The 115,343-nt window shown below is 47.5% G+C and carries 106 protein-coding genes and 1 pseudogene (1 of these 107 cut by a window edge); 23 read left to right on the forward strand and 84 right to left on the reverse strand.

Going from position 1 to position 115,343, the window contains the following annotated elements; all coding sequences use genetic code 11:
• A protein-coding gene (locus C9J03_RS02290; protein ID WP_044623937.1) for an ROK family protein crosses the window boundary here: on the forward strand, positions 1-843 show its 3' portion. The gene continues 60 nt to the left of window position 1, outside the view; the window shows 843 of its 903 coding nt (coding positions 61-903); its start codon lies beyond the left edge, outside the window; its stop codon occupies positions 841-843.
• 108 nt (positions 844-951) lie between these two features.
• Here C9J03_RS02290 and C9J03_RS02295 read toward each other — a convergent pair.
• A pseudogene (locus C9J03_RS02295) lies at positions 952-1,137 on the reverse strand (ISAs1 family transposase); the annotation flags it as partial.
• A 359-nt stretch (positions 1,138-1,496) separates the two neighbouring features.
• Between C9J03_RS02295 and C9J03_RS02300 the strand changes: the two are divergent.
• The gene (locus tag C9J03_RS02300; RefSeq protein ID WP_044623938.1) at positions 1,497-3,293 is read left to right on the forward strand and encodes an RICIN domain-containing protein; all 1,797 of its coding nucleotides are present in this window, start codon (positions 1,497-1,499) and stop codon (positions 3,291-3,293) included.
• A gap of 173 nt (positions 3,294-3,466) precedes the next feature.
• Here the strand turns inward: C9J03_RS02300 and C9J03_RS02305 are convergent, their stop codons facing one another.
• Complete coding sequence (locus tag C9J03_RS02305; protein ID WP_044623939.1) at positions 3,467-3,799, reverse strand: hypothetical protein; 333 nt, start codon at positions 3,797-3,799, stop codon at positions 3,467-3,469.
• A gap of 113 nt (positions 3,800-3,912) precedes the next feature.
• Entirely contained in the window at positions 3,913-4,059 is a 147-nt protein-coding gene (locus C9J03_RS26610) for a hypothetical protein (RefSeq protein WP_156149948.1), read from the reverse strand.
• Positions 4,060-4,378: 319 nt separating this feature from the next.
• On the opposite strand from C9J03_RS26610, the gene C9J03_RS02310 reads away from it, so the two are divergent.
• The 6 genes from C9J03_RS02310 to C9J03_RS02335 all read left to right on the forward strand — a co-directional run bounded on the left by C9J03_RS02310 (position 4,379) and on the right by C9J03_RS02335 (position 12,493).
• Positions 4,379-5,533, forward strand: coding sequence for an Arm DNA-binding domain-containing protein (locus tag C9J03_RS02310; protein WP_044623940.1), 1,155 nt, complete (start codon positions 4,379-4,381; stop codon positions 5,531-5,533).
• On the forward strand, positions 5,533-6,171 hold the full coding sequence (locus C9J03_RS02315; protein ID WP_044623941.1) for a hypothetical protein: 639 nt from the start codon (positions 5,533-5,535) through the stop codon (positions 6,169-6,171). Before C9J03_RS02310 ends, C9J03_RS02315 begins: the two co-directional genes overlap by 1 nt.
• Positions 6,172-6,447: 276 nt before the next feature.
• Complete coding sequence (locus C9J03_RS02320) at positions 6,448-6,915, forward strand: hypothetical protein (RefSeq protein WP_044623942.1); 468 nt, start codon at positions 6,448-6,450, stop codon at positions 6,913-6,915.
• Complete coding sequence (locus tag C9J03_RS02325) at positions 6,915-8,429, forward strand: hypothetical protein (protein ID WP_044623943.1); 1,515 nt, start codon at positions 6,915-6,917, stop codon at positions 8,427-8,429. Before C9J03_RS02320 ends, C9J03_RS02325 begins: the two co-directional genes overlap by 1 nt.
• Positions 8,423-11,185, forward strand: coding sequence for a site-specific integrase (locus C9J03_RS02330; RefSeq protein ID WP_044623944.1), 2,763 nt, complete (start codon positions 8,423-8,425; stop codon positions 11,183-11,185). Before C9J03_RS02325 ends, C9J03_RS02330 begins: the two co-directional genes overlap by 7 nt.
• Positions 11,186-11,200: 15 nt before the next feature.
• Positions 11,201-12,493: a hypothetical protein gene (locus C9J03_RS02335; protein WP_044623945.1), complete on the forward strand. Its 1,293-nt coding sequence runs from the start codon at positions 11,201-11,203 to the stop codon at positions 12,491-12,493.
• Between the two features lie 48 nt (positions 12,494-12,541).
• Here the strand turns inward: C9J03_RS02335 and C9J03_RS02340 are convergent, their stop codons facing one another.
• Positions 12,542-12,970 (reverse strand): arsenate reductase/protein-tyrosine-phosphatase family protein, encoded by a 429-nt coding sequence (locus C9J03_RS02340; protein WP_039467550.1) that lies wholly within the window; start codon positions 12,968-12,970, stop codon positions 12,542-12,544.
• A gap of 293 nt (positions 12,971-13,263) precedes the next feature.
• Between C9J03_RS02340 and C9J03_RS02345 the strand changes: the two genes are divergently transcribed.
• The gene (locus tag C9J03_RS02345) at positions 13,264-15,180 is read left to right on the forward strand and encodes a tetratricopeptide repeat protein (protein ID WP_044623946.1); all 1,917 of its coding nucleotides are present in this window, start codon (positions 13,264-13,266) and stop codon (positions 15,178-15,180) included.
• An 80-nt stretch (positions 15,181-15,260) separates the two neighbouring features.
• Here the strand turns inward: C9J03_RS02345 and glmM are convergent, their stop codons facing one another.
• From glmM to C9J03_RS02430, 17 genes are all read right to left on the reverse strand, one after another.
• Positions 15,261-16,607, reverse strand: a complete 1,347-nt coding sequence (gene glmM / locus C9J03_RS02350; protein ID WP_044623947.1) for a phosphoglucosamine mutase — start codon at positions 16,605-16,607, stop codon at positions 15,261-15,263.
• Positions 16,608-16,742: 135 nt separating this feature from the next.
• Complete coding sequence (gene glmU / locus C9J03_RS02355; protein ID WP_044623948.1) at positions 16,743-18,104, reverse strand: bifunctional UDP-N-acetylglucosamine diphosphorylase/glucosamine-1-phosphate N-acetyltransferase GlmU; 1,362 nt, start codon at positions 18,102-18,104, stop codon at positions 16,743-16,745.
• A gap of 93 nt (positions 18,105-18,197) precedes the next feature.
• Positions 18,198-19,310 carry a UDP-N-acetylglucosamine--undecaprenyl-phosphate N-acetylglucosaminephosphotransferase gene (wecA, locus tag C9J03_RS02360; protein ID WP_231580685.1) on the reverse strand — a complete coding sequence of 371 codons (1,113 nt, stop codon included), beginning with the start codon at positions 19,308-19,310 and terminating at the stop codon, positions 18,198-18,200.
• A 63-nt stretch (positions 19,311-19,373) separates the two neighbouring features.
• Positions 19,374-20,288, reverse strand: a complete 915-nt coding sequence (gene galU, locus C9J03_RS02365; protein WP_044623950.1) for a UTP--glucose-1-phosphate uridylyltransferase GalU — start codon at positions 20,286-20,288, stop codon at positions 19,374-19,376.
• Positions 20,289-20,301: 13 nt separating this feature from the next.
• A complete protein-coding gene (locus C9J03_RS02370; RefSeq protein ID WP_044623951.1) occupies positions 20,302-21,006 on the reverse strand; it encodes a WecB/TagA/CpsF family glycosyltransferase in 705 nt (234 codons plus the stop codon).
• Positions 20,996-22,636 (reverse strand): heparinase II/III domain-containing protein, encoded by a 1,641-nt coding sequence (locus C9J03_RS02375; RefSeq protein WP_044623952.1) that lies wholly within the window; start codon positions 22,634-22,636, stop codon positions 20,996-20,998. The genes C9J03_RS02370 and C9J03_RS02375 overlap by 11 nt, the downstream gene beginning before the upstream one ends.
• On the reverse strand, positions 22,633-23,586 hold the full coding sequence (locus tag C9J03_RS02380) for a glycosyltransferase family A protein (RefSeq protein ID WP_052829824.1): 954 nt from the start codon (positions 23,584-23,586) through the stop codon (positions 22,633-22,635). Before C9J03_RS02380 ends, C9J03_RS02375 begins: the two co-directional genes overlap by 4 nt.
• On the reverse strand, positions 23,583-25,097 hold the full coding sequence (locus C9J03_RS02385; protein WP_044623953.1) for a lipopolysaccharide biosynthesis protein: 1,515 nt from the start codon (positions 25,095-25,097) through the stop codon (positions 23,583-23,585). The genes C9J03_RS02380 and C9J03_RS02385 overlap by 4 nt, the downstream gene beginning before the upstream one ends.
• 17 nt (positions 25,098-25,114) lie before the next feature.
• On the reverse strand, positions 25,115-26,155 hold the full coding sequence (locus tag C9J03_RS02390; RefSeq protein WP_044623954.1) for a glycosyltransferase family 4 protein: 1,041 nt from the start codon (positions 26,153-26,155) through the stop codon (positions 25,115-25,117).
• Complete coding sequence (locus C9J03_RS02395) at positions 26,118-27,344, reverse strand: O-antigen ligase family protein (protein WP_044623955.1); 1,227 nt, start codon at positions 27,342-27,344, stop codon at positions 26,118-26,120. The genes C9J03_RS02390 and C9J03_RS02395 overlap by 38 nt, the downstream gene beginning before the upstream one ends.
• On the reverse strand, positions 27,344-28,459 hold the full coding sequence (locus C9J03_RS02400; RefSeq protein WP_044623956.1) for a polysaccharide pyruvyl transferase family protein: 1,116 nt from the start codon (positions 28,457-28,459) through the stop codon (positions 27,344-27,346). The genes C9J03_RS02395 and C9J03_RS02400 overlap by 1 nt, the downstream gene beginning before the upstream one ends.
• Before the next feature lie 2 nt (positions 28,460-28,461).
• The gene (locus tag C9J03_RS02405; RefSeq protein ID WP_052829825.1) at positions 28,462-29,433 is read right to left on the reverse strand and encodes a nitroreductase family protein; all 972 of its coding nucleotides are present in this window, start codon (positions 29,431-29,433) and stop codon (positions 28,462-28,464) included.
• A gap of 1 nt (position 29,434) precedes the next feature.
• Complete coding sequence (locus C9J03_RS02410; protein WP_052829826.1) at positions 29,435-30,325, reverse strand: glycosyltransferase family 2 protein; 891 nt, start codon at positions 30,323-30,325, stop codon at positions 29,435-29,437.
• Positions 30,326-30,341: 16 nt separating this feature from the next.
• Entirely contained in the window at positions 30,342-31,604 is a 1,263-nt protein-coding gene (gene wecC / locus C9J03_RS02415; protein ID WP_044623957.1) for a UDP-N-acetyl-D-mannosamine dehydrogenase, read from the reverse strand.
• 33 nt (positions 31,605-31,637) lie between these two features.
• Positions 31,638-32,765: a non-hydrolyzing UDP-N-acetylglucosamine 2-epimerase gene (gene wecB, locus C9J03_RS02420; RefSeq protein ID WP_107291653.1), complete on the reverse strand. Its 1,128-nt coding sequence runs from the start codon at positions 32,763-32,765 to the stop codon at positions 31,638-31,640.
• A 68-nt stretch (positions 32,766-32,833) separates the two neighbouring features.
• Positions 32,834-34,996, reverse strand: a complete 2,163-nt coding sequence (locus C9J03_RS02425; protein ID WP_044623959.1) for a polysaccharide biosynthesis tyrosine autokinase — start codon at positions 34,994-34,996, stop codon at positions 32,834-32,836.
• Positions 34,997-35,026: 30 nt separating this feature from the next.
• Positions 35,027-36,157 carry a polysaccharide export protein gene (locus tag C9J03_RS02430; protein WP_044623960.1) on the reverse strand — a complete coding sequence of 377 codons (1,131 nt, stop codon included), beginning with the start codon at positions 36,155-36,157 and terminating at the stop codon, positions 35,027-35,029.
• A gap of 771 nt (positions 36,158-36,928) precedes the next feature.
• On the opposite strand from C9J03_RS02430, the gene C9J03_RS02435 reads away from it, so the two are divergent.
• From C9J03_RS02435 to C9J03_RS02455, 5 genes are all read left to right on the forward strand, one after another.
• Positions 36,929-37,228, forward strand: a complete 300-nt coding sequence (locus C9J03_RS02435; RefSeq protein ID WP_044623961.1) for a hypothetical protein — start codon at positions 36,929-36,931, stop codon at positions 37,226-37,228.
• Between the two features lie 179 nt (positions 37,229-37,407).
• Entirely contained in the window at positions 37,408-38,157 is a 750-nt protein-coding gene (locus tag C9J03_RS02440) for a YjbF family lipoprotein (protein WP_044623962.1), read from the forward strand.
• Positions 38,158-38,168: 11 nt separating this feature from the next.
• Positions 38,169-39,068 carry a capsule biosynthesis GfcC family protein gene (locus C9J03_RS02445; RefSeq protein ID WP_044623963.1) on the forward strand — a complete coding sequence of 300 codons (900 nt, stop codon included), beginning with the start codon at positions 38,169-38,171 and terminating at the stop codon, positions 39,066-39,068.
• Positions 39,068-41,314 (forward strand): YjbH domain-containing protein, encoded by a 2,247-nt coding sequence (locus C9J03_RS02450; RefSeq protein WP_082060661.1) that lies wholly within the window; start codon positions 39,068-39,070, stop codon positions 41,312-41,314. Before C9J03_RS02445 ends, C9J03_RS02450 begins: the two co-directional genes overlap by 1 nt.
• 663 nt (positions 41,315-41,977) lie before the next feature.
• A complete protein-coding gene (locus C9J03_RS02455) occupies positions 41,978-42,193 on the forward strand; it encodes a hypothetical protein (protein WP_044623964.1) in 216 nt (71 codons plus the stop codon).
• 103 nt (positions 42,194-42,296) lie between these two features.
• Here the strand turns inward: C9J03_RS02455 and C9J03_RS02460 are convergent, their stop codons facing one another.
• From C9J03_RS02460 to C9J03_RS02470, 3 genes are read right to left on the reverse strand one after another with little or no spacing between them, the layout of a single operon-like run.
• Positions 42,297-42,563 carry a YfcL family protein gene (locus C9J03_RS02460; protein WP_039467497.1) on the reverse strand — a complete coding sequence of 89 codons (267 nt, stop codon included), beginning with the start codon at positions 42,561-42,563 and terminating at the stop codon, positions 42,297-42,299.
• Between the two features lie 8 nt (positions 42,564-42,571).
• Positions 42,572-43,117, reverse strand: coding sequence for an elongation factor P hydroxylase (locus tag C9J03_RS02465; RefSeq protein WP_044623965.1), 546 nt, complete (start codon positions 43,115-43,117; stop codon positions 42,572-42,574).
• 17 nt (positions 43,118-43,134) lie between these two features.
• Entirely contained in the window at positions 43,135-43,707 is a 573-nt protein-coding gene (locus C9J03_RS02470; RefSeq protein ID WP_044623966.1) for a sugar transferase, read from the reverse strand.
• 171 nt (positions 43,708-43,878) lie between these two features.
• Here C9J03_RS02470 and C9J03_RS02475 point away from each other — a divergent pair, with 171 nt between their 5' ends.
• Positions 43,879-45,786 (forward strand): polysaccharide biosynthesis protein, encoded by a 1,908-nt coding sequence (locus C9J03_RS02475; RefSeq protein WP_044623967.1) that lies wholly within the window; start codon positions 43,879-43,881, stop codon positions 45,784-45,786.
• A gap of 54 nt (positions 45,787-45,840) precedes the next feature.
• On the opposite strand, the gene C9J03_RS02480 is transcribed toward C9J03_RS02475, so the two are convergent.
• Positions 45,841-46,764, reverse strand: a complete 924-nt coding sequence (locus C9J03_RS02480) for an NAD-dependent epimerase/dehydratase family protein (RefSeq protein WP_231580740.1) — start codon at positions 46,762-46,764, stop codon at positions 45,841-45,843.
• Positions 46,765-46,839: 75 nt separating this feature from the next.
• Between C9J03_RS02480 and C9J03_RS02485 the strand changes: the two genes are divergently transcribed.
• Complete coding sequence (locus tag C9J03_RS02485; RefSeq protein ID WP_044623969.1) at positions 46,840-47,997, forward strand: CDP-glycerol glycerophosphotransferase family protein; 1,158 nt, start codon at positions 46,840-46,842, stop codon at positions 47,995-47,997.
• Here C9J03_RS02485 and C9J03_RS02490 read toward each other — a convergent pair.
• The 52 genes from C9J03_RS02490 to flgK form a co-directional block, all read right to left on the reverse strand.
• A complete protein-coding gene (locus C9J03_RS02490) occupies positions 47,966-48,769 on the reverse strand; it encodes a hypothetical protein (RefSeq protein ID WP_044623970.1) in 804 nt (267 codons plus the stop codon). The genes C9J03_RS02485 and C9J03_RS02490 overlap by 32 nt on opposite strands.
• 7 nt (positions 48,770-48,776) lie before the next feature.
• Complete coding sequence (locus C9J03_RS02495) at positions 48,777-49,172, reverse strand: FAD synthase family protein (protein WP_044623971.1); 396 nt, start codon at positions 49,170-49,172, stop codon at positions 48,777-48,779.
• 6 nt (positions 49,173-49,178) lie between these two features.
• Positions 49,179-50,399, reverse strand: a complete 1,221-nt coding sequence (locus C9J03_RS02500) for a CDP-glycerol glycerophosphotransferase family protein (RefSeq protein WP_107291654.1) — start codon at positions 50,397-50,399, stop codon at positions 49,179-49,181.
• 15 nt (positions 50,400-50,414) lie between these two features.
• The gene (locus C9J03_RS02505) at positions 50,415-51,830 is read right to left on the reverse strand and encodes a glycosyltransferase (protein WP_044623972.1); all 1,416 of its coding nucleotides are present in this window, start codon (positions 51,828-51,830) and stop codon (positions 50,415-50,417) included.
• A gap of 23 nt (positions 51,831-51,853) precedes the next feature.
• On the reverse strand, positions 51,854-53,053 hold the full coding sequence (locus C9J03_RS02510) for a CDP-glycerol glycerophosphotransferase family protein (RefSeq protein ID WP_052829828.1): 1,200 nt from the start codon (positions 53,051-53,053) through the stop codon (positions 51,854-51,856).
• Positions 53,054-53,131: 78 nt separating this feature from the next.
• Positions 53,132-53,899: an MlaA family lipoprotein gene (locus C9J03_RS02515; protein WP_044624593.1), complete on the reverse strand. Its 768-nt coding sequence runs from the start codon at positions 53,897-53,899 to the stop codon at positions 53,132-53,134.
• A 465-nt stretch (positions 53,900-54,364) separates the two neighbouring features.
• Positions 54,365-55,573, reverse strand: coding sequence for a c-type cytochrome biogenesis protein CcmI (gene ccmI / locus C9J03_RS02520; RefSeq protein ID WP_039467459.1), 1,209 nt, complete (start codon positions 55,571-55,573; stop codon positions 54,365-54,367).
• The gene (locus C9J03_RS02525; RefSeq protein ID WP_107291660.1) at positions 55,573-56,082 is read right to left on the reverse strand and encodes a cytochrome c-type biogenesis protein; all 510 of its coding nucleotides are present in this window, start codon (positions 56,080-56,082) and stop codon (positions 55,573-55,575) included. The genes ccmI and C9J03_RS02525 overlap by 1 nt, the downstream gene beginning before the upstream one ends.
• A gap of 50 nt (positions 56,083-56,132) precedes the next feature.
• Positions 56,133-56,687 carry a DsbE family thiol:disulfide interchange protein gene (locus tag C9J03_RS02530; protein ID WP_044623973.1) on the reverse strand — a complete coding sequence of 185 codons (555 nt, stop codon included), beginning with the start codon at positions 56,685-56,687 and terminating at the stop codon, positions 56,133-56,135.
• On the reverse strand, positions 56,687-58,672 hold the full coding sequence (locus C9J03_RS02535; protein WP_039467453.1) for a heme lyase CcmF/NrfE family subunit: 1,986 nt from the start codon (positions 58,670-58,672) through the stop codon (positions 56,687-56,689). Before C9J03_RS02535 ends, C9J03_RS02530 begins: the two co-directional genes overlap by 1 nt.
• Positions 58,672-59,157 (reverse strand): cytochrome c maturation protein CcmE, encoded by a 486-nt coding sequence (gene ccmE / locus C9J03_RS02540; RefSeq protein ID WP_039467450.1) that lies wholly within the window; start codon positions 59,155-59,157, stop codon positions 58,672-58,674. The genes C9J03_RS02535 and ccmE overlap by 1 nt, the downstream gene beginning before the upstream one ends.
• Positions 59,154-59,360, reverse strand: a complete 207-nt coding sequence (gene ccmD, locus C9J03_RS02545) for a heme exporter protein CcmD (RefSeq protein ID WP_039467447.1) — start codon at positions 59,358-59,360, stop codon at positions 59,154-59,156. Before ccmD ends, ccmE begins: the two co-directional genes overlap by 4 nt.
• 7 nt (positions 59,361-59,367) lie before the next feature.
• Entirely contained in the window at positions 59,368-60,099 is a 732-nt protein-coding gene (locus tag C9J03_RS02550) for a heme ABC transporter permease (protein WP_039467444.1), read from the reverse strand.
• Positions 60,100-60,378: 279 nt separating this feature from the next.
• Entirely contained in the window at positions 60,379-61,044 is a 666-nt protein-coding gene (gene ccmB / locus C9J03_RS02555; RefSeq protein WP_039467441.1) for a heme exporter protein CcmB, read from the reverse strand.
• A 6-nt stretch (positions 61,045-61,050) separates the two neighbouring features.
• A complete protein-coding gene (gene ccmA / locus C9J03_RS02560) occupies positions 61,051-61,701 on the reverse strand; it encodes a cytochrome c biogenesis heme-transporting ATPase CcmA (RefSeq protein ID WP_039467437.1) in 651 nt (216 codons plus the stop codon).
• Positions 61,702-62,121: 420 nt separating this feature from the next.
• Entirely contained in the window at positions 62,122-62,550 is a 429-nt protein-coding gene (locus C9J03_RS02565) for a DUF2802 domain-containing protein (RefSeq protein WP_039467433.1), read from the reverse strand.
• On the reverse strand, positions 62,550-63,044 hold the full coding sequence (locus tag C9J03_RS02570) for a chemotaxis protein CheW (protein WP_039467430.1): 495 nt from the start codon (positions 63,042-63,044) through the stop codon (positions 62,550-62,552). The genes C9J03_RS02565 and C9J03_RS02570 overlap by 1 nt, the downstream gene beginning before the upstream one ends.
• A 64-nt stretch (positions 63,045-63,108) precedes the next feature.
• Positions 63,109-64,230 carry a chemotaxis protein CheW gene (locus C9J03_RS02575; protein ID WP_044623974.1) on the reverse strand — a complete coding sequence of 374 codons (1,122 nt, stop codon included), beginning with the start codon at positions 64,228-64,230 and terminating at the stop codon, positions 63,109-63,111.
• On the reverse strand, positions 64,220-64,999 hold the full coding sequence (locus tag C9J03_RS02580) for a ParA family protein (protein WP_044623975.1): 780 nt from the start codon (positions 64,997-64,999) through the stop codon (positions 64,220-64,222). The genes C9J03_RS02575 and C9J03_RS02580 overlap by 11 nt, the downstream gene beginning before the upstream one ends.
• A 10-nt stretch (positions 65,000-65,009) precedes the next feature.
• The gene (locus tag C9J03_RS02585) at positions 65,010-66,197 is read right to left on the reverse strand and encodes a protein-glutamate methylesterase/protein-glutamine glutaminase (protein WP_044623976.1); all 1,188 of its coding nucleotides are present in this window, start codon (positions 66,195-66,197) and stop codon (positions 65,010-65,012) included.
• A 141-nt stretch (positions 66,198-66,338) separates the two neighbouring features.
• On the reverse strand, positions 66,339-68,654 hold the full coding sequence (locus tag C9J03_RS02590) for a chemotaxis protein CheA (RefSeq protein WP_044623977.1): 2,316 nt from the start codon (positions 68,652-68,654) through the stop codon (positions 66,339-66,341).
• Positions 68,655-68,663: 9 nt separating this feature from the next.
• Positions 68,664-69,383: a protein phosphatase CheZ gene (locus tag C9J03_RS02595; RefSeq protein WP_039467417.1), complete on the reverse strand. Its 720-nt coding sequence runs from the start codon at positions 69,381-69,383 to the stop codon at positions 68,664-68,666.
• A 34-nt stretch (positions 69,384-69,417) separates the two neighbouring features.
• Complete coding sequence (gene cheY, locus C9J03_RS02600) at positions 69,418-69,789, reverse strand: chemotaxis response regulator CheY (protein WP_039467413.1); 372 nt, start codon at positions 69,787-69,789, stop codon at positions 69,418-69,420.
• Between the two features lie 53 nt (positions 69,790-69,842).
• Positions 69,843-70,565: an RNA polymerase sigma factor FliA gene (locus C9J03_RS02605; protein ID WP_039467409.1), complete on the reverse strand. Its 723-nt coding sequence runs from the start codon at positions 70,563-70,565 to the stop codon at positions 69,843-69,845.
• The gene (locus C9J03_RS02610) at positions 70,558-71,448 is read right to left on the reverse strand and encodes a MinD/ParA family protein (RefSeq protein ID WP_044623978.1); all 891 of its coding nucleotides are present in this window, start codon (positions 71,446-71,448) and stop codon (positions 70,558-70,560) included. Before C9J03_RS02610 ends, C9J03_RS02605 begins: the two co-directional genes overlap by 8 nt.
• On the reverse strand, positions 71,441-73,078 hold the full coding sequence (gene flhF, locus C9J03_RS02615) for a flagellar biosynthesis GTPase FlhF (RefSeq protein ID WP_044623979.1): 1,638 nt from the start codon (positions 73,076-73,078) through the stop codon (positions 71,441-71,443). Before flhF ends, C9J03_RS02610 begins: the two co-directional genes overlap by 8 nt.
• Positions 73,079-73,159: 81 nt before the next feature.
• On the reverse strand, positions 73,160-75,259 hold the full coding sequence (flhA, locus tag C9J03_RS02620) for a flagellar biosynthesis protein FlhA (RefSeq protein ID WP_044623980.1): 2,100 nt from the start codon (positions 75,257-75,259) through the stop codon (positions 73,160-73,162).
• Positions 75,260-75,584: 325 nt separating this feature from the next.
• A complete protein-coding gene (gene flhB, locus C9J03_RS02625; protein WP_044623981.1) occupies positions 75,585-76,715 on the reverse strand; it encodes a flagellar biosynthesis protein FlhB in 1,131 nt (376 codons plus the stop codon).
• Positions 76,715-77,500 carry a flagellar biosynthetic protein FliR gene (fliR, locus tag C9J03_RS02630; RefSeq protein ID WP_039467395.1) on the reverse strand — a complete coding sequence of 262 codons (786 nt, stop codon included), beginning with the start codon at positions 77,498-77,500 and terminating at the stop codon, positions 76,715-76,717. Before fliR ends, flhB begins: the two co-directional genes overlap by 1 nt.
• Positions 77,500-77,769 (reverse strand): flagellar biosynthesis protein FliQ, encoded by a 270-nt coding sequence (gene fliQ / locus C9J03_RS02635; protein WP_039467392.1) that lies wholly within the window; start codon positions 77,767-77,769, stop codon positions 77,500-77,502. Before fliQ ends, fliR begins: the two co-directional genes overlap by 1 nt.
• Positions 77,766-78,620 (reverse strand): flagellar type III secretion system pore protein FliP, encoded by an 855-nt coding sequence (gene fliP, locus C9J03_RS02640; protein WP_044623982.1) that lies wholly within the window; start codon positions 78,618-78,620, stop codon positions 77,766-77,768. Before fliP ends, fliQ begins: the two co-directional genes overlap by 4 nt.
• On the reverse strand, positions 78,607-78,942 hold the full coding sequence (gene fliO, locus C9J03_RS02645; protein WP_044623983.1) for a flagellar biosynthetic protein FliO: 336 nt from the start codon (positions 78,940-78,942) through the stop codon (positions 78,607-78,609). Before fliO ends, fliP begins: the two co-directional genes overlap by 14 nt.
• 2 nt (positions 78,943-78,944) lie before the next feature.
• Positions 78,945-79,337 carry a flagellar motor switch protein FliN gene (gene fliN / locus C9J03_RS02650; RefSeq protein ID WP_039467383.1) on the reverse strand — a complete coding sequence of 131 codons (393 nt, stop codon included), beginning with the start codon at positions 79,335-79,337 and terminating at the stop codon, positions 78,945-78,947.
• A 26-nt stretch (positions 79,338-79,363) separates the two neighbouring features.
• Positions 79,364-80,416, reverse strand: coding sequence for a flagellar motor switch protein FliM (fliM, locus tag C9J03_RS02655; RefSeq protein ID WP_044623984.1), 1,053 nt, complete (start codon positions 80,414-80,416; stop codon positions 79,364-79,366).
• Positions 80,417-80,423: 7 nt separating this feature from the next.
• Positions 80,424-80,939 (reverse strand): flagellar basal body-associated protein FliL, encoded by a 516-nt coding sequence (gene fliL, locus C9J03_RS02660; RefSeq protein WP_276329422.1) that lies wholly within the window; start codon positions 80,937-80,939, stop codon positions 80,424-80,426.
• 27 nt (positions 80,940-80,966) lie between these two features.
• Positions 80,967-82,568: a flagellar hook-length control protein FliK gene (locus tag C9J03_RS02665; RefSeq protein ID WP_052829829.1), complete on the reverse strand. Its 1,602-nt coding sequence runs from the start codon at positions 82,566-82,568 to the stop codon at positions 80,967-80,969.
• 88 nt (positions 82,569-82,656) lie between these two features.
• Complete coding sequence (gene fliJ / locus C9J03_RS02670) at positions 82,657-83,106, reverse strand: flagellar export protein FliJ (protein ID WP_044623986.1); 450 nt, start codon at positions 83,104-83,106, stop codon at positions 82,657-82,659.
• A gap of 41 nt (positions 83,107-83,147) precedes the next feature.
• Positions 83,148-84,470: a flagellar protein export ATPase FliI gene (fliI, locus tag C9J03_RS02675; RefSeq protein ID WP_044623987.1), complete on the reverse strand. Its 1,323-nt coding sequence runs from the start codon at positions 84,468-84,470 to the stop codon at positions 83,148-83,150.
• A complete protein-coding gene (gene fliH, locus C9J03_RS02680) occupies positions 84,470-85,309 on the reverse strand; it encodes a flagellar assembly protein FliH (protein ID WP_044623988.1) in 840 nt (279 codons plus the stop codon). Before fliH ends, fliI begins: the two co-directional genes overlap by 1 nt.
• A 50-nt stretch (positions 85,310-85,359) precedes the next feature.
• On the reverse strand, positions 85,360-86,400 hold the full coding sequence (gene fliG, locus C9J03_RS02685; RefSeq protein ID WP_044623989.1) for a flagellar motor switch protein FliG: 1,041 nt from the start codon (positions 86,398-86,400) through the stop codon (positions 85,360-85,362).
• Entirely contained in the window at positions 86,393-88,144 is a 1,752-nt protein-coding gene (gene fliF / locus C9J03_RS02690; protein WP_044623990.1) for a flagellar basal-body MS-ring/collar protein FliF, read from the reverse strand. Before fliF ends, fliG begins: the two co-directional genes overlap by 8 nt.
• 30 nt (positions 88,145-88,174) lie before the next feature.
• Positions 88,175-88,486, reverse strand: coding sequence for a flagellar hook-basal body complex protein FliE (gene fliE / locus C9J03_RS02695; RefSeq protein WP_039467351.1), 312 nt, complete (start codon positions 88,484-88,486; stop codon positions 88,175-88,177).
• Between the two features lie 93 nt (positions 88,487-88,579).
• Positions 88,580-90,013, reverse strand: a complete 1,434-nt coding sequence (locus C9J03_RS02700; protein ID WP_044623991.1) for a sigma-54-dependent transcriptional regulator — start codon at positions 90,011-90,013, stop codon at positions 88,580-88,582.
• Positions 90,010-91,119, reverse strand: coding sequence for a sensor histidine kinase (locus C9J03_RS02705; RefSeq protein ID WP_044623992.1), 1,110 nt, complete (start codon positions 91,117-91,119; stop codon positions 90,010-90,012). Before C9J03_RS02705 ends, C9J03_RS02700 begins: the two co-directional genes overlap by 4 nt.
• A 207-nt stretch (positions 91,120-91,326) precedes the next feature.
• Positions 91,327-92,766: a sigma-54 dependent transcriptional regulator gene (locus tag C9J03_RS02710; protein WP_044623993.1), complete on the reverse strand. Its 1,440-nt coding sequence runs from the start codon at positions 92,764-92,766 to the stop codon at positions 91,327-91,329.
• 271 nt (positions 92,767-93,037) lie between these two features.
• Positions 93,038-93,433: a flagellar export chaperone FliS gene (gene fliS, locus C9J03_RS02715; protein ID WP_044623994.1), complete on the reverse strand. Its 396-nt coding sequence runs from the start codon at positions 93,431-93,433 to the stop codon at positions 93,038-93,040.
• A 13-nt stretch (positions 93,434-93,446) separates the two neighbouring features.
• Complete coding sequence (locus C9J03_RS02720; protein WP_044623995.1) at positions 93,447-93,740, reverse strand: hypothetical protein; 294 nt, start codon at positions 93,738-93,740, stop codon at positions 93,447-93,449.
• 9 nt (positions 93,741-93,749) lie between these two features.
• Positions 93,750-95,150 carry a flagellar filament capping protein FliD gene (gene fliD, locus C9J03_RS02725; RefSeq protein WP_044623996.1) on the reverse strand — a complete coding sequence of 467 codons (1,401 nt, stop codon included), beginning with the start codon at positions 95,148-95,150 and terminating at the stop codon, positions 93,750-93,752.
• Between the two features lie 9 nt (positions 95,151-95,159).
• On the reverse strand, positions 95,160-95,564 hold the full coding sequence (locus C9J03_RS02730) for a flagellar protein FlaG (RefSeq protein WP_107291655.1): 405 nt from the start codon (positions 95,562-95,564) through the stop codon (positions 95,160-95,162).
• 68 nt (positions 95,565-95,632) lie between these two features.
• Positions 95,633-96,808 (reverse strand): flagellin, encoded by a 1,176-nt coding sequence (locus tag C9J03_RS02735; protein WP_044623997.1) that lies wholly within the window; start codon positions 96,806-96,808, stop codon positions 95,633-95,635.
• Positions 96,809-97,055: 247 nt separating this feature from the next.
• Positions 97,056-98,267, reverse strand: coding sequence for a flagellar hook-associated protein FlgL (gene flgL, locus C9J03_RS02740; protein WP_044623998.1), 1,212 nt, complete (start codon positions 98,265-98,267; stop codon positions 97,056-97,058).
• 14 nt (positions 98,268-98,281) lie between these two features.
• Positions 98,282-100,243: a flagellar hook-associated protein FlgK gene (flgK, locus tag C9J03_RS02745; protein ID WP_044623999.1), complete on the reverse strand. Its 1,962-nt coding sequence runs from the start codon at positions 100,241-100,243 to the stop codon at positions 98,282-98,284.
• Between the two features lie 181 nt (positions 100,244-100,424).
• Here flgK and C9J03_RS02750 point away from each other — a divergent pair, with 181 nt between their 5' ends.
• From C9J03_RS02750 to C9J03_RS02780, 7 genes are all read left to right on the forward strand, one after another.
• Complete coding sequence (locus C9J03_RS02750) at positions 100,425-102,542, forward strand: tetratricopeptide repeat protein (protein WP_044624000.1); 2,118 nt, start codon at positions 100,425-100,427, stop codon at positions 102,540-102,542.
• A gap of 110 nt (positions 102,543-102,652) precedes the next feature.
• On the forward strand, positions 102,653-103,285 hold the full coding sequence (locus C9J03_RS02755; RefSeq protein ID WP_044624001.1) for a NeuD/PglB/VioB family sugar acetyltransferase: 633 nt from the start codon (positions 102,653-102,655) through the stop codon (positions 103,283-103,285).
• Positions 103,282-104,322, forward strand: coding sequence for an N-acetylneuraminate synthase (gene neuB, locus C9J03_RS02760; protein ID WP_044624002.1), 1,041 nt, complete (start codon positions 103,282-103,284; stop codon positions 104,320-104,322). The genes C9J03_RS02755 and neuB overlap by 4 nt, the downstream gene beginning before the upstream one ends.
• Before the next feature lie 5 nt (positions 104,323-104,327).
• Entirely contained in the window at positions 104,328-105,581 is a 1,254-nt protein-coding gene (locus C9J03_RS02765; RefSeq protein ID WP_044624003.1) for a cytidylyltransferase domain-containing protein, read from the forward strand.
• On the forward strand, positions 105,578-106,738 hold the full coding sequence (neuC, locus tag C9J03_RS02770; RefSeq protein ID WP_044624004.1) for a UDP-N-acetylglucosamine 2-epimerase: 1,161 nt from the start codon (positions 105,578-105,580) through the stop codon (positions 106,736-106,738). Before C9J03_RS02765 ends, neuC begins: the two co-directional genes overlap by 4 nt.
• Before the next feature lie 23 nt (positions 106,739-106,761).
• On the forward strand, positions 106,762-107,895 hold the full coding sequence (locus tag C9J03_RS02775; protein WP_082060663.1) for a polysaccharide pyruvyl transferase family protein: 1,134 nt from the start codon (positions 106,762-106,764) through the stop codon (positions 107,893-107,895).
• Positions 107,896-108,271: 376 nt separating this feature from the next.
• Positions 108,272-108,454: a hypothetical protein gene (locus tag C9J03_RS02780; RefSeq protein ID WP_039460692.1), complete on the forward strand. Its 183-nt coding sequence runs from the start codon at positions 108,272-108,274 to the stop codon at positions 108,452-108,454.
• Positions 108,455-108,466: 12 nt separating this feature from the next.
• On the opposite strand, the gene flgJ is transcribed toward C9J03_RS02780, so the two are convergent.
• The 7 genes from flgJ to C9J03_RS02815 form a co-directional block, all read right to left on the reverse strand.
• On the reverse strand, positions 108,467-109,555 hold the full coding sequence (flgJ, locus tag C9J03_RS02785) for a flagellar assembly peptidoglycan hydrolase FlgJ (RefSeq protein ID WP_044624006.1): 1,089 nt from the start codon (positions 109,553-109,555) through the stop codon (positions 108,467-108,469).
• A gap of 12 nt (positions 109,556-109,567) precedes the next feature.
• Positions 109,568-110,647: a flagellar basal body P-ring protein FlgI gene (locus C9J03_RS02790; RefSeq protein ID WP_420812996.1), complete on the reverse strand. Its 1,080-nt coding sequence runs from the start codon at positions 110,645-110,647 to the stop codon at positions 109,568-109,570.
• A gap of 42 nt (positions 110,648-110,689) precedes the next feature.
• Entirely contained in the window at positions 110,690-111,469 is a 780-nt protein-coding gene (locus C9J03_RS02795; protein WP_039460689.1) for a flagellar basal body L-ring protein FlgH, read from the reverse strand.
• A 13-nt stretch (positions 111,470-111,482) separates the two neighbouring features.
• Positions 111,483-112,271, reverse strand: a complete 789-nt coding sequence (gene flgG / locus C9J03_RS02800) for a flagellar basal-body rod protein FlgG (RefSeq protein WP_044624008.1) — start codon at positions 112,269-112,271, stop codon at positions 111,483-111,485.
• 17 nt (positions 112,272-112,288) lie between these two features.
• The gene (flgF, locus tag C9J03_RS02805) at positions 112,289-113,041 is read right to left on the reverse strand and encodes a flagellar basal-body rod protein FlgF (protein WP_044624009.1); all 753 of its coding nucleotides are present in this window, start codon (positions 113,039-113,041) and stop codon (positions 112,289-112,291) included.
• A 260-nt stretch (positions 113,042-113,301) separates the two neighbouring features.
• The gene (gene flgE, locus C9J03_RS02810) at positions 113,302-114,594 is read right to left on the reverse strand and encodes a flagellar hook protein FlgE (protein WP_044624010.1); all 1,293 of its coding nucleotides are present in this window, start codon (positions 114,592-114,594) and stop codon (positions 113,302-113,304) included.
• Positions 114,595-114,600: 6 nt separating this feature from the next.
• A complete protein-coding gene (locus C9J03_RS02815) occupies positions 114,601-115,326 on the reverse strand; it encodes a flagellar hook assembly protein FlgD (protein ID WP_039460685.1) in 726 nt (241 codons plus the stop codon).
• Between the last annotated feature and the right edge of the window lie 17 nt (positions 115,327-115,343).

Consider the following 115,343-nt stretch of genomic DNA (forward strand, 5'->3'; position numbering starts at 1 on the left):
GATCATAATATTACAGCACGATACCGTGTAGCTACTGATAAATCCAGTTACGATTGCTTCTTAAACTCAGTCTCCAATGTGATTGAGAAGCTTAAAGCCCATGGAGATATAGACTCTCTTGGGATAGGATGCTGTGGTTCCGTTGGGTTGGATGGACTAATGCAAGGTGCAAACATTGCGGTATTAAATGGCCGGAATTTTTTAGAGGATCTTAGAAACCTTTTCGACCATCCAGTACATATTGCAAATGATGCCGACTGCTTTGCCCTTTCTGAGTTCAGCACTGGCGCAGCAAAGCATACAAATAATTCATGCGTTGCCCTCATCATTGGAACAGGTTGTGGCGCAGGCATTATACTTAATGGTGGACTAGTCACTGGTTTAAACAACTTAGGTGGCGAACTAGGGCATAACCCATTACCACATTTTCAACCAAACCAAGATGGGCAAGTCTTCACTTGTTATTGTGGCTCAAAAAATTGTATTGAATCTTTTGTCTCTGGCACTGGATATTCTAGGACATTCTCTGAGAAATACTTTAGTGCAAGCTGTGAAGAGATCATGCAACTATATCGAGACGGAAACAAGCAAGCAATTGATCACTTTGAACTATACTGCGATCAACTCGCTCGTGTATGTGGCTCCATCGTAAACATGGTCGACCCTGAGGTCATCGTACTTGGAGGGGGGATGTCAAATGTCAATGAAATATACCCCCGAGTGAATGCGAAGCTTATTCAGTATACATTCTCTAAGCAAGTGCGAACTCAGATTGTTAAGAACCAAAATGGTGATTCTTCCGGAGTGATTGGTGCCGCTTTACTACCATTAAAAAATATGTGATCGTCATGTAAATCAAATTTTATGATTCGTAAATATCTAAACTTTAACCTTAGCCATATTAATTCTGACTAGATCAGACACTTCAATTTGAAAAGAAGAGAGTTACCCACTCTTTTTGTTCGGTTTTAGCTGTCCTAACACGAGCTTGTTTGATGAAACATAAGCACTAGTCATATGAATGGTACTCGCGCTGTCTTCACGACTTTATGAGCTTCGAAGCGTTTTACCCTCTATAGCAACAACTTGACCTTCGGTAAGAGTATGTACCGATGACATCCAGTTGACGAAGCACTGTGCCCGTCCCAAAGATCGCCCCCGCTGCCATTTACGCCGAGGTCAACAACTGCTATCCGTAGAAGACCAAGTTCAAGTTCGACCTCAGCCTAGTTGCCGGGGTGCGTTCGAGTGTAGCGGGATCTTTTTTATGGTGAGGCAGAAATAATGACAGCCGTATTAAATAAATATTATTAACGACTTCCTACTACAGCACATTCTCATATATTAAAACCAGGTTCCCGGGCTGATTATTTTGTAAACCAAAATCACACATTCATAAAACTCATGAATACATCAGCAAAAATAAGAGTAACATTCTCACGCAAATTACCCATAAAATATTGATTTATATCTAATAATAAACATAAAGGTATAACATGAAAAAAGTTACAAGCTCTTTCTTCGCCTTAAGTTTGCTGACGGCACCCGGTTCCGCTTGTTATGCATCTAACCTTGATCAAACCGACCCTGTGGCGGATCTGATTCAGTCATCTACCGCCTACTTCCAACAAGAATGCCACCTGTACAGCCCAGAAAAAAACGTTCCGTCAAACTGTAATTACTACGTCTTAAATCTGGCTGAAATAAGCGTTGATGAGAGAAGAGCGTTCACTTCTGAGCTGTTAGGGCTTGGTGTAGACAGTAAATATGTGCTGGTTACAAAGCCTAGCGATATTAATAAGCGGGCTATCTATCTTCTTGATGTACTTGACCCTGAATATATCGCATCCAGCCTGGAAACAGAGCTCAATAAGCGAAGCCTGAGTAAAAGGTCTGTCTCTCAGGACAGCGGCAACGTAATGGAGTTTATCGTCCACAGACGCTTCAATGTCGAAAGACAGGAGAAAGGAAACGTCACGCTGAAATACAAAATTCGCTATTACAGCAAATCCCCTTTCTACGCACGCTCTGGCGATAAAGACAAGTATGTTGAGATCATCCTGGCAGAGGGTTCCGGTGTCGATATGGGATTGGCCGACAGCTGGTCTGATATTTACCGCCGCTGGGATCACAACAGCAACACCAACTATGTCTATAAAGAGTACCTGGACGCTATCGATGTCGGCATCAAGATTAACGACAGCGCGAAACTCTCTTCCGGCCAGATTTACCTAAATGATCTCTACCCGAGAATCCAGGACCAGGTCGAGTCCAAAATCGAAAAAGAAACCACTACCAGCATTAAAGTCGGCCTGGGATTTTCTCCCAAGATCCCAATCAAAGATATTGAGTACTCTTTCAGCGATAAATACAGCATCACCAATAAGAAGCAGTTTGGGCTGGTCGCGAAAACCAATAAAGATGGCTACAACATCAAATATGTGAACAACAAATATGGTTCAGCTGTCGACCCGGAACACGGCTTCTGTGATTTGGGTACCGCTGATGGCTGGTGCTGGGACTACGATGAGCGCCGTGGTAACCCGTGGAACTTTGACAAGCTGAAGCAAAACAACTCGCTGGCAGTCAGCGGCCTGCGGCCTGATTTTATCGCCAAAATTGCGGCAAAAGAAGGAACCGGCGGCACGTCTGACATCGTGGTCAAAACCACGGTAGACAGCCTGGCGCTGTTTGGTCATAACCGCTGGATCATTGGCCGCCGCTACGCATCCGGCAGCCAGCTGTGGAACAACTCCGACAGCAACTCAAACTGGAAGACCGGCCGTGACTTTGAAAAACTGACATACTCTGATCAGTTTACCGTGACGGTCGACTGGAACAGCCCCTGGTTCCTGGGGGCTGACGCGGTTACAATCAAATCGACTTACCTAAGCCAGCAGAATGCGCAGTGTCTGACTGTTGTCGGCAACAGCAGCCTGCAGTTTAAAGACTGTGTTGATGGCTCGAAGTCTCAGTCGTTCATCTACGATCAGGAGAAGAGATATCGCAGCGTTGCCAATATCAACCAGTGTCTGGAAACCGCAAATGGCCAGTTAACACTAAGCTCAGACTGCAGAGATGACTTCGCGCGAAACACCCAGATCTGGTACTGGCAGGAGCCAAATGGCTTTGCCAATGATGTTCTCTATACCGTAAACCATGACCGGACAATCAATGCGATAGACGCATCAACCTCAGTGCCTGGCGTGCTTGTTCTCGGTGATTCAGAAGACAAGCCGGACAGCGTGCTATACACCAGCCGCTTTACGGACTTCAGTACCATTAAACCTTAAAGCCCTGATAGCCGCTCACTGACTGGTGAGCGGCCTGGTCGATGTCGAGAAGTTTAAGCTGATTGATCTGCAGGCTGAAGCTCCGCTATAACAACAAGCAACCCAATAACGCCACCAGCTCTGCGGGTGGCGTACTTCCTGCAAATTCTTTTCGATAAAATGAAACGGTTCGTTTAACGAAGCTCAAATGTATCCAGTTTCGCTATGCTATGACTGATTATCTTCACCAAATCATCAGAGTCAGCACTGATCCCCCAATTCTCAGGCTGAAAAGCCAAGAACTTGATCACTCCTGTCGGTTTACTCACCTGAACATGGGCAAGCGGTATCACCTTTCCTGATGCACCTTCTAACGACTGAGACTCAACAACATAATACTGGTTAAGTAAACTTGAACTAGTGGATACAAGGATTGAGAAGTCCACACCATTGCGTACAGTGAACGATTCACAAGTTTCAATGGCCTTTACCTTCAGCCTGTACATTGAAAGAGATTGCAATTTCATTGTTCACCTTACTCTTAATTCCCCTGAGCTTTGATACATTACAAACATGAATGAAAGCGAATCAAGCCATCCCAATAAAAAGAATTTGCAGCTCTAAGAAAGCAGATCACTACTTAATTTCTGGGGTTGAGTTTATTACGGCGCAGCTTCAGCCTTTCCTTTACTTCACCTAGGGTATAAACCCGCCCCTGCTCGATGTCCCGCTTAGACATTTTGACCAGCTCTAACAAGGCATGTGCCTCTCTTTCTTGTTTGTCCATCAAACCTGAATTCCTCATTGTTACTTCCAGCGCAGACTATAGATGAAATGGTTCCACGCACAGCAAAGCTATTGAACCTATATGCCAATAACTATAGCAAAAGGGGAAGCAAAAACACTGGATAAATAAACAGGCATGTACTAGTCTTGATGGGCCAAGTATAGAAAACTTGATGCACTGCAGCTGGGCTGAGATGGCGGCAACCATCTCAGCCCGTGTCGGCTGCCCACCCAATAGTCCTTACAGAACCCATGTCCAGCCGACGGGAAAAGTATACGCGATCCTGTCGGTAAAACACTATTTTGTATGGAGTTAACCGATGGCCAATATCCGTATTCGCCCCAACGGGATCATCCAATATGATCTCTGTGTCTTTGGTGTCCGCTTCCGTGAAACCTCAGGCATGCCTGCTACCCCGTCCAATATCAAGAAAGCCAAAGCCGTTCTCAAGCGCCTCAATGCAGAGCTGGCGCTGGGCAGTTTTGATTACAAGGACTTCTTCCCCCACAGCAAGAAAGTCGAAAAGTTTGAGTTATTAGTCAGAGCGCGAAACCCGGCAATCGCCGAGCCTTACTTTGATACGTACACCGAAGCATGGCTAGAGCGAAATAGCCACCAATGGAAAAACAGCTACCTCAAAGGTGTACACAGTATCCTGAACAACTATTTGCTGCCCGCTTTCAAAAACATATTGATCGATGCCATTACCCTCAAGGATGTGCAGACCCTGCGCAGCCAGCTTTGTGCCCTGACGAACAAAGATGGCAAACGAAAGCTCAGCAACAAGCGGATCAATATCATTTTTGTGCCGCTTATCAGCATCTTGCACAGCGCGGCAGATGAGTTTGGTTTTCCCTACCCGCTCGATCGCCTGCAGCCTCTGCGTGAAGAGCCAAGCGATCCCAACCCCATGACCCAGGAGGAGGTTCAGCGCTTTATGGCCGCAGTCCCCTCTCGGTGGTATGACTATTACCTGATACGTTTCCATACCGGTATGCGCAGCTGTGAGGTACACGGGTTGAAAAAAGACTGTGTGGACTTCAATCACGGCCTCATCCGCGTACGACGAAATTGGGTGGCGGGAGAGCTCACGACGGTCAAAACCCCGAAATCAAACCGGGACATCATCATGACGCCCACCGTTGAGGCTGCACTCAGACGAGCCGTCGAAGCAAGCCCGTCTGATTTTGTCTTCACGAACCCTAATGGCGCGCCACTCGATACCCGCTATATCAACCGGAAAGTCTGGTATCCCACGTTGAAAAAAGTGGGCCTGCCCAAAAGGCGGGGATACGAAACGCGCCATACCGCCGCCGTCCTTCACCTTGCGGCGCACGAAAACCCGCTTTATGTCTCTCGTCTGCTAGGCCATAGCTCGACCCAGATGCTCTACGAGGTGTATGCCCCGTATGTCATTAATGCAGCAAGGAAAGACGGCAGTGCATTTGATGCCATGATGGCAAGGGGGAAGTGATGGATAGGTTCGTAAGTATAGCCGCCCTGATTCACCACCTCAGGGCAGAGAAACCAGAAGTGGATCCTGAGCACCTCATCACCTTGGTTGCCCTCGGGGCCCAGTCAGCAAAATTACTGCACTTGCTCAAAGCCAGTGGACAACCATTGGGGACGATTCCGTCTGTTAGATTGCAGCAGGAATTAAGCCTGTATGGCCAACAGCGTTTTGATAGTCTAGCTGAGGAGCTAACACTCAAACGTCTGCTGCCCCTGATACATCCGCACAGCACAACCTCACCTTACTGGCTCACACCTTGGGCAATGCAGTCTCTCCATACCCATCCTGACTGGCTTTTTCTCATGTATTACTTCGAGTACTCATGGTATGCCATCAACGACGGCCACCTCATACTGGACAGTCTCTGGCAATGGCACCAGACGAGAGCCCTTACGCTCATCTGCTACCAACTATTGATGGATTCAGGGCAGTGGGATGCCATCTATGGCAACGCCGTAGAAATCATCGCAATAGATCATAAAAGAAAAAGGTGCCTTGTGATGAGCCAGTCACCAATTGAACGTAACCAACTTGGATACCATCATGAGTGGCGACCGTTAGACCACCGGTATCTAGAACGGCTATGCCATGGTACATGACCACTCCCCTGTCACCCCAGCGGTGGAGATTTCTCCACCGCTTTTAACCAAGGCCTGATTACGGAGAACCCTATTTTCTATTGACCATATGATATCGATTGTTACTTAAAATATGCGGTTCTCCGTTGCCAAAGATTATTTTGAACTGACTCTACATTCAATATCATCAAATCTAAATCACATTTTCATAATTCCGATGAACAATACTATTGACACCAAGCAATGATTGGAAAAGGATTTTAAATACCATTCAATAAATAAACTTGGAAGGTGTTTATGAAAATAAAGAAAAAATCGATTCCCCTTCCAAAAATTGAGTCGGGCTACCATCCCTATGTATCTGAAATAATCAGACGTGATAAGAAGACAATTTGCCGAGCCGATCAACTTGATGACAACATCATCAATAACTTAATCCAGACAATGAATCTGCACGTTAGAGAAACCGATAAAGCAACATATCAAATAATCTCCCCCAACCTTATTTTCAACTCTCTTTTTCACCTACCAGCCCTAAAATCAAAATCACTTCAGGTCTCTGTCTTCTCATTTGACAGCCAAATCGAATTTCAAAATTATCTTGTTACTGAATTGCTCTACCGACCAGCAATGGAAAAACATGACTGTTTTGGCCACAACGTGGCTTCAAGGCATCAACTTTGCCAAAAGCTATTCAAGGTCCCTAGCAAACGACATATTGCACAAGTTGCTAATATTCATCATTCAACATTGAGAATCAGTTAATGAAAGGCCATTTTATTGCGAAATCTAACCTTTCAAAATCTCCAGGATCAGTATTTCCTGATGCCAATAAATCTATGCAGCGCTTAAGATATCTCTTCTTACATGACCTATCAGTCGAACAACTGACAATAACCTTAACACTCTGGCTGACAAGTAAACTCAGTAAGGTAAATTCAGAAAATCCAGTACCAGAATTTGTAAGACTTCGAGCATCGGATCCTATCCGGCCGAACAGTTACCGGATCATTCAAGAAGGCGGGGATGAGTCTTGGGTTGAGTTTTCTATCCAAACTCAGATTCAAAAGAAAAATATACTATTTTGGCAACCTGCTCCCAGGGCATTTAATCAATTATTCTGGCAAGCCTTGCGCCATAAAAGTTATAATAAGCCGATTATTTCAGATAAAGAAAAAAATCAGCTTTTAGAATTCCTAACGTCTTCTTTGACGCGCTTTCCTGAACAACAAAACATCCCAATCGCCCACAAAACAGCATGGAACAATTATATTACTCACTGCGCACACAAAGATGCACAGCTTAACGCACTCGCTAAAGCATCCTTAATCACTGAAAAAAAGCTAGCCTATGGAAGCAGTTGCTATTATATCGCAACGACTACTCGGCATTTACGGCGTGATAACTACCAAGCCTATAACCGCTATATCGACAGGCTACTCTCAGCTGCTAAAAAAGAAGGTATTTCGGCATTCACCAATGAGAATGATCCATATTATGACACGGATCCTCTTCTCAATAAAAACGCTTCCGAAGCGGGCTACCTTAACCGCGAGGCCAACACCATCCCCATTGTAATCATCAAAAATCACGTCATTACCGAAGATGAGGGGGTGTATGTCGGAACGCGCCGCAGAGTTTCAACAGACCAAGCTTCACGTTGGCTCCAAACTCTGAATCTCGAGTTAGCAAACATCCGCCCCAAAAGTAGAAAACCTGTCACCACACAACTCATTGCTTACCACAACCTACTCACCCATATAATAGCTATTCACCTCATCACATACTGTGGATGCAGGCCAACACATGCTATCAGCCCAGCAAAGGGAGCTATCGGGTTATCTAGTATGTGTCTCAGGGATAAAGGAAAGGCAAGAATTATTAATTTCCCCAGGCACATCAAAGATTACATCGCCCATTACCGGCAGCACTTACAGCTTATATACAGTCGCTTCGGCGTATTACATACAGAAAATGAACCACTATTATTCCTATTGAATACAAGCGGTAAAAAAGAGTTTTTGACAGCCAAAAGTCTCCGTAGATTCACTGCTGCAAGTAGTAACGCCCATGTGCCTTATCACTTTAGAAAAGCCTATGCACAAAGCCTCTTCGAAGTGGGCTGTCCAACACATATATTCAACCGCTTAATGGGGCATAGCCAGTACGGGGAACAATTTGGGCAGCTCACGCAATATGCTTATGACCAGCAACAAGACCAAGTGTGGACAAACCGCGTAGCAGAATACCTTGGTGGGCCACAGGAGACTCTATGCTAAATACCGATGATGTCATGGCCTGGAGCAAACAAAGAGGCCCCGTTACATACAACGATGAAGATCTTCATTGGATAGTGAACAACTGGCCTGAACTAAGAAGTGCCCAGAAGCGAGAATTACAGGAAGCGGACTTTAACAGTATCCGTTCAGCTTTGAAAAGCATTCCTACTGGTCAACAAAGATTACGTAATAACGCTCTCACCGATATACAACACTATCTAGTCAAACAATGCCAGTGGCGGCTTCCACCAGAGCAGCAAGACAGCCTCAATGACGCCGATAACGTGCGATTTCATGCCATCATGCAATATAGCCATATCGCAGAAGGCCTTGCAGATAAGCATCACAATCACTTAATTCAACTTCTGGATGAAGGTCATGAACCAACAATAGCAATGGTGGCTATGACGCTGTTGATGGAAACAGCACCAATGCCTCTGGCATTACTGTGCCAAGCGCTAACCACACCTGAAACGGTTGAGAAATCCCCACCCTACACACTGAACTTACTGATAAACACCTTCAATGATGCTGAACAGAGAGTTCGATACCAACTCTCACCGATGAGTGCAAAGCTGCTATCAACTTTTTTTTGCTACCCTGAAACGCTGACAATCAAACAGTTGATGAATGAGTTACAGAGCTACCTCAGCGCATCTCCTTTGTATTTAGACAAATTATCCAAGTACTCATTTTCTCACTTATGCCGGTGCCATTGGTACTTGAAGACTAACCGCTTCTTCACAGAGGACATGGCAACACCCGAGATGCAATGGGCAATACCAACCGAGCGCTATCAACAAATGAAGGATCAGCAATCACCAATTACCTTCCAAGAGCAAAAGTCATTGCCTCCAAACAAAGCTCACCAACCGCACAATAGCAAAGAGGCTAATCAAGCATCTGATTTCACCAAGCTTCGCAGGCACTTAATCACTGAGCATGCTAAAAATAATTATCAGCCCGCCAATGAGCTTCTTCAAGCTGACAGTATTAGCTGGCCAGTTAATAATATCGCGCCGGCATTGATGGCCCTCTATACGGCACATTTGATCAAATACGGGGGAGTCAGGGAGCCTAACCTCGCGAATCGATCAATACGAAATTACACCTCGTATAATGTCAAGTTACTCCAATACCCACTTCCACTCGACGCGTGCTGGGATGATGAGCGAATTCAGGCTTGGGCTAACGCGCTGTATGGTCAAAGTCAGGACAAGGAGCTTTTTAACTTTTTGAAGTTTGTTGCCCAACACCCCGTCGGTGACGGTTTGGATATTGATGAGCTGACACCGCCGGCCAAACCGAAAATTGTTGATCCAAACCTTGTCAATGCCGATGAGCTCGACACGATACTGAAATCTTTGGATATCCAGCATTTTTATGACCCCCTGAAATGGCTGTTTTGCAGAGTTGCTGTGTCATTGAGCTTTCATGGATGTCTGAGAAGAGGAGAGATACTTCGACTGCGGATTTGCGATGTTCACCTGATCGATGGTGACAAAAAACTATGGCGATTGGATATAAGAAAGACTAAGGAAGGCAATACCAAAAGTAAAAAACCTCGGTATATTTTCATCACTCTTCCCTCGGGAGAGCATTACTTCTTAAAACAACTACTGAAGCTGAAGCAATCGCAGCCCTGTGATGAGCCACTAATCGGCTATCTCGGTGAATCAATCAGTGCACGAGCCCAGCACTACCTCCTACCTATAACCCGGGTTATTAAGTCCGTCTGCGGCTCATCCGCCCGTTTTCATCATCTACGGCACGGCGGTGTAACTGTTTTATTTCAGCAGGGCTATAGGCTTGTTTGTCATAACCCTAAAACACATGGGAAGGCGTATACCCAAGCTCTATTCGACCAGCAGACCATTGCCAACCGATTCTCCTATTGGCTTGAAGAACAGGAACTTGAGTATCTAAATTCCGACTGGCTGCAGTTTGAAATCACAAGGATGATTGGCCATCAATACTTTGCAACAACACGACTGAGTTACTTACACGGGCATGATTGGTTATATGGCCTTTCCTTACCACCTGAAGTGACACTGACTAAGCAAACTCTGCGGATATTATTCAGCTTACCCAAGCAATCCGGCGATCTATCAAGAAGGCTCAAAGCTCTAGGAGCCAAGTCTATTAGCAACCAGAGAGTGACGATCAACCGGGACAAATTACTCATTGCTACCCAATCAGGGTATTTCCAGTCGCTCCCCAATAGCGACTCTAGGCTTGAATCGACAATAGCAAAGCCTTTCAGCATTCTGAATCAAAAAATAACGACAGGTAACAGTATTTGGTCTAGATGGTTAATGGGCCAGTTATCTGATGAGGCCAAAGAAGATGACAAGAGATGGTTGGTAATATCGCACGCAGCGGAGGTACTTGGAGAGGAGGTAAGAAACTCGCGCATCCCATCTATAAAGGGAATTAAATGGATGAAGATATGGCTTCGTCAGTACTTCAATCAAGAAGAGCAACGCTTCGATATTCCTGCAACATCGCGAGTCGGGCAGCAATTCAAAACTTTATTTAGTATTCCGATACTCTCTTTGCTAAAGCCAACACTCACTCTTGAAGTCAAGCCCCCCAAAGACTTTACGGCACTTCAATGCAAGATAGGGCAGTACTTCTCAATATCTCCAGAGATAAAAAATAAACCCAATGGTCAGCCACTATTATTCGTCGATTTAAAAGCGAAAAAAGCAACCATTGATACGATTATTCATATCTTACAAGGGCTCAAATATTGAGCTTCATGGTTATTTATGGCTTCATCTCAACTACAAATAGAACTCAATGACCAGCAGATATATGAAATCCTTCATGCCGCTAAGCAATGCCCTTCTAGGGCTACCAATGGATTTGAGCATTTGCAACTTACTCTCACGTCATTTTCCATCACAATGCTCGGAGGTAGCTCGGAGAATCTATTTAAAAAAACGATTCCTTTTCATTCTTCCGTTTGCTCACCCTTGTCATTCTCTGTAGTCGCTGATTTTCTTTGTTCGGCCCTAGAGATGTATACACAATCTAATCATGGGCACGACAAGCTTGAAATCACGATAACGACTGAAGATAACCAAGCCACTTCCATCAGTTTTGGACTCAGTTTCATAGACTCCATCCGTAAACAAATCTTATATCCTGTACTACCTTGTCATATAGACGCTGTGAATAAAGCTTTCAGCCGCTCCCACCAAATGTCAATCAACTGCCGGGATTTATATGACGACCTAAAAATGGTTGCTCAGCACACTGAGGGTAACTTCAAAGCTGTCTACCTTAAGGGAAGTCAGAAGCATATTACAGCTTTGGTTGATGTTGGTCATGAGATCACTGAGTATCGCTGGCCGAATGAACACTCTGGCATATATGAAATCATCATTGACGATAAAACGCTGACATCATTACAGCTGGCTCTGAGTTACAACTCAAGCGACGCTAATCTATCTCAGTTCAATCATGAGCTTTGTATTGATACCGGTGACCAACAACTGTATTTCGAGCAAAACCGAAGCTTACCTAAACTCAAAGGCAAGAAACCTGATCGCACGATTGAAGATATTAAATTTATTATTGATAAATTTTACTTCAAGCAAGAAATTGATTCTTATTCAAAAATTCGCGAGATAAAAATACACAGCGAGGCATTTTTATACTTTAACAACAAAAACATTATGCTTTTCTATCATTCCGAATCAACCGAAATTTGTCGGCTATTGAATGTAAAAGAGGTATCGTCACCTTATGAGGGCGTATTCCGGTTTAACCCCCGTTCGATTAGTGCTTCCAGAATAAAGCTACAACCCAAACAGTTTGTATGTGCAATCAATCATACTTACAACAGCAATTATATCCTGACGTTTAAGAACAGTTTAGAGAAAGGCGCGCCCGCTATATTTACATTAGATTGTACTAAGCGGGATGATTTGAAGCCTTTCGCCAAAAAACTGCTGACGGAGAGCCTACAAATGAAGGAAGAAGATGTGGATATCGAAAAATCACATGCCGGTGAACAAATGGCCTGTGTCGGTTTTTTTGATCAAGACGAGGATTAACAGACACCTTGATGATCGGTTTCATTGCCATCAAGGTGTCTCACGAAACTACAGCTTCTTCGCCCACGCTTTGGCTGACTCATCAATCAGCTCATAGGCAAAGTCGAACGCTTCGCGGCTCTGGCGGTATGGGTCAGGAATGTCTTTTTGACCAATCCACTGACCGAACAGCATGGTTTTACCACGCGCTTCCGGCGCGATGTTAGTCACCGCTTCGATATGGCCTTTTTCCATCACCAAAATCAAATCGTAATCGCGGCAAAGCTCGCTGGTCAGTTGCTGTGCTACGTGCCCTTCCAGACTAACACCGTGCTCAAGCGCGACTTCAGCAGCGGTTTTGTCAGCCGGTTTACCCACCAGCGCACCAACACCTGCCGAGGCAATGTGCTTGTTTGGCAGATGGTGCTTCAAAAGGTATTCACCCGACGGCGAACGGCAGATGTTGCCTACGCACACCACCAGAATTTTATTAAACATAGTGTTCCTTCAATGTATTGACTATTGGCCGCTAGTCAATGACAAGCCAAGACCTATAGCCGAATTATGTTGGCTAGAAGTCTACCCTAACTTCTACAGATTTTCAGCAAAGGCAAAAATAGGCAGTATCTTTTACTGGCCTCTCTGTAACACCTGCTCACAATTCCATATCTCAACCAGCATTTGATTTAACCAGCATCAAAGAAATGCAACATGGCGCACATGTTGTTATTGAACCAACCTCACGCATCGCGCGATAATCATACAACAATTTATAAATATCAGGGATTTAGATGATAAATAATAAGCCATTACGTCACCTTGGCTATCTGGGACTTGCCATACTGCTTACAGGCTGTGCGGTTAGCTATGAGGCGGCAGAAGAAAAATATCAGGAAGGGAAATTTACCGAAGCGCGGGAGGCTTGGACGAGTTTAGCTGACAAGGGCGATACTCGGGCGATGCATCGCTTGTATACCAGCAGCCGCATCAAGACCGACGCCGATATCACTGCACTGCAGCAAGCGGCGGATCTTGACTATCCACCCGCCATGCATGACTACGGCCTGTACCTCATCGGCCAGGAGCGCTACACCGACGGGATCGACTACCTCTCCAAAGCCAAAGAACTAGACTATCCACCTTCCGTGGCTTGGTATCGCGCCAACCGCCAGCCAATAAACCTATGGCCGCTAGCAGAGAATGGCTTTACCGCTTCCATCGTAATGCTGGGTGAATACTACAAAGATCGCAAGGAATACAAAGAAGCACTGCACTGGTTCAAAAAGGGAGCAGATAAAGACAGCAGCAATGCCTTGTTTTATATGGGTGTCATGTATAACTTCGGCTACGGCATCAACAAAAACATGACTACCGCCGCTGATTGGTACCGGAAAGCTGCCGAGAAAGGCCATAGTTCTGCCAGCTTCAACCTGTGCCTGATGTATCGTGATGGCAATGGTGTCGCCAAGAACCTAACCCAAGCACGGGCTTGGTGCGAGAAGAGTGCCGCAATGAACAACGAGGATGGCACCGTAGAGCTAGGGCGTATGTACCTCTATGGCATCGGAGGGGAAAAAGACGAGCAGCATGCCTTCAAACTCCTATCACCTCTGGGTAACAAGAATAGTTTTGCCGCCCTTCGCCTTGGCGAAATTTACTTTGACGGATTGGGCCAACCCCAAGACTACCGTCAGGCTTTGCCGTGGTTCGAAAAAGCACACCGGGAAGAGTCAATCTCCTCTGCCGCCAAATACATTGCCATCATGTATGATGAAGCACTAGGCCACCCTCTAGATACCCGCAAAGCATTGTCATGGTTTGAAGCTGCCGCCAAACGTGGTGACACCTACTCACAACGCCGCACGGGTCAATTCTACCGTGATGGCAGGGGCACCAGCAAAAACCTCAAGCAGGCCGCTTATTGGTTTGAGCAAGCCGCCGAGCAAAATGACAGATTCGCACAATATTCCTTGGGCATGGCCTACCTTGACGGCCAAGGCGTTCGCCAAAGTGCAAGTCGCGCCAAGCAGTGGCTGACTAAAGCAGCCGAACAAGGCCACTCAGCGGCACAGTTCCAGTTAGGTTATGAGTACGCCGATGGCTCCAAGCTGAAGAAGAACTACCAGGAATTTGCCAAATGGACCCAGTTGGCCGCCGACCAAGAACATCAGGTCGCGCAGTTTAACCTCTCTGTTGCCTATGAAAACGGCTGGGGTAAAGATAAGAACCAGGCCTGGGCAGCCTATTGGCGAGCCAAGGCGGCCAATCAAGGCTACCAAAGCGCCATCGAGACAATGCCGAAACTGCTCCAGCACCTGACGCGATTGGAGCTGAAAAAAAGTACACCGCTTTATCAGAAAGTCAGCACCGACAGTGATAAAGTAGCGTCAATGAAAAAAGGAGATATTGTCTACCGACTGGCTAACAACGACAGTTGGACAGAGGTAGTCACGGACAAAGGCTATAAATTGGGCTTCGTACCGTCCTCTTCGGCGCAAGAGCCCAAAGTGGCGACACCAACTCGCAGCAACACCTCCCAGTTTCCGGCCAAGCCAGCCAAAGTACCGGGCCGCGTATCGTGCAACACCCGCTGTATCAATTCCACCTGCTACCGGACCTACGATGATGGCCGGGAAGTGAAATTCCAGGCTCAACAGAAGTTCAATGCCTTCACCGGACAATTTGAGTGGGACTCTGGCGGTTGCTAATCGCTGAATGGCCCGTCAGATAAGCAAAAAAAAGCGGCGCTTCTTTCGAATGCGCCGCTTTTCCCTTCGTATCCAATTTATTAAGCGGCTTTCACTGCCTCGGCAATATGCTCAGCCCACTGCTGAGCCATGTCAGCCGTTTCGGCTTCGGCCATCACACGGATCAACGGCTCAGTACCAGACTTACGCAGTAAGATACGGCCTTTTGGTGTGTCAGTACCCACTTCCATTGCTTGCTCGGCTTCAATAACGGCATTCTTCACCAGATCAGATTCCAGGGGTTGGTTCTCACCACCAAAGCGAACATTGATCAGCACCTGTGGCATCATTGGCATATCAGCGACCAGAGTATCTAGGCTGTTGCCGCTGCGCTGGATCACCGCCAGTACTTGCAACGCCGCGACAATCGCATCACCGGTTGTCACCAAGTTACGGCAGATAACGTGGCCTGAGTTCTCACCGCCAAGCCACCAGCCGCGCTCAAGCAACTGCTCCATCACGTAGCGGTCACCCACATTGGCACGAACAAACGGAATACCCAATTTCGCCAAAGCGACTTCTAGGCCCATGTTGGACATCAGGGTGCCCACCACACCGCCTTTCAACTGGCCATCAATCAAGGCTTGCTTGGCCAGCACAAACAGGATTTGGTCACCATCAACCACGTTACCCTGGCTATCGACCATCATAATACGGTCGCTATCACCATCAAGGGCAATACCCAGGTCAGCCTTGTGTTCAACAACGGCCTGCTGAATCAGCGCCATGGATGTCGCGCCACACTTGTCATTGATGTTCAGACCGTTTGGCTGATTACCAATCGCGATAACCTCGGCACCCAACTCGCTGAAAACCGATGGCGCAATGTGGTACGCCGCACCATTGGCACAGTCAACCACAATCTTCATACCCGCAAGCGATAGCGCTGATGGGAACGTGCCTTTACAGAACTCAATGTAACGACCCGCCGCATCTTCCATACGGCGTGCTTTACCCAGCAAGTCAGACGATACACATTCAATGTCTTTATCAAGCTCAGCTTCAATCGCCAGCTCAACCTCATCCGGCAGTTTCTCTCCGCTTTCCGAGAAGAACTTAATCCCGTTATCGTAATATGGGTTGTGAGACGCACTGATCACAATACCGGCTTCCGCGCGGAATGTTTTGGTCAGATACGCCACTGCTGGGGTTGGAATTGGTCCGGTCAAGATAGCGTTGATACCCGCAGCCGACAGACCGGCTTCCAAAGCAGACTCAAGCATGTAGCCTGAAATACGCGTATCTTTACCAATAATCACTTTCTTGGTGCCCTGACGAGAGAGAACACGACCTGCAGCCCAGCCAAGCTTCAATGCAAAATCAGGGGTAATTGGGTAATCGCCAACCTTGCCACGCACACCATCGGTGCCGAAATATTTTCTAGTCATAATTTTTATCTTTGAACTTCTGTATATGTGAAATCTGGTATATCGAATCACCCTGCCCTCTATAGACTTTGCTAATGAGTAGCTATGTAACGGAGCAAGGTGTCCAAATTATCTGTTTATGTTATTTGGCTTAAGCTATTTGATTTTTACCGGGCGTTGCCAATCATTTTTAACCTTTGGTGCAACGCGGGTAATAACCAGTTCGTTTTCACCCACATTTTTATTGATAGTTGAACCGGCACCAATGGTCGCGCCGTTAGCAATAGTAACCGGCGCAATTAACTGGCTGTCCGAGCCAACAAAAACATCATCGCCAATCGTTGTCTTAAATTTATTGGCACCATCATAGTTACAGGTAATCGTGCCTGCACCAATGTTTACACGCTCACCGATTTCAGCATCACCTAAGTAAGTCAGATGGTTCGCTTTAGAGCCTTGGCCCAAAGTGACTTTCTTGGTCTCAACAAAGTTACCCACATGGGCGTCGTTCTTAAGCTCGGTACCAGGGCGTAGGCGGCTAAATGGACCAACAGTACAAGACTCTCCAATGATGGTGTCTTCAATAACGCTATATGGGCGGATCAACGTGTTGTCAGCAACAATGCAGTTCTTCAGTACCGAACCCGCACCAATGATAACGTTGTTACCAAGGGTCACATTACCTTCAACAACTACATTGATATCGATATCGACATCCCTTCCGCACTGAAGTTGGCCTCGCAAATCAAAACGACTAGGGTCTTTGAGCATGACACCTTGTGCCAGTAGCTTCTCTGCTTGTTTTTCTTGATAGGCACGCTCCAGCTTTGCTAGCTGAATACGGTTATTCACGCCTTCAACTTCAATCGCATCGACTGGGTGTACCGCCTCAATCGCCCGCCCTTCATCATGAGCAAGGGAAATAATATCTGTTAGGTAGTACTCACCCTGTGCATTGTCATTGCTGAGCATTGAAAGCCATCGCTTCAAGCCTTTACCTGTTGCCACTAGCACACCGGTATTGACTTCATTAATCAACTTCTGCTCTTCAGAGGCATCTTTTTGCTCAACAATGGCAACCACTGGGCCATTACGGCGGATAATGCGGCCATAACCTGTTGGGTCATCCAACACGACAGTCAACAAGGCAATGCCGCCTGTCGGCTGCGCCTCTATCAAATTCTTTAATGTTTCCGAACTAATCAGTGGTACATCACCATATAACACCAACACCTTCTCATCATCAGAGAAATGTGAAGATGCTTGGTCAACTGCATGGCCAGTTCCTAACTGCTCAGCCTGCAAAACCCAATTAACATTTTGATCAGCCAATACCGATTTCATCATGTCACCGCCATGGCCATAAACAAGGTGCAACTGATTGGCATCTAGTTCACGGCAGGCATCCATCACATGGGTCACCATCGGTTTGCCCGCAAGGGTATGTAATACCTTCGGCAGGTTCGAGTACATCCGCGTACCTTTACCCGCGGCTAAAATAACAGCACTGAAATTCATTTCAAACTCCAAATAAAAAATGCTGTGGCTATTACGAGCCACAGCATTAAAAGACAACATTAAATAAAGCTACCGCAAGAAACCTGTTAGATATTATTTTTCTGCGTTGGTTTGAGAGGCTTCCATATTGAAGTCAATCGGCTTATTGGTACCAAAAAGCTTATGAATAAAGGTCGTAATACGCCAGATATGGCTGATTACGAAGAAATACACACAAAAAGTACATAAGAAAGCAATAAACATCACTGACTCACGAACATCATTCATATCAGCCCAAACGCCAATCGAGGCCATAATCGTCGCCAAACTACAAATCAGCACAAGAGACTGGCGTGATGTGAATCCAATTCGCTGACAAATATGGTGCAAATGTTCACGGTCAGGCTTAAATGGCGAGTGCCCTTTACGGATACGGCGGATCATAATCGTCACCATGTCCATCAGAGGAATAGCAATCAACCATAGTGCAGTAACAGGCTGGAAGACATAGGCATCTGCTTCTTGCGAACCACGGATCAACATCCATACTACGGCAAAGCCGATAAACATACTGCCGGCATCACCCATGAATACTTTAAAACGTCGACCTAGCGGAATGCCCAGGTTCAGCAAGATGTACGGGACCAAAGCCGTCACAATCAACAGGCAAATCGTCGCTAGGTCTTCATTTCCACTGTAATAGAAGACCCACCCCAGCGCACCGAAGGTCACCGAAGCTAAGCCTCCGAGTAGACCATCGATACCATCAACCATATTAAAGGCGTTAATCGCACCAATCACACCGAAAACCGTAATAACCCCACTGACAAGTGGTGGCAGCATAATAGTATCACTGCCCATAAGGTAGCCTAGGTTATGCAGACTGTGGCCGCCGACATGGATCATGGCAAGAGAAATCAGAGCCTGAACCACAAGACGAATTTTGAAGCTGATATCCAAGAAGTCGTCGAACGCTCCCAAGATAACCAAAATCACAGCGCAGCCTAGGAATAAAACCAGGTTATTCGATAACGGTAAAAACAGCAGGAAGCTAATCACTATCGTCGATACGACAGAAATCCCCCCCACGAGCGGAATCACCCCCTCGTGCAATTTCCTGGCATTAGGCTTATCCACCAAACCAATACGTTTTGCGACCTTACGGAAAATAAAAAGGCTGCAAAACGATAAGACAAAGACAAAAATAAATGCGGTAGTTGTCATCATTATTTCTTATTTAATTTAACACTCGACAGAATGTTTTAATCAATGATCAATTGAAAGCGGATTTTAACTTACAAGCTTGAGATTATCATCACCCTTGAAGAGTGAATCGAGGTAATCTTTGAAGTCATCACCGAGAGCATCGTGACGAAGGCCATACTCAACAAAAGCCTTCAGGTAACCTAGCTTATCGCCACAGTCATGGGATTTACCGGTCATGTGGAAAGCTTCCACCGTTTCTTCAGCCATCAACATATCAATAGCATCCGTTAGCTGTATTTCATCACCAGCTCCAGGAGGGGTAATCGCCAACTTATCCCAGATTTTTGATGACAGTACGTAACGACCTACAACTGCAAGATTTGATGGTGCATCTTCAACAGCAGGTTTTTCTACCATTGCCGTCATAGCATGGGACTGACCGGCTTCAAGCTGGGCGCCTTCACAATCGACAACACCGTACTTTGACACTTCAGACATTGGTACAGGCTCAACCATGATTTGAGAAGCAGAAGACGCTTCAAAACGGTTAACCATTGCAGCCAAGTTCTCAGTCGACTGATCTGCCGTGTATTCATCCAAAACTACATCAGGCAAAACAACAGCAAAAGGCGCATCACCCACAAGCGGCTTTGCACACAGCACCGCGTGACCAAGACCTTTGGCATGGCCTTGACGCACATGCATAATCGTCACATCAGATGGACAGATAGACTGCACTTCATCAAGAAGCTGACGTTTAACGCGCTTTTCCAATGTTGCTTCAAGCTCATAAGAGGTGTCGAAATGGTTTTCGATGGCATTCTTTGAAGAGTGCGTAACCAAAACTATTTCTTTAATGCCTGCTTCAATACACTCTTTCACGATGTATTGAATAAGCGGCTTATCCACCAACGGCAGCATTTCTTTAGGTATAGCTTTAGTTGCAGGAAGCATACGCGTGCCTAAGCCTGCTACAGGAATAATTACTTTAGAAATCATTCTTTACTTAACCTTATAGTTTTTTTCTGAATGCTAGAAAAATAAATTTTAATAGGCTTGTTTGTCGAAAGACTCTAGATGGTTCTTTAAGTAATCGATAAGCCCACTCTAAACCAAACTTGCAAAAAATATCAGGAGCACGATTTACTGACCCAGTAAATACATTATAAGTGCCTCCAACGCCCATCATAAATGATTCGACACCAGCATCGCGACATTTTTGCATGAACAACTCTTGCTTCGGTGAACCTAGTGCAACTGAAACAATGTCAGGCTTGATATCTAAAATTTCATTTATCAAATGGTTTTCATTTTCAAAGAAACCATTAGCATACCCCACAACATTAACATTATATCTATCTTCTAATAATGATTTGGTCTTAGAAACAACTTGTTCTTCAGCACCAACAAGAAAGACTGATTTGTTATTGTAAGAGGAAGCTATCATAAGTTGCTCCCATAACTCACACCCCGGAATTCGAGAAAGTTTTGTCTGTAACTTTTGCTCAGCAACTTTTACAGCGCCAATGCCATCTAAATATAAAATATCTGCAGACAATAAGGTTTCAAAAACTTCTTGAGATTCTCTAGATTTAATTATTTTTTCAGGGTTTATTGCTACTGCAGTTTTTCCACAACCATTCATAATGATATCATCGACAGCAGATGACATGTTTTTATAACAACACACTTCTAAATTTGAAATTTTAACTTTCACGAGACAACCTTTTCAAAACAGGCAAAACAGAGTACCTATCTATACTAGAGTAAAAATAAACAGTAAATAATACCATTCCCTTTTCAGTGGCTCTTATTTTATAACTGAATGACTGATTCTCTTCAAAACTACCATATTTCTTTGAAAAAGGAATTTTTGACACTTCAGGATCAACTTCAATTAAACCATTATCTAATGAATAGGAAAAAAACTTAATATCATCACTTTCATTTAAAAACATTATCTGAGAAGAAAAATCATAATTGTCTTCCACGTAATCCATTATAATAAGATAATCACTTTCATTAAAAACCTTCCTAGTAATTAATCCATTATCGTGTTGATAAAATGAATGAATAAAATTTTGATCAATGTTTTTCAAAAAACCAGATTTGCTTTTATCCCAGGAGAAAGAGGTAGATTGCTTTATATCATCATTTGAAAAGAATGGCATAGAATGATATTGAGACGATCTTAAGGCTTCTCTTTCTTTTGAGTTATAAAGATATGTAGAAGAATCACATGATAATAAGACATTATAGTCAGATATTATATATAAACTTAAAAAATCGTAGTGACCGTGCCCATATAAAGGAGGAAGGCCTAAACGTCCATATTTAAAAACTAATCTTCCACCATTACATAATGGCATTGATATCAATCCAGAATTTTTAAAATGTTTAAGTTTTGAAAAATCTGGCATACTAGCAAGATAATCAGTGAATGTATCATATATGTAGGAAAATTTGCTACTATCACTATCACCAATACGCAATATTTTATTTTCAACAACAAAGTAAGACATAAACTCTGCTGCCCTAACAAAATTTGAATTCGAAAGAGATATGTCATTTGAAATAAACGACATCAGGTAATACAGTTGTATATTAAAAAAGTGATATGCCGTACTTTGCTCAACACCACTTCCATCTGGGAGAACTTGCCAATTAAACTCTTCACTAAACTTATTTGCATAAAAAGAACAATCTGACTTACAAAGTGCTTTGGAACATACGTATAAGCCAGCATACTCAAAAAGAGTATGATTACCACGAGAAGAATATAGCGATAGCTGACTTTTGATTAAATCAAAATTTAATTTGAAAAATAAATATGATTGATACTCTAATTGACTTGAAAGATTTCCACGAGACTTAAGAACAATTAAAGAAACATATAGATTCAGACATCGGATTGAACATTCCATGACCGAGATATAATTAATCCCATGAAGCGGCTTATTTTTTGACATCCAATCATTTAAATGATCTTTTATTTTACTGTCGGACGATGAATTCATAGCCATCGATGGAAACTCATCAAACCTTTCATTTTCCCAAAGTAATCTTAAATCTGTATCATTAGAAATTTTTATTTTCTTAAAAGGTATATCTTGATAAGAAAGAGAATTAGTAAAATTAGGAAAAGAGAGTTTGACACAAGACTTAATGATATTAACTAAATCTTGTGACTGAACAATTGAAATATTTCCATTAACACCTTCTTTCCAATTTCCGTTGTACCTCATCAAGTTGATTTTATAACGAGTTAGTTCACTAACTCTGTGTAATACCTCAGGAAAAGACATTTTTTTCAAACGATTAACATACCATTTTAAATTCTTTTTCATATCGGGCGAAATACTTTCATATAAGCTAACTTCAAAAAACCATAAATACGAAGTTTAACTAGTAGTAACTTAATATAATGAACATTAGTTTTATTTTCAATTTGTAAAAAGTACTGATGTGCCAAATCATAATCCATATAATTAACAGACAACTCAAACTTTTTAGAAATATATTTTTGATTTAATAATGCATCATAGTATGAAAAATCAACATCAAGATCTTTAAGGACTGCATGTAATATTTTGTTGTGTTCATCACATCGATAAATTTCAGAGCATAATGTAGTATCACTTCTAGACAGACTATTATCTCTTAGAACAATATTATTGAGCTTCTCATTAATAAAACCGCACTTGTATTTTAATGCAATAGGAAGTAATAACTGCCAGTTTTGACCACGAGCTTCAGAGTAAATATTTTGAGATGGTAGTGAATTTTTAAAACACTCACTTCTAAGCAAATAATTCCCGACCGTTACAGGCATATTGTTTTCAAATATAAGATCATCGAAGATATATTCGGAATCAGAGCTTGTCAGTTCACCAACTACACTATGACCATCAGGTGATATCAAGTTTGCATTTGTACGAACAAAACCATACTCTGGATTATCATTGAGAAAAGATACACGTTCACTAATGGATAAAGGACTGAGAAAATCATCTGGATCACCCCAGGTTAGGAAATCACCAGTATAATATTTTAAAGCATTATTGAAAGCCGATGCTACACCGCTATTAGGTTGGCTGAAGTATTTTAGTTGAATATTCCTACAATTTTTGTTTTTAAAAAAATCAAAAATAACATCTTCCGTATTATCAGTGGAACCATCATTAACAACAATAAGTTCTATATTTGAGTACTTTTGCTGTAATAAATTTGTCAAATATCTTTCTATATAATTCGCTGCATTAAAGCAAGGTAAAATCAAACTTACTAACTTTGTCATAATAATTTACGCCTCAGCATGGCTGAAAACTGTTTAAACTCAGTTGTTCTAAAGAAACAAAACACAAAAACAACATTAACAATAGAGAAAAGTATAACTGATTTAAAAATTAACATTATCAATTCTGAGTCCATTGATAATGTAATTTTTGACATAGCAAAAAATACAATACATGAAGCAAAAATTAAAATAGTAATTTTTTTTGCGAAATCTATAAAATACTTAACGACGTTATCTTTGAAAACAATCTTATAAACTAAATAAGGCCTAATCACACCTGGAACAATAAGACCCGAAACAATTGTTGCAAATATAATTCCAGCAACTCCATAAAAATCAACTAAAACAACAGATAAAATGATATTTAACACTCCTTGAATAATTGGAGCATATTTATCTTGGTTAAAAATCCCACTTGATGTTTTGAAAACACCTAAAGGAACCCTCATTCCAAAGAAGAACAAATTTATACAAATCAATAAGTTTACACTAGGTGGTAATAAAAAGTTTTCACCAAGCCATAAATCTATAAAGAGAGGCAATGTGAAATATAGACAAATAGAGCACAACCCAAAGACCCAAAAGGCAATCATATTTGAAATATGGAAAACCTCTTTTACTTTATCAGTATTTGATTGAACAATTAAATTACCAACGCTTGCTGTCATTGAATTGAAAACTAGCATCAAAAAAGAGGAAATTACACTAACGACGAGCAAATAGTTAGAATACATCCCAACAATAGTTAAACCCAAAAACTTAGATATAATTATATTATCTGTTCCATTTACAAAAGCATCACCAAGTTTGTGATAAATCAAAGCCTTCACATTAGATTTAATATTTTGCTTATCATTTTCAGCCAAACGCTTATGTTTATTATTAAGGATATTGTAGTTCTTATCTATATATCTATTAACAAAATAATTCTCTAAAACTTTCGAAACAAGTTGCCAACATAATGCCAGTACTAAATTGTTCAACTCGATAAGAAGTAGCATCCGAATTGACAAATCAATCAAAAGAAACAAAAGCGTAATTGGTACAATTTTATATGCTTTTTGATCAGCATTAATTAATATTCTTTTGTAAGAATAAAAATATGTAATTGATGTATTGACTACAAAAAGAAAGAATATGACATATATATTTTCTAAATGTTCATAACCGTCAATAAAAAAACTAATGAATGGTGAAATTAAAACGCCAATCAATAATATAAAGAAGCCAACACGTATATATACATCTCTAAAGTAATTAAGAATACTTAATACTTTATCATAATTTTTCTCAGCTAACGGTTTATAAAGACTATATGTTATAGCATGACCAATCCCTAACTCAGCTAATGATAAAATGACTAAAATATTTGTATAAAATGAAGTCAGTCCAAGATAGTCTATACCAACTGTTTTTATCAAAACTGTTCGATAACTAAAATTTAAAATTATAGATATGAACATATTGAGCATAGAAAAACTAACATTATTAATTGTATGTTTAATCCTCATTTGAATTTACCATTAACTTAGTATTTATTTATTATACTCAATAAGGAATTAGCAACTTTTTCACAATGAAAGTGAGTGTATGCAAACTTCGAGTTAAAAATTGAAATTTCATTCATATCCATATCTTCATATAGTCTCAGCACCTCATTTACAATACTATCAACATCATGAAATGAAATATAACTACCCATTTTTCTTTCAACAAAGAAATCTTTTATACCAGCATTTGGAGTTGTGACAACAGGCAAACCAATAGCCATAGATTCAAGCACTGAAGTTGGCATACCTTCTCCATGAAAAGATGGAAAAATATAACAACCACAATCAGCCATTGTGTCTACAAGTTTCTCACCACTTAGCCTTCCAGAAAACTTAATAAAACTGATTTTATCATTGAGTATTAAAGATGATACTTTTTCACTTAACGGACCATCACCAACAACAGTTAAAGTATATCCATCATCATATGTATTTAGCCTTTTGATTGCTTCAATAGCTAATAAGATACCTTTTTCTTCAGTTAACCGTGCTAAGAATAGAATATTTTTTGATAAAGATGATTTTGAATTAAAAAATTTCTCATCAACTTTTGTAGTTGACAAGTACACATTCACATTCACTCCCCAATTTTCGAGTTTTCTCTTAAAATCAGAACATAGAACAATGAAGGCATCAGCAGAACTAAACTTATCCATAAAGCATCGATTATTATTATCGTAATAATCACTAAGCTTAGGATCCCAACCATGAAAAAAAACCACAACATTTACCTTAAAAATCTTAGCGATTTTGAGGTAAAATGAATCTCTCACCACAGCATTTTTTTGTAAAGAGGGATTCAACAAAACTGTCTCAGGTTTAAAAAATATAACTTTTAAAAAGAAATGAATTAGATCAATTGGAAGCAGTAAGAATCCAGGAATATTATTTCTTGAACCAACTTTAAAAAACTTTACATTTCCACCAAAATATTTACTAAGTCCTAGAAAATGACTAGCAACACCACCTAACTCATTCAAGTCAGGAGCCGTAATTAAAATTTTCTTTTCTTTTTTCATTTCTTTCTAAAATACCTACTAAAATAAGAATACTAACAAGAAAATCAATGGTAAAGTAATTCCCTCCTTGGACAACGAAGTATGCTAAATACCCCATAAAGAAACACTTCCCTATTAGCTTTAAGTTAATATTCTTTATATTATAAAGTCGCCTTTTTAGCACAATAAAAAAGGTTATCGTTAATACTAAGCCAACGATCCCATTGATAGCCAGGGCATCAAGAAATCCATTGTGAGAAAAAATTCTTAACCCCAACTCTTTTAAATTATTTTCTTTTAGCTTAGTTTCACTTACACCAAGAAAAATCTCATCCAAACTAGAGTCATAATAATAAAAAAAACTTGTTTTCCAAATTAATGGCCTACCAGAACCAAGCTGCATAAAATCAGCATCACCGGAAACATTAACACGTTTATCAAACAATCTATCCATTAATAAATCGTTTGTTGCAACGTATGAAAAAGACATTATTGAAACAAGTGTAATCGCAATATAAGTTCTAGCCTTTAGTTTGTAACTCCATAAAATTGGCAAGCAGCCTAAAATAAACACTAGCAAGCCTGTTCTAGCATACGTTTTGTATAGACAATAAAGTAAAAAGATCAATATAAAACTATTAAATATTAGAAGTTTTCTCTTATCTCTCAAAATAATACAAATTAAAGCCAACATTGCAAATGCAATATTAATAGATGCAGAGTGAGGGTTTTGAAATACCCCAGTAAACATAAAACTTTCCACACCAAAACTCTCAAGGTCAACCTGATGCGATATAGGTTCAAGTACTCCTATAACAAAAGGTAGACAACTAAAAGAGACAAAATATGGGTAGTGCTTTATTATACTATTAAGAGTATCTATTGACTTTTGATTACTTTTTACGATTACATAAAACCCTGCAATTATAACAGGAAAGGTTAGCATTCGAATTAGGGCCATAAATGGTTCTAATGGGGCGCTAATGGCCCCAAAAGATAGTAAATTCTTTAACGCAAGAATTAAAGTCAATAATATAAAAAAGTCTTTGGGCACTCTTCTATAAAACAATACCAATGTTAGTAGGTAGCCAAAGAAAATAAATTTCCACAAAATGGCAAACTTAACACCACCTATAGATACAGGCTCTAAAAAAAGTACAATAAATATTAAACAATACAGGAAGATATTTCTAGTAAGTGTAAATAACATTATTCATCTAAAGCTTTTTTTATAAATTCAGAAGAAGATTCCCTTAGCAATTCAAGCTTATCATTCACTTTATTTTGATAATCAATTTTTTCTAGTTTCGAAAAATCTATATCATTAACATTATTGAATAACCTTCCTTCAATGCCAAGAGCATGCAATAAACTTTTTATTCTTGATATCCCTCTATTCTCATTAATTATACAAACAAATTCTTTTTCAAAAAGAATTGATAAGCATACACAATGAAACGAATCAGTTATAACGACATCTGACTTTGCAATTTTATCTACCCACATATCAACAGGGTAAAAAGAATAATCAGCACCAGTTTTTTCAAGGTAAATATTTTCTACAGAATTAGAATAGGATTGAGAAACCTTATCAATAAATAATTTAAATTCTGCATCAACGTCTAATTTATAATAGACAACTTTATGATATTTTAACTTAGATGTTACTGGCAATAATGATTGAAAGAACTCCCTTCCAACTAGTAATGTTGGATCCAATACATGTTCTGAAGTGACACCAAACGTTTCTTCACATATCGATACACCAGTATCTTCTCGTACAGAAATCGCCTTAAATTTTTCTAATTCTTTCTTTACAAGGTTTACCTTGTTGTTATATTTACTCTCCCACTCAGAAACGCCAAAGCTAGCAGCATATGCCACCCTTCTCACATTGTCTGGTAGAAATGACAAAAAATAAAACATCATATTGTCGGTAGTATAAGCAGGCCTCCAAACTTGATCACTGCCAACGACAACAGCATCATATTCAAAATTATATCGTTTTAAATCATCACCTGTTGTAAATTTTTCATTTGATGTTTTTATCCAGTTATAGCGAAAGTAATCAAAGACCTCATTATTTTTAGCACCCTTTTGTTTTTTTTCACTTAATGGAGGCAATAGTTTTAATGCTCTCGCTACTTTTCCAAGATAAGTACGAAGTTGTCTTTTTAGTGTTTTACTGTCATCTTGTGGTATAAAGTCAATATGTTCAACATCATAACCAAGCGACTCAATATATTTAGCTAAAGAAGCGGCTTGTAAAACAGCCCCATAGTTATGTGTAGAATAATGAAAATTTAAAATTCCAACTTTTTTCATAATTAATCATGTACCGTTAAAAATTCTTTATGATCTTTCCTAGGTGATTTAGCATATAACGCATCATCTTTAGGGTACCCGAAAGCTATAGCAACAATAACTTTTTCATTTAAAGGAATAAATGATTCTTTTTTAAATTTATGTTCTACAACAAAAGAATTACACCAGTTTAAAGCACAGGAGCTTATTCCTTTAGAATGAAGAGAATAAATGAAATTCATAGCAAAAATTCCACCGTCAGTGAAAGCTTGATTTCTTTCGTTAGCTGAGTAAAAAGCTTTCAAATCACTTGTAATCAATGCAACATAAGGAATATTCTCGTTAAACCCTCTATTTCCATTTTGAAAGGACAAAACTTTTTCTTTTTTGTCACCCGAAAAGATATGTACTTTCCAGTGCTGTCTGTTACAAACTGAAGGTGCTCTAATAGATTGGTTAATAACTTCTAAAATATCATCATGAGTAATTAATTGATTAGAAAAATTTCTGCATGAATGTCTTGTTTTTGAAAAGTCATCAAAGAAATCAGAAAAATCTGTATTTATTTGAGGATAAGGAAGCACACCAGCTGCTGAAATTTTTTCATTTTGAAAGTCTTGCTCATCAATTTCTCTTAATGAAAACTGGATTTTTTCACTCAGAGCAATTGCTTTTACCCTATGAAATTCAACATAAGCCGATAGAGCACCTATTCCAAAATAATAAACATCTTCCTTAGTGTAGTTTGAACTCCACAACTTGAGATTTTCGCAAAGTCTTGGAACTACATCTTGGCCAAAGCCAGTTTTTGGTTCAGGTAAACTTAAAGCTTTTTCAATTCGATGCTTATCTTGAAGAATCCAAGCTTCTAGTTGCTTTTTATCCTTATTTTTAACTGATGACTTAGAGTAATACTTTTTAAAACTAATATAGTCTGAGATAAAATTTAACTCTAATAATGACTTTTCAAGTAAATATTTTGCAAATTTTTTCATGTTAAGCTCTTAACTTCAAATACAAAATTTTTAAAACTGGCGTAGGGATATATATAATTAGTCTATAAAACAGTGACTTGAATAAAGTATTGAACTTTACTCTTTCAATCGTTTTTTTATACTTATACTTTTCACCATGAAGAAGCCATTTCTTTGCAAATGAAAAGCGTAAGCTATTAATATACGATTCATATTCTGGTTCTGATGAAAACCTCTCACCTTTATCAAAAGCAATAACTAAGGGGTGTTCAAGTTTCGGGTTGTAAATATCAGCACACCGACCAACCGCCTGTTTATCATATATTGCTCCAACATAACTTGATTTAGCAATCTTAAAGCTATTGTAAATTTTAGCCCAAAGATAACCATCTTCTCCATAGTGTATATCGTTCGGAAATTTCCCAATTTTAGAGAAAATCTCTTTCTTTATACAAATTGAAGAAGAGTTAATAATTACATTATCTTTCGATAGTTGCTCATAATAATCATCGATCACATAATCATTAATTTCACGATTATGGTCACAGTTATCTAGGTTAAAAGTTGAACTGACAACAAATGCACTACACTCTTCATAGCAATCAATTAACCTAACAAACTCACATAGAACATTTTTACGCCAGTAATCATCTGCATCTAAAAAGCAAACATATTCAGAGTTAGATAAATCAATACCTTTGTTTCTTGCGCTTGAAACGCCACCATTTTCTTTTTTTACAATATTTAATCTTGAATCTGAAATTCCGTTAAGAACATCGATACTTGAATCAGTTGAACCATCATCAATCACTATTATTTCAAAATCTTGATAGCTTTGTTCTATTACTGAATCCACACACCTTTTTATATACTTTTCTTTGTTATAAAGAGGTATAACAACACTTAACTTCATCTATAGTACCTGATATTTATACCCAAGTTCCTTTTGTATCAATAATGTACCCGTTCCTCAAATCTTTATTTTTAAACTCTTTATGATCAACTAGTAAAACTTTTATATCCGCCTCTAATTCCGCAGTATTATAATCGACTAACTCGAAGTCATTTGCATTCAATGACTCTATATTAGGTTCAACCGCAACCACACGCCCTTTATGAATTTTGCTAATCATATTAGTAATATACATCGCAGGACTCTCACGTAAATCATCAATATCAGCTTTAAAAGCCAAACCATAACAAGCTATTGTTATGTCTCTTGAAGTCTTCGATGGATTTTCTAGTAAAAAGTCAGCAATTGCCATTTTTACTTTACTAATTACCCACTCTGGCTTTCCATCATTCACTTTACGGGCTGTGTGAATGATTTTCGCTTCTTCCGGCGTTTTTGAAACAATAAACCAAGGGTCAACAGCAATACAATGACCACCAACCCCAGGCCCTGGTTGAAGAATGTTTACACGAGGATGGCGGTTTGCTAATGCAATAAGTTCCCATACGTTAATATCTAATTTATCACAAATAATCGATAATTCATTTGCAAATGCTATTTGAACATCACGAGAGCTATTTTCTGTCAATTTAGCCATCTCTGCTGTTCGAGAATTTGTTACGACACACTCACCTTTAACAAAAGTCTTATATAACTCAACTGAACGCTCAGAACACCGTACTGACATACCACCAATGACACGATCATTTTCTACTAACTCACGCACAACATGTCCTGGTAGAACACGTTCAGGACAATGGGCAATATTGATATCAGCTTCTTCACCATGTGTTTGTGGAAAAGTCAGATCTTTGCGTGACTCTGCTAGCCAAACCGCCATTTGCTCTGTAGCGCCAACAGGTGAGGTCGACTCAAGAATAACCAGGTCACCCTTCTTTAATACTGGAGCAATTGCCTTACTCGCTGCTTCAATGTATGAAAGGTCTGGCGCTGGTACTTCACCTTCTGCGCAAGGTAAGAAAGGCGTTGGCACTGCAATTAAAAACGCATCCGCTGGTTCCGGAGTTGTTACTGCTTTTAAATAGCCTTCGCTCACTGCAGCACTCACGATCATATCAAGGTCCGGTTCAACGATGTGAATTTTACCTTGATTAATAGTGTCAACTGCATGTTGGCTAACATCAACACCAATCACTTTTTTCTTACGTGAAGCAAACATCGCTGCTGTTGGCAGACCAATATAACCTAATCCAACAACGGAAACTGTTTCGAAAGACATGTTTATTCCTTTGATTTTATCTTAACTTAAAATTTATTTCGCTAATTCTTCAAGAATACGCTGACATGCTTTACCATCGCCATATGGATTATGGGCATAACTCATTGCTTGGTAAGCTTCAGTATCAGAAAGCAGTACATTTAGTTGATGGGTAATTTTCTCGATATCTGTACCGACTAACTTCACAGTTCCAGCAGCTACAGCTTCTGGTCTTTCAGTCGTATCTCGCATCACTAGCACAGGCTTACCCAGTGAAGGGGCTTCTTCTTGAATACCGCCAGAGTCAGTCAAAATGATATGAGCACGGCTCATAAGATAGATAAACGGTAAATACTGCTGAGGCTCAATCAGATGAATATTACCAACACCAGATAAGATGCGATTCACTGGTTCACGAACATTTGGATTTAAGTGAACTGGGTATATAATTTGGCTTTCTGGGTGCGCTATTGCTGTTTCAGCAAGAGCCTGGCAAATACGCTCAAAACCACCACCAAAACTTTCACGGCGGTGCCCTGTCACTAAAATCAGTTTTTTATTCTCATCTAAGAAAGGAAATTGAGCGGCTAATGTTGAATTTAAATCTTCGTCAGTCTCAATCTTATCTTTTACCATAAATAGAGCATCAATAACCGTATTTCCAGTCACTGAGATATTTGATGGATTGTAGTTTTCTTTAATTAGGTTCTGCTTTGACGTATCTGTCGGAGCGAAGTGATACTTTGTTAAAGCCCCCGTTAGCTTACGGTTTGCTTCTTCTGGCCAAGGAGAATAGATATTACCTGTACGAAGTCCTGCTTCTACATGACCAACTGCGATTTGCTCATAATATGAAGCTAAGCTTGATGCAAATGTAGTAGCTGTATCACCATGAACTAAAACAACATCTGGTTTGAATTCTTGCAAAACAGGCTTTAGTTCAAGCAAAATTCGTGATGTCACATCATTTAGTGTTTGCCCAGATTTCATCAAATTCAGATCAAAGTCCGGCTTAATTTCAAATAGATCAAGTACTTGGTCAAGCATCTCACGGTGCTGAGCTGTAACACACACTTTTGCTTCAAAACGGTCATCTCCAGCCAGTGCATGAACTAGCGGAGCCATTTTAATTGCTTCAGGTCTAGTGCCAAAAACAGTGAGAACACGTTTTCTTACTTTCATAAATCCCATCATTTTAAAATAAATGCATCTGTAAAAATGGCGTCAACTGACGCCATTTTATTGTTTACTCATTTCGATTCGCTATAGCTGTAATTATAATAACCATAATTACCTCCATAATAGCTACTTGCTTTTCGTACAACGGCGTTTAATATAAACCCTTTAACTTCGATTCCATTCTGCTCAAAGCGCTGTTTAGCAATATCTATTTCTTTTACGGCATTTTGACCAAACCTACCAACGATCAATGTTGTTCCGGCATGCGCTCCAACAATTGCAGGGTCAGTGACAGCCAAAATTGGTGGTGTATCAACGATCACTAAATCATAGTTTTCAGACGCCCAATCCATCAACTGTTTAAAACGAGGATGCATAAGCAACTCTGAAGGGTTTGGTGGCACATCACCCCGCCCTATAAAATCCATACCTTCAACACCAGGTTTTTTTATTAACTGCTCTATGGATAACTGCCCACTTAAATAGCTTGATAATCCTGGTTTCGCCTCAACTGCCATTTGTTTTTCCATTCGACCTTTGCGCATATCTGCATCTATAACCAGAACTTTTTGACCTGATTTTGCTATAACAGCAGCCATGTTTGCGGATACAAATGACTTACCAATACCAGGGCTTGGGCCTGATATCATTAAAACATTGTTTTTTGCTTCCATCATAGCAAAATGCAAACTTGTACGCAGACTTCGCAATGCTTCAATAGATAAATCGGCAGGATTAGAAATAGCCAATAAAGTATCATTTACATTTAGAGCTTTTTTACCTTTTTGCTTTTTCTCTAGTTCAACCTGCCAATCTGACATCGGTATGCTGGCATAAACAGGTAAACCTATAGCTTCAATTTCATCAGGGTTTTCTACACCGCGATTGAAAGCTGCTCTTAAAAACGCAACCCCAATAGAAGTTATGGCGCCTATAATTAGTGCCAATACAACAATTAAAGGCTTTCTTGGTTCAACTGGTGCTGAATGAGCCTGTGCTGAGTCTAAAATTCGTACATTACCAACAGTACTTGCTTTTACAATATTGAGCTCTTGTACTTTGCTAAGTAATTGAAGATATATCTGTTGATTAACCTCAACGTCTCGTGTCATTCGTAGAATTTCACGCTGGGTTTTTGGTAGTCTTTGAATCTGCCTATTTAGTCGCTCTCTCTCATGTAATAACGTTTTTCTTTTATCTAAAAGCGATACATACGCTGGATGCTCTTTAGTAAACCTTTGAGATATTTCACTTTCTTTAAATGTTAATTCATTTAATTGAGATTCCAGCTTAACCATAACGTCTAAAGTTGACTTGGCTTCTAAACCCAAGTCAATTGACTCGTTATCTTGACGGAATTGATTTAACACATCCTCGGCATTCGTTAGCTGCGCTTTTATATCTGGAAGATGATTGCTTAAAAATTGAAGGCTGTTTTCAGCCTCTTCTGAATTTCTTTCAACATTTTGTATGAAATAATTATTACTTATATCATTCAGAATATTTTCAATTTCAGACTTATTTTCACCTGTAAAAGTTAGCTGCAGGATGCCTGTCTGCTTCCCTCGCTCAGTTATTAACAAGTTACTTTGTAAGTATTGAATAGCATCGAGTTTGGAACGCTTACTAATTTTAAATAAATCACCTTCACTAGCATCAATTTTAGTAATTAAAATATTAAAATTTTCGTCGTTACTTTTTGCTAATTTACCTACTTCTCCTTCAAGAATTTTTGTTCCATCTTCAGATAATAGTTGAAATTTATTGATGTTATTTTCATCGATTCTTATTAAAAGATTCTCTTTACTATTTTCCATTTCAAAATAAGAAACTTCAATATAACTAGAATCACCTTTTAACCTTGATATCCCCTTACCGATTATTGGCATAAATTTTGGCGATACAACAGTCGTTAAATTAAGTTTATCAACTGTTTCCCCCAAAATCATTCGAGATTTTATTATCTCAACTTCTGTAGTTGATGATGACTCGGTCGAAAACAATTCACCCATTTCACCTAGGCTTGGCAAACCTGAGCTTTTGGTTTCAACTTGAATCAATGCATCCGCTTTATATATTGGAGTACTTAACATTGCATAAAGAATACCAGCAACACAAAAAATTAGAGTGATTGCAATGATACTCCAACGATTATCTATTAATATTCCAAATATCTTCCCCAACTCTATCTCATCGGGGTTGTTTTTACTTTGTAAACTTGGGTTAATACTCATAAATTTTCGATCATTTAATTATTTCAAAGACTATGGCCAATTTCTAACCCGCAGTACACCTTCAGTTAATTCATTAAACCCACTTATTGTTGGTATTAACTGAGATACAACACGATTCCACCTAGTAATTGGAGCAGCAGTAACATAAACGATATCATAAGGCTGAAGTTCGAATTCAGTTCCAATAACAAGTGCAGAAGCATCCTGGATGTCTAATTGGTATATATCAGCTTTTGCTGAATTTTGCTCAGAATTATTATTACTACGAATGACAAACACTCCAGTAGCGTCTGCAGATAACTGATTAATACCACCAACATTACTTAGTGCCTCAGTTAAACTCATGCCAGCCCGATCTATTTTCAACAACTTAGGATCGTTTACCTCTCCCATCACAAATACTTTTTGATTATCATTACGAGGTACATGCACTATGTCACCTGGTCGCAACAAGCGATTCTGAGTCAAATCACCTCTCTGCATCAAGGCATATAACGATAAAATTTCTTCGTTGCCCTGACGTGTCAATGTCACATTCCTCCAATCAGCATCTGCAGCCAAACCACCAGCAGAGTTAATTGCATCAAGAAGTGTCAGCGGTACATTGGTTATAGGTTGCTGTCCAGGTTTGTTTATTTCACCCGTAACATAAGTTTTTTGAGAGCGGAAAGAAGCTACATTAACATCCACTTGTGGACTTTCAATGTATGCAGCAAGCCGCTCAGCTATTTCCTTACGTACTTCAGTGACTGTTTTACCACCTACTTTAACCGAGCCGATATAAGGATAAAAAATGCTCCCATCAGCATGTACCCAGTTACCGGCCTCTGTTGAGCTGCGGTAAGAGCCAGCAGGGATTGTCAACTCAGGATGGTCCCAAATAGTGATATTCAAAATATCACCAGGACCGATTCGATATTGGTAACGTGCAATTTCCGCATCAAGCGCTGCATTGGTCTGGGAATATACTCTTGGCGATTTAAACTGATTTACTTTACTTGCAGTAAGAGGGTAGACATTAATTTGCTGTGACAGTTCTTGCTCATCACCTGTTGAGACAACAGTTTTGTCATCTACACTCAAATGTGAACCAGGCACTGTACAACCCGCTAGCATGGCCGTCGCCATGGTGCTGATTAGAAGCTTCTTAGTGAAATGCATATTTGTTTATACGTATAAAATTAAAACAACAACCTATGAGAAGGTCAGTGTAAAGATGAGGGAATAGTTGGTATCTGTAACCCGACTATAGGAAGAAATCAAGTAACCTTACTCTACGCAACTACGCAACTACCGTGGGGAACTTGTCCCTTCTGATTGTACTAATGCGAAGACAAATAAACCGACGAAAACGCACCTGAAAGAGTTAGGGCTTATCAGCTGTTAGCTTGCATTTTGACATGCTACCGCCCTTAGGTTGTGGTTCCCAATGACCGTAGATTAACAATTTTGAAGCTTTTTTATACTCAATGGCCAGAGATACCGCTCTGAGCGTTCTCTTCATCTCAGGTGAGAGGTGACCATAAAAAAGTGTCAGTCATTTTACAACGAATCACTTTTGATAGGAATATGAATTTTGTAGCTTAATTTCAGAAATTCTTAAATAAACCCCTTTATGGTGCTGTTTTTTAATGTTTTTATCCACATTCAGAACCTTTCAAAAACATTATAAAACCGCCATAGGCCATGTAGCACATCTAAATCACCCTTGGTATGTTCTTATAAGTAAGCTCATCCATTATTTTTGGGAACAAGCTCTCTTTTTGACACTCCTGAGTTTAAGAAAAGAGAAAAGTCTTTTGTGACAATTAGCTAGATGCATTGCGGAAATCTGTTAATCGCCATATTATTGCATAGAGAGCAACTAATGCTTGTTTTAGGTTTTTTTATGAAACCTTTTAATAACCTATTAATTACAAGTAAGGGAATGGGATGAAAAAAACATTAGCGCTACTTGCCGCCCTATCGATGGCAAGCACGGCATTTGCTGCCACTGAAACGGGTGCTACTGCAGGTACTGCCGGCGGTTCAAGTGCAGGAGCTTCAGTTACAGGTGCAACAACCGCATCAACCGGTGCAGCCGCGGGTACTGCAGGTGCTACAGCGGCAGCGGCAGGTGGTATTACCGCTACAACGGTCGCCGTTGCTTCTGCGGTTGCGGTTGCGGGTGTTGCAGCAGCAAGCTCTGGCGGTAACAGTAATACAACAACTGTTTCAGCGCAGCAAGGCTAATAAGTCTGGCTACTGAATTTATTAGATCGGCATCTGATTAACTGTCCAGTAGCGGTTTAAGTATTCAGTAGTCACCAACTCATAGCCGCACATCTGTGCGGTTATTTTCTTTATTCTCACACTAGTGTTTTGTATTTTGTTTGCTGTCAGTGCACTTTATTAGGGAGTAACACTTCAACATGGACTTTCATCGCCTAAGGCATTTTTTGCCTTCGTTTCCACTCATTGCGCTCCCCCTTTCACTTTCTCTGCTTACAGGATGCAGTCAAAATTTTAAAGATGTTAATGACACCATGGGCCTGGCTTTTTTTGGTGAAGAGGACGCTTCACAGAGTGCCACAGATATTCATCAACTCCCCTATGCCAGCCTCTATGCCCGTGTCGAGGATGGACCACAAGCTTTTATGGTTTTAGCTCTTGCTGAACAGGATCTACGCTTTGGTTCAAGCCCAAGCGCTAACAATAATCCAGATGAAATTAAGACCAACAGCCCCGTAAAATTAAAATGGCTGTCTTCGGATAAAGGAATGCTCGTCACTCAAGCTGGCCGCTTGGTAAAAACGCTCAATCTGCCTCAAGGCAATTTGACCTCTGTAGAAAGTCCATTTGCCGATCCTTTAGCCTTGGGCTTACATCACCCAGAAACTCCGACTGTTTGGCAATTCACGTTAGATTGGCAACCTGGCTATCACTATGGTTATCAGGCTCTTTCACAGTTTGCCCCTCAGGGGAAACAAGTTATTTTAGTCAATGAACAACCTGTCGACGTCCTTTATTTCGTGGAAACCGTCTCGGTTGATAAACTCAACCTGTCATATAAAAACGAATACTGGCTATCTCCCAGTAATGGCCAAGTGATTAAAACTCGTCAAAAGCCAGCACCTAGCCTGCCTTACATTGAGCTCACCATTTTGAAGCCATTTGCATAGGGAATCCGAGAATGGTTAATCAATTACAATACTTACAAAAAGCTATCTTGAAAGTTGGTTCAAATGGTGGCTCAAAAGCAACCACAAAATCTGACGCGGTAACATTGCTCTTTTCTGCAGCTCTAATGTGCTCGCCAATAGCCTTTGCAAATACTTCTGCAAGCGACAGCACATCAGTAAATGTTGAATCCGCTTTTACTGTTCAGGTATTTAACAGCCGTAGCCAAACAGAGCATCTACAGCTTAACTACACCCAAGCCGTCCGTCTTGAGCAAGTCCTCGCTGACACTGTTGCCAATTTGAGTCTATTAACTGTATCAAACGCAGCAACCAATCAGCCGATTTACTGGACCGGAGCCAGCCTATTCCAGGGCTTTCCTCACCCGGAAAAAGCCCATGTGGTTACCCAGCTAGAAAAAACAGCGCAGTTAGTCGATGTGGATGAAAAAGGGAGTTTTCAGCAACTAGCTGAGCAAATAGACCAGTACAACATTGGCGCACGAGTATTCACACCGCTTGATTACGACTTTGTGCGAATTGATAAGTCTTCCAACCCAATGGTTTCAGCACAACAGTATTCAGAGCCACTGACGCTTGTGGTGCCATCTCGGCCTGATTCTGTCTGGGTGCTCGGCGCAATTGAAAACAATGGTAAACAGCCATGGCAGCCACGCACCAGTGCAAGTAAATACCTCAAGCAAGCGGGCTCTACTGCTTATGGTGACAACAGTGTTACGACCGTGATACAGCCTGACGGTACTGTCGAACAGCACCCCATTGCCTACTGGAATAAAAGCCACATGGATATTGCACCGGGTGCCATTGTCTATTTGAGTTTTGATAACCTACCGACTGGCTACCGACATCTCAACGATGAGATCATCAATTTGCTAAGGAATAAGGCGCTGTAATGAAACCTGCTGTAAACAACACCTTTTCAAAACCAGCTTCTCGCCAAGCGCTATCAGGATTAAAGCTCTCTGCCATTGCTCTCGCGTTAGTGCCTGTCTTTCATGCCCAAGCGCAAACCCAGGCAGATGCCTTTGACTATCCGACCTTTACCCCTTCTCAAACTGACTTTGGCGGTGTTGGCTTGATTCAAATGCCTTCTGGCCGTGTGGCGCGCGAAGGTGAAATCAATGTCGCGGCTACCTACAATGACGAATACCATCATTACACAGTTTCTCTACAGCTAATGCCTTGGTTGGAAACCACAATACGATACACGATCGTTCCAGATGTATTATATGGTGAAGACCCTGATTTCAGTGGTGATAATAAATACACAGATAAAGGCATTGACTTTAAAATTCGTTTAATTAAAGAAAGCTACTGGTTACCCGAGACTTCTATCGGTGTGCGTGACTTTGGAGGGACAGGCCTCTTCGATGGTGAATACATCGCGGCCAGTAAGCACGTCGGTCCGTTTGATTTCACCTTAGGCGTTGGCTGGGGTTATATAGGTAATAGCGGCAATCTAAGTGGAGATAAAACAGAAGGTTCTGATTGTGGCCGAAATACCGATTATAGAGGTAACGGAGGTAGTGTTGACTTCGATCGTTGGTTTACCGGCTGTAGTGCTGTGTTCGGTGGTGTGGAATACCAGAGTCCGTGGGCACCGCTTCGACTCAAAGTCGAATATGATGCAAATGATTATCGAAGTGATTATCCCGTTACCCGTGGTGCTATAGAAATGCCACAAGACAGCAAAATCAACTATGGTGCCCTCTACAAACTTGGTAACTGGGGGGATTTACGTCTGAGTTATGAGCGAGGTACCACCTGGACCTTCGGCTTTAACCTCAATACCAATTTCAATGACCTCAAGGCCAACTGGTACAACAACCCTGCGCCTGACTATCAGCCACAATCCGGTGATGATAAGAAATCCACTGATGAGCTGACCAGCCAAGAGTGGGAACAACTTGCGCAGGATTTACACCAACTCGCCGGGTATGAAGATCCTCGCCTGTATGCCGATGACAAATCCATTACCGTGGTGGCACCGCAAACCAAATACCGCGACCGCGATGAGGCGCACCAGCGTGCGGGGACCATCCTTGCTAACCAAAACCTAGATGTTGAGCGCTACACGATCATCGAAACGGCCAATCGCCAGCCTGTGACCGAAACGGTCTTCGATCCTGAGCAGTTTGCCAAAGTGGCCAATGTCGAGTACTTCGACCCGCAAGTGAGCGATGCGACCACCGTGGGTGAACCTACAGAGCCGCAAGGCCAGCTGTACGCCAAGTCCAACAAAAACTGGGACATCAACTTTGCACCGGTCTGGCAGCAGTCTATCGGGGGCTCGGAAAACTTCTACCTGTTCAATATCGGTGTGACTGCCGGGGCCAACTACTGGCTGAGTGATAACTTCGAGCTGGGCGGCTCGGTCTACTTCAACATCTACGATAACTACGACAAGTTCCTCTATGACGTGCCGCCGGATGGTACCGACCTGAAGCGTGTCCGTACCCTGGTGCGCCAGTACATCAATGATAACCCGGTGCGGATGGATAACCTCCAGCTGACCTGGATGGATCGCCTCGGTGAAAACTGGTATGCCCAGGCGTACGGCGGTTATCTGGAAATGATGTTCGGAGGCGTCGGTGGTGAGGTGCTATACCGCCCACAAAACAGCAACTGGGCCTTGGGTGTCGATTTGAACTATGTCGTCCAGCGTGATCCGGATAGCCAGTTCGGTTTCTTCACCGAAGAAGTCCAGTACGACCCTATTACCAACCGCAACTACCGGGTACAGACCGGTGCGCCAACTGGTCATGCCACCCTGTACTACCAGCCGCAGTGGGAATGGTTGCCGAATACCCTGTTCAAGGTCAGTGCCGGTCAGTACCTGACGGAAGACTACGGGGTAACGGTCGACTTCTCCAAACAGTTCGACAGCGGGGTGATCGCCGGGGCCTTTATCGCCCAGACCAACCTCTCGGCCGATGAGTTTGGCGAGGGCAGCTACAACAAGGGCTTCTACCTCTCCATTCCGTTTGATGTGATGACGGTGAAACCGAGCACCAACCGGGCGACGATTTCGTGGCTACCACTGACCCGTGATGGCGGCCAAATGCTCAACCGCAAGTACGAGCTGTACAGTGTGACCGATGCACGCTCACCGTGGTACGGCAAGAAAGCGGTGAACTAGGAAGAGCGGTCCTGTGGGACTGTGGTCCTGAAGGATTGTAAAGCCTGATTAAAGCACTAAACCTCACTCAGCTTTTTGAGTGGGGTTTTCTTTTATAAAGGGACTAACAATGACTCGCATGAAACTAGGTTGTGCAAATAGCTGGGCCTATTGTTCTGCTTGTGGAGAGCGGCTATTTCAGTGTGGTTATTGGACTTTTCAATACCAAGGATTGTACTGAGACACTACGCTGTCATTAACGCTGATTTTGAGACATAGAATACCTGTTCTCGATATAAGCTTGGGCCTGCGTCAATTTGCTGTCGCGGGATAAAAAGTCACAGCGATAAAAGGCCTTATTTCCCGACATTTTAACTTCCCGACACATGAAAAGTACAAGTTAGCCTACATGAATATCAACAAAAACTAACAAATCACCCTAGTACAGAGTTAGTGTAAGTGATTGATTAAAAATCTTATATTCACTGTGATGCGTATTTTTTTACTCATAATTTTCATGCTTAGTCTCATTATTGTGACATTGCACGTAAAAAATTTTCAGTGCCAAACAACAATGACGAATATCAGCTATCATAAGTTAATAACAAGATTGTCAATATATTGACAGCAAATTATTAGAAAAAACATTTTTTGACGCTTAAGACTTTAGAAGAGGAAACGAGCATGTTCAGGGCATATGCACGCTTTTCGATGAATCACCCATATATTCATTACGCTAATTTGTTGATTGTACTCGCGGTATTTATTATCAGCTGCTATCAATTACTGGCAAATGAAAACCTTAATTTTGCTGCTGGTCTGCTGTTTGTTGTGTTGCCAACCTTCGTATTTGCCCGCTCGTCGGACTACAAACGGAAGTATTTGAGTACGAATAGCTAAAAGCGATGCCCTAAATGAGTGGTTTCGTAGACTAAACACAAAAAAAATCGGCACCTAAGTGCCGATTTTTTTATAGCGATTTATGTACAGGTCAATGCGCAGCTTATTTCGCCTGAAGCTGAAGCTGCTGCCACATTTCTCGCACAATCAGCTGATCAGCCGGGTTAAGCTCCGACTGGGCCTCCGCCATACTGGCTTCCACTTTGGCATCCATCGCATCAATGCTCGATTCGCCTTCCAGCTCGCAGTTAGCGGCCGATAGCGAAATGTGCCCGCGTAAGTAACCGCCGGCAAATAGTTCATCGTCCGAGGCCGTTTCGACCATCAGATCAATCAGGGTTAACAACTTTTCTTCGTATTGCTGGATCATCACTTTCTCTAATCGTTATCGTACGTTAAGACAGGGAACTGCCCCGGCTTAAGCGGCGGGATTTGGTAGTACTCTCGCAATGCCTCCGACAGCTGCTTGGCCCTATCGGGAATCCCTTGCTCAAGATACTGCAACACTTGCGCACGTACCTTGTTGGTAAACCCCACCCGGTCGGGTTCACAATCGCCGCTCAGGTTATCACAGCTAACCTGAAAGCGAAAACCGCAGCTGGTAGCCAGGATCCACTCCAGTGCCTGGGGTTTCACCTCAACCTTTTCGAATTCCGCCTGTACCTCTGCAGTGCGACCATCCGGTTCATACCAGTAACCGTAATCCTCCAATCGGCGACGCACAGGGCCCGCAATGCACCAATGGGCAATCTCATGCAGCGCCGAGGCAAAGTAACCGCGAGCGAATATCACACGGTGGTGAGGGTTAGCGTCATCGGCAGGCAGATAGATAGGCTCATCACCGCCAAGGATCAGTTCGGTGTTGTAACTGTCTAAAAAGCAGCGATTGAAAATCGCAATAATATCGTCGTTATGGTGTTGCATCTTCTCGTTACACGAAATTAGGAGTTACCGCTTTTGATCCTGTCACCCGCACCACGGCCGATAGCCGTTTGCAGGATATAGGCAAAATATGCCTTGAGGTTGAATGTCTGGATCATCTCTTTGTCCATCTCGGCCAGTTTGGCCGGTGTCGACATATCGACCCCGTTGATCTGGGCCAAGCCGGTGATCCCCGGCAGGACGTTTAGCACCCCACGCTGCTGACGCGCTTCAATCAATTCAGTTTGGTTGAACAGGCACGGACGCGGGCCGACTAGGCTCATCTCGCCTTTCACCACATTGATCAGCTGAGGCAGCTCATCGAGCTTGGTTTTGCGCAAGAAAGCACCCAGCTTGGTCACCGAACTGGCATCAACCAAATGCGTCGCCACCGATGCGGTTTCAACCGGCATGGTACGGAACTTCACCAAGGTAAAAGGCTTCTGGTGCCTACCTACCCGCTCTTGGCGGAAAATCGGCTGCCCGGTATCGCGCTTGCCAAGCAGGTACACCACAACAAACACCGGAGATAGGAAGATCAGCCCGCATAAAGCGAGAGAAAAATCCAATACCCGGTATAGACTCGATTGCATCTAACTGGTCCCTATAAAATCTGAAGAGGCAAGTCTAAGGGATGACGGGAAGCTAGTGCAAGCACCCACGTAGACCATAATTTCGCCAACAGGTGCAAACCACTTACTGAACGACTAGATAGTCACTAATTTAGCGTTTAGAATGAACAGACTATCTTCAGGGTGTCAATCATGTTTCAACCAGTATTAACTCTATTCAGCGCGAAACGGATCACAAAGCGCGTTGTCACCGTTTGCTATGACATTATTGCAATTTCTGCCGCGCTATATTTTGCTATTGTCCTGCGCACCGGCAAAATGACCATCCCTTTTGGCCCCGAAGAATTAACCAGCTTTACCCTAACCATAGTAGTGACACTGCTCGTCTTTGCTAAGCTAGGGCTGTATCGTGCTGTTTTGCGGTATATGATTGTACCCGCCTTAGGACATATAGCCCTCGCCGTTATCCTTTCTGCCTTTGCGTTAGCCATTTCAAGCTTCTATACACACTCCTATATTCACCGGAGTGTGCCAGCAATCTATGCTGGATTAGCCGTGCTGCTCTTGGGGGCACCCAGGGTACTCATTAGAATGTATTTCGATCGGTACTACAGAAAGGGAAAACCCCATGTGCTTATCTATGGGGCCGGTTCGACCGGTCGCGAGTTAGCTTACGCGCTTCGCCAAGGGTCTGAATACCATCCGGTAGCAATGCTAGATGACAACCGCCTAAAATGCGGCAACATCATTTATGGCCTAAAGGTGTACCACAGTAGCGAGTTTGAAACACTCAATAGCCTATACCGACCTGTTAAGTTACTGTTAGCAATAAATAATATCAGCAAAGGCGAACGCTTAAGAATCCTAGAAAAACTTTCCCATTGGCCGATTGAAATACAATCCGTTCCTTCTGTGGAAGATATTGCCTCAGGGAAATCGAGCCTGACTGAAATCAAGGATCTCGATGTTGCAGACCTTCTTGGCAGGGACAGTGTCGCTCCACAAGAAGAGCTGATGAAAGCCTGTATAGAATCTAAAGCCGTTATGGTGACTGGCGCAGGTGGCTCCATTGGCTCTGAACTTTGTCGACAAATTATTAAACGAAAGCCCAAGCTGCTACTTCTGTTCGAATTGAACGAATACAATCTGTACAACATCGAACGCGAGTTGCAGCAATTTATCAAATTCACCAAGCAGAATATCCCGATCATTGCTGCGCTCGGCTCGGTACAACACAAAAACCGCCTGCAGAATTTGATGGCCAACTACCATATCGACACCGTTTATCATGCAGCGGCTTATAAGCATGTGCCTATCGTCGAGCACAATACTATCGAAGGTATACGCAATAACATCTTTGGCACCTTATTCACCGCTGAAGCGGCGATGGATACGGGGGTAAGCAATTTTGTTCTGATCTCGACCGACAAGGCGGTACGCCCAACGAATGTGATGGGCGCCAGCAAGCGAATGGCTGAACTGGTTCTGCAGGCCTTAGCCGGCAAGCAATCAGGGACAACTTTCACCATGGTACGCTTTGGTAACGTCCTTGGCTCCTCGGGCTCTGTTGTGCCGCTATTTCGCGAACAGATCAAGAAAGGCGGCCCAGTGACTGTTACTCACCCTGACATCACCCGCTATTTCATGTTAATCCCAGAAGCGGCACAGTTAGTTATCCAGGCTGGAGCAATTGGGCACAATGGTCAGGTTTTTGTCCTGGATATGAATGAGCCCGTAAAGATCCTTGATCTTGCCAAACGCATGATTCAGCTAATGGGCTTAACGGAAAAGAAGAATGAAAAGTGTGATGGTGATATCGAGATTCGTTATACAGGTCTGCGACCTGGTGAAAAACTCTATGAAGAGTTACTGATTGGCGAAAACGTTACAGGCACAACACACCCGAAAATTATGACGGCCAAAGAAGAGAAACTGAGCTGGCCGGAAATGGAAGCCGTGTTAGAGCAACTCGATGAAGCCTGCCATACTACCGATCTTCAAAAAGTACGTAACATACTTCTCAATACACCAACAGGATACCGGCCTGATGGAGAGATCTATGACCATTTGTTTAATCAGTATACAGAACTAAAACTGTAGCTTTAACAATATCAGGTGCATAAACACAGTTATTGGTTATGCACCTGCTCAGCTTTATTCTAGCGTAGACTGTAGATCTTCCTCTGGCTTCCAGCCCAGACGCTCTCTTGCCTTGGTGTTGTCGACAACAAGATCGTCCAACAATTGACTCGCGAGGGCTCCCTTACCAAGCAACCTGGCAACGCTGCGCATTAAGCCGACAGGCACAGGCACCTGGATGACTTTGCGACCAGCAACATTCGCGAGCGTGTCGATTAATTGCTTAGTCGAGATTGTTTCTGTGTCTGCCGCAAGAAACACTTGATTAGCAGCAGCCGGATGAGAAACACAAAGTACCAACAGCGACACCAGGTTTTTGAGCGAAATGAAACTTTTTCGATTATCTACCAAGCCAAAAGGAAGTAATGGTAGGGCAGAAGTTAACTTGGCTAATCTCGCAATATTACCTGGCGCATTTTTACCATATACCAGTGCAGGCCGTACAATAACAAGTTCGATAGCAGATTCCTTGGCTGCTGACACAAGTTGCTGCTCGGCCTCATATTTTGAGATGGCATAATCGGAAACAGGGTTGGGCTGCAGCTGCTCAGTAAATGGTGCACCTTGGGTTACATTGCCATTGACACCAATACTGCTGACAAAAACAAATCGACTCACCCCATGCTCTACGGCATCACGAAATAACCTGAGCGTGGCCTTACAATTGGTTTCCATGAATGCTTCGAGCGGTGACACCGCAGTATCTGCCAAGACATGTGCCCTCGCAGCAAGGTGAATAACCGTATCTACACCTGCTAATGCTTTATCCCAATACGTTTTGTCAGAAATATTCCCTGTAGAGACTATCTCTGTAGTTTTAGAAAATGTATTGGAGCCAGCTTCAACGTTGTCACGAACAGAAGCGGTTACTCGATAATCATGCTCTAAAGCTGCGACCAACTGTTTACCGATAAATCCATTCGCACCGGTTACTAACACCCTTTTCAAAGACAACTCTCTCAATAAAAACGAATCTGTGCTATATTAGCACATCAAGATGTCTTGGTGGTTTCTATGTGGTCAATTAGCAACAAAAATAAATTTCTATTTCAACGCCTTGTCGACGCGGCCTCTGGTTTTATTCTGTCCATTTTTTTTATTGCTGGAAAAAGAAAAAAAAGAATTATCTTTAACTCCACCGTCAATAAAGATTTCACATTCAATTCAAAGTATTTGTTTCTGAATCATAAAGACGACTTTGAAAAGAAAGGGTATGAAGTTAAGTTCATCATTAATGATGATAATAAAAGACAGAAGCTTAATGATGAATATGGCCAGTACTTTATTACCACTAAAGGGATAAAACAGAAAGTCTACATCTTACGGGCTTGCTGCTGGGTTATGAGCACCATGGACGCCCCTATCAGCGGGCTGTTAATGAAACATAACCGCTTAGTTATCCAACTAGGGCATGGCACACCAATAAAAAACATTGGATTGATGGACCAGTCTGCTAGCCTGTTGAAAAAGCTCTATTACAAACTTATGAGCACTAATATTAGCTACTACCTGAGCCCGTCGGATTTTTTTGCCGAGTATATTGGCAAGGCATTTGGTGTCGACCAAAAGCAAGTCTTAGTTGCGAGACAACCGCGCCTTGACTCTATGTCTTCAGGAAAGTCTGACTTCATAGATAGCCACAGAAAAGATAAAGATACTACATTCATCCTTTATAGCCCTACCTGGCGTCCCTATAGCGACGTTAAATTATTTCCATTTGATGATTTTGACAAAGAAACTCTTAATCAGAAACTGATACAGGCCAATACTGTTATTTTCCTTAGACTCCATCCGAAATTTGAAGTCGACCTCTCAACGTATTGTAGCAGCCATGTAGTGAATCTCGACTCAGGTAAAGCCGAAGATATCACCGAACACCTTGATCAATTTGATGGGTTGATTACTGATTACTCGAGTATTTTCTGTGATTTTGCCATGCTGGGGAAACCTGTTGGTTTTTTACCTTATGATCAACATGAATATTGCGAGCATGTTGGGTTTTCACATGATTACAACCAGATGACATGGGGAAACATGATTACTAAGCAGGATGAGTTGCTAAGCGCGTTGGAACCGGTAGAAAAAGAAATGGCTAACAAAATTAATTTCGATAAAACAAAATTAGATGTTAGCCAATTTATCATTCATGATTTACAAAAAAATCTCTTCTGAGCGCTTTTTGCGAGGTGAATACTGTACGCAATGAGGTTGTAGAAATACGAGCAACTAACAGTATCAAAATAGCCACAAGGATGTGGATTGACTTAACAAACAGAACCGCAACAATTCCCAAGAAGAAAATCAGATACAGAATACCATTACAAACTTGAATAAACTGGTTGTTATCCAAGTTTAGCTTTTTAAGCAGTCTTGTCTGATGAGGAGAGAACAGCAAATATTCAAGTAACAGAAAATAGCTAACAACCACACAAACATAGTAAACAGCATAGTGAGGACTAAGGACAAGGAAGACGAAAATAGATGCAGCCAATACTAAAAAGTCAGATATCATTTGGCAATAAGGGGAATAGGTCCGTTGCACAATTTTTTGTGAAATATCCTTACCACGAAAAGAGTACTTTTTATTTTCAATTTTATCTTTCTGTTGATTCGTTAATTTACCCTTATATATTTTTGCAACCATATCAAAAATATACAACACAATAACGATACAAACCAGTAACGCAATATACGTATTTCTTCCCAGCTTTTGTTCAATATCGAACAAAAAAGAAATATTTTTTGCACCCGACAAGATAAAAAGAAGCTTGATAGGAATAAACATCACTATCATATTGATATACTTGCTGGCAAATATATAAAATGAAAGCTTATTTACCTCAACAGAAGCATCCTTTCTAAAAAACGAATAGAGAGAATATAAAACAGAAAAAAAAGCTGTTGTGCGAGCAACAGCAATTTTAAATTTATTAAACAACAGCATGGTTTAATTAAATGTTCTTAGTGATTTCAATAATTTCAGTTGTAGAAATAGACGGTGTTCTTGGGAAATAGATCACTTCACAGATATCTTTGAATTCATCAAATTTACCTTCCCAATCATCACCCATTGCAAGAATATCAGCCTTAAAAAACTCAATATACTCGCGCTTTTTCTCCAGAGAATGTTCAACGAACACTTCATCTACAAATTTTAGTGACTGGACAATTTTGATGCGACTTTCTTGGTCGTAAACTGGATAACGATCTTTCTTGCTAAAGTTCAGATCATCACTCGAGACACCTACAATCAACGTATCACCCAGCGATGCGCAGCGTTCAAGGATGTTGATATGACCAACATGGAAGATATCAAAAGTACCAAAAGTGATAACGCGCTTTGACATAAGTATCTAACCCTTAAGTATTTTTTCTATAACTCTATCTGTAGAGCAACCATCTTCATAAGGATTAAACCTTTCATTGAAGGGCTTATGACTCACAGTTTTCAACGATTTTAACGCATCCGCTAAGGAATGACTATCATAAAAAATGGGGCCCGGCAGGTCTTGATCAATGTCAATGTAAAAACCTCTGACATCTTTCTCATAAACTGCCCTATCATACATGTAAAAAAAGATGGGACGGTTGAGAATTGCATAATCAAAAAACACACTTGAATAATCGGTTATCAATGCATCTGATATGAGATACAAATCATTTACATCATTATAGGTTGAGACATCAACAAAACGACTTTGTGTTTTGTGAGAGTCAGAAAAATAATGGCCACGAAATAGGAACACGTAACTGTCATCAAAGGAGGACAAAAAATGTTCAGTCTCAAGAGGGTTGTCAAAATAAAAGCCCCCAGTTTCTTTTGAATATTGGTTATCACGCCATGTTGGAGCATACAGGATTACTTTTTTGCCAGGCTCAATACCAAGCGATTGTCTGATAGCATCCAGTTTTTCGGCATTGTCCACATCGTTAGTAAGCACATCATTGCGGGGATAACCTTGCTCAATTATTTTACCTGGCTCAATACCAAAGCTGGAGCAAAAACACTCAGAGGCATACTCACTGGGTGAAATGAAATGATCGTATCGCTTAGAGTCAGCTAAATAGCTGAAATACATCCCTTTCAAGCTTGAAGTAGCATAAGCGCTTGCCTTAACATCCAGCCCCAAGCGTTTCAGCGGTGTGCCATGCCAGCATTGCACGTACTTTTGCCCTTTTCGTTTTACAAATCGGAAGGGAAGACGGCAGTTTGTGATCCAAAAGGCCGCAGTTGCATATTCATGATCGTATTCTTTTGTGCCAAATTGAACAAGCTTAATATTACTATCAGCTACTATTCTATTTAATCTATCATTGGGCTCAGAATTTACGACCCAAACAAATTCAAAATTATTGGCCAAAGATACCATCTTTTTATATATAGCAAAAGGAGAGTCTGCAATTGACTTTCCTTGAAAGCACTCAAAGATTATCTTGTTTGGCGTAACCTTCTTTCTTCCATGCTTAATAAAAAACAAAACACGAACTATGTTTATAGTTAAATACTTAAATAGCAAGTCTAAACCATTACTTTTAGACAATGCTACTTTAACTTTATTTTTTAATCGTTTCAAAGCGTCACACTAAATCTATTTTAAGTTTAATTCCCACTGCTTCATCTCTAATTTCCTCTTTTCATCAGTAGAGCGCAGTGTATTTGAAACATCTTCCCTGGTATATTCATCTAATATTTTTACACATTTGGTTAATACATTAACAAAACCGTCTTCAGTAAAATCATCAGAGATATATCCGCTTATTCCTGGGGTTATTATATCTTTCGGTCCATACCTATAAGGCAAAGCCGCAACTGGGCATCCAACAGAAATAGCTTCAATAATTGTATTTTCAAGACCACCAATTTTTGATGTGCTCAAAATTACCTTTGACTTGGCCATTACTGACAAAGGCTTATTTGTTGGGCCTTTGATCTTAATATAATCATGAGCGCCAAGAGACTCTATTAACTTATTATAATCTCTTTCATTTTCACCATGCCCCCATATTTCCAGAGTGAAATTATCATTGGTCTTATAAAAACGATCGAATGCCCGTATCGCGAAATCAATATTTTTTTCAGGTGAGAACCGCGATACAATTGATACAACATTCATTGCATCTTCATTTGTTTCAATGCTACCAACTTTTCCAAAAGGCAAAACTAATATATTATCAGGACTAATATCATAAGAGGTAACAATATCATTCTTTTGCTGATTTGTTAGCGTCAGGTATTTAATATTTTCCTGATGGCTGTGTAATGACTTGTCATATTCCTTTCGCATAATGCCACTTACATCTAAATGAGTACTGTGGTACCAAAAGAAATAATTCCTTTCTCTGTTAACATCCTTTTTTATAGCTTCCAAATAAATTCCATCAAGTTTTCTTGCGGAAGCAATTATATTTGAATAGCCCTTGAACTGTTCATTAAGCCAAAAAGCTTTTAGTTGTGATACTGATTTAAATCTTTTGCTTTTATAACGGCCATTGTTATAGATAATTAATGGTTCGCCTACGGAGCAAAGCTTATTTAAAAATACTGTTCCATCTTTGTTGTAATACTTATCGAAAATAACCTGCGTTGTTTTTTTATTATTCTTATTTACAACCTTTCTAATGACTCGCCCTTCATCACAATAATCGTATTTGATAGTGAAATACTTATTAGAAAAAGTGTTACTAATTACTCGGCCATCAGTAACACTCTTTTCTTCTTTTATTTTAATGAAAAAAGGAATGAATTTCTTAATATTCTTCCTGTATTTTTTTGAATCTTCCTTTCTTAAATCACTATATATTTGATACACAGTATTTGATGGGTCATGTTCTGACAAACTGATTGCGTTAGATAGGCTATTTTCTATCTGATACATTTCAGAGCAAGACAGAATCTTTACCTTGTAACCATTCTCTGAAAAAAGCTTTGCCTTTTTATAGATATCCTTTGTACGCCCGCCAGGCTTCTCGGGTAATACATTTGTTAACATAACAACTTTTTTCATCGTAATGGTCTCACACTGTTTACTTAATTTAAAAAAAGCTTTTCTAGAATAGACTGAGAAGCTGTTCCTTTATCAGTCAAACAAAACTTATTATAAAAGGCTTCGTTGTAATTCAGCTCTCCGCTGAGTCCTTTCTCTATTTTATTTTCTAGCTCTGATTGCTCAATAACAATAGGGCCAGGGCTAAGCTCTAACAAGTCAAAATAAAAGCCACGCAATACATCTTTATATTTATCAAGATCATATGTATAAAGTATCACTGGCTTTTTCAAGATTGAATAGTCAAACATTGTTGACGAATAATCCGTTATCATTACATCAGAAATAATGTATAGCTCTTGGATGTCTGGGTAGTTAGACACATCAAAAGCAAAATCCTCAACACCAGTAAGATCGATATTTTCTGCAATTAGATAATGCATTCTCAGCAGAATGACAGCGTCGCTACCAAACTTATCTTTTAGGCTTTTGAGATCCATTTTCAAGTTAAAGCCATAATCCTTAGATGCTTTCTTCTGATCGTCTCTCCAAGTTGGACAGTAGAGAATTACTTTTTTAGTATCGTCAAGCTTAAGATCTTTTTTAATCTTAGCAATGTCGTTTTCAGTATGATTAATTAGAATATCATTCCTTGGATAACCATACTCTAGGATTATGTCTTTATCTACACCAAATGCAGACGGAAAAACCTTTGAGGAAAAACTATTTGCAGAAACAAGATAATCCCATCTTTGCGCATTTTTATAAAAGTTATGCTTATAGTTGGCTGTGGCAAAATAAGCAACATCCATATCCAAGCCAAGTTTTTTTAAAGGTGTGCCATGCCATGTTTGCAAATAGACATGCTCTTCTCGCTTGGTAAACATTGCTGGAATTCTTGCATTAAAGATCCAGTACTTTGATGTCGCCATATAGTAAAAATGCTTAAAGCTCATGTTTTTTACTTTAGTGGCGTTACCAGGGATCTCTATATTCAAATCATCCACAACCCAGATACACTCTATGTCAGGGTATTTTTGCTGGCACTCAAGGTATAAATACTTTGGGCTATCACTAAAAGCCTTGCCTGAAAAGCTAGAGAAAATGGCTCTTTTGCCATTTACCGGTAACTTTTTAAAGTAAGAGTATGACTTCTTTGCAATTAGTATTTTAATTCTACGCCGAAATATATAAAGCAGGAAAATAACTGCAAAAGAGTTAATAAGTGTTAGAAATTCAGACATTTAATATTAGTATTCCATTTTTAAAGTACAGCTTTTTTAATTATAACTACCTATGATTTGCTTGTATAGCAGCAGTTATCACTGCCCATCAATCTCATCCATAAAATCATCCAGATACGCGTCGTCTTGCTGCTCTGGCAGCTCGACGTTGCCGCCACTGGCGCGGAAGTTTTTGTTCTGGATGTAGGCATCACGGGTGAAGATGTAGGCATCTGGCGAGTCCTTCAGGATAGCTTCTTGCTTGACCAGTGCCGCCCGGTCTTCCATCCCTTCAAACGCCCACTTACCCAAGCTCTGCCAGAAGTTCAACGCACTTAATGGCAAGTACAATCCGTCTACAATATCACCGGCACCTTCGCGCAATGTCAGCGGACCGTAAACCGGGAACATGAAATAAGGGCCGTTGGAGACGCCGTATTTACCCAGAGTGTCACCGAACTGTTTGTCGACCGGCTTGCGAATATCCGCCGCGGAGGCGATGTCGATCAAGCCGAGCAAACCAAAGGTGGAGTTGATCCAAAAACGGTTGAAATGGCGCACGGCCTCTTCGCCGTTGAGCATCAGGGCACTGTTGACCATGCTGGCTGGCTCATCGAGGTTGGCCAGGAAGTTCCTGATCCCCGTCCGGATGAATGAAGGCGTGTAGTCGACGTACGCCAGTGAGATCGGCCTGGCCAAATAAGGGTCCAAGTAGTCGTAGTTCAAGTTCCACATCGCGCGGTTGAAGCCTTCGAACGGATCATACACACCCGGTACCGAATACTCCCCACCACCCTGCTCGACTTCTTCCAGCACGGCGGCGAGATCGTCGTCATAGTCTTCATCGTCATCGCCGAATCCTTCAATACCGTCGGCTTGGGCCGTGACACTCTCGCTATCTCCGACACCGCCTGCAGCATCTGTATCGACAGCATCTGTATCGACAGCATCTATATCGACAGCATCCGTATCGAGAGCCGCGAGGTCTCCCCCTTGCTCCACCGCGGAGGCTGACGGCTCAACAAGCGTCACATCCGGTGATGATTGCTCCGCAGGCGACTGGGCACACGCTGTCAGTGTCAATGAAATCGCGATAGCGAGTAGGTGTTTGTTCAATGTTGTATCCATGGCATATCTGGCTAAAACGCGCTAAATGGTAATATCAGCGAACTCAAACATCTAGCACTTTTGTGCTAGCTGATTAAGCATCCAGTAAAAAAGCATCGCTAACAATTTTGCGATACTCTTTTGTTTATAGCCCAAAAAATAACAGGCCAGATACTAATAGTATCTGGCCTGCTTCATCTCTACCACGTCAAGTGGCCGATTTTATTAATATTTTGTGTTTATCACGACATTTGTCGAGCCACCTAACGGAATGATGTCGCTTTGGCCGTACCAGTCGCCTTTACGGGTAGTGACATTACCGTCGGTGTCGATACGGGCCTTGATGATCATGTCCTGCAGCGAGGTCATCGGGCGCTCAGGGATCATGCTGTCATTGTCGTCCAATGTCAGGCTGATCGGGAACGACGACAGCGGTACGCGGCGTGCGGCCACCGGCATCGGTGCACCGTCTGCTGAATGAACCGAGATGATCACCAAGCCTTGCTCCGGCAACTCCACGTTCGGATCCAGCTCAACCGTTACCGACACCGATGTGGCAGTGTTGTTGCTGCGCTCCAGCTGAGACTGGGCACGGGCAATACTGCGATCAAGCATGTCAGCACGCGGATCATCGGCACCGATCACCTGCTTCATCATGTTCCAGTAGTTGATGGCCTGCTGGAAGTTGCCAGCTTCAAAGGCATCAAATGCCAATAGCGACAGGGCACGAATGTTGGTGTGATCGACACGCAGGACGCTGCGAAGCAGCAGACGAGCACGCTCGCTCTGCGCTGGATCGCCAATCATCATCAGGGTCTGGCCATAGCTCAGCATCACTTCCGGGTTGCTTGGGTCAAGGCGGTAAGCGCGAGCCATCGCATCCTGGGCCGTTTCAGCATCGCGGTTGGCCATGCCGATGCGGCCTAGCAGCAACCAGCCGGTCGCATCGTTGGGCTCGCTGTGCAGGCGGGTACGCAGTGCCAGTGTCAAGTCATCCATTTCCTGATCGCTGAGCGGGTTAGACTCGTCCATCAGGCGCTGGGACAGCTCCGGCAGGCGGGCAACCGTGTCATTCCAAGCCTGGACTTTATCCAAGCTACCGACCTTCATGTACATGCCAAAGCTAACACCAACCAACACAATCAACCCCGGAATAAGCATTGCGGTGCTTACCGGCGTTTTCTTCTGTTCAGTACCGGCAGGAACATCGTCGAGCAATGACTGCTGAAGCTCAACCACCAGCTCGTCTTTATTTTCGACCAGCCCTTCGCTGCTTTCTTCCTTCAGCTCGTCCATGCGATCTTTGAAGAACGCTTTGTTCAGCTCATCGCGGCTTGCCACTTCATCCTGCTCTTTGCCTTTGTACATAGGCACGACAAAAATGACCATCGCAACCAGCACCAAGAGGGCGGAAATTACCCAAAACATCGTCATTATTTCACCTTACCGTCTTGGTTTGTCTGCGAAGAGGCTTCGTCGGCCTCGGTACCCATTTCGGCCATCAGTGCCTGCAAACGGGCTTGCTCTTGCGTGTCCAACTCTGAGTTAGTCACTTTTTCCGTACTTTTTCGCGAACGCATCACCAAGATGGTAAAGCCGACAACGATAAAGAACAGCGGGCCAAGCCACAGGATCAGGGTTGATGCCATCACAGGCGGGTTGTATGTCACAAAGTTGCCGTAGCGGGCAATCATGTAATCCACAACATCCTGCTTGCTCTTGCCTTCCTGCAGCAGCTCGTAGGTTTTCTGGCGCATATCCTGCGCCAAGGCCGCATTCGAATCAGCAATGTTGTTGTTCTGACACTTAGGGCAGCGCAGCGTGGCAGCCAGCTCCTGGAAGTCCTTCTCCTGCTGCGGAGAATCGAACTCGTAAACATCAATCGACGCCAGCGCCGGTGCCGGCGCGGTAACCAAAGCGGCACCGGTCAGCACCATAGCCATCGCGAAAAGCGGACCGGTGAACAAGCGGGTCATTCGACGAGAAATCATCATTATCCCTGCGCCTCCTCAATCAGCGCTTCGTACATCGGTTTCAATGTCTCGTTCCAGTTACGGTCGTTGACATCACCGACATGGCGATAGCGAATAATACCGTTAGCATCAATCAGGAAGGTTTCCGGCGCGCCGTAGACGCCCAGATCCATCCCCAGCATTCCGTTACCGTCAAACAGGCTGTGCAGGTAAGGGTTACCCAACTCGTTGAGCCAGCGTACCGCTTTCAGGCGCTCGTCCTTGTAGTTAAGGCCGATGATCTTGACGCCTTCGCTGGCCAGCTGGTTCAGGTAAGTGTGCTCGGCATAACAGGTCGGACACCAGGTCGCCCACACGTTAAGCAGCAGCGGCTCACCCATGAAGATGTCCTGTTCGTACAGCTTGCCGGCTTCCACCAAATCTTCGAGCTTGAATTGCGGGACCGGCTTGCCCACCAGCACCGATTCCAATTTGGTTGGATCATCGCCGTCAGCGTTACGGCTGAGCTGGATCATGAACATCACGACCAGCCCCATAAACAGCACCAGTGGAATAAAAAGTAACTTCTTGTTCATCAGTTTGCCTTCGCCTCCTGCTTCGCAACCACAGACTCACCTTTCTCTTCCTTGCGACGGAAACGGTAGCGCTTGTCACTGATAGCAAATGCACCACCCAGAGCCATCAAGGCCGAGCCGAACCAAATCCAGTTCACAAACGGCTTGAAGTAGATACGTACCGCCCAAGCACCGTCGGTCAGCTTCTCACCCATCGCCACATACAGGTCACGGGTTACGCCGCTGTCGATAGCCGCTTCGGTCATCATCGAGCCCGCTACCGAGTAGAAACGCTTCTCGGCATGCAGAGTGGTTACACGTTTACCGTTACGGGTAATGTTGAAGTCCGCGATATAACCGTCGTAGTTAGGACCGTCGGCATCACGCAGACCGGCAAAGTGGAAATCGTAGCCTTGAACCTGCACCGTCTCGCCCGGCGCCATGCGCACGTCACGCTCGATATCGTAGTTCGATACCAAGGTAATACCGATAACCGATACAGCAAGACCGATATGGCCCAGTACCATCGCCCAGTGGCTGCGGCCCAGCTTTCCAAGACCTTTCCACAGGGTGTGGCGGTGTGTCGCGCGCTCATACAGCTCAAAGCCGTGCATCACGATGATCCACACGGCCATCGACATACCAAGTACCGCCAACGGCTCAAGCACTTCGGTGAACAGCCACACCGACAGGAAAGCAAACGGGACAGTAACCAGAGCAGAGATGATCATCTGCTTGCTGATATTCGAGACCTTGTCGCGCTTCCAGCGGACCAGCGGGCCGATACCCAGAATGAAGGCAAACGGGATCATCAGCCAGGTGAACAGGGTGTTGAAGAACGGCACACCAATTGACACCGAGCCCAAACCGATTTGCTTGTGAACCAATGGCAGCAAGGTACCAATCAGTACAACCAGCAGCGCGGCAACCAATAGCAGGTTGTTCGCCAGTAGCAGGTTCTCGCGCGAGAACAGGGCGTAGTTACCACGGGAGCGGATTTGTGCGCCGCGCAATGCGTACAGCAGCAACGAGCCGCCAATAACCACCACCAGGAAGCCGAGGATAAACATGCCTCGCGCCGGATCAGAGGCAAAGGCGTGTACGGATACCAAGACGCCAGAGCGGACCAGGAAGGTACCCAGCAGGCTCAATGAGAACGCCGAGATCGCCAGCAGTACCGTCCATGCCTTGAACGTGCCGCGCTTTTCGGTCACTGCGAGCGAGTGCATCAGTGCGGTACCGGCTAGCCATGGCATAAAGGAGGCGTTTTCTACTGGATCCCAGAACCACCAGCCACCCCAGCCAAGCTCGTAGTAAGCCCACCAAGAGCCCAATGCGATACCCAATGTCAGGAATGCCCATGCCGCAATTGTCCAAGGACGAGACCAGCGCGCCCATGCGGTATCCAAACGGCCTGTCATTAGCGAGGCAATCGCAAAGGCAAAAGCGACCGAGAAGCCCACATACCCCATGTAGAGCAGCGGCGGGTGAATGATCAGCCCCGGGTCTTGCAGCAGCGGGTTGAGGTCACGGCCATCAACCGGGAAGAACGGCAGGGTACGCAAGAACGGGTTGGAGGTCGCGATGATAAACAGCAAGAAGCCGATTGCAATCATCCCCATGACGGACAATACCCGCGCCAGTGATTCCAGCGGCATGCCACGGCTAAACACCGCAACAGCAACGGCCCAACCGGCCTGGATCAGCGCCCAAAGCAGCAACGAGCCTTCGTGGCCGCCCCATACTGCCGACAAACGGTAGTACCAAGGCAGCAAGGTGTTAGAGTTACTGGCAACATACGCTACCGTAAAATCATTGCTGTAAAAAGCCCAGCTAAGGATGATAAACGACACTAAAGTCATGCCGAAAATACCGTACGTCAGCGGACGGGCCATTCGCATTAGTGCCTGATTCCCTACGGATGCACCGTAGAGAGGATAGATGCTGACCAGGATGGATAATCCTAGTGCAACAATCAGGCTAAAGTTGCCTATTTCTGCAATCATTATTGAGCACTACCCTGTAGTTGTTCTTCGGTATACTGAAGCGGGGCGTGGGTACGCTCCATTGCCTCTGCTACTTCAGGTGGCAAATACTCTTCATCGTGCTTCGCCAATACTTCATGAGCATGGATAGTCGTCGCATTTACCAATTCACCCTGAGCCACGATACCCTGCCCTTCGCGGAATAGATCCGGCAAGATACCATCGTATTTAATCGTTACTGCCGGGCCAACATCAGCCACATCAAAGGTTACTTGCAAAGACTGGGGATCACGAACTACGGAGCCTTCCACAACCATACCGCCAATCCGCAAGCGCTGTCCGATTTCTGGTTTAGAACCATCTTTCTTGCCGTGGACAAGCTCAGTAGGGGTATAGAAAAGATCCATATTCTGGTTCAATGCATACAGCAGCAATCCGACAGTTGCACCGAGGCCAACCACCAACGCCAATACCAACGTCAGGCGCTTTTTACGTCTCGGGTTCATAATGTGTTCTCCAGTTTTTCAGCTTCTTTAATACGCTTTTCACGCGCAATCTTGTTCTTGATCTCTGCTGCCAGGCGACGCTTGGTGCTCAAGCTCGAAACAATCAACCACAGCAAGGCCGCAAAAGAAATACCGTAGGCACTCCAGACATACGAGGCATAGCCTCCCATCGCCAAAAAGTCACTAAAAGAGTCAAAATGCATAATGGCCTCACTTCATCAGGGCACGCACCCAAGGGCGGTGACTTTCACGGGCAACAATTTCATTGCGCAAACGGATCATGGTCAGCGCACCAAAGAAACAAGCAAAACCAAGAAGGTTAAGTAGCAGAGGCCACAACATGGATGTTGCGATAGACGGTTTTGCAAATTTAGTGATCGTCGCACCCTGGTGCAACGTGTTCCACCACTCTACCGAGAAGTGGATGATAGGTAGGTTGATCACGCCAACAATCGCCAGAATACCGGCCGCTTTGCCCGCCGTTTTCTGATCGTCAAAGGCATTGTACAAGGCAATCACGCCCAGGTAGAGGAATAGCAGAATCAACTCGGAGGTCAGGCGTGCATCCCATACCCACCAGGCACCCCACATCGGTTTACCCCAGATAGCACCGGTCAGCAGAGCGATCACGGTGAATACGGCGCCAATGGGTGCCATTGCCAATGCTGCCATGTTGGATAGGCGAATTTGCCACACCAAGCCGATAAAGGCGGCAATGGCCATCGACATGTACGCGCCCATCGACCATATCGCCGCCGGCACATGCAGGTAAATGATTCGGAAACTATCGCCCTGCTGGTAATCGGATGGGGCAAACATCAACCCCCAGACCGTACCGATCAGGATGGATAACAAAGCAATGACGGAAAACCAAGGCAATAGCGTACCGCACAGACGGTAACAGTTCTCAGCTTTCGCGTATGGGTGTAACCACTTCCACATAATTTTGCTCAACTCATCTAATAAGAATAATTACGTTGCCAAACAGCGTATAGCTCAAACACTCTGTCTAGCATCATCAAAAAGACTGTTTTTTTATCTTGACGACTATGCACCTTGGATAAGGTCAGAACCCCCCTCATCATCCAAAATGTCATCCCGACATAAATACCCCCGAAGAGGTATTGCGCCAGATATCGTCTGCTTCCTTGTTCTTGCTCAAAATTGTCTCATGAGATCGATTCTCATGAGAAAGTACAAACACTAGTTAATTGTAATCAGTTATTGCACACTAATTCGTAGTGAAGCTGCGACAGCAAATGGAGAAAGTGTCGCCGATGCCACCAACATCGCCCCCATCAGTGCCAACTGCCCGTTATAAGGCATCCCCAAGCCGGCCGCATCTATCGCCGAGGTCGCAAATATAAGCACAGGAATGTAGAGCGGCAAAATGAGCAGGCTCAATAAAACGCCACCCTTGCGCAGTCCGACCGTCAGGGCAACCCCAATCGCCCCTAGAAAGCTTAACGTCGGTGTCCCGATAAGCAGGGTAAGCACCACCGCCTTCCATGTTTCCCACTCCAGCGACAGCAAAATTGCCAGCAGCGGGCTGATCAGCAACAACGGCAAACCGGTCAATAACCAATGGGCAATCATCTTGGCAAAGGCCAGCACTGGCAGTGGTGTCGGCATTAATAGCATTTGCTCCAACGAGCCATCGACAAAGTCATCCCGAAACAGCCGCTCCATCGAAAGCAGCGCCGCCAACAGTGCCGCCACCCAGACGATACCCGGCGCAATTCGCGCCAGCAAATTCGGCTCGGGGCCAACCCCCAGCGGAAAAAGGGTAATAACAATGATAAAGAACCACAGCGGGTTGAACACTTCGGCCTGACGGCGAAAAGCAATCAAGAGTTCGCGGCGGATCACTTGGAAAATCGCACTCATCGTCTGTTACCGCCCCAACTTTATTTTTCTTAGCTTGTCGCTGTCTGTGAACATGTCCTGGTGGGTCGTCAATACCACAATCCCACCGCGCTTGGCATGGGCAAGGAACAAACGCTCCAGTACCTTCACACCTTGTTTATCAATCGCCGTCAGTGGCTCATCCAAGATCCACAGCTTGTGGTTGCTCAGCCACAACCGGGCCAAGGCCACACGGCGCTGCTGACCGGCAGACAACTGACCGGCGGGTACATCTTCCCGCCCAGCCAGGCCAACCTGGGCCAAAGCCTGCCACAAGCTATCGTCGCCAGACACCTGAGGCGTGCCCGCTAATTCAGAGCGTTCGTTGCATTGGTGCATCGACTGGAAAAAGGCCAGGTTCTCAAAGGCCGTCAGCTCACGCTTGACCCCGGTCTGGTGCCCCAGAAACAATAATTCTTGGTGGTAGTCTTCGCGGGCTGATTCAATATCTTCATCCAGCCAGCAAACCCGCCCGTTATCTGCGCGGCCAAGCCCAGCAAGGATCCGTAACAAGGTCGTTTTCCCTGCGCCGTTGTGCCCTTCAATCTGGACGAGTTCACCCGACGAGACTGTGAAATACAGATCCTCAAACAATACCCGTTCGTCCCGGGTACAACTTAACTCTTCAACAGACAACATAAAAATGATGCATCCTAGGTGTCACAAATAGATCCGCATAGTACCACAGCCCCCGCCCGGGTTGTTAGAGACTAGCGACCGTAATTGTGACTTCAATGCTAAGCCCGTAATATGCTTTTACACATTGTCACTGTGCGACAAGCAAACAATAAAAAAGTGCCACAAGAAATATAAAAAATAGCAAAACCGTCAATTACGCGCACATTTTCATCGCAACTTGTTCAGCCAGACACCACCCGCAAAATCCCTCTTCCGGCGGGAAAATATTAAAGGTGAAAAAAATGCTTACAAGTTAGAAGCAGAAACAAGCCCTTAAAAAGCGAAGGAAAAGGTGGAAATGCAGGACCTCGTTTCTCCTATCAATTAAAAACAAAAAACCCTCCGTAATCGGAGGGTTTCTTCGTCATGGTCGATCCACAGTTACCGACGGGAATGGTGCATCTGCTGCAACCGAAGTAGCAACTCGGCTTCGGCTTTTGGCAAGTCGCACTCACGCATCAGTTCATTAACATCCGCACCGAGTTCAACCATTTTGCTGGCACGGCTGTACAGGCGACTATCGGGATCTTGCATCGCCAGCTCGCCCTGGCGGTCGGCCAGCTCTTCTAGGTGACGAGCCATATCACCCAACTTCTGGCTCATCCCCATGGTACCAGCACGCAGTTCGTTGAATTGCTTAACCAAACTTTCCTGCTGCTGGCGGGCATTTTTCAACACCAGCTCTGTCGCTGCAAATTTGGTTTCAAGGGCCTGGCGGGCAATACGCTCACGCCTTACCATCAACCAAGCGACCACAATCGCCAACAGCGACAAGGCCAGCGGTAACCATTGCAACAACATCTCTCGCATTACAGGTACGCCATCTCGTCCCATTCTTCATCTGATAATAGCTTATTGAGATCCACCAAGATCAACAACTGACCATCACGGTTGCTCACGCCCTGAATGAACTTCGCGCTCTCTTCCGTACCGACACTTGGCGTGCTGTCGATTTCGGAGCTGCGCAGGTATACCACTTCCGCCACGCTATCAACCAAAATACCGATCACCTGCTTTTCTGCCTCAATGATCACAATGCGGGTATTGTCTGAAATCTCGCCCGGCATCAAGCCGAAACGGGAGCGGGTATCGATAACGGTCACCACGTTACCACGCAGGTTGATGATCCCCAGAACGTAGTCAGGCGCGCCCGGTACCGGAGCGATTTCTGAATAGCGCAACACTTCGCGCACCTGCATGACGTTAATACCGTAGGTTTCGTCTTCCAGCTGGAAGGTCACCCACTGCAGGACCTGATCATTACTGTCTTCTTTTTGTATTTCAGCGACACTCACCTGTGACATGCTGTTTCCTCTTTGATCTATTTTGCTGCATTCAACGCATCAGCGCCTGCGATAATACAGGAGCCTAACTTGATTGCCTAAGTTTGGTATTAACATCTAATCCCGCTTTGAGCATGGAAATTAGCTCACTAACATGAATTAGCGCACACATTTTTTCTTTTACCATGCCTGCCAGCCAAGGGCGCTTACCTGCTTTCTCGCGCCAGCGGACACTGTGTTCGGATAAGGTTTCGGTGCCCAACAAGGAGCTGCATGCCAGCCCCCAGCGGCTTTCGCCCAGCACCACGACGTACTTATATTGCTCGCGGTACTCATCGCCATCGAGTTTGTCGGGCATCGCCCAGCACGCGGTGTCAACCACATCAAACTGGTGCTCGCGGCTGCTCATCAAACCGAGATACCACGGCGGGCGCCCCATCAGGCGGCTCACGTCACCCAGTTGGTGGATCCCACCCAGTTCGGTAAGCGGCACGGCGAAGGTCACCCCATTGACCTCGAAAAACAAAGCCTGGAACTCATCACCTTGGTGAGCCTGCTGCGACCAATTATCGGGCGGCAAATCCTCCGAAGCCTGGGTTTTGGGCTCATGGGCGACTTCAGGCTGCGGCTCTGTCGATACGGCCTCTGATTGCAGAGGTTGAGAGGGAGCCGTCGGCAGCTCGTTTGCCTGTTCGTGGGCCATCACCTGCTGCCATTCATCCGCCAACTCGGCATCAATCGCCCCCGCTTCAGCCTCACTCGCTGCCTGCGGCTTGACCTGGCTAACCTGATTGAGCAAACGCTGGACATTATCGAGCACTGGCGATGGCATACCACGGCCACCTTCGGCCCCCTCGCCGTCCAGGCTGGCAAAATCAAACGGCTTGGCTGCCGGCAGGGACTTTCCGGCCGTTTTTGCCAATTCCGTTGCCTTGGCTGCCTGTGATGTCAGCAACCCAGCATCTTGAGATAGCGTGAAATCTCGCCTGGGAGAGTCCTCGTCATTTTCCTCAAGGCTGCTTGAACCCGAAATAGTTGTGCTATCGGCAGCAGGCTGCGCCGGCTCTTCCCCTTCGGGAGCGGTAATATGGCTCTGCTCAACCTCAGGCTCCGACGCTGTCTCCAGCTCGAGTTCCGGCTCCAGCAGTAAGTCATCAAAGTAGTCTTCCAGCGCCTGAGTGCTGGATAAACGGGTGTTATCGCTCATCCTGTTGCAGACGCCCCAAATAATTCAATAATGTTTTATATGCAAACACCCCACGACTGCTGCGTGAGTAGAGTGAAGGCGGCATATGCTTGATACTCGCATCCCGAAACTTGGTGTCAATCGGTACCGCCGAGGCCCAGACTTTATCCGGGAAGCGCAGCTTCAGCTCCTGCAAGGTCTGCAGCGAGGCGCGGGTCCGCTTGTCATACATGGTCGGCACTATCGTCACCTTGAACGGCGAGCGACGGGATTTCTGCATGATCTGCAAGGTGCGCATCATCCGCTCGAGGCCCTTCATCGCCAGGAACTCAGTCTGCACCGGGATCAGGATACGGTCACTGGCCGCCAGCGCGTTGACCATCATCACCCCGAGAATAGGCGGGCAGTCGATCAGCACGTAGTCATAGTCGTCCGCCAAGCAGTTCAGGGCTTTTTTGAGGATCAACCCCATCCCACCCCGGTTGCCCATGACCCTGTCGAGCGTCGCCAACGACATGTGGGCGGGAATAATATCGATGTTGGTAAACTGGGTGCGCAAGATCACCGGCCTAACGGTATCGCGGTTGATCTCGGTTAACTGGAACAGATCGAACAAGCTCGCCGATACACCATCGGCATCAAAGTTCAAATAGGTGGTCAAAGACGCATGCGGATCGGTATCGACCAGCAGTACCCGCTTGTTGCGCTCGCTCAGTAACCCCGCCAGCGAGACGGTTGTGGTGGTCTTACCGACGCCACCCTTCTGGTTAGCAATACTCCAGACTATCAAGGCTAACTCCCTATACCAGCCCGAGTTCTACCGAAATACGCTCGGCAATTCGCTCCAGCGGCAGATCTTCTGATGAGATCCCCGCCTTGGCCACGGCCTGGGGCATCCCGTAGACCACACAGCTGTCTTCATCCTGCGCCCAAATAGTCGCACCGCTGTTCTTCAGCATTCGCGCGCCTTCTCGGCCATCGGCCCCCATGCCGGTCAGCACCATCGACAGCACCTTGTCATGGAACACCTTGGCGGCAGAGCCAAAGGTCACATCAACACAGGGTTTGTAATTCATCCGGTCTCCCCCGTCGATGATCCGAAGGCGGGCCGATCCCGGACGGCCATCAAGCATCATCTGCATCCCGCCCGGTGCCAGATAAGCCATCCCGGGCCTTAGCATATCGCCGTCCTGGGCCTCCTTGACGCCAATCTTGCAAAGGTTATCAAGGCGGGCGGCAAACGCGGCAGTAAAGGTTGCAGGCATATGCTGGATCAGCACGATTGGCAGCGGAAAATTCGCCGGCAGCGCGGTCAGGATCTTTTGCAGTGCCACCGGGCCTCCGGTCGAGGTACCGATCGCCATCAACTGGTATTTTTTGCCGGATGGTTTAAAACGGGCGGCAGGCTTGGTAGCTGCCGGGCGAGCGGCAGGCTGGCGCAGGGCCGATGGCTGGCTGGCCGCCTTCAAACCCGACGGCGATGCCAGGCTCTGATTCCCCAACGCACTGCGTGCGGCCATCGGGCGCGCGGCTTCGCTAGCAGCGTCACGCATCGTCGCTGCCGTGCGTGCCGGACGGCGCATAAACACCCGCTTACGGGCAAGCTCAGTCACCCGCTTTTGCAGCAGGCTAACGGCTTCATCCCGATTGCGGGCGATGTCTTCGAACTTTTTCGGCAAGAAGTCCAACGCGCCGGCATCGAGCGCATCAAGGGTCGCTTTCGCCCCCTCGTGGGTCAGGGAAGAGAACATCAAAATCGGGGTTGGGTTGGCCTGCATGATTTCACGCACCGCAGTAATACCGTCCATCACAGGCATTTCGATGTCCATGGTGATCACATCAGGATGTAAACGGGAGGCCATCTCGACCGCTTCCTTGCCGTTAACGGCATTGCCAACCACTTCCAACCTAGGATCAGCATTGAGGATTTCACTTACGCGCCGGCGGAAAAAGCTTGAATCATCCACCACCAATACTTTTACTGCCATGTCAATTTATCCTGTTGATGACAAACCTTGCGCCTGTGGACAGGCTTTCTATGAGTTATGTGTACGACGTTGTGCGTTACGCGGAGTAACGACAATGGCTTCCCGTTGTCAGGGAAGCCATTTTGGCCTTGTTATTGTTAGTTAGCGGCCCGCATAGTGCTTGAGCAGGTTCGGCACATCGAGGATCAACGCAATATGGCCGTCACTGGTAATGGTCGCTCCCGCCATACCCGGCGTGCCCTGCAGCAATTCATCCAGCGGCTTGATCACCACTTCTTCCTGGCCAATCAGGGTATCGACCACAAAGCCAATTCGCTGATGGCCAATCTGGACAATCACCACATGGCCATGGTCACGCTCGCGTTTCGGCACACCGACACCCGACAGCCAGTCTTGCAGGTAGAACAGCGGGATCGCTTTGTCGCGCACGATAATCGTCAGCTGACCATCGACCGTATTGGTCTTGCGCAAGTCAAGGTGGAAAATCTCATTCACGCTGGCCAATGGCAGGGCAAACGGCTGCTCTGCCACGCCAACCATCAGGGTCGGCAGAATCGCCAAGGTCAGCGGAACCTTGATATCAATCCGGGTCCCTTTGCCCAGCGCCGAGTCAATGGAAATTGAACCGTTGAGCTGGCTGATCCCGGTCTTCACCACATCCATGCCCACACCGCGACCGGAGATATCAGAGATCTCTTTCTTGGTCGAGAAGCCCGGGGCAAAGATCAGGTTATAGCATTCGCTGTCGGTCAGGCGGGAAGCCGCATCGGCATCCATCACACCCCGCTCAACCGCAATGCCGCGCAGCTTGTCCGGATCCATGCCGCCGCCATCGTCCTCGATGGTCAGCAAGATATGGTCACCCTCTTGGGAGGCCGACAGCAACACGGTGCCAATCCTCGGCTTACCGGCTTTTTCGCGCACGCTCGGCATTTCAATGCCGTGGTCTACCGAGTTTCGCACCAGGTGGACCAACGGATCGGCCAACGCCTCGACCAGGTTCTTGTCGAGATCGGTTTCCTCGCCGCGCATTTCCAGCACAATCTCTTTGTTGAGGCTGCGGGCCAAATCGCGCACCACGCGAGGGAAGCGGCCAAACACTTTCTTGATTGGCTGCATGCGGGTTTTCATCACCGCACCCTGCAGATCTGCGGTGACCACATCGAGGTTGGCAACCGCTTTGGACATCTCTTCATCGTTGGTGTTGAGGCCAAGGCTAACCAGACGGTTGCGCACCAGCACCAGTTCGCCGACCATATTCATGATGGTATCGAGCGTCGAGGTATCGACACGCACAGTGGCTTCAGCCGGCTTGCTCTTTTCTTTGCCAGGCGCAGGCTTGGCGCGTCGTTCGGCCTCCGGCTTGGCCGCGGCTACCGGTTGTGGTGCTGGCTGGGGCTGAATGTGAGCCTGAGGCTGCACTGGAGCAGACGGAACAGACGGCTGGCTCTGCGGTTTATCCTCTTCCAGCATATCGACAACCGACTTGGTGGCAGCTTCGAGCTCTTCATCCGACGGCCCTTTGCCGACACCGTGAAGCTCATCGAGCAAGCGCTCGAACTCATCGTCGGTCATCAAGTCATCGTTGCCATCATCACTGTTGGCCGCCGTCGAGGAAACCGGTGCTGGCTTGGCAGGCACCGGGCTGACGGTCGCACTCGCAGCGGATGAACCGTAGTCACTGTTGCCCGGGCCTTTGCCGGTACCGTGCAGTTCATCGAGCAGGCGCTCGAATTCATCATCGGTGATATCGCCGCTTTCGGACTGGATTTGATCCACGATGTCCGCACCGGCAACCGGGGGTTGGGAAACAGATACCGCCTCCGCGGCAGAGTCGGCGGCAGAAGGGCCACGTCCTTTGCCGTGTAGCTCGTCAAGTAGACGATCGAATTCATCCTGGGTGATGTCGTCAACGGAGTCACCCGCAATCGCTGAGTCCGAAACAGGCTGCTCGGCCGCTTCGACCACCGGCTCCGTGAAAACAGGCTCGCTCACCATATCGGCGACCGCCGCAACCTCTGCGCTATGCACTTGGGGGGCATTGGCCTGCGCCAGCTCGTGTTCTGTCGGCGGCTGACTGAATCGGTGCAGGGCTTCCAGCAACGCCGGCGCGGCCGCTTCAACCGGTTCTCGATCTTGCACCTGGCCAAACATCACGTTGATGGTATCCAGCGCTTCCAGAATCACATCCATCAGTTCAGGTGTGACGGTGCGCTTGCCGGTTCTTAGCAAGTCAAAGATATTCTCGGCACCATGGCACGCATCCACCAGCTCGGTCAGCGAAAGAAAGCCCGCGCCGCCTTTTACGGTATGGAAGCCACGGAAAATCGCATTGAGCAGATCCGAGTCATCCGGACTGCGCTCCAGCTCAACCAACTGCTCCGAAAGCAGTTCGAGAATTTCGCCTGCTTCAATCAAAAAGTCCTGGAGGATATCTTCGTCTAAATCAAAGCTCATATTGTTCCCTTAAAATCCTAGGCTCGACAGCAGGTCGTCAACATCATCCTGGGTAGACATGACATCCTCACGACTTTCGCTGTTGACGATAGGCCCTTCCGGAGAAAGGATCCGTTCCTCGCGCAGCGCGTCTGTTCGGTCTTCTTGTTCCATGCCAAACGCTTTGAGAATTTCGACCAGTTGATCTTCAACTTCATGCACCAGTTCAATCACCCGGCGAATGATCTGGCCGGTCAGATCCTGAAAATCCTGGGCCATCAGTATTTCCGTCAACTGGGCGCGTAATACATTGCTATCACTCTCAACCTGAGTGAGCAACCCGTCGATATCGTGGCAGAGCGACTTAAATTCATTAAGTGCGATCTCCCCCCCCATCAAACGCTGCCATCTTGGATAAACCTGCTGTAGGGTATCCCCAAGCTGCTCTGCCACCGGCTGAATGCTGTCGACCGCATCCATGGTTTTGTTGGCGGCAGACTCGGTTTTGTCTATCACATAAGACAACCGATCTCGGGCGTCGGGGATTTCCGTTTTTGCTAAATCGGTGATACGGGGATCAAGGCGGAAGTTGGCCAGCGAGTCATGAAGTTGACGTGTGAGTTTGCCCACTTCGTCATAGACGGGATCACGACTATCCGACACCAGACGGGCGAATAGTGTATTTGCTCCATCCTGATCGCCAGATTCAAGCATACTGACAAGCTGCTTTGCCTGTTCAAGTGTAATCATTGTTATTATTGTCCTTTGATGCCCGAAAAGTGTTTTACTGCATACGCTCGAAGATTTTATCAAGCTTCTCTTTCAGCGTGGCTGCAGTAAATGGCTTGACGATATAGCCATTAACACCGGCTTGGGCGGCTTCGATGATCTGCTCGCGCTTGGCTTCCGCCGTGATCATCAGCACAGGCAGGTGCTTAAGTTCGGCATCGGCACGAATATGCTTGAGTAGATCGATACCCTGCATACCCGGCATATTCCAGTCCGTGACCACAAAGTCAAAACCGCCCTTTTTAAGCATCGGAAGCGCAGTCAATCCATCATCCGCCTCCTGGGTATTGTTGAAGCCCAGATCACGCAGCAAATTCTTTACGATTCGGCGCATTGTTGAAAAGTCATCAACAATGAGGATTTTCATGTTTTTATTCAAAGTTGCCCCCACTGAATTATCAGTGTCTTATAGTGTGATTATTACGAAGTCCACGCAGTCAACTTGGACCGCAAACGTTGCATCGCCTGACTGTGAATCTGGCAAACTCGGGATTCACTCACCCCGATAACCGCCCCTATCTCCTTGAGGTTTAGTTCCTCGTCGTAGTACAGGGACAAAACTAGTGCTTCTCTTTCAGGCAGGGTTTTTATCGCTTCGGCCAAGGATTGGCGAAAATTATCATCTACAACCCCCTGAAAGGGAAGATTTTCTTCAACCGACTCTTCATTTGCAACCGCGTCTTCCGATACACCAAGATCATCCATACCCACTAAGCGACCACAATTAACATCATTTAAGGCCTGGTGGTACTGTTCGAGCGTCATTTCGAGATATGCCGCAATTTCCTGATCGTTCGGATCCCGGCCGAGCGTGCCTTCGAGGGCAGAAATGGCCTCGGAAATCCGTCGGTTGTTTTTGTATACAGAGCGAGGCACCCAGTCCCCGCGTCGAATATCGTCCAGCATTGCCCCGCGGATGCGGATCCCGGCGAAAGTTTCGAAACTCGCCCCTTTGGTCGGGTCATAATTCTGCTGCGCTTCAAGCAAGCCAATCATCCCGGCCTGAATGAGATCCTCGAGCATGACGCTCGGCGGCAAGCGCCCCATCAGGTGATGAGCGATGCGCTTGACCAAAGACGAGTAGCGTTCGATAAATGCCTGCGGGCTCTGCTGGTAGCGTCCGTAGGTTAAGGCCTTATTCACTGACCGGCACCTCCCGCGGACGACGGCTGTTGACCAACAACCTTTCGACAAAGAATTCCAAATGGCCACCCGGGCTCTGCGGTACCGGCCACATGGCGGCCTTATTGGCCAGCGCCCCCAGCGCCAGCGCGGCCGGGCTGCGAGGGAAAGCCTCCACCACCAACTTCTGGCGTTTAACCGACTGGCGAACGCGGTCGTCAAGCGGGATACAGGCCACCAGCTCAAGGTTGGCTTCCAGGAAACGCTCGGTAACCCGGGTCAGCTTGATAAACAGTTCGCGCCCCTCGCGGTAGCTGCGCACCATGTTGGCAACAATCTTGAAACGCTGGACATCGTACTCCCGGCTGAGGATCTTGATTAGCGCATAGGCATCGGTGATCGACGTCGGCTCATCACACACCACGACCACCACATCTTGGGCGGCGCGGGAGAAGCTCAATACCATGTCGGAGATCCCTGCGGCAGTATCGACCAGCAAGACGTCGATATCTTCCTCGAGGGTGCTGAACGCCCTGATCAGCCCCATGTGCTGAGCCGTGGTCAGTTCGGCCATATTTTGCGTACCGGAGGCCGCTGGCACAATCTTCACCCCGTAAGGGCCTTCGACAATGATGTCCTTGAGCTCGCACATTCCCGCCAGCACATGCGACAGGTTGCGCCTAGCCCGCAGTCCCAGCATGACATCGACATTCGCCAGTCCGAGATCGGCATCCAGTACCATCACCCGTTTACCCTGGCGGGCCATTGAGATCGCCATATTGAGGGTCACGTTGGTTTTCCCCACACCACCCTTACCGCCTGTCACAGTAATCACTTTGGTTGAGGTTAGCTGGGTCATACGGCGTAATCCGCTAGCTTGATCGTACATGGCGTTCTCAGTCATAAAAGTCTGCCCCCTGGCTTTCAGAGCTTTCGCTACTCCAGAAGTGGGTCTGCTGGCTTAACTCTTGTTCAAGTAATTCATTTGCCCGGGCAACCAGATAGTTCCCCGTGGCGACCTTAATGTCTTCCGGTACCCGCTGCCCATCGGCAAGGTAGGCAATCGGCAGTGCGTGCTGGATCGACACACTGATCACCTCGCCCAAGCTCAGTGACTCATCAAGCTTGGTCAGTACACAGCCCGAAAGCGGAATACGACGGAAGTGCTCGATGGTTTCGTGCAGTACCCGGCGCTGCGCTGTCGATGGCAGCACCAAGAAACTGCGAATTTGCGAGCCGCTGTTTTGCATCAGGGTATCGAGTTGCTCAGACAGCCTGATATCACGCTGTCCCATTCCGGCGGTATCGAGCAGGACCAATCGGCGATGGCGCAACTGGTGTAATATATCGGCCAATTCCTCGGCATCTTTAGCCACTCGAACCGGACAACCCATAATTCGGCCATAAGTGGCCAACTGCTCGTGGGCACCGATACGGAAAGTGTCGGTCGTGACCATGGCTATTTGGTCGGGGCCGAACTCCATCGCGGCCCGTGCCGCCAGCTTGGCGATCGTCGTTGTCTTGCCAACACCGGTCGGTCCCAGCAGGGCGACTACCCCGCCGGTTTCCAGGATACTGTCTTTGGCGGTGATAATTTGATCGGACAGCAGATCGAGCAATGCCGGCCACGCTTCGTTAGCCGGTACGTCTTCTGGGATATAGCACGCCAGCTGATCGGCCAGCTCCTGCGACAGGCCCATTTTCTCCAGCCGTTTGATCATCATTGCCCGCATCGGCTCGCGGCGCTCCATCTCCTGCCACATCAATCCCGAGACCTGATGTTCGAGCAAGCGGCGGATCGAGGCCATCTCATTGCGCATCGCATCGATTTCATCGGCACCATGGTTTCGCGCCTTGGGGTCATAGCGACTTGGATCCAAACGGTTTTTCTGCTGCGACGACGCACCAAAGCGTGACTCGGCACGGTATGACTCCGTACGGTTATCGGCTGGGCGGGCACCATACAGCGGCTCGGCCTGCGGCACCGCCGGACGGCGGTAATCGCCAATATCGAGCTGATGCCTCGCTGGCTGCCGGCCGTTTGGCTGGCGAGCGGCTTCCTGTGCCCTGCCACCACCAGCATAGCCTCGCTCGCCGTATGAGTGGTTGCTTGGCTGCGGCTCCTCGCGTCGGCCATGGCGCGGGTCATCACCGTAGTGTTTCGACTGGCGTTGCAGCAGTGCCGACAACGAGTCAGCCTCGCTACCTTGGCCACTCTGTTGATCGGCATCGCCAGACTGGCCAGTAAAATTGTGCAGCACTTTGGCAAAACGGCTCGAGGACGACTGAAGTTGGACTTTGTCGTCTGCCAACTGTCGCTTGGCAGAATCAAACCGATCGGCAAGCTCTTCGCGTGCCTTGCTGGCAGCCGGTGATGGCTGGGCGCGAAGCTCCTCACTATCGAGGGCCGCCACAATTTCCACCCCGCCGGTGACCTTTTTATTCGACATGATCACCGCATCGGCACCCAGCTCTTCCTTGACTTGGGTAAGTGCAGCACGCATATCCTTGGCAAAAAAACGTTTAATTTTCAATGTGACCTTCCCGTTATTTCAGGCCGTGAGGTGATAACTGCCCTGGGGCCATCTCCATCAGCATCGTCGCCATAAACTTCATTATGAATTCCCAACCGCATTGACAATCCGGATCTGCTTCTCGTCAGGCACTTCCTGATAAGACAGCACACGCAATGAAGGAATTGTATTCTTGACAAATTTCGCCAGCGTCAACCTCAATACGCCTGAGGTCAACAAGACTGCAGGTTCACCTTTCAGCTCTTGCTGCTGGGTGGCATCAACCAGGGAACGCTGCAAGCGTTCAGCCAAACCAGGTTCAATACCGGTCGACTCGCCGCCGGAGGACTGCATGGTTTGATGCAAGATCTGCTCCAACTCTGGCACCAAGGTAATAACCGGCAATTCAGGCTCTATACCATTGATTTCCTGGCAAATTAGTCGTTTCAAGCTAACCCGGACGGCCGCCGTCAAAATGTCAGGATCTTGACTCTTGGTGGAATATTCAGCCAACGTCTGAACAATCGTCCGAATATCACGGATCGGAATGGCTTCATTGAGCAGGTTCTGCAGTACCTTAACAATCACCCCCAGGCTGAGCTGATCCGGCACCAAGCCCTCCACCAAGCGCGGGGCAGACTTGCCCAGCAGATCGAGGAGGTTCTGCACTTCTTCGTAACCAATCAACTGCGCCGCACGGTTGGTCAGGATTTGGCTCAGGTGGGTGGCCAGCACGGTAGCGGAATCAACCACGGTATAGCCCAGCGCCTGGGCATGCTCGCGTTGGGACTCGTTTACCCATACCGCCTCGAGACCGAAAGCCGGATCCACCGTGCGCTCGCCGTCGACATTGCCAAACACCTGGCCGGGGTTAATCGCCAGCTCGCGGTTAGGATGAATATTGGCCTCGCCGCAGGCTACGCCCATCAGGCTGATGCGGTAAGTATTCGGCGGTAGTTCGAGGTTATCGCGAATATGGACGGCGGGGATCAAGAACCCGAAGTCCTGCGACAGCTTCTTCCTCACTCCCTTAACCCGCTCAAGCAGCTCGCCACCCTGATCTTTGTCCACCATCGGGATGAGGCGGTAGCCGACTTCCAGCCCGATCACATCAATCGGTTTAACATCGTCCCACGACAATTCTTTTGGCAATTGCGGCGCCACCACATCGGTAGAGGCTTCCTGCTCTTTGATTTGTGCCGCTGCGCGCTGGGACTTGATCCGCCAATAGGCCACCCCGCCAATCAGCAACGCCAGCAGCAAAAATGGAATATGCGGCATGCCCGGCACAATCCCCATGACAAACAGGATCCCGCCGGTGATGATCAACGCCTGCGGGTTGTTGAACATCTGGAAAATCATCTGCTGGCCCATGTCTTCGTCAGTATTTTGACGTGTCACCATCATGGCGGCACCGATGGACAGCAACAGTGATGGGATTTGGGCAACCAGGCCATCACCGATAGTCAGCAAGCTGTAGATCTCAATGGCCTCGCCAAAACCCAGCCCATGCTGGCCCATGCCAATGACCAGCCCACCGATAATGTTGATACAGAGGATCAGGATACCGGCAATGGCATCCCCCTTCACGAACTTGGAGGCACCGTCCATCGAACCGTAAAAGTCCGCTTCTTTGGTCACTTCAAAACGGCGGGTACGGGCCTGCTCCTGGTCAATCAAACCGGCATTCAAGTCCGCATCGATGGCCATCTGCTTACCCGGCAGGGCATCAAGGGTGAAGCGGGCGCTTACCTCGGAGATCCGTCCGGCACCTTTGGTCACCACCATGAAGTTGATAATCATCAAGATCAGGAAAACCACCAGGCCGACAGCATAGTTGCCGCCGATAACCACCGAGCCAAAGGCATCAATCACCTGGCCGGCCGCATCCGGCCCTTCATGACCATACAGCAGGACAACCCGGGTAGAGGCAACATTCAGTGCCAGGCGCAACAAGGTAGCGATCAGCAGAACAGTCGGGAATGCAGCAAAATCCAGCGGCCGGCGGGTATAGACGGTAACCAGCAGCACCACCAGTGCCAGCGCAATATTAAAGGAGAATGCCATGTCCAGCAGCAACGGCGGCATCGGCAATATGACCATTGCCAAGGTTGCCAATACCAGGACAGGCGCTCCTATCGCGGGCATGCTCTGCAGGCGTGCAGGATTTAACTTATCGGCAAAGGGTAAAGATAGCTTCATGCAATATCTGTAATGGTTCCGTTCCCGCCAAACCAAAATGCCTTCAATAAACCGGTCACCAGTACCGGCAATACTGTATCGAGAGGGATCTGCGAGGAAAAATTATTAGAATCTAAGTAATACCAAACTGAATAAAATTCTGGCCCAGCCACGAAGAAGATCACTGAGTTTGGAATTGGTTATTGTACCGTTTTCGCCGCCAAACAAAAAGCGACCAACTGCAACTTAAAAGCAATTATCACGCCACTATTTTTGCCATATTTTTGACGCTTTTGGTGGGGTTTTACAAGGGGGGGAAGATATACCTAGCCTCTAACCTGACAGATTAATAATGGAACTCATTGGGAAGATTCGAGGCTTCCTTGGATAACGTCGGCTTGCGGCCGCGGCCTTTCTGGTATTGCTTGAGCTGGTAGATGTACGCCAGTACCTGCGCCACCGCGGCAAACAGACCATCAGGGATCTGCTGCTCCAGCTCGGTGGTATGATAAAGCGCCCTGGCAAGGGGCGGAGCCGGGACAATTTCAATGTCGTGCTCGTTGGCAATTTCCCGGATTTTCAATGCCAAGAAGTCGGTTCCCTTGGCCACGACCACCGGCGCCGAGTCTATTTTGGAGTCATAGCGCAGCGCCACTGAAAAGTGCTCGGGGTTGGTGATCACCACATCGGCCTGCGGGACATCCGCCATCATCCGCCGCTGTGCCATTTCGCGCTGGAGCATCCGGATCCGCCCCTTCACTTCCGGCTTACCTTCCGAGTCCTTGAACTCATCCTTCACTTCCTGCTTGGTCATCTTGAGCTGCTCGTTGTGCTGCCAGATCTGGAAAGGAATATCGATAGCCACCACCACCAGCAATGAGCAGCTGATCAGCAGAATGAAGTTGAGCAAAATATCGAGTGCATGGGTGATATTCTGCGGGTACATTTCGCGGCTGAGCTGGTAGAAGTCAGTCAGGCTGGCCTTGAGCAGGAAAAAGGCAACCCCGACCACCAGCAAAACCTTGAGGATGGACTTGATCAGCTCGACCAGGCTCTGCTTACCGACCATTCGCTTGAAGCCATTGATCGGGTTGAGCTTGGACAACTTCGGGGCCGCCGCCTGCGACGAGAAGCGGATCCCGCCCAAGCCCGTCGCGCCAACAAATGCGGCCACATAGACAAACAGCAAGAAAGTAAACAGCGGGAACAGCACATTGCCGACCGCCACCACAATCAGGTTGAACAGCTGGGATAGGTCAAAAATTTCATCACGGGTCAGGCTAAACAGCCGGGTCATGACCTCGCCAAGGCCACGGCCTATCGCCTCGCCGAACCACATCAGCCCCACCGCACCGGCCACCAGCACGGCGATCGATGCCAGCTCCCTCGAACGGGGAACCTGTCCTTTTTCGCGGGCCTGCTCCCGCCTTCGGGGCGTGGCCTCTTCGGTTCTTTCTTGTCCGTCAGACTCAGCCATCAGCAATCCAACCGAATTAAACTACACACTTGCTCGACACCGACCTGCCAAATGGCCTCGTAGTGTGGCAAGATCCCACCAATCAAAAACCAGCTGATCACAAAGCCCAGTACCAGCGCAAAGGAAAAGCCCAGGGCAAAGATATTAAGCTGCGGGGCGGCACGGGTCATGACACCAAACGACATATTGACCACCAGCAGGGCCACCACCCCGGCAATCGCCATGGTCAGGGCAAACTTGAACATATGGCCAAACCACTGCGCCAGCTGATAATAGTCGCCAGCTTCGAGCATCGACTCGCCTACCGGCAAGGTATGAAAACTCATGGCCACCAGTTTTAGCATCATCAAATGGCCATCAGTGGCCAGGAAAATCATCACCACCAAGAACATATAGAACTGGCCCAGCACCGGGGTATTTTGCCCGTTGGAGGGATCGACCATGGAGGCAAAACCCAAGCTCGACTGCATCCCCAAGATCTGCCCCAGCAGGATAAAGGTCTGGGTCACAAAGGTGGTCACGGTGCCCATCGCCACCCCAATCACCACCTGCTGGCCGGTTGTGATGAAGCCCTGTAGCGACAGCAGCGGAATGTCGACCGGGGCGACGGGCAACACCGGCAACAACGCGAAGGTAAACAGCAGCGAAACATACAGCCGGATTTTCGGCGCCACATAACGGGCACCGAAAAAGGTCATGACCATCAGCATGGCCGAAATCCGTGTCAGCGGCCAGAAAACGGTCGCCAGCCAGTCCAAGATCAGCGGGGCAGAATAATTGAGCATCAGTGCAACAGCCGCGGGATGTAGTCAATCATCTGGTGGAAGTAGTCCATCAGCATCTGGGTCATCATGTGGCCGAAAAACATCAGCGCCAGCAAGGTGACAATCAGCCTAGGCAAGAAACTCAGCGTCTGCTCGTTAATCGAGGTCGCCGCCTGGAAAATGGCCACCACCAGGCCGATCAGCAGGCCCGGCACCACTATGGCACAGACCATCAGCAGTACCATGTAGAGTGCATCTTGGAAAATTTCGACAAAAAACTCCGGCGTCACGTACCAAAACTCCCCGCCAAGGTTGATAGGATCAAGTTCCAGCCATCCACCAGCACGAACAACATCAGCTTGAACGGCAACGAGACAATCATCGGCGAGAGCATCATCATACCCATCGCCATCAGCACCGATGCCACCACCAAGTCAATGATCAGGAACGGCAAAAACAACATGAAGCCGATTTGGAACGCGGTTTTCAGCTCGGAGGTGACGAAAGCCGGGATCAAGACAGTCATGGGGACGTCCTGCGGATCGGTTGCGTTAGAGCCTGACATTTCGACGAAAGTTTCGAGATCTTTGACCCGGGTCTGCTTGAGCATGAACTGGCGCAGCGGATCTTGTGCCGCCTCCAGGGCCTGGGCGGCGCTCATCTGCTGGTTGATATAGGGCTGAACCGCCTCGGTATTGATTCTATCCAGCACCGGCGACATCACGAAAAAAGTCAGGAACATGGCAATGCCGATGATCACCTGGTTAGACGGGGTCTGCTGCAAACCCATCGCCTGGCGTAATATCGACATTACCACCACAATCCGGGTAAAGGAGGTCATCAGGATCACGATAGCCGGCAAGAACCCCAAGGCCGTCATCAGGGCAAGGATCTGCAGGGTAACCGAATAGTCCTCGCTGCCGTCAGGGTTCACCGTAACCGAGAAGGCCGGAATACCGCTGCCGCCCCCTTGGGTCAGCGACATTTGCGTCGATCCGGACTCGCCTTGCATCTCGCTCAGGGTCACGCCCGGCTGAGCAGCCTCAACGGCTGCACCGACCGCCGCTTCAGCCGCAGCCGGAAAAACCAGCAAAAGCGAAAAAGCCGCCAATAAGGCGGCAATGAAATTAGTTCTTGTCATTTTTTCTCAACAGCTTTCCCAGCTGACTGGCAAACTCGGCGCCGTCCTGGCCTGGCTCGGCGACAATGGGCGAGTCGAGCTTGCCAAGCAATGAAATATTATGCTGCGTCACCCCGACCAGCATCTGCTCTTGGCCAACCTGCAGCAGCACGATACGCTCGCGCTGGCCGACCGGCAGTTGGCGCAGAATACGGATGGCACTATCGCCTCCCTGCAGGCCCGGCAACTTCATTCTCTTCATCAACCATGCCAGCAAGACAATCACGGCCACAACCAGCATCAATGACGCAAGGGTGGTGGCTAAATTCAGTTCTGGAGCCATGATTAACGTAACTTCTTAATGCGCTCCGTCTGGCTGATCACATCAGTCAGGCGGATACCAAACTTATCATTGACCACCACCACTTCACCGTGGGCGATCAATGTACCGTTCACCATCACATCCAGTGACTCACCGGCAACCCGGTCGAGCTCGACCACCGAGCCTTGGTTAAGCTGAAGCAGGTTCCGGATACTGATCTGGGTTCGGCCGACCTCCATTGAGATGGTTACCGGGATATCGAGGATGGTATCGAGCTTGCGGCGCTCATCATCGCCAATCGGCGCAGATTCATCGGTCAGCTCTTCCAGCGGTGCCGGTTGAACCCCTTCGTCACTGGCCTGCTCAGCAAGTGCTGCTGCCCAATCGTCGGCGATTTGTTGATCATTATTAGACATGTTTTGTACCTATTCGGATCTCGTCCTTAATTGTCTGTATCGTCACTGTGGAGGTTCAACAGTGCCGAGCCTAATTCGTCGCGATCGAGGAAAGCCAGATCGCTTTTCACCATATCCGGACGCTTTAATTTATCGGTGATCTTGAGTGCGACATTGTCCCCGGCCTTACCCATCTTGGCGCGATATGTCGGCAGATCTTCGACAAAAACCGTTGCCGCCTCCGGCATATCAATCGGGATCACATCCCCCGGCTGGAGCTCCATCAAGTCACGCAGTGTCAGGTCAACATCCAGCAGCTTGGCCCGAAGGTTCACCGGCACATCCATAATTTCGTCACGCAGCGCCTTGCTCCAGCGCACATCGGTATCCATCTTGTCACTCTGAACACCGGCATCGAGCAATTCACGGATTGGCTCGACCATGGAGTACGGCATGACCACGTGGAAATCACCGCCCCCACCGTCAACCTCGATATGGAACGAGCTGACCACTATCACCTCGGTCGGACTGACGATGTTGGCCATGGTCGGGTTCACTTCCGAGTCGAGGTATTCGAACTCGACGCCCATCACCGGCGACCAAGCCTCGCGGTAATCTTCAAACACCAGCTTGAGCAGCATCTGCACAATGCGGCGCTCAGTCGGGGTGAATTCCCGCCCTTCAATCTTGGCGTGGAAACGGCCGTCACCACCGAAGAAGTTCTCCACCAAAATAAAGACCAGGCGTGCCTCCATGGTGATCAATGCCGTCCCCTTGAGCGGACGAAAACGCACCATGTTCAGGCTGGTCGGGACATACAGGGTATTCTGATACTCGCCAAACTTGAGCATCTGTACCCCATTGATGGAGACCTCAGCGGTTTTTCGCAACATATTAAACAAGCTGATCCGCATATGGCGGGCAAAGCGCTCGTTAATCAGCTCCAGTGTGGGCATCCGCCCACGGACTATCCTGTCTTGTGATGAAAAATCAAAGGTAATCACGCCAGTTTCATTCTGGCCACCGTCATCATCATCATCGACATCGTCGACGCCGTGTAATAGCGCGTCAATTTCGTCCTGGGTTAATAAGTCACTCACATAAAACCTATTGCATTACAAAACCAGTAAATAGAACCCGCTCAACCGCCTGGCGACCGGATACCTTAACCAGAGCATCTTGGACTGCCGCCAGCGACTGGCTACGTAGATCCAGCCTCCCTGTCGGCGTTCTCAGTTGCTCGACCGTTGCAGCACCGAAGGTCTGCAACAGCGTACTTTCTATCAGCGGAATATGCTGGCGGGCAATCGCCTCGTTGCGATCCCCCCTGACCATCAGCTGTACCTTAACCTGCACCAGCCTATCGCGGGCATCGCCGGTCACGTTGAAGATAAAAGGCTGGGGAAGAATGACATAGTATGCGGATTCCACCGCGGCCGGTGCCGCAGAGGACGCCGAGCCAGACTGAGCCGTTTCCGGTTCAGGCGACGAACTGCCAAAGAAAAACCATGCTCCGGCTCCAGCTCCACCAAGCAGAACAACAGCCAGTACGGCAATGATTATCAACTTCTTCTTACCGCCGGCTTGTGCTTCACCTGCCATGTTTGAATCATCCTTTGTTATTGATTTTATCCAGTGCCAGTTTACCCGTTAGGCATAATAATCAACACCTTCTTTTGGTGCCGCCATCCACAAATCTGCGGCATGGGCGGGCATACCGTTACCCGCTGCCATCTCATGGCCTGCCGCCGGGCCATTCCCCTGCTGACCATGCTGGGACTGCTGCCCCGGCTGGCCGTTGTGTTGCGGCGAGCCTCCGGCAAACTGACGGCTGCTGTCTTGCTGGACCGTGCTCTGAGCCAACTGCAATCCCTGCTGCTGCAGCAGTTCACGCAATCGCGGCATGGCTTGTTCAACCAGATCACGAGACTGCTGGTTGGCCACCGTGATCTGTACCGATGCCTGATCGTTATTCATCGACAGTTTGATCTGCAGTTTGCCAAGCTCGGGCGGATCAAGGCGGATATCGACATGCTTAAGGTTCTTCGACATCATCATCTGAACCCGGTCAGCCAGCTGCTCCCCGGCCTGCTCTTTGCTAAGCAGCATCGGGGGCTGGGCACTCGGCTTTTCCCCCTCGGCGGTCAGCAAGGTTGCTGTCGCTGCCCGGTGGGCATGTGGCCCATGAAGCTCTGCCAGGTTAGCCCCGACACCATCGTCGCCCTTGGTGCCCAACGCCTCGTCGAGCGAAGCGCCAGCCATGGCACCGGTGCTTGCTTTGAGCCCCGGCGTATTTTTCGCCGACATCACCGAGGAGGCCCCCAACAAAGCGGCAGATTGACTGTTTGCCGTTGACTGAAGAGCCCCCGTTGCCGTTGGGCCTGACGGCAGCGACGAGGCTCCCTGGTTGTTCTTGAGATCGGCCAACTCGCTGGCGGACAAGGTCATGCCCGCTAACGCCTTACCGGCCGGTTCGCTTTTGGCCGGCTTTGCTTCACCATTGGCCAGTAAGTCCTTACCCTGTAAGTCCTTGGGCAATATCTCCTTTGCCACCAGAGCTTCTTTGCCTCCGGTCTGCACCTCTTTGCCCAGCGTATCAGACGGCTTGGCGTTGCCATCAACCTCAACATCGCTCGCGGTAGTCATAACGCCGGGCGGCAACACTTTGCCCTCCTCCGCGGATACGACCAGCTTGCTGTCAGCTGACTGAGCTTGTCCAACACCAGAGGCTCCAGCCAGTTGGCTGTGTGATGCCGACAAGCGCTGAAGCAGCTCTTCGCCTTCGCTCATTGATGCCTTGGTACTATCAGGGACGCCCCCCAGCGGTTGGGCTACTGACGCCGAACTGACTGCAATCATGGTGGTATCGTCTTCTGGCGCCGTAGCGGATACGTCCGGCTGTGCGTTGTTGCCTGCGGCTCCTGAGCCCGCCAGTTCTTCAACCACCTCACCCTGAACGAGTGCTGTGTTTTCAATATCCTGAGGGTCTACTTGACGGTCCTGCTCAGCGGAGGATAAAGCGTCAAGCGCCCCTTTTTTTCCACTATTTTCTTTACCTTCAACCTGAGAGGCCGTGTTGCGCGAGGACAGCACTCCCCCCGCGTCGTTGCCTATCGCCCCTTGCAGGGTTTCAGTAAAACCCACAGCCGTACTCGACTGTTCAGCCTGCACTTTCGGCTGACTCTCCGGTGCCAACGGATGCTTTGCCGTTGCCGCAGAGGGATCTGCTGCGAGTATTTGAGATAAAAACATAATGATGTTCGCGTGTTGACTGTGGCCTATAGCGAATAAGATGCAAAAACTAAGCCAATAGGCTTTCGCGTCAACGACAGAGCCGTAATTATCGGGTCATCAACCGACGGGCGTATTGCATGGTGGCAAACTCATCCATCATTTTCTGCTCTTGCTTGTCCAGCAAGCGCTGCCGCTCTTCCTGCTTCTTCTCAATCAACCATTCTATCGAGCGCCGCTGCTTGCGCATCTCCTGCCAATGCAGGCTGCACTGCTCAACCTGCTGGTCAAAGTGGACTCCTGCGCTTTTTTGCTTGACCAAGGTTTCATCCAGCTGATTTAAAAATTTCTGCAGATGGCTATAGGCACTGGCCGTGAGCCCCTGCTGGCCACGATCGGATAACTGGCGGCAGTAATCCAAGCGGTACTGTTCAATCTGCTGCAACTGCAGGAGGTAGTTTTCACGCTCGATACGGGCTTGGTTCAGCGCCAGCGATGCCTTGTGCTCTGCATCGGCGGCCTGGGTCAAAATCAGTTCGAGTGCACTATCAGCTGCCATCACCGCCTCCCGATATATGGTTCAACACGCTATCGACTCCACTATTGGCCGCTAAGGACGGCGCGCAACATGTTCACACACATCTCGTAAGGCACCGCTTCTTTCATTGACTGCTGCAGGTAGCCGTCCAACCTAGGCTTAAGGGCAAATGACTGATCAATGGCCTGATCAGTCCCTGGCTTGTAGGCACCGATGGACACCAAGTCCTGGTTCTTGCGGCAAATCGACAACACTTGCCGCACCGCCTTGGACATCATCATATGCTCCTCGCTGACAATCGCCGGCATCACACGACTCACCGAACGCTCAACATCAATAGCCGGGTAGTGACCGGCATCGGCAAGCTCGCGCGAAAGCACAATGTGGCCGTCCAAAATCGCCCGCGATGCATCGGCAATCGGATCTTGTAAATCGTCGCCTTCAGTCAGCACGGTAAAAAAGGCGGTAATCGAGCCCTGATGCTCACCGCCGTTACCAGCCCGCTCCACCAAGGCGGGTAACTTAGCAAACACCGAAGGCGGGTAGCCCTTGGTTGCCGGCGGCTCCCCAACAGAAAGGGCGATTTCCCGCTGCGCCTGGGCAAAACGGGTTAGCGAGTCCATCAGCAGCAGGACATCCAGCCCCTGGTCACGGAAATACTCCGCGATGGTCAAGGCAGTTTGGCACCCCTTCAGACGCATCAGCGGGGAGGCATCTGCCGGCGCGGCCACAACCACCGCCCGTTGCCGGCCTTCGCTGCCGAGGATCTCGTCGATAAATTCTTTTACTTCACGGCCACGCTCACCAATCAGCCCAACCACCACGACCTGGGCCGTGGTTCCCCGGGTCATCATTCCCAGCGTCACCGACTTACCCACGCCCGAGCCAGCAAACAGACCGATACGCTGGCCCTTGCCGACGGTCAGCAGGCCATTCACCGCTTTCAATCCCACATCCAGCGGCTCCTTGATCGGCTTTCTGGCCAGCGGGTTAATCGGCTCGGCATTGAACGCCGCTCGCTCGCCGGTAAAGATATCGCCCTGGCCATCGAGGGGATTACCCACCCCGTCAATCACCCGGCCGAGCAGCTCCATGCCCACCGGGATCCCGCCCGCTTCGGTGATCGGTGTCACTCGCGCCCCGGGCATCACACCAGTTAGCTGCTCGCTGGGCATCAAAAACAGGGTCTCGCCGGAAAAACCGACAACCTCGGCTTCCATCTCGCCGGTCAGGGTCTCCACCTTGCACAAGCTGCCAACAGGTGCACGGCACCCGACGGCTTCCAAGGTCAGGCCAACTACCCGCACCAAGCGGCCGGATGCGACCGGCCGACAGGCGGTATTGGCGGTTTGGTAACGGGATAGGCGCTCAGCCAGACTGGCCATCACCCTTCCCCGAGCTCGTTACTGGGTGAGGGCTGGGGCTGGCTATTGAGGCCGACAAATTGCTCCAGCATATGCCGCAAGCGGTTTTCCATCTGGTAGTCGACGGTCGAATTACCGGATTCGACGAACAGATCACCGCGATTCAACGCCGGCTCGGCTTGCAGTGTCCAGTGGCGCTCAGCCAAATTCTCGGTGCCATAGGCTTGCTTGATAATGTCCAGATCGTCTGGGTGTAGCTGAATGGTCGTCTGCTGGCCTGCCATCGGCAGCGCGGCAATCCCTTCACGCAAGGTTTGCAAAATCACCTGCGGGTTGGTCTTAAGTTCTACCTGAACCAGCTCGCGCGCCAAGCTCGTGACCAGCTGGACCAGCTGCTGCTCGACGGCGTCATCCACTTGCTGGAGCGGGGTTGCCAGCTTCTCCGCCAGCTGGGTCAAATAACCGACTTGCTCGTCTATTTGCGCCTTGCCCTGCTCCAGGCCCTGCGCCAAACCTTGGGCCAAACCTTGTTCAAGCCCTTGCTGCTGGCCCTGCTCCAACCCTTGCTGCTGGCCTTGCTCAAAACCTTCACTGTGCCCAGCCGCTCGCCCTTCGGCAATCCCCTCTTCGTAGGCAGAATGGCGGATATCATCGAGATCGGCGGCTGTCAACGGTGGCAGCTCAGGCTCGTCATCCAGTGGTTCGACTTGCCAGTCAGGCTCGTAATTGAGGGCGTTTTCAGCCATCCCCTCATGCTCGGGGGAGTAATCCGGATAGGCCCAGCGCTCAAGCTCCTGCGCCTGATGCTCCGACACGCGCAGGAAACCACGACGGCGCTCTAGCGGACGGTCAGTAGACATAGCAGACCTTTACTCTTTGCTGTGGTCGCGGCTTGGCGGCGATACCACGGTTACAAGAATTCATCGGCGCCGCCTCCGCTCAGCATCAGCTCGCCGGCATCGGCCAGGCGGCGGGCAATCGACAAGATCTCTTTCTGGGCAGATTCCACATCAGCCACGCGGATCGGCCCCATCGCTTCGAGATCATCCTGCAGCATCTCAGCCGCTCGCTTGGACATATTGCGCATAATTTTCTCGCGCAACATATCGTCGGCCCCCTTGAGGGCTTTTTGCAGCAGATCTTGCGGCACATCGCGCAGCAAGGTCTGGATACCGCGGTCGTCCACTTCGGCCAGGTTATCGAAGACAAACATCAGATCTTCAATCTGGGTCGCCATATCCTCGTCGTTATCACGAATTTGATCCATGAGCGCCCCCTCAACATTGTTGTCGAGGTAGTTCATGATTTCGGCGGCGGCTTTCAGGCCACCAATTTTCGCAGCCTGAGCACCAGCCTGACCAGCAAACTGTTTCTCCATGATATCGTTCAGCTCGTGCAGGGCCGCAGGCTGGACTTCCTCGAGGTTGGCAATTCGCATCATCAAGTCCAGGCGGACCCGCTCGGGGAATTGCGCCAGGATTTCGGCCGACTGCTCCGGCTCAAGGTAGGACAGCACGATGGTTTGGATCTGCGGGTGTTCATTGAGAATAATGCTGGCCACCTGGCGCGGATCCATCCACTTGAGGGAATCCAGGCCACGCGAGCCGCTGCCCATCAGGATCTGATCAACCAGGTTGTTGGCCTTGTCTTCGCCCAGCGCTGCAATCAAGGTATTGCGAACAAAGTCCTCGCTGCCCATACCAATACTGGTGTATTTCTGGATATCTTCCAGGAAATGGCGGTGAACCGCAGACACTTTTTCCTGGTTCAGATCGGCCATCTGCGCCATCACCCCGCCCACCCGCTGGACCTGTTTCGGCTCGAGGTGACGAATAATGCTGGCGGCATCCTGCTCGTTGAGGCTCAACAGCAAAATCGCAGCCTTGTCGGCCCCGGTCAGGGTGGAGATATCAAATTTCTTGCTGTCTGTCGTTGCTACTTCATTAGCCATCTTCAGTTACCCAACTCTTAACAACCTGCGCCGCCAGATCCGGTTCATTCGCAACCAGTGCACGCACGGCTTTGAGCAGATCTTCGTCTTTATGCAGGTTTGGTAGATCCAAGTTGCTGCTGCTTAGCTCCAGCGTTTCCACGCCATCAAGCTCGCTGCCGATCAGGTCAACGGCGTCCTGACCACCGACCGGTACCGGCAACCCGTTATCATCCAGCGGCGTGCCATCTGCCGCCTGGTTTGGATAAAGCAGCTTGCGCATTGCCGGACGCACCATCACCAGCATGATCACCACAATCACCAACGCCGCGGCAAGCCATCGGATCCAGGTGTTGAAATTCGGGTGGTCCCAAATCGGCAGATCAGCCACCATTTGCTCTTCCGGCACGGCAAACGGTACTGAGATCACTTCCAGCATATCGCCGCGCATTTCAGAAAAACCAACGCCACCTTTTAGCAAGCGGGCAATTTTTGCCAACTCGGCATCACTCAGCGCCACCCGGGTCACCTCGCCGGTTTCCGGGTTGACCACCTGCTTGTAGTCAATGGCAACCGAGACCGTCTGGCGGTCCACGGTACCGGTTTGAGCCCGGCGGTGCCTGATGGTGGTATCGAGTTCATAGTTTCGGGTCGCCTCACGGTGCACCGAGCTGTTCCCGCTCGTGCTGCCCGACTGCAACTCGGCCACTTCCTGGGGAATCGCACTGTCTGCCGGCGGCTGGTTACTGAGCGCCCCCGGAATGCCGGCGACCATGCGGCCATTGTTGATATCTTCTAGGGTGTACTCACTGCGGGTCGACTGCGAGGCCGGATCATATTGCTTGCGGGTCTCTTCCACCGCGCTGAAATCCATCGAGACATCCACCTGGGCGGTATAGTTGCCAAGGCCGAGAACCGGGATCAGGATCGCATCAATTTTCTCGCGCAGCGCTTGCTCCTGCTTGCGCTGGAGCTCATATTCTTTACGCCGTGCCGTGGCCTGGGGATCGGCCGTGCCCGAGCTGAGCAGGCGCCCGTGCTGATCGGTCACGGTGACCCGAGTTGGCCTTAGTCCCGGCACTGCGGTGGCAACCATATCGACGATCGAGTCGACCTCTTGCTGCCCCAACGACGCCCCACTGGACAGGGTCAAAAAGACGGTAGCAGAGGCCTCCTGATTGTGACGGACAAACACGCTTTGCTTTGGCATCGCCAGCAGCACCTGGGCCTGGCGAACCTGGCGGATCTGCTCGATAGCCCGTGCCAGCTGTCGCTCACGGCTCAGCTTCAAACGCTCTTGCTCAAGGCGCTGCGAGACACCAAACCCCATGTCCTGCAACAGGATGTCATCGCCCACGGCCGCCGTTTGGTTCAGCCCCGCCCGGGTCAGCTCAAGCTTGATGGCCGAGAAATTATCGGCTGGCACCCGAATGGTATTGCCATCAAGGGTATAGTTGATTTTTTTCTGATCGAAGTGATCAAGGATAGGGATCAGCTCTGCGGTATCATAGGTACCCAGAGGGCGCATTTCCGGCTCTTTGATCCAAGAAACGACAAGGACAATCAAAGCGACACAAATGGCCACTGACAAAACCAGGACAACCTGGCGGAGCACATCAAGGTTACCAAGCATGTTATCGACACGCGAGGCACTCTTCTCTCCGGCATCCGGGTTCTGGAGTTCCAGTTCACTATCGGCCATTACCGCAGTAGACGGTGAGTGGCCAGCGACAGCGAGCTCATTATTCGTTGATGATTCCGACACGTACTATTTTCCTACATTATCCAGTCGAAATTAAACCGGCATATTCATGAGCTCTTTGTACGCTTCGACCATTTTATTGCGCACCTGAACCGTTGCCTCGAAGGCAACGCTCGACTTGTTTCGCGCGATCATGACATCAGACAAGGAAACGCTGCGGTCACCTTGGTCAAAGCGTGTGGCTAGCTCACTGGATTGAGATTGGAGTTGGTTGACACCTTTAATGGCATCGCCCAGCATCGCCCCGAAATCTGCACTGACCTGCTGCCCCGTCGCCGGGCGGGAAGCATTGGACGCTTCCAGTTTCATCGCCTGCATTTCGGCCTGAAGTCCATTTACTTTCATTTGTCTCTCCCACCCGTCAAAATAGTGTCAGTCAGATTTCTTTAATAATATGATTACGTTAAGTATGAAGGATTTCGTCCGTCATTGCGGTGGTCAAACTGGGATATCTATCCCAGCATCACGCATTTTTGCCAATTTATAGCGCAATGTTCTTGGGCTGATGCCAAGTTTTTCCGCGACATCCTTGCGGCGCCCATCGCAGGCACGAATGGTGTCTAGAATAATCGAAAACTCTTGTTCCCGCAGCTCATTTCCTAACCCATCCGCAGGCATGGCGCTTTTGGCCTTATCCGCAACCTGCTGCTCTGTAGCAATATTTGGCGCTACCGTACCGTCGTCGCTTTCCGAAGGAGCGCCGACCGTTGGCGCGAGCAATGTCTGCAAGCCGTCGGCCTGCAACCAATCGAGCCCCTCCAGCAAAATATCAGACTCCGCCACCAGGTGGCCCTGACACAAAATCAGCGCGCGCTGGATCACATTGTCGAGCTCACGGACATTGCCCGGCCAGGTGTACTGCTTGAGCTTGCCGACCGCCGCGGGGGAAAGCTCCGGCACCGGCTGCCCCTGCTTTGTACAATGGCGCTCCATCAAGTACTGGGCCAGCGGCTCGATATCACCCGGGCGTTCGGACAGGGCCGGCCACATCAGCGGGAAAACATTGAGACGGTAATACAAGTCCTCGCGGAAATGGCCCTTGGCGACATAGTCTTTGAGATCCCGGTTACTGGTTGCCAGCACCCGAACATCGAGCTTGATACTCTTACGGCTGCCCAAGCGCTCCACCTCACGCTCCTGCAGCACCCGCAGTAGCTTGGCTTGCAAGTTCAAATCCATTTCACTGATTTCATCGAGCAAAATCGTCCCGCCCTGGGCTTGTTCAAACTTACCGGGACAGGCCTGAACCGCGCCGGTAAACGCCCCTTTTTCATAACCGAACAAGGTCGCCTCCAGCATATTTTCCGGAATGGCGGCACAGTTAATGGCGACAAAAGGCCCGTCACTGCGGTTCGAGCTGTGATGAATATAACGCGACATCACTTCCTTGCCCGAGCCGCTCGGGCCAAGCACCATCACGCTGGCATCGGTCTTAGCGACTTTCTCGGCCAACGCCAATAGCTTGAGGGATTTCTCATCGGCCGCGATCGTCTGGCCGCTATCATTGCTCACTGGCGCATAACGGCTAACCATATTGAGCAGTACTTCCGGAGCAAAGGGCTTGGCCATATAGTCAATCGCGCCCTCTTTCATTGCCGACACCGCATCTTCAATGTTGGCATAGGCGGTCATCAGCAATACCGGCAACTTCGGCCAATGCTGCTTGATACTGCGAAGCAGACCCAGGCCATCCATCCCCGCCATCTGGACATCCGACACCACGATATCAACCGTGTTGGCCTTGAGCCGCAGCAGGGCCTGCTCGGCACTGTCGGCTTCGAGCGAGTGGTAGCCGGCCAAGGCCAGTGTATCAACCAAGGCTTCTCGCAAACCCTCGTCATCTTCGACGACTAACACACGGCTTGGGTTCATAGGGTCACTCCTGTCGGATCCAATTGATGTTCATTGTGTTTTGATTCTTGTCGCGGCTCGGTATTCGAGCTATCTGCCTGCGGCACGGACAGGGTAAAGCACGCCCCTTTGCCAAGCTCAGATTCCAGCGTCAGCCTGCCCTTGTGGGCATTGGCAACCATCTGCACCACGGCCAGCCCAAGCCCTGTTCCCTGCTTGCGGGTGGTATAAAAGGGCTCCAATATTTTTTGCTGCATTTCCGGGGCGATCCCCGGCCCGTTGTCCAGCACCGCCAGATGGATCCAGCCCCCCTGGGCAACCACTTTGACCGCGACCCGGCACTGCTTACCGGCCATCTGGATAGCATTGGTGATCAAGTTACTGATGGCGCTGGCCAGCGCATTGGCATTGCCCAGTAACGTCAGGGATTCGTCGTCACAATCAATGCTGAAATCAACCTGGCTATTGATCACCTGCGCTTCAACCATACCGTCGAGCTCATTAAGCAAGGTCTCCAGGGTAAAGCACTCCACCACCTTGTTGTCTCCGCCCTTGGCAAACAACAGCATGTCATTGACCTGTTTTTCCAAGTCATGCAGGCGATCAACCAGCTTGCCCTGAAAGCGCTCACGCATCGGCAGAGTCAGGTTGGGTGCCGCCAAGTTGGAGGCATACAGCATCGCGCTGGAGAGAGGCGTCCTAACCTGGTGCGCCAAGGAGGCAACCATCTTGCCGAGCGACGACAACCGCTGCATCTCGCTGACCCGGGACTGCAACAAACGGGTTTCTGTCATATCAGTGATAAAAATCAACTGGCCGCTGTTTGACGCCGAAATGGCCAATCTTACCCTACGGCCATTTTTCAATGAAATCTCATGGCCATCATCGTCACGGGGAGAGAAAGCGCGCTGAATCACATCAACCCAGCGTTGATCCTGCAGCGGCTCACCAAGCAATCGAATGGCTTCAGGGTTGGCCTCACGGACAATGCCGCCAGAATCCAAGAAGATCACCCCGGAAGGCATCACCTCTAGCACCTGCTGGTAGCGACTGACCTGTTGTGACAATGTGCCCAAAGCCGAACTTGTACTGTGCGGGGTACTCTGAGCGGGCTGATTATCATCCATGGAAAACCTAAAACTAAAATTGGGTTTATCACGACGCGTAAAGCAAAGTGGTGTGTTTAGTGCGATACACCCAGCAATACACTGTCAAAAAATGTGTAATGCATGAATAGTGCCAAGATTATATCTTTATTATCAGCACTTTATCTACAAGAAGGGATATAAAAAGGCGCCAATAAATTGGCGCCAGAAAGAAGGTCGTATTTTTGACTAGCGGCTCAGGCCATATTTGCGCATTTTTTCAACCAATGTGGTTCGGCGCATACCCAGCATATCTGCGGCTCGGGCCACAACGCCGCCCTGCGCTTCCAGTGCCTGGCTGATCATGTCTACTTCCAGCTCGGCCAGCATTTCTTTCAGGTTCACCCCTTCCGGCGGCAAATCGCTGTGATTCTGGATATTGTCGAGTTCCGACGCTTGGCTGCTGAACATGTCCGCCAAGGCCAGCCTTTCATGATCATCCACCGACATAAAGCTCTCTTCCGGCTGGAATTCAGGGAACTGGCTGTAACGGTACTTCATCGGCAGGTGGCTGATATCCACCATTTCACCCGGATAAAGAATGATCAAACGCTCAACCAAATTCGCCAATTCCCGGATATTTCCCGGCCAGTCATGCTCCATCAGCGAGGTCACGGCACGCGGGGTAAAGTGAATGGGCTTGGCACCCTGGGCTTCCATCCGCGCCAACAGCTCCTGCAGCAACAGTGGAATATCTTCCATCCGCTCGCGCAGTGCCGGCATTTCAATTGGGAACACATTCAACCGATAGTAGAGATCTTCACGGAACTTCTCTTCGGCAATCATGGATTCAAGATCGCGATGGGTCGCCGCCACAATGCGCACATCGGCTTTGATGGTCTCGCTCCCCCCCACACGCTCGAAGCAGCGCTCCTGCAATACCCGTAGCAATTTCACCTGCATCGACATCGGCATATCGCCAATCTCGTCCAGGAACAGGGTGCCACCTTCAGCCAGCTCAAAACGGCCCTTGCGCGCCGAAACCGCGCCGGTAAATGCCCCTTTCTCATGGCCGAACAGCTCGCTTTCCAGCAAATCCGGCGGAATTGCACCACAGTTGACCGGGACAAACGGCCCTTTGCCGCGCGTCGAGTGATAATGGATATTACGTGCGACCACTTCTTTGCCGGTACCCGATTCGCCAAAGATCAGCACACTGGCATCGGTCGCAGCAACCTGCTCCATCAAATGGCGGATCTGACTGATCGCTTCGCTGCGGCCAACCATGCTGCGGAACAGGGTGTTTTTACGGCCAAATGTAGGCATCTGGAAAGTTTGCTTACCCAGGAACTCTTTGCAATGGCGGAAGGCATCCATCAACTGGCCATAGTGCAATGGCTTATCAAGATTGCCTACATAGTTGGGCAATGCCGCGAGCTCATTTTCATGCTCGCCCATCGAGATCACCGGAATATGATGATGGGTTCGCAGAAAATTCAGCAGATTGGTTAGCGACTGGCTTGAAGAAACCTTACCGAGTAAACACGCGCCCCACTCTTTTTCCCAGTGCGAACTGTTAACCTCTTGAGACGAATAGGCCTCATATTGCTCACCGATAAAGGTAAGGATCACGCTTAAATCATGGCGATGCTGTTGGTCATCATCAACAACGAGGGTATGAACTTGCATAGAAAAGAGTTTGCCTGCCTACTTAAGAGTTATTTCGTGCTGGCATTATCGACATTCATATTAAAATTATGAAAAGAACTGCGTAATGCGACGAGAAACCACTTCAAATCTAATCTGACCATTGTAATTAAAGTACAGAATAAGGCAACCAACGGGGGGCAAAAGCTGTGAAGCTATCCCAATGAATAGCAAGCCAGAGATAGCTTTGGGGCAAAAAGCGAAGTAAAGAGTTGAGCAAAAACTTCACAATAACATTGTGAAGTTTCTCCGATTATTCCGCCAGATGGTGATATTCAGCAGGAATTTGCTCCCATGCTGATTTGATCTCACGCAGCAGGTCAACCACCTCGGTGAAGTTGTCCGGCTTGTTGTTCGAGCTGCCGTCAATAACATGGCGCATCATGAAATCATACAGGCTATCGAGGTTAGTCGCGATATCACCACCATCTTCCATCGACAGGCTGTCGCGCAATGTACCGATGATCGCCAGCGCCTTAGACACTCGCTCACCTTTCATTGCCACATTGCCCTGCTCCATGGCCGCCTTGGCCTGGATCAAACGCTCAATCGCCCCGCCCAGCAGCATCAATACTACACGGTGCGGCGACGCACTGGCCAACTGAGAATTAACTGACACTTGTTTATATGCCTGAAGTGAACCACGCATAACTATTTCCTATTTATTTTTGATACATTTTGTAGACAGACACGGATTTCTTGCCTTGCTTGGCGGTCAATAACTTCTGTCTAATTCGGGCTTTATTCTGTTCTAGCAGCGCTTTCAGATCGCGGGTCCGCTGCTGGACATCCTCAAACGTCTCCCGGCTTAGTTTCTCCCGGTCTGCCAGGATCATCTTGACCCGCTCATGCCTTGCCGCAACCAGTTGCTCGAGCTGCTCGGGGAAATCATCTGGATACTCATCGAGTGCGAGAAGGGCTTCGATCTGCTTCTCTAAAATGGTTAGTTCTTTCATGTTTCAACCTTAGAACACCAGCAAGCTCATCATAGTATTCAGTTCATTGTTCATTTTGTAGATGGCGGCATCCATAGCCGACATCTGTTTGTAAGTCCGCTCTTCATACGCTTCCATTCGGCGATCGAGCTCTCGCTGATCATCTTCCAGGCGGCGCTTTTGCCCCTCAAGAGACTCTTCCCGGTTGGTCAGCGTACCTTCACGGCCAACATAGGAGTCCATCAGTTTATCGACTTCTTTCAGAAAGCCGTTTTCACTGGCGAAGAACTGGTTGAAGGCGGCAAAATTCTCATCCAACGCATCATCGAGCATGTCGTCATCGATTTCCAACACCCCTTCACGAGTGGTAGTCACACCGAAATCAGACAGATAGAACTTTTCACCGTTAACATCCACCGGCGAGTTCATCAGGGTCCGCATCTGCCCAATAAAGGAGCGGGTAATGCTGTCACCAACCAGTGGGCCGCCGGTTTTCTCTTCGACATCATATTTTGACATTTCCTCAACCATCTCGAGGAAACCGTTGTAGCTCTCGGTGAATGATTCCACCGCGCCTTTGGCCTTGGCGGTATCATTGCTGATGGTGATATCGACTTTCTTTATATCAATGTCATCACGGCCGCCGCCTATGGTACCGGTCAGCTTTTCGACATTGAGCTTGACCCCATCAATAACATTATCGAATTCATTGGTATCACTGGTTGCAGTAAGGAAATTATCAATCAGAATTTCTGCATCCAATGCTTCCTGCATCTGGTCCATATCAGGGTTTGCCGTTGGATCGGCCGGATCAAACCCCAGGGTAGCCAGATCACCGTTGGCATTTGAGGCATCAATGGTGATGGTGTTCGCCGCCCCGGTTTTGTCACTAGTAAAGACGATATGGGCCTGGTCACCGATGGTTATCGTCGTCGCGTTGATCCCCGGATTGCCGTTGGCGTTATTGATCGCATCCACCACGTCCTTCAGGCTGCTCTTTGCCGGGTCAATCGTCACCGTCATGCTTTCGCTGCCAAGCGAAAACACCAGTTCACCGTCACCCAGGCTGGCACTCGGGTCGGCGTCCAAGCCATTTGCGCTGACTAAACGGTGGGATTGGGCAAGCTGGTTGATTTCAATCGAGTAGTTACCGTTCTGGGCATGGCTCTCTGCGCTGACCTTGAGATAGTCGTTTTCCGAGCTCACCGCTTTCTTGCTGAGGAATACTTCCTCCTCATCGAATTCTTCAAACATATCCTGCATCTCGGACATGGACGAGTTGACCTGCCCGTAGGCACTCAAACTCACTTCCACTTCCTGCATCTGTTTGTCGATACGCTGTTGCTTGGGCGTGCGCTCCGCTGCCACCAGCATATCTGTCATGCCAGCAACGTCCAGACCCGAACCTAAACCACCAACCGATAACCCCATGCGACCCCTTTACACCTTCTGGCTGAGCGAGACTGGCGGATACTTTGCCAGGCTTTCGTTAATATCTAGCAATTCTTGTGCCGGAACTTGGCGGATCACCTCACCACTTGCTTTATCAATAATGATAACAATAGGATCGCCACCTTCATTGTCCACTTCAAACTTCAATTCACGATTGACATTCTGGAAGTACATGGCCATTTTTTCCGCCATTGCCTCGTCGGGCTGCGGCCGAGACGTTTCCCCCTGCGCGTTGGCCGTTTCATCGGAAACGAGGGACGTTTCTGGCTGCTTGGTAAGATTGATATTTTTTTGAGCCGTATTGATGTCACGACCGGAAGAAGAAGTATCGTTAGGATTGGAGGAGGTGGTGACTGGTATTGGCCGCATAGGGCTGTCAGGTGGAATCTCCATATTTTCACCCTCGTACAATGGTAAAAAGGCATGGCACACTTTGCGCCATGCCTTAGAGGACTAGATGATTACAGTAGGCTCAATGCCGCCTGAGGGTTCATTTTAGCCTGAGCAAGAATCGACGTTGATGCCTGCTGAAGGATCTGGTTCTTGGTCAAATCCGTGGTTTCTTTGGCAAAGTCCACATCCTTGATTCGGCTGTTAGACGCTGTCACGTTCTCACTCACGTTGGCCAGGTTATTCAGGGTGTGGTTGAAACGGTTCTGTACCGCACCCAGTTCTGCACGCTGGTCATCAATCGAGGCGATACCGGCATCCAGGGCATAAACCGCTTGCTGGGCACCAGCTACAGTAGTGACGTCCAGATCGCTCAGCATGTTTTGGCCGCTGTCTGCAGCACCTACTGCAATGTCTGTCAGGCCTGTAGCAACGGCAGTGCCACCTTTAGCTGCTGCAGTAACGGCAAGCGTAGTACCTGCAAGGTCATTGTCTGCAATACCAGTGATGGAAATATCACCTGAAGTCTCATCAAGCGCTGCCACCATACCGGTACCACTCATGCCCGAGTTGATCGCATCGACAATACCAGCAGAGTCTGTGGTACCACTTAAGTCAATGGTCTTGTCAAATGCAGCAGAGCCAGTACCAGAACCTGTGATAGTAATACTACCACCAAGCATACCCGCCGCCGCACTTGCCTGGATTGCACCCGCGGTGGCAGCAGCCCCCTCCTGGCCGAGATTATCGACTGAAATATCACCAAGGGACATGCTGATGGTTTCGTTTGCCGCCGCACCGACCTGGAACTGCTGGGTACCGTAAGTACCGTCCAGTAGCTTCTGGCCACCGAAAGTCGTGGTTTCAGAGATACGGTTAAGTTCTGTGGTTAGCTGATCCATTTCTTTCTGGATAGCACCGCGGTCTTCGTCAGAGTTCGAGCCGTTGGCAGCCTGCAAAGACAGGTCACGCATACGCTGCATGATGTTGGTCGATTCCTGCATCGCACCTTCAGCTGTCTGGGCGATAGAGATACCGTCGTTGGCGTTACGCATTGCAACGTCAAGGCCGTTAGTCTGGCTGGTTAGACGGTTAGAGATTTGCAGACCCGCCGCATCATCTTTGGCACTGTTGATACGCAAGCCGGAAGACAAACGCTCCATGCTGCTGCTTACGTTGTTTGTTGCTGAACCTAGGTGACGCTGGGCCGTCATCGCTGAAACGTTAGTATTTACGGTAACAGACATATTTCGCTCCTTGTTGAGTTACAACCCAGCCTAAGCGGGGGTAAATATCTCTTTTTTGTTAAGTACTTCTGTTAACGGCAAGAGAAAAAATACCTTTAGGATTTTTTTAAAAAAAATTTTTTGGCCAATCGCGAGCCAATGTCAGCGCTCACGCCACATTGGCAAGGAAACAGGTTGCCGCATTCAGCGAACGATGAAAGTTGACGCCTAAAAGCGGCAGGCGGTTGCCGCTTTTGTTGTATGGCGATTAGAGGTAGTTGAACAGGCTGAGTTGCTTGGTTTGGTTAAATGCGGCTTGTGAGGCCTGTAGGGCAAGCATATCTTCATTGAGCTCGATGATCGCCTTGCTGTAATCCAAGTCTTCCAAGCTCCCTTTGGCCTTGTTGAGGCTAAGCTCGAAATCCTTGTGCTGCGATTCGTAGGTATCGAGGGTCTTCATTTCCGTCCCCACCTCGGCACGTCGCTGGTTCATATGCACATAGCTGGCATTTAACTCTTCGATCGAGCGCTGCAAGCTGGCCCGAGCTTCCGGCGATGACGTGGGGTATTCGGAGTATTTAATCGCATCCCCGAGCGTTTCGAACAAATCTATGGTCGAAGCCGGATCCAACGAAACACTGTCGCCATCTTTTAGCTCACCGTTAAATTGGATCTTGAGATCAGCCGCACCATCGCTATACGCTATTCCTGCTGCAGGGTCGTATGGTTGTTGCGGTCCCAGAGAGGCACCGTCCCGGAACAACTCGTAATCAAAGCCCCCCGCACCATTGTCATGGAAATCGACGCGATAGGCTGAACTATCTGTGGATACACTGTTCTCTGCCGAAAGCAGGGACAGTTCTGAGCCATCCTGTAGCCCGGCGTAATCTGGACGGTAATCACCAAACGGGTTATCTATGCCCATAAACACCAAGTCTCCGGGCTGGCTGGTTTTCACGTGCACCGAGGTGTCTATCCGGGCTTCACGGTGACCGCTATCGCCCAGATACTGCATCTGCCCGCTGGCATCGGCAACAAAAGGCTGGGTTCGCACCTGGTGGCCGGCAAAGACATAATTGCCGCCTTCATCCTGGGTGTTGGCAAGGTTGAGCAACCCCTCGTACAAGCTTTCTAGCTCATTCTTAAAAGCCGTCTTGTCGTCACCCGCCATTGCACCGTTGATCATGCCGATCACTTTCTGCTTGGCGCTATCAACGTGGCTCTCGACATTTTTCAGTGAGGTTTCCAGCGTCCCCAACCGGTTATTGGCAAGCGTTATCGATTTTTGAAACTGCTCGATTTGCACCAGTTGCTGTTTGTACTTCTGGGTAGACACCGATGCGATGGGATCGTCACCGGCTGTTTTTATCCGCTTGCCGGTCGCCAGCTGCTCGTTGGTGTTGTTGACCGCCCCTTGCTTGCGCATCAGGTTGGAGGTCAGGTTTTGGTATTGGGAAAAAGTCGACACTCTATTGATCATAACGCCTCCAAGCCTTAAACAGCACGTAGCAGGGTATCAAAGGTTTCGCGGGCCACGCTCATAATGCGCGAGGATGCCATATAAGCTTGCTGAAACTTCATCAGGTTGGCAGCCTCCTCATCCAGGTTAACCCCTGATACACTGGCTACCCGCTCACTCGCCGCATCAAAATCTAGCTGACTAATCTGACCGAATTTTTCTGCATTCATTTTCTGGATACCGACATCAGTCGTTAAGGTTTGAAACAGGTCAATGACACTGGAGCGGCCATTGTTCATGGTCTTTTGGGTTTGCAGGTGCTGCATGGCCATCAGGTTGCTGTTGTCACCTTCTGCTGGTACTGCACCCAACTGAACCATAAAACTATCGCCGGCCATCGCACCACCGGACAATGCCAATGTCGGTACGCCATTATTCATAGCATCGGCAAAGTTGATGACGTTATCTGAAATTGGGTAATTCAAATCCGTTGTCGGATTACCGTTTTCATCGATCAAGGTTTGCTGGGTACCTTGAGCATCAACAACCGATAAAGTGTCGCCACTATTACTGATGATAACTTGATAGCTACCACTCACTTGTGCTGTCGATAAAGGCTCCAGCTGCGCGGTCCCCAGGTTGCCTTCAGCATCAACCACCACCCGTTGTGCCGCAATATCAGAAGGTTCAGTCGCACTCATCGCCATGTGTGCCCCACCGAGGCGGACGGGACGAATCGTAAAGGTTTCGTCAGATGGCGCAGCCGAAAGACTACTTACCTCAATTTTCATACCATCGGCTTGCAGTACTTGCGGATCAGTGGCTTGAATACTCTGGTTCAACACCTCTTCACCTTTGGCGTTGAACATCTGATAGGTATTAGTCACACCGTCAGTACTGGCTTTTAGCTTATAATCACCCACCTGAAGCTTAGATACATCGTCGATAGCCACTGCCATCTCTGCACTGCTACCGATAGGCTTGAGTACCCGCTGGCTCATCGCAACGGGATCATTGATATCCGCATACAGGTTTTTACCCTGCTCACCATTGAGATCCAAACCCTGGCGCTGGATCGTATTGACCTGCCCGGCAAAGCCGATTGCCATCCGCCCCACTTCATCGATGCTGCGTTCAACCACATCGCGGCGAAACCCCACCATCGCACCCAGGATCCCGCCCATGCTGTCGGATTCAATCGGCTTGGTCGTATGGCCGTCATCGACCGCAATCTGGGTTTGCAACGGATCGGGATCGCCGGGTATCACGGTAAGGCGCGATGATTCTGTCCCCGAGACCAGGGTTTGGCCATCACCGATGATCACCGTATTGGCCAGGTTATCTTTGCCTTTGAGCACCGTCACTTTGGTGTACTGCGCCAGTTCATTGACCAAACTCTGCTGCTGGTCAAACAAGTCATTTTTCTCCCCTGCCGGGTTTTCCTGAATGCGCTTGTTCAAGGTGGCAATTTCTTGCCCCAAGCTATTGACTCGGTCAACCGTTGCCACCAGTTGGTCATTGACATCCCGCTGCATGCCAGAGAGTGTCTCGTAGGTACTATTGACGGTTTGGCTGACCAATGCGGCATTTTCCAGTACTGCTTTGCGCGATCCTAAGTCGTTAGGGTGATCCGCCAAGCTTTTTACCGAGTCGTAATAGTCATTCATACTGGCAATAGTCTTGCTGGCATTGTTAGAGATAAATTCGTCCATCACCGCCAGCTGAGCATGGCTCTCATTGGCTTGGTGGAGCTGGGTGGTCGACTGGGTCAGCTCTCTTGCCGCAAACTGATCGTAGGCCCGGCGGACATTATCAATATAAGCCCCCGTGCCATACTGGCTACCACCAATCCAATGGGCGTCATCCGCTTTCTGCTCAGCGCTCTGGCGGCTGTATCCGGGCGTATTGACGTTGCTGATATTGTGGCTGGTCACGTTCAGCTGCTTCTGAGAAGTCCTCAGCCCACTCATACCGATATTGAGCAAATCCAACGCCATCACTTATCTCCAGCCAATATAAACAGCAACATTGCCGTCCAGAAATCTAACATTCACTCAAGATACAAATGCAATATCCATACCAAAACCAAATCCAGCACAATATAAGCAGGCATAAAATTTGCATAACCCGCTATATCCATTCAGAAGCGGCAATCCATGTGATCATAAAGAGTTTGCAATGAAGATAGACTTAACCCCAACCGCGACACTCACGCTGCAGGAGGCCTTCCAGCTTGGAGTCAACACCTACCAGGAAGGCAACAAAGCCAAAGCGCGTGAAATTTTCGAATCTATTCTGGAAAAGGCTCCTGAAGCTATTGATGTATTGCAAGTTTTAGCCGTTCTTGATGCCGACGATGGCCAGTACCTAAAAGCCGAAAACAAACTGCGCAAGGCGCTGTCACTGTGCCCCGACGATACCGCCATTCAGTTGGATCTTGCCCACACCCTGAAGCTGCAAGGACGAAATATTGATGCGCTCGCTTTACTGGGTGAAATCTTGACGGTTTCTCCACAGCATCAAGGCGCGCTGCAATTACAGGGGGAAATACACAAAGCAACGGGCAACCGAAGTCAAAAAGCGGATAAAACACTCAAGCAGGTCTCTCAGCAAAAAGACCACCAGCTAGAGCTAGAAATTCAGAAAACGTTAGAGACCGTTGTCCAATTGTTGACCGGCCAGCATTACCAGCCCGCCGAGCAATTATTGCAGTCAATGCTGTTGCTTTGTCCACAAAACCTCGATTTGCAGCTCAAGCTGGCCACGGTGTATACCTTGCAAGAGAAGTACACCAACGCGACTCATCAGCTGAAGTCAGCCTTGGCGTTGAGCCCGTCTAGTGAAAACATCATTCTGATGTTGGCAAAGCTTTACCGCCATACCAAGCAATATGAGGCGGGGGTTATCGCATGTACAACTTTTGCCAAAAATACCCCACAACTAGGCCCTGAGCTAGGAAAGTTATTCTCTGAACTGCTCATGCTAAAAGGCGAATACCACGATGCCTATGAGATGAGTCGCCAGTTGCTACGACAAATGCCTTCTGACCCCGAGGTATTATGGGTGAATGCCATCTCGTTTTTCAAAAAAGTAACTGAAAAACAGCTATTCTCCAGCGAGTTAATTGAGCAGGCGGCAAAAAAACTGACTGCCGCTCTTGATGCAAACCTAGATAATCATGAGAAAGCCATCAAGCTGTCACAGGGAATGTTTGATCTCACATATTTAAGCGGTGATTTCCAGCAAGCTGAGCAATACCTCAATGCCGTTTCCGAGCACTATCCTGACGATGTAAAAGTACAATGGAACAGGCATATCCTATATCGCTACCACCAGCAATGGGAGCAATATTATCAAGCTTATGAGAGTGGGATTGAGACAGGCGACAGGACAAGTTACAAAGTAAACAAACCTTACTGGACACCGGAGCGCCCTTTTTCTGACAAGGTCCTCGTTGTTCGAGAGCAAGGGGTGGGTGATGAAGTTCTTTTTGCCCACAATTTAAACTATTTGATTGCAAAGGTCAGCCAAGTTTACCTGGCCTGTGACGAACGCCTTGTACCTATGATGCAATTGGCGTTTCCTTCGATAGAACTTATCCCTATCAAAGCGAATTCAGCAACCATCCAAAACCAGATTAAACTCAAGCTACTTGAAAATATTGACAGTTGGCTTCCTATGGGAAGTATCAGTCAGTACATTTTTAAAGAGACTGGCAAACATTGGCATGACGAGAAATTTGTCCAGTTTCCTGACGAGATGCAGCAGTCCTGGCAACATAAAGTCAACGACTCCTCAAAGCCAACATCGTTGAAAATTGGTATTAGCTGGCGAAGTGGGCTGCGTTCCGGTGCACGAAACCGAAACTACTTATCGATCAATGATGTTGCCCACTTCATGAAGCAGTTTCCAAATGCAACGTTTTATAACTTACAGTACGGCGATTGCGACAAAGAGCTGAAAAAGCTGAAAAAACTCACCGGCATAGATGTCATTACCTTTGACGAACTGGATCTTAAAGATGATTTCTTATCGACCGCTGCTCTGATTAACTCTCTTGATGCCGTATTCACTTCGGGGAGTTCCGTGTTCCGCTTAACTGTCGCGGTTGGCAAGCCTTGTTATGTCTTTGTCGCAAGGGAGCAAAATGATTGCTATACGCAACCCATCTCATTTTATGGTGAAGGTAAAGACAAGCGCCACGAAAAGATGTTTGCTTATCCACCTCTTATCGATAACAAGTTCCCTGTTGTTGAAGCAATAGCAAACTGCATAAAGAAAGATTTTGGTATATAGCCACAAGCCCTGAGTACACATACGCAGAAAGTGCAACCGTATAAATGCTAATCGACTGCTACAGCGCGTTAGCTGTAGCAGCGGCAAACGATGACATAGAGTGCAGCACGATGACTCAAAAAAAACAATTAATCATTATTGGCGCAGGTGGGTTTGCCAAATCGATAGTCGATAGTCTCGATCATCAAAGCTACAACCTTGTTGGTTTTATCGATACTTTCAAACAGGGACAGCATATTGGTTTTGATATTATCGCCAATCACCTCGATGACCTCGCCTCTCCCCAAGATTATGTCTATTTTATCGGTGTTGGTGATCCGATCGTCCGCCATCAGTTTTACATGCAGTTACAAGAGAGTGGGCTTGAACAAATCAATATCATCGACCCCACCGCAATGCTCGCCAAAGACGTCAAGCTGGGTAACGGTATTTATATTGGGAAAATGTGTATTATCAACAGCGGTACCAGGCTCGCCGACGGCGTGGTGGTCAATACCCGCTCCCTCATCGAACATGGCAATAATATTCAGTGCTGCTCGAATATTACAACGAATGTCGTGCTTAATGGTGATGTCACTGTCGGCAGCCGAACATTCGTCGGCAGCTGTACGGTCGTCAATGGCCAAATAACGATTGGCGCCAACAGCATTATTGGCTCCGGCTCTGTTGTTATCCGCAACATTGGCGATAATATAGTCGTCGCCGGCTCACCAACACGTCTAATAAGAGAAATCACAACATGAATCCGATATACATTGTTGCCGAAATTGGCTGCAACCATAATGGTGATTTTAAACTAGCAAAACAAATGGTTGACGAGGCAAAAAAGGCCGGTGTCGATGCCGTGAAGTTCCAGACCTTCAAGGCAGAACAACTCATTTCAAAAATTGCGCCTAAAGCCGAATACCAGATAGTGCAGACGGGGAATGACGAGACACAGTTGGAGATGACGCGCAAGCTGGAGCTACCCTATGATGAGTTCATCAAATTGGAACACTATGCCAAATCACTTGGGCTGGATGTGTTTTCGACCCCTTTTGATATGGACTCGATTGACTTTCTCGCTTCACGCCAGCAGAAAACCTGGAAGATCCCATCAGGGGAGCTCCTAAATCTGCCTTATCTCGAGAAAATTGCGCGCCTCCCCATTGCTGGTAAAAAAATTATCCTCTCTACCGGTATGGCGACACTTGAAGAAATTTCCCTGGCACTTAGCGTACTAAACCAAAACGGTATGTCGCCAGGCGACATCACCATCCTGCATTGTAATACCGAATACCCAACTCCCTTTGAGGATGTCAATTTAAATTGCATTGCAGGCCTGAAAGAAACATTCAGTGAGTATCAAGTTGGCTTCTCCGATCACTCACCAGGCTATTTTGCCGGTATTGCATCGGTACCCTTTGGGATTTCGATGATTGAAAAGCACTTCACGCTAGATAAAAGCTTCGAAGGGCCGGATCACAAAGCGTCGGTCACCCCCGATGAGCTTCGCCTGCTGTGTGAGGGGATCCGAGCTGTCGAAACATCTCTGGGCAGCCGGGAGAAAACCGTAACCCCGTCTGAGCGTAAGAACAAAATTGTGGCGAGAAAGTCTATCGTTGCAAAAAAAACCATTCAAAAGGGCGAGCATTTTACGCTAGATAATATCACGACCAAGCGCCCTGGAAATGGCATTAGCCCGATGGCTTGGTACGACTTACTCGGCAAACAGGCAGAGCAAGATTTTTCTGAAGATCAGTTAATTACGCATACAGGCTTTAGTGCACAAGAAGTTTGAGTATTATGTCTAATAAAATTGCCATTATCCCTGCACGCTCAGGCTCAAAGGGGCTGCCCAATAAAAACATTCTCATGCTATTGGACAAACCTGTACTGGCTTACACCATTGAAGCTGCCAGTCAATCGGGCGAGTTTGATCGCATCATCGTATCAACAGACTCGCTCGAATATAAATCCATCGCTGAGCACTATGGGGCAGAGGTTATCATTCGGGATAAGGCGCTCGCTTCAGATACTGCGACCTCTTTTATGGTTATTGCCGATGTCCTTGAAAAGGTGTCTGGCTATAGCCATTTTGCGCTACTTCAGCCAACCTCCCCATTTAGAACATCTGAACACATCAAGCAAGCCATTAGCCTGTTCGATGCCCACCCAGACGCGAACTTCCTGGCCTCCGTGGCAAAAAGTGATAAATGCTCGGCACTTATCAAACCGATAGATGATGATCTGAGCCTAAAATATTTTGATGAGGATTTCAGTCAATATCGCCGCCAGACCCGATGCGAGTACTCCCCTAATGGGGCAATCTTTATCGCCAATTGCCATCAGTATCTTGAGAAAAAACACTTTTTTGGTAAAGACAGTATTGCCTATATCATGTCTAAAGCCGACTCCATCGATATTGATGACCAATTAGACTTTGAACTGGCCATTGCGATACAGAGCAAAAAGAATAAAGAAAAACAGCTACTGCATGCTATCCAGCAACGTATTGATGACAAATTTTCACGTCCTATGCCTCAATCGCCCATTACCTTGTTAGGGCATTCCCTGTTTGACTATTGGGATATCAAAACGATTTCAGCAATGCCAGTCAATAACTTGGGTATCGCCGGGATCAATACCAAACAATATTTGGACTTTATCTTTGATAACGATTTACTTGACACACTTGGAAAGCACACTGTCATTTTTGCAGGAACCAATGACATTGTTGTTGAGGGGTGGGCTCCCTTAGATACGCTGAAGTGGATTAAAGAGACAATACAAAAAATAAGAGCAATCACCCCTACGTCAAGAATCTATGTTATCTCTGTTCCTCCCGTGAGAGGAAGAATGGATCGTAGCAATGCTGTTATTCAACAGCTCAATACCATGTTGAAAGTACATATCCAAGATGCGCAATGGATTCAGTTGAGTGACCGTTTTTATGATGAATTTGGCAATTTACCCGCTGAATTTACCACCGACGGGTTACATTTTTCACCTGTTGCTTACCAGCAATTAGAACTTGAAGTGGCTGAATATCTACAATGAAAAAATTACTGTATGTAACTGGCTCCCGAGCTGAATATGGCATAATGAAGCGCCTTTTATCAGCGCTCATGCATGATGAAGACGTCGATTTATCCATTGTCGCAACGGGAATGCATTGTGAAGAAAAGTATGGCTTGACCTACAAACAGATTGAAAGTGACGGATTTTGCCTGCATAAACGTATCCCTATCGATATTGATACGACAAATAACGCTGCAATATTGGCATCGATGTCTCTGTGCCAAACCCAGTTTGGCCAGTACTTTCATGATCACCCGTATGATGCCGTGATGCTACTTGGTGACAGGTATGAAATCTTGCCTGTCGCTATTGCCGCTGCTATGCATAACCTCCCGATCATTCACCTACATGGTGGTGAAAAAACCCTGGGTAACTATGACGAGTTTATTCGACATGCGATAACGAAAATGAGCAAACTCCATCTCGCTTCTACCGAGACATATCGCAAAAGGATCATCCAGCTTGGCGAAAATCCAGCATCGGTTTTCAATATTGGTGCCCTGGGGGCCGAAAATAGCCTATCGTTGCCATTGCCAACTAAATCTGCCTTGAGCACCAAGTTCGGGTCTCTTGATAAACCCTATTTCATGGTTGTTTTTCATCCAGAAACACTCAATGACTTTCCCCTGAGCCGGCAGATCGAAGAGCTGCTTTCTGCGCTATACCAACTTAAAGACCAATATGATTTCATTTTTATTGGTTCGAACTCTGATACGGGTTCAAATGAAATTACGGAGAAAATTCGTCTTTTTTGTCATCACAATCAGTTTAGATTCATGACCTCCATCTCTCCCGAAGAGTATCTGTCTTTGATCAAATACTCTCAAGGACTTGTTGGTAATTCTTCTTCCGGACTTATTGAAGTACCATCATTACTTGTACCGACAATCAATATTGGCGACCGCCAAAAAGGGCGAGTGAAAGGTGATACTGTCATTGATTGCCGATGCGAGGAAAAGGATATTTACCAGGCTGTCGTTCTCTCTCAGTCAGAGACATTCCAAAACTTACTCGCAATAAGCACTAACCCCTATTTCCAGGATAATGTACTAGAGGCAGCCCTCGAAAAAATCAAATGCTTCTTATCAAGTGAACCAATCAAATATAAAGATTTCTACGACTTAAACCCGTCTTGACAAGTCTATTCTCTACAGGCTCAATGATGAAAATATTACATATTGCAGCATTCGAAGGAAACATCGGTGACAATGCAAGTCACTTAGGTTTTTTATCCATATTGAAAAAGTTAAATATCAATGCGGAAATTGAACGATTAGAAATAAGAAAGTCATACAACAACTATAATCAAGCAGACAAACTACGTTTCGATTCGAACTTTGCCCAGAAGTGTAATCAGTACGACTGTGTACTCATCGGCGGAGGAGGCTTTCTTGATTTCTGGGTAGAGAATAGCGTAAATGGTACGACACTTAATATCAGTGACAAGGTGCTAGAGCAAATCAATGTTCCGATTCTCATAACGAGTATTGGTTGCCATCCCCACCGAAAAGTCCCTGAAGGCAATGAAGCTAAATTCAAAGCCTTCTTAGATTATGTGATAACAGCACCTAACATTCAAATTGCCCTTAGAAATGACGGTTCAATAGACGTCATTAAGAAAAATTTTGGGGATCATTATCTTTCCAAGATTAGCCAGATCCTTGACCATGGATTCTTTTATCAACCTAAATTAAATAATGCCCTGCCAATAACTGGTGAGTATGTTGCTCTCAATATCACCAATGATCAGCTTGAAATGTACAATGAGGGTAGGAAGCTTAGTGACAAATCAGCCTATCTTGATGAACTAAGCCAACTCGTCACTGAAATAATTGACTCAAAAAAATGCAAAGTCGTCTTGATCCCTCATATACATAGTGACGTGGAAGCGATTGCCGAACTCTTCAGTAATATTCCAGATCGCTATAAACGGAGTGACATAGTCATGGCTCCTTACTTTCAGGGGGATATTGCTACTGACTACTTATTTTCGATATACCATAACAGCAAATGTGTTATTGGCTCCCGTTACCATGCAAATGTATGCTCAATGAGTACTAACTGTACAACCATTGGCCTTTCACCCCTGAAACGAATTGAGTTCATTCACAGCCAGCTATCAACACCCGAAGCTTATATACCAATCGAACCAGGTTTTAAAGATAGAGTACTTTCGCTCATTGACCGTGCCCCATCTATTGACAGCCAAACTTTAGAGAATCTTCGGGCCCAAACTCTCGAATTTTACAGTCATTACTTTTCATCTATCAAACGAAAAGATAAAAACATATAAACCTCAAGGTTAATCTGAAGAAGATAGCTTGTGACATGTTTACATGGAAACTCATGTTACAAGTTTCTTCTTTAATGACAACATCCCGTCACTTTTTCAGCTCCACACCCAGCACCACCATCAAACTGTCATTTTGTTGACTACTATTCAACATAATAAAATCAATTTAAGGCATAATAAACGGATAGAGTCAATTTATATTTATTTACCTGAATTTTTATTTTTTCCCAAGCTCCTCTCTCCGCATCAACACTTTGTAAAATCTTTGATAACCAGATCTAACATTTATAATTAATTTAGATTTACACTAGATAAACAGTATAACTTGTATATATAATTAATATAAATTGACACGTACAATTCATAGGCAAAACGTATGAATATTGGTATTGCAACACTGCTGGGTTATGCCATCAAGGAAATCATTGCACCTGTGGTGCTCGATAATATTCGTGAAGGAAACCAGGAAAAAGTAGAGACCAACGAAATTAAGTCGGCGCTGTCTGAGAGTGAGGATACGCTGAAGATTATCTCTTCAATTGTGGATGTGTTTGTTTAAACCATTTTTCTATTACTGTTCTTGCTCCATCAAATCACTCACCTGCTCGAATACCCGCATGACCTTCTCGCTGTACCTCGGATCGGTTGCATAACCAGCCTTGTGGATCTCATTGATAAACGCTTTCGGATCTTGGGTATTTTCCAGAGCCACTGAATATCTAGGGTTCTGCTGCAAAAACTGGGCGTAGTCATTGAAGCTGGCGTCAAAAGAATCATAAGAACGAAACGCCGCGCGCTCTTGGACGGCAATCCCCTGGTGATATTCCAAGGTTTGCGTCGCCACTTTGTCACCTTTCCAACTCGGATCAGCCTTGATATTAAATAAGTTGTTGCTGTTACCGGCCGCATTGCTGATCACTTTTTTCCCCCACCCCGTTTCCAAGGCAGCCTGGGCTATCAGAACCGCAGGATCAACACCCAAGACACCGGCAGTGCGGCGCGCATAGGGGGCCATATGGGAAACAAAGGCTTGTGGCGTATCAAAACGTTGTGGCTGCGGTGATGGTTGAACCAGACCAGGCGTATTCGGACCGGAGGCACCATTGGCCGCGGTTCGCTGGGCGCTCGCCTTGTTGGCTATCTGGATGATTTCCTCTTCACTCATCGCAGACTGGGCAGGCGCATTGCTGGCAGGCAACGACAGGCTTGGGCTGTTTTCACCCGAGCGGTTATCCGCACTGACGTCTTGCCGCTCGAAAGGCAGGAACTTGCCGCCCCTGTCTAGCTCAACAAAGCGCGGCTCTTTGGCCAACGTACCCTCACTCTGCTGAACAGTACTGTCCTCTTGGTGGGCGCCGAGCTGCTGGACAATCATATCGGCCAAGCCCAAAGAATTGCTACGACTGAGTTCGCTGGCCATCTGCTCATCATGCATCTGCTCGAAAAATTTGGCGTTGCGGCTGCTCATCAAGTCCGACTCGAACGCAGCGTTGGCCTCACGCATCGATTTGAATATCATCTGGGTAAAGATGGCCTCAAACTGCTCGGCTGCGGCTCGCAGGCTGGCCTGCTCTCCCTCTTTTCCCGTTTTCACCCCTGCACGTAGGCGATCGAGGCTTGAGATATCAAGAACAAAGCTGGTATCAGTCGGACTTTTCATCTTGTTCTCCCGTTAGATGACGATCAGCTGGCCTTCAATGGCACCTGCTTGCTTCAAGGCTTGCAAAATCGCCATCAGATCTGAAGGAGCAGCACCAACCTGATTCACCGCACGGACCAAATCATCCAGCGTCACGCCCGGCTCGAACAAAAACATCCGCGAGTCTTCTTCAGTCACGGTAATTTCGCTATCCGGCACCACTACCGTTTGGCCACCGCCAAAGGCATTCGGTTGACTAGCCGATAGGTTTTCCTTAATCGAAACCGTCATCCCACCATGGGTGATCGCCGCCGGCTTCAAGCGAACATGCTGACCGATCACTATGGTGCCGGTACGCGAGTTAACGATAATCTGTGCGCCGGAATCCGCCGTCTCGAACTCGACATTTTCAATGGTCGATAGGAAAGCCACACGCTGACTGACATCACGCGGCGCACGAACCCTAACCGATGCCGCATCCATCGCCGAGGCCACATCGGGGCCCAGAAAGTTGTTAATCGCATCCACCATATTCTGCGCGGTGGAAAAATCCGGTTCGAACAGGTTGAAGGTCAGGAAGTCGCCACGACCAAACGGGTTTGGCACTTCCTGTTCGACAATCGCCCCGGAAGGAATAGTACCTACGGTTGGGGTATTGCTGACAATTCTCGAGCCATCAGCGCCATCAGCGGTAAAGCCACCGACCACTAAGCTGCCCTGGGCCACTGCGTAAATATTGCCGTCCAAGCCTTTGAGGAAGGTTTGCAGCAAGGTACCGCCACGCAGGCTCTTTGCCGAGCCGACCGAAGAGACAGTGACATCGATCTGCTGGCCCTGCTTGGAGAAAGGCGGCAAGGTCGCATGCACCGCTACCGCGGCCACATTTCGGGTCCGGAAGCGCTCGCCTTCCGGAATGTTAATGCCAAAATTATTCAACATGGCGCGAAAGCTTTGCTCGGTATAGTACGCCGATGACGACTCGCCCGTCCCTGGCAGACCAACCACCAAGCCGTAGCCGACCAGCTGGTTATCCCTGACCCCCGCCACAGCCGCCACATCTTTAATGCGGGCAGCGTACGCCTGCGGTGAAACGACTGGCAATACCGATAGCATCAACAAGCTAAATAGCACTGATTGAAAAAACTTTTTCATGATTTACATCGCCGCATTGAAGAATCGGGCAAACCAGCTTGGGGTTTGGGTGTCCTGACGATCGCCGGTCGCCGAATACTGGATACGCGCATTGGAAATCCGCGTCGACGGGATCGAGTTCTCGGAGTCGATATCATCAGGGCGGATCGTCCCGCTCACCCGGATGTATTCATCACCGCTGTTGAGGGTCAGCCACTTCTCGCCGCGTACCAGCAAATTGCCATTAGGCAGCACTTCGATCACTTCCACCGAGATCGAGCCGGAGAAGCTGTTGCTTTGATCCGACGACAGACTGCCGGAGAATTTGTTGTCGTTGGTCAGGGCATACGACAGATCATAGTTGCCGAGATTGACCGGACGGCCACCCAGCATGATTGGCTGCATGTTCATATCGGTCGATTTGCCCAAATCCGAACTGGCACTTTTTCTGGCCTGGGTATTTTCTTCCAGCAGCACAGTGACAATATCGCCAAGGCCGGCCGGACGGGAATCGTTATACAGCCCCATTGAGTTGCTACTGCTAAACAGTGAGCCGGTTGAGGTTGCGTAATGTTCCGGTTTTTCCGGCGGACGGACCGAAGACCAGTTCGGATCGCCCTGAACCGCATCTTCCCGCGTCCGGACCAGACCGATGATGCCATCGCTTTGCTCGGTCGAACCTTCAACCGCATCGACATCACTGACGGCGCTATCGAGATCAGAGCCGGTATCAAAATCCTGCGCACAACCCGAGATAATCGCCACCAACAGTGTCACCCTCAGCACCGGCCAATACTTACCCATACCCTACTCCCTGTTATAGCTGCTGGTTAACGTAGCTCAGCATCTGGTCAACGGTTGAAATCACTTTGGAGTTCATTTCGTAAACCCGCTGCGCCTCAATCATGTTGACCAGCTCTTCGGTCACATTCACGTTGGAGGTTTCCAGCATCGACTGGCGGACGCTACCAAAGCCATCAAGCCCTGGGATCCCTTCCTGCGGATCACCGCTTGCGCCTGTCGGCAGGTAAAGGTTCTGGCCAATTGGCTCCAAGCCGCCTGGATTGATGAAGTTAGTCAGGTTGATCTGGCCCAGTACCTGGTTTTCCTGCTGATCGCGAATACGGGCGGACACCTCACCGTCGGTACCGACGGTAATGGCCACGGCATTATCCGGTACCACAATTTCAGGCTCCAGCACATAACCGGCACCCGACGTTACAATCTGGCCTTCGTTACTGACCGTAAACTGGCCGTTTCGGGTATAGCCGATGTTGCCGTCAGGCAGCATGACCTGGAAGAAACCGTCCCCCTCGACCATCATATCGAGAGCATTATCCGTAGTTTGGGTATTGCCCTGGGTGAACACTTTCTGGGTGGCGACCACTTTAGAGCCGGCCCCGAGCATCAAACCTGATGGCAGGGTGGTATCCTGGGTTGCCTGGCCGCCGGGCTGGTTGATGTTCTGGTAGAACAAGTCTTCAAATACCGGGCGGCTTTTCTTGAAACCCACCGTCGAGGCGTTAGCTAGGTTATTGGAAACCGTTGAGATATTGGTTTGCTGGGCATCAAGGCCAGTCTTACTAACCCAAAGAGCTGGATGCATTGGTTAACTCCTCGCTATTATCCGATTCGCATTAATGATGAAGACGCTTTGTCCATGTCTTCTGCGGTTTTCATCAATTTGACTTGCATTTCAAAGTGGCGCTGAAGGTCAATCATGCTGACCATCTCACCCACGGCATTGACGTTGCTGCCTTCCAGAGCGCCGCTGAGCAAGGTTACCCCCGCGTCGGCTTCAAGCCCCTGAGGGTTGGGGGTCGTTGGCTTGAACAGGCCATCGACATCCTTGTATAACTCGTTGTTGTCAGGGTTAACCAGTTTGATCCGGTTAATGATCACCATCGCTTCCGGCGGCGCCCCCTGCGGCAAGATGCTGACCGAGCCGTCTTTCTGAATTTCAATTTTGTTGATTGGGAGCGGCACGAAGATCGGGGCATCGGCATCGCCCAAAATAAGCTGACCATTACTGTTTTGCAGCATGCCCATTTCATCGATCTTCAAATGACCGGCGCGGGTGTAGGCTTCTTGGCCGGATGCATCTTGCACGGCCAGCCAACCGTTACCTTCGACAGCGACATCCATGGCACGACCGGTCATTTTGACCGAGCCCTGCTCGAAGTTGTTGCCCGGACGCTCGGTCATGGCAAAAACCCGGGTCGGCAACCCTTCGCCATAGGCCTGCATACTTCTCGCCTGCTGCAGATCAGCGCGAAAACCCGTGGTATTGACGTTGGCCAAGTTGTTGGCTGCAACCTGCATGCCGTACATATCTTGTTTGGCGCCACTCATGGCAAGAAATAATGCGCGATCCATCTGTCCGTCCCCTCTATCGATAGGCAATAGCAATGCAAAAAGCATACCACCAGAGAAATCACGGCTAATTGACTGATTTTAAAAGATGAAAAGCAAAAAAGGGAGATTAGGAAGCGCAGAGAGGAAAAGTGTTGCCGCTTAACTGACGTTCATGGTCAAGAAACAAACAAATCACAGCAAGGGGAAATCATCGTGTGTCAAAAAACCGACGCGAGCCCATAACAACAGCGGTTATGGGCTTGTCGTCTTGCACTGAACAATTAGCGGATTTGCAAGATGTTCTGCTGCAGCTGGTTGTTCACATCCAAGGCGCGCGAGCTGGCCTGGAAGTTACGCTGGGCGGTGATCAGGTCGACCAGCTCCTGGGTCATATCGATGTTCGACTGCTCCAGGGTACCGTTCTTGATCGAGCCGAATGAGCCTTGCGAGGCATCGCCCCACACGGCTGCGCCCGAATCTTGGGTCACATTCCACAACGTACCGCCAAGCTGGGCCAGGCCTTGCTCATTGGCCACACGGGCCATGGCCACACGGCCAATCACCTTGTCCTTGCCGTTAGAGTACGAGGCCAGGATGTTACCATCGGAGTCAATATCGACATTGGACAGGTAACCTGTGGTTGCACCGTCTTCATCTTCCAGCTTGCGGATTTCAAACGGTGACGCATACTGGGTCGGCTCATCGTAGTTGAAAATCAGGTTCTGGGAACCGTCTGCGCCGCCAAGCTGAATACCCGCCGTCTGGAAATCAACGGTTTGGAAGTTTGGCGGATTGGTTACCAGCTGGCCTCCGGCATCAAACTGTAGATTGTGGCCCAAATGGCCGGCACCGTTATCAACACCATTCTCGATATCGAGGGCTTTTTCACCGCCGCTATCACTGACCGTGTAATACACTTGCCAGGTATTATCAATCGGCGTTTTTACGTAATAGGCCGACATTTTCAGCGGGTTACCCAAGGAGTCATAAATCGTCGAAGAAGTCGATTTGTTATAGGAATCCGGATCAGAGAAATCGAACGGTGTGATCTTCGGCGCTTGTTCGCCGCTCGGCAGGTTCATCGCAACATTCATGTTCTTCGACATGTTCGGCTGGCCGAACGTATCATCGATCGTCATCGGCTTGGGCTCGTAGGAAGCGACCGTATTGGTCTCTTGGTTCACTTCATAGCCAAGCAGGTAATTATTGTCGGAATTGACAATCTCATTGTTGTTGTTGAGGTGGAAAGCACCATTACGGGTCAGGTTGTTGTTCGCCGGCTCGGCCTTGTTAGGCGCGACCGCAAAGAAACCGGTTCCCGAGACACGCAGATCCAGCGGATTATTGGTATAAATGCTCGAGCCTTCGTGGAACTGCTGGGCCACCGTTGCCGTTTGCACACCACCACCGGTCGTGGTCTTCGAGTTTGAGAAGATGGAGTTCGAATAGACATCAGCAAACTCGGCACGCGACTCTTTGAAGCCGTAGGTATTGGCATTAGCAATGTTGTTACTGGTAGTGTTGAGATCTTTTTGGGCCGCACCCAGGCCACTCAGGGCAATATTCATGCTCATCGTTGATTATCCTTTCGCTTGTGCTTTTCCGACCTGAAGTACATCAGCCAAATTGAATTGTTTGTCGAGACCTGCCAGATTCAGCAATACTTGGCCGTCTCCCTGCCCCATCACCACGCTGTTGACGTTGGCATGGGTGAATACGTCGTAGTTCTGTGTTTCGCCGCCGACCAGGCCCGATACCCGAAGTGTATATTGCCCCTCCGGCATCATTTTGCCCTGTTCGTTCTTGCCGTCCCACTCGATATCGTGATCACCGGCCCCTTTGGCGCCTAAGTTGATGGTGCGTACCAGTTCGCCCTGCGGTGTTTCGACCCGCATCATGGCCTGATCGAGCGAGTTAGTCAGACGGACACGACCACTCAGCCCGCCTTCGGTGGCTTTCATACCGGTCGAACTTGGCACCAGTACATCCTGTCCCACCAACGTCGAAGCCTGCAGCGCCTGGTTAGATGTCATCGCGGTGTTGAGCAAGCCGAACTGCTCGTTCATCTGGTTGATACCATCGACCGTGGCAAACGAGGCCATCTGGGCAATCATTTTGTCGTTACCGACCGGCTCGAACGGGTCCTGCTGCGATAACTGCTTGGTCAGCAAAGAGAGGAAATCCTCTTGCTTGAGCTGGTTCTGGCCTGTTGTTTTCTGCTCTTCTTGAACCTTCTTTTCTTGCATCGACTTCAGCTGGTCGAGGTAAGAGAGGTTGTTAGAACCCGCACCGTTGATACTGCTCATTGCCGTTACTCCCTACC

It is taken from the genome of Photobacterium gaetbulicola (assembly GCF_003025515.1).
GTDB lineage: Bacteria > Pseudomonadota > Gammaproteobacteria > Enterobacterales > Vibrionaceae > Photobacterium > Photobacterium gaetbulicola.

What these genes read in the sequence shown, in the direction of transcription:
- C9J03_RS02300 (WP_044623938.1), top strand. Translation starts at nt 1,497, where the DNA reads ATGAAAAAAGTTACAAGCTCTTTCTTCGCCTTAAGTTTGCTGACGGCA.
- C9J03_RS02305 (WP_044623939.1), bottom strand. Translation starts at nt 3,799, where the DNA reads ATGAAATTGCAATCTCTTTCAATGTACAGGCTGAAGGTAAAGGCCATT.
- C9J03_RS26610 (WP_156149948.1), bottom strand. Translation starts at nt 4,059, where the DNA reads ATGGACAAACAAGAAAGAGAGGCACATGCCTTGTTAGAGCTGGTCAAA.
- C9J03_RS02310 (WP_044623940.1), top strand. Translation starts at nt 4,379, where the DNA reads ATGGCCAATATCCGTATTCGCCCCAACGGGATCATCCAATATGATCTC.
- C9J03_RS02315 (WP_044623941.1), top strand. Translation starts at nt 5,533, where the DNA reads ATGGATAGGTTCGTAAGTATAGCCGCCCTGATTCACCACCTCAGGGCA.
- C9J03_RS02320 (WP_044623942.1), top strand. Translation starts at nt 6,448, where the DNA reads ATGAAAATAAAGAAAAAATCGATTCCCCTTCCAAAAATTGAGTCGGGC.
- C9J03_RS02325 (WP_044623943.1), top strand. Translation starts at nt 6,915, where the DNA reads ATGAAAGGCCATTTTATTGCGAAATCTAACCTTTCAAAATCTCCAGGA.
- C9J03_RS02330 (WP_044623944.1), top strand. Translation starts at nt 8,423, where the DNA reads ATGCTAAATACCGATGATGTCATGGCCTGGAGCAAACAAAGAGGCCCC.
- C9J03_RS02335 (WP_044623945.1), top strand. Translation starts at nt 11,201, where the DNA reads ATGGCTTCATCTCAACTACAAATAGAACTCAATGACCAGCAGATATAT.
- C9J03_RS02340 (WP_039467550.1), bottom strand. Translation starts at nt 12,970, where the DNA reads ATGTTTAATAAAATTCTGGTGGTGTGCGTAGGCAACATCTGCCGTTCG.
- C9J03_RS02345 (WP_044623946.1), top strand. Translation starts at nt 13,264, where the DNA reads ATGATAAATAATAAGCCATTACGTCACCTTGGCTATCTGGGACTTGCC.
- glmM (WP_044623947.1), bottom strand. Translation starts at nt 16,607, where the DNA reads ATGACTAGAAAATATTTCGGCACCGATGGTGTGCGTGGCAAGGTTGGC.
- glmU (WP_044623948.1), bottom strand. Translation starts at nt 18,104, where the DNA reads ATGAATTTCAGTGCTGTTATTTTAGCCGCGGGTAAAGGTACGCGGATG.
- wecA (WP_231580685.1), bottom strand. Translation starts at nt 19,310, where the DNA reads ATGATGACAACTACCGCATTTATTTTTGTCTTTGTCTTATCGTTTTGC.
- galU (WP_044623950.1), bottom strand. Translation starts at nt 20,288, where the DNA reads ATGATTTCTAAAGTAATTATTCCTGTAGCAGGCTTAGGCACGCGTATG.
- C9J03_RS02375 (WP_044623952.1), bottom strand. Translation starts at nt 22,636, where the DNA reads ATGAAAAAGAATTTAAAATGGTATGTTAATCGTTTGAAAAAAATGTCT.
- C9J03_RS02380 (WP_052829824.1), bottom strand. Translation starts at nt 23,586, where the DNA reads ATGACAAAGTTAGTAAGTTTGATTTTACCTTGCTTTAATGCAGCGAAT.
- C9J03_RS02385 (WP_044623953.1), bottom strand. Translation starts at nt 25,097, where the DNA reads ATGAGGATTAAACATACAATTAATAATGTTAGTTTTTCTATGCTCAAT.
- C9J03_RS02390 (WP_044623954.1), bottom strand. Translation starts at nt 26,155, where the DNA reads ATGAAAAAAGAAAAGAAAATTTTAATTACGGCTCCTGACTTGAATGAG.
- C9J03_RS02395 (WP_044623955.1), bottom strand. Translation starts at nt 27,344, where the DNA reads ATGTTATTTACACTTACTAGAAATATCTTCCTGTATTGTTTAATATTT.
- C9J03_RS02400 (WP_044623956.1), bottom strand. Translation starts at nt 28,459, where the DNA reads ATGAAAAAAGTTGGAATTTTAAATTTTCATTATTCTACACATAACTAT.
- C9J03_RS02405 (WP_052829825.1), bottom strand. Translation starts at nt 29,433, where the DNA reads ATGAAAAAATTTGCAAAATATTTACTTGAAAAGTCATTATTAGAGTTA.
- C9J03_RS02410 (WP_052829826.1), bottom strand. Translation starts at nt 30,325, where the DNA reads ATGAAGTTAAGTGTTGTTATACCTCTTTATAACAAAGAAAAGTATATA.
- wecC (WP_044623957.1), bottom strand. Translation starts at nt 31,604, where the DNA reads ATGTCTTTCGAAACAGTTTCCGTTGTTGGATTAGGTTATATTGGTCTG.
- wecB (WP_107291653.1), bottom strand. Translation starts at nt 32,765, where the DNA reads ATGAAAGTAAGAAAACGTGTTCTCACTGTTTTTGGCACTAGACCTGAA.
- C9J03_RS02425 (WP_044623959.1), bottom strand. Translation starts at nt 34,996, where the DNA reads ATGAGTATTAACCCAAGTTTACAAAGTAAAAACAACCCCGATGAGATA.
- C9J03_RS02430 (WP_044623960.1), bottom strand. Translation starts at nt 36,157, where the DNA reads ATGCATTTCACTAAGAAGCTTCTAATCAGCACCATGGCGACGGCCATG.
- C9J03_RS02435 (WP_044623961.1), top strand. Translation starts at nt 36,929, where the DNA reads ATGAAAAAAACATTAGCGCTACTTGCCGCCCTATCGATGGCAAGCACG.
- C9J03_RS02440 (WP_044623962.1), top strand. Translation starts at nt 37,408, where the DNA reads ATGGACTTTCATCGCCTAAGGCATTTTTTGCCTTCGTTTCCACTCATT.
- C9J03_RS02445 (WP_044623963.1), top strand. Translation starts at nt 38,169, where the DNA reads ATGGTTAATCAATTACAATACTTACAAAAAGCTATCTTGAAAGTTGGT.
- C9J03_RS02450 (WP_082060661.1), top strand. Translation starts at nt 39,068, where the DNA reads ATGAAACCTGCTGTAAACAACACCTTTTCAAAACCAGCTTCTCGCCAA.
- C9J03_RS02455 (WP_044623964.1), top strand. Translation starts at nt 41,978, where the DNA reads ATGTTCAGGGCATATGCACGCTTTTCGATGAATCACCCATATATTCAT.
- C9J03_RS02460 (WP_039467497.1), bottom strand. Translation starts at nt 42,563, where the DNA reads ATGATCCAGCAATACGAAGAAAAGTTGTTAACCCTGATTGATCTGATG.
- C9J03_RS02465 (WP_044623965.1), bottom strand. Translation starts at nt 43,117, where the DNA reads ATGCAACACCATAACGACGATATTATTGCGATTTTCAATCGCTGCTTT.
- C9J03_RS02470 (WP_044623966.1), bottom strand. Translation starts at nt 43,707, where the DNA reads ATGCAATCGAGTCTATACCGGGTATTGGATTTTTCTCTCGCTTTATGC.
- C9J03_RS02475 (WP_044623967.1), top strand. Translation starts at nt 43,879, where the DNA reads ATGTTTCAACCAGTATTAACTCTATTCAGCGCGAAACGGATCACAAAG.
- C9J03_RS02485 (WP_044623969.1), top strand. Translation starts at nt 46,840, where the DNA reads ATGTGGTCAATTAGCAACAAAAATAAATTTCTATTTCAACGCCTTGTC.
- C9J03_RS02490 (WP_044623970.1), bottom strand. Translation starts at nt 48,769, where the DNA reads ATGCTGTTGTTTAATAAATTTAAAATTGCTGTTGCTCGCACAACAGCT.
- C9J03_RS02495 (WP_044623971.1), bottom strand. Translation starts at nt 49,172, where the DNA reads ATGTCAAAGCGCGTTATCACTTTTGGTACTTTTGATATCTTCCATGTT.
- C9J03_RS02505 (WP_044623972.1), bottom strand. Translation starts at nt 51,830, where the DNA reads ATGAAAAAAGTTGTTATGTTAACAAATGTATTACCCGAGAAGCCTGGC.
- C9J03_RS02510 (WP_052829828.1), bottom strand. Translation starts at nt 53,053, where the DNA reads ATGTCTGAATTTCTAACACTTATTAACTCTTTTGCAGTTATTTTCCTG.
- ccmI (WP_039467459.1), bottom strand. Translation starts at nt 55,573, where the DNA reads ATGACGATGTTTTGGGTAATTTCCGCCCTCTTGGTGCTGGTTGCGATG.
- C9J03_RS02525 (WP_107291660.1), bottom strand. Translation starts at nt 56,082, where the DNA reads ATGGCTATGGTGCTGACCGGTGCCGCTTTGGTTACCGCGCCGGCACCG.
- C9J03_RS02530 (WP_044623973.1), bottom strand. Translation starts at nt 56,687, where the DNA reads ATGAACAAGAAGTTACTTTTTATTCCACTGGTGCTGTTTATGGGGCTG.
- C9J03_RS02535 (WP_039467453.1), bottom strand. Translation starts at nt 58,672, where the DNA reads ATGATTGCAGAAATAGGCAACTTTAGCCTGATTGTTGCACTAGGATTA.
- ccmE (WP_039467450.1), bottom strand. Translation starts at nt 59,157, where the DNA reads ATGAACCCGAGACGTAAAAAGCGCCTGACGTTGGTATTGGCGTTGGTG.
- ccmD (WP_039467447.1), bottom strand. Translation starts at nt 59,360, where the DNA reads ATGCATTTTGACTCTTTTAGTGACTTTTTGGCGATGGGAGGCTATGCC.
- C9J03_RS02550 (WP_039467444.1), bottom strand. Translation starts at nt 60,099, where the DNA reads ATGTGGAAGTGGTTACACCCATACGCGAAAGCTGAGAACTGTTACCGT.
- ccmB (WP_039467441.1), bottom strand. Translation starts at nt 61,044, where the DNA reads ATGAGTGCGATTTTCCAAGTGATCCGCCGCGAACTCTTGATTGCTTTT.
- ccmA (WP_039467437.1), bottom strand. Translation starts at nt 61,701, where the DNA reads ATGTTGTCTGTTGAAGAGTTAAGTTGTACCCGGGACGAACGGGTATTG.
- C9J03_RS02565 (WP_039467433.1), bottom strand. Translation starts at nt 62,550, where the DNA reads ATGCGAGAGATGTTGTTGCAATGGTTACCGCTGGCCTTGTCGCTGTTG.
- C9J03_RS02570 (WP_039467430.1), bottom strand. Translation starts at nt 63,044, where the DNA reads ATGTCACAGGTGAGTGTCGCTGAAATACAAAAAGAAGACAGTAATGAT.
- C9J03_RS02575 (WP_044623974.1), bottom strand. Translation starts at nt 64,230, where the DNA reads ATGAGCGATAACACCCGTTTATCCAGCACTCAGGCGCTGGAAGACTAC.
- C9J03_RS02585 (WP_044623976.1), bottom strand. Translation starts at nt 66,197, where the DNA reads ATGGCAGTAAAAGTATTGGTGGTGGATGATTCAAGCTTTTTCCGCCGG.
- C9J03_RS02590 (WP_044623977.1), bottom strand. Translation starts at nt 68,654, where the DNA reads ATGAGCTTTGATTTAGACGAAGATATCCTCCAGGACTTTTTGATTGAA.
- C9J03_RS02595 (WP_039467417.1), bottom strand. Translation starts at nt 69,383, where the DNA reads ATGATTACACTTGAACAGGCAAAGCAGCTTGTCAGTATGCTTGAATCT.
- cheY (WP_039467413.1), bottom strand. Translation starts at nt 69,789, where the DNA reads ATGAAAATCCTCATTGTTGATGACTTTTCAACAATGCGCCGAATCGTA.
- C9J03_RS02610 (WP_044623978.1), bottom strand. Translation starts at nt 71,448, where the DNA reads ATGACTGAGAACGCCATGTACGATCAAGCTAGCGGATTACGCCGTATG.
- flhA (WP_044623980.1), bottom strand. Translation starts at nt 75,259, where the DNA reads ATGAAGCTATCTTTACCCTTTGCCGATAAGTTAAATCCTGCACGCCTG.
- flhB (WP_044623981.1), bottom strand. Translation starts at nt 76,715, where the DNA reads ATGGCTGAGTCTGACGGACAAGAAAGAACCGAAGAGGCCACGCCCCGA.
- fliR (WP_039467395.1), bottom strand. Translation starts at nt 77,500, where the DNA reads ATGCTCAATTATTCTGCCCCGCTGATCTTGGACTGGCTGGCGACCGTT.
- fliP (WP_044623982.1), bottom strand. Translation starts at nt 78,620, where the DNA reads ATGACAAGAACTAATTTCATTGCCGCCTTATTGGCGGCTTTTTCGCTT.
- fliO (WP_044623983.1), bottom strand. Translation starts at nt 78,942, where the DNA reads ATGGCTCCAGAACTGAATTTAGCCACCACCCTTGCGTCATTGATGCTG.
- fliN (WP_039467383.1), bottom strand. Translation starts at nt 79,337, where the DNA reads ATGTCTAATAATGATCAACAAATCGCCGACGATTGGGCAGCAGCACTT.
- C9J03_RS02665 (WP_052829829.1), bottom strand. Translation starts at nt 82,568, where the DNA reads ATGTTTTTATCTCAAATACTCGCAGCAGATCCCTCTGCGGCAACGGCA.
- fliJ (WP_044623986.1), bottom strand. Translation starts at nt 83,106, where the DNA reads ATGGCAGCTGATAGTGCACTCGAACTGATTTTGACCCAGGCCGCCGAT.
- fliI (WP_044623987.1), bottom strand. Translation starts at nt 84,470, where the DNA reads ATGGCCAGTCTGGCTGAGCGCCTATCCCGTTACCAAACCGCCAATACC.
- fliH (WP_044623988.1), bottom strand. Translation starts at nt 85,309, where the DNA reads ATGTCTACTGACCGTCCGCTAGAGCGCCGTCGTGGTTTCCTGCGCGTG.
- fliG (WP_044623989.1), bottom strand. Translation starts at nt 86,400, where the DNA reads ATGGCTAATGAAGTAGCAACGACAGACAGCAAGAAATTTGATATCTCC.
- fliE (WP_039467351.1), bottom strand. Translation starts at nt 88,486, where the DNA reads ATGAAAGTAAATGGACTTCAGGCCGAAATGCAGGCGATGAAACTGGAA.
- C9J03_RS02700 (WP_044623991.1), bottom strand. Translation starts at nt 90,013, where the DNA reads ATGAACCCAAGCCGTGTGTTAGTCGTCGAAGATGACGAGGGTTTGCGA.
- C9J03_RS02705 (WP_044623992.1), bottom strand. Translation starts at nt 91,119, where the DNA reads ATGGATGATAATCAGCCCGCTCAGAGTACCCCGCACAGTACAAGTTCG.
- C9J03_RS02710 (WP_044623993.1), bottom strand. Translation starts at nt 92,766, where the DNA reads ATGCAAGTTCATACCCTCGTTGTTGATGATGACCAACAGCATCGCCAT.
- fliS (WP_044623994.1), bottom strand. Translation starts at nt 93,433, where the DNA reads ATGCGTGGTTCACTTCAGGCATATAAACAAGTGTCAGTTAATTCTCAG.
- C9J03_RS02720 (WP_044623995.1), bottom strand. Translation starts at nt 93,740, where the DNA reads ATGAAAGAACTAACCATTTTAGAGAAGCAGATCGAAGCCCTTCTCGCA.
- fliD (WP_044623996.1), bottom strand. Translation starts at nt 95,150, where the DNA reads ATGGGGTTATCGGTTGGTGGTTTAGGTTCGGGTCTGGACGTTGCTGGC.
- C9J03_RS02730 (WP_107291655.1), bottom strand. Translation starts at nt 95,564, where the DNA reads ATGGAGATTCCACCTGACAGCCCTATGCGGCCAATACCAGTCACCACC.
- C9J03_RS02735 (WP_044623997.1), bottom strand. Translation starts at nt 96,808, where the DNA reads ATGTCTGTTACCGTAAATACTAACGTTTCAGCGATGACGGCCCAGCGT.
- flgL (WP_044623998.1), bottom strand. Translation starts at nt 98,267, where the DNA reads ATGATCAATAGAGTGTCGACTTTTTCCCAATACCAAAACCTGACCTCC.
- flgK (WP_044623999.1), bottom strand. Translation starts at nt 100,243, where the DNA reads ATGGCGTTGGATTTGCTCAATATCGGTATGAGTGGGCTGAGGACTTCT.
- C9J03_RS02750 (WP_044624000.1), top strand. Translation starts at nt 100,425, where the DNA reads ATGAAGATAGACTTAACCCCAACCGCGACACTCACGCTGCAGGAGGCC.
- C9J03_RS02755 (WP_044624001.1), top strand. Translation starts at nt 102,653, where the DNA reads ATGACTCAAAAAAAACAATTAATCATTATTGGCGCAGGTGGGTTTGCC.
- neuB (WP_044624002.1), top strand. Translation starts at nt 103,282, where the DNA reads ATGAATCCGATATACATTGTTGCCGAAATTGGCTGCAACCATAATGGT.
- C9J03_RS02765 (WP_044624003.1), top strand. Translation starts at nt 104,328, where the DNA reads ATGTCTAATAAAATTGCCATTATCCCTGCACGCTCAGGCTCAAAGGGG.
- neuC (WP_044624004.1), top strand. Translation starts at nt 105,578, where the DNA reads ATGAAAAAATTACTGTATGTAACTGGCTCCCGAGCTGAATATGGCATA.
- C9J03_RS02775 (WP_082060663.1), top strand. Translation starts at nt 106,762, where the DNA reads ATGATGAAAATATTACATATTGCAGCATTCGAAGGAAACATCGGTGAC.
- C9J03_RS02780 (WP_039460692.1), top strand. Translation starts at nt 108,272, where the DNA reads ATGAATATTGGTATTGCAACACTGCTGGGTTATGCCATCAAGGAAATC.
- flgJ (WP_044624006.1), bottom strand. Translation starts at nt 109,555, where the DNA reads ATGAAAAGTCCGACTGATACCAGCTTTGTTCTTGATATCTCAAGCCTC.
- C9J03_RS02790 (WP_420812996.1), bottom strand. Translation starts at nt 110,647, where the DNA reads ATGCTATCGGTATTGCCAGTCGTTTCACCGCAGGCGTACGCTGCCCGC.
- C9J03_RS02795 (WP_039460689.1), bottom strand. Translation starts at nt 111,469, where the DNA reads ATGGGTAAGTATTGGCCGGTGCTGAGGGTGACACTGTTGGTGGCGATT.
- flgG (WP_044624008.1), bottom strand. Translation starts at nt 112,271, where the DNA reads ATGCATCCAGCTCTTTGGGTTAGTAAGACTGGCCTTGATGCCCAGCAA.
- flgF (WP_044624009.1), bottom strand. Translation starts at nt 113,041, where the DNA reads ATGGATCGCGCATTATTTCTTGCCATGAGTGGCGCCAAACAAGATATG.
- flgE (WP_044624010.1), bottom strand. Translation starts at nt 114,594, where the DNA reads ATGAGCATGAATATTGCCCTGAGTGGCCTGGGTGCGGCCCAAAAAGAT.
- C9J03_RS02815 (WP_039460685.1), bottom strand. Translation starts at nt 115,326, where the DNA reads ATGAGCAGTATCAACGGTGCGGGTTCTAACAACCTCTCTTACCTCGAC.